96 protein-coding genes, 2 tRNA genes and 1 riboswitch (2 of these 99 cut by a window edge) are annotated in these 113,276 nt (G+C 72.3%); of the genes, 51 read left to right on the top strand and 47 right to left on the bottom strand.

Annotation, left to right across the window (positions count from 1 at the left end):
- The 3 genes from AB6L24_RS20970 to AB6L24_RS20960 form a co-directional block, all read left to right on the top strand.
- A protein-coding gene (locus AB6L24_RS20970) for a PQQ-binding-like beta-propeller repeat protein (RefSeq protein ID WP_405657408.1) crosses the window boundary here: on the top strand, positions 1-1,211 show its 3' portion. The gene continues 604 nt to the left of window position 1, outside the view; only the last 1,211 of its 1,815 coding nucleotides appear in the window; the start codon falls outside the window, past its left edge; its stop codon occupies positions 1,209-1,211.
- 49 nt (positions 1,212-1,260) lie between these two features.
- Positions 1,261-3,183, top strand: a complete 1,923-nt coding sequence (locus tag AB6L24_RS20965) for a PQQ-binding-like beta-propeller repeat protein (RefSeq protein ID WP_405657407.1) — start codon at positions 1,261-1,263, stop codon at positions 3,181-3,183.
- A 293-nt stretch (positions 3,184-3,476) separates the two neighbouring features.
- Entirely contained in the window at positions 3,477-4,202 is a 726-nt protein-coding gene (locus AB6L24_RS20960) for a LuxR C-terminal-related transcriptional regulator (RefSeq protein WP_405657406.1), read from the top strand.
- Between the two features lie 13 nt (positions 4,203-4,215).
- Here AB6L24_RS20960 and AB6L24_RS20955 read toward each other — a convergent pair whose 3' ends face one another.
- From AB6L24_RS20955 to galT, 4 genes are all read right to left on the bottom strand, one after another.
- Positions 4,216-4,689, bottom strand: a complete 474-nt coding sequence (locus AB6L24_RS20955; protein ID WP_087884442.1) for a carboxymuconolactone decarboxylase family protein — start codon at positions 4,687-4,689, stop codon at positions 4,216-4,218.
- Between the two features lie 134 nt (positions 4,690-4,823).
- Positions 4,824-5,987, bottom strand: coding sequence for a galactokinase (galK, locus tag AB6L24_RS20950; RefSeq protein WP_405657404.1), 1,164 nt, complete (start codon positions 5,985-5,987; stop codon positions 4,824-4,826).
- Positions 5,988-5,994: 7 nt separating this feature from the next.
- Positions 5,995-6,966: a UDP-glucose 4-epimerase GalE gene (gene galE, locus AB6L24_RS20945; protein WP_405657402.1), complete on the bottom strand. Its 972-nt coding sequence runs from the start codon at positions 6,964-6,966 to the stop codon at positions 5,995-5,997.
- Positions 6,966-8,066: a galactose-1-phosphate uridylyltransferase gene (gene galT / locus AB6L24_RS20940; RefSeq protein ID WP_405657401.1), complete on the bottom strand. Its 1,101-nt coding sequence runs from the start codon at positions 8,064-8,066 to the stop codon at positions 6,966-6,968. Before galT ends, galE begins: the two co-directional genes overlap by 1 nt.
- Positions 8,067-8,313: 247 nt before the next feature.
- On the opposite strand from galT, the gene AB6L24_RS20935 reads away from it, so the two are divergent.
- Both AB6L24_RS20935 and AB6L24_RS20930 read left to right on the top strand, forming a co-directional pair.
- On the top strand, positions 8,314-10,011 hold the full coding sequence (locus AB6L24_RS20935; RefSeq protein ID WP_405657399.1) for a sodium:solute symporter family protein: 1,698 nt from the start codon (positions 8,314-8,316) through the stop codon (positions 10,009-10,011).
- Between the two features lie 37 nt (positions 10,012-10,048).
- A complete protein-coding gene (locus tag AB6L24_RS20930) occupies positions 10,049-10,327 on the top strand; it encodes a hypothetical protein (protein ID WP_405657398.1) in 279 nt (92 codons plus the stop codon).
- Positions 10,328-10,543: 216 nt separating this feature from the next.
- Here the strand turns inward: AB6L24_RS20930 and AB6L24_RS20925 are convergent, their stop codons facing one another.
- Positions 10,544-10,999, bottom strand: coding sequence for a GNAT family N-acetyltransferase (locus tag AB6L24_RS20925; protein ID WP_405663193.1), 456 nt, complete (start codon positions 10,997-10,999; stop codon positions 10,544-10,546).
- A 228-nt stretch (positions 11,000-11,227) separates the two neighbouring features.
- Here AB6L24_RS20925 and AB6L24_RS20920 point away from each other — a divergent pair, with 228 nt between their 5' ends.
- Entirely contained in the window at positions 11,228-12,004 is a 777-nt protein-coding gene (locus tag AB6L24_RS20920; protein WP_030359480.1) for a response regulator transcription factor, read from the top strand.
- Here the strand turns inward: AB6L24_RS20920 and tamR are convergent.
- Complete coding sequence (gene tamR, locus AB6L24_RS20915) at positions 11,963-12,460, bottom strand: MarR family transcriptional regulator TamR (RefSeq protein ID WP_030359481.1); 498 nt, start codon at positions 12,458-12,460, stop codon at positions 11,963-11,965. The two genes, AB6L24_RS20920 and tamR, sit on opposite strands and share 42 nt — an antisense overlap.
- Positions 12,461-12,649: 189 nt before the next feature.
- Between tamR and AB6L24_RS20910 the strand changes: the two genes are divergently transcribed.
- Positions 12,650-13,486: a trans-aconitate 2-methyltransferase gene (locus AB6L24_RS20910; RefSeq protein WP_405657396.1), complete on the top strand. Its 837-nt coding sequence runs from the start codon at positions 12,650-12,652 to the stop codon at positions 13,484-13,486.
- The gene (locus tag AB6L24_RS20905) at positions 13,486-13,872 is read left to right on the top strand and encodes a VOC family protein (protein WP_405657395.1); all 387 of its coding nucleotides are present in this window, start codon (positions 13,486-13,488) and stop codon (positions 13,870-13,872) included. Before AB6L24_RS20910 ends, AB6L24_RS20905 begins: the two co-directional genes overlap by 1 nt.
- 27 nt (positions 13,873-13,899) lie before the next feature.
- Here the strand turns inward: AB6L24_RS20905 and AB6L24_RS20900 are convergent, their stop codons facing one another.
- Positions 13,900-14,619 carry a TetR/AcrR family transcriptional regulator gene (locus AB6L24_RS20900; RefSeq protein ID WP_405657393.1) on the bottom strand — a complete coding sequence of 240 codons (720 nt, stop codon included), beginning with the start codon at positions 14,617-14,619 and terminating at the stop codon, positions 13,900-13,902.
- Positions 14,616-15,647, bottom strand: a complete 1,032-nt coding sequence (locus tag AB6L24_RS20895) for an acyl-CoA desaturase (RefSeq protein WP_405657391.1) — start codon at positions 15,645-15,647, stop codon at positions 14,616-14,618. Before AB6L24_RS20895 ends, AB6L24_RS20900 begins: the two co-directional genes overlap by 4 nt.
- 354 nt (positions 15,648-16,001) lie before the next feature.
- On the opposite strand from AB6L24_RS20895, the gene ppc reads away from it, so the two are divergent.
- A complete protein-coding gene (gene ppc, locus AB6L24_RS20890) occupies positions 16,002-18,770 on the top strand; it encodes a phosphoenolpyruvate carboxylase (protein ID WP_405657389.1) in 2,769 nt (922 codons plus the stop codon).
- Positions 18,771-18,875: 105 nt separating this feature from the next.
- Here ppc and AB6L24_RS20885 read toward each other — a convergent pair whose 3' ends face one another.
- The 7 genes from AB6L24_RS20885 to AB6L24_RS20855 form a co-directional block, all read right to left on the bottom strand.
- The gene (locus AB6L24_RS20885; RefSeq protein WP_405657387.1) at positions 18,876-19,331 is read right to left on the bottom strand and encodes a hypothetical protein; all 456 of its coding nucleotides are present in this window, start codon (positions 19,329-19,331) and stop codon (positions 18,876-18,878) included.
- Positions 19,332-19,395: 64 nt separating this feature from the next.
- Positions 19,396-19,992, bottom strand: coding sequence for an aminoacyl-tRNA hydrolase (pth, locus tag AB6L24_RS20880; protein WP_405657385.1), 597 nt, complete (start codon positions 19,990-19,992; stop codon positions 19,396-19,398).
- 89 nt (positions 19,993-20,081) lie between these two features.
- Complete coding sequence (locus tag AB6L24_RS20875; RefSeq protein WP_030360639.1) at positions 20,082-20,672, bottom strand: 50S ribosomal protein L25/general stress protein Ctc; 591 nt, start codon at positions 20,670-20,672, stop codon at positions 20,082-20,084.
- A 191-nt stretch (positions 20,673-20,863) separates the two neighbouring features.
- Positions 20,864-21,850 (bottom strand): ribose-phosphate diphosphokinase, encoded by a 987-nt coding sequence (locus AB6L24_RS20870; RefSeq protein WP_380845403.1) that lies wholly within the window; start codon positions 21,848-21,850, stop codon positions 20,864-20,866.
- Positions 21,851-21,974: 124 nt separating this feature from the next.
- Entirely contained in the window at positions 21,975-23,441 is a 1,467-nt protein-coding gene (gene glmU / locus AB6L24_RS20865; RefSeq protein WP_405657383.1) for a bifunctional UDP-N-acetylglucosamine diphosphorylase/glucosamine-1-phosphate N-acetyltransferase GlmU, read from the bottom strand.
- Between the two features lie 126 nt (positions 23,442-23,567).
- Positions 23,568-23,643, bottom strand: a tRNA-Gln gene (locus tag AB6L24_RS20860).
- Between the two features lie 14 nt (positions 23,644-23,657).
- Complete coding sequence (locus AB6L24_RS20855; protein ID WP_405657382.1) at positions 23,658-24,518, bottom strand: hypothetical protein; 861 nt, start codon at positions 24,516-24,518, stop codon at positions 23,658-23,660.
- Positions 24,519-24,729: 211 nt separating this feature from the next.
- Here AB6L24_RS20855 and AB6L24_RS20850 point away from each other — a divergent pair, with 211 nt between their 5' ends.
- A complete protein-coding gene (locus AB6L24_RS20850; protein WP_341949470.1) occupies positions 24,730-26,073 on the top strand; it encodes a histidine kinase in 1,344 nt (447 codons plus the stop codon).
- 30 nt (positions 26,074-26,103) lie between these two features.
- Here AB6L24_RS20850 and AB6L24_RS20845 read toward each other — a convergent pair whose 3' ends face one another.
- Complete coding sequence (locus AB6L24_RS20845; RefSeq protein ID WP_405657381.1) at positions 26,104-26,601, bottom strand: SUKH-3 domain-containing protein; 498 nt, start codon at positions 26,599-26,601, stop codon at positions 26,104-26,106.
- Between the two features lie 83 nt (positions 26,602-26,684).
- Positions 26,685-27,251, bottom strand: a complete 567-nt coding sequence (locus tag AB6L24_RS20840; RefSeq protein ID WP_030360645.1) for a YwqJ-related putative deaminase — start codon at positions 27,249-27,251, stop codon at positions 26,685-26,687.
- A gap of 265 nt (positions 27,252-27,516) precedes the next feature.
- On the opposite strand from AB6L24_RS20840, the gene AB6L24_RS20835 reads away from it, so the two are divergent.
- The 3 genes from AB6L24_RS20835 to AB6L24_RS20825 all read left to right on the top strand — a co-directional run bounded on the left by AB6L24_RS20835 (position 27,517) and on the right by AB6L24_RS20825 (position 32,852).
- Entirely contained in the window at positions 27,517-28,506 is a 990-nt protein-coding gene (locus AB6L24_RS20835; protein ID WP_405657380.1) for an SMI1/KNR4 family protein, read from the top strand.
- Positions 28,507-28,514: 8 nt separating this feature from the next.
- Positions 28,515-31,601: an SUKH-4 family immunity protein gene (locus AB6L24_RS20830; protein ID WP_405657379.1), complete on the top strand. Its 3,087-nt coding sequence runs from the start codon at positions 28,515-28,517 to the stop codon at positions 31,599-31,601.
- A 303-nt stretch (positions 31,602-31,904) separates the two neighbouring features.
- Positions 31,905-32,852, top strand: a complete 948-nt coding sequence (locus AB6L24_RS20825) for a cellulose-binding protein (RefSeq protein WP_405657377.1) — start codon at positions 31,905-31,907, stop codon at positions 32,850-32,852.
- A gap of 367 nt (positions 32,853-33,219) precedes the next feature.
- On the opposite strand, the gene AB6L24_RS20820 is transcribed toward AB6L24_RS20825, so the two are convergent.
- From AB6L24_RS20820 to AB6L24_RS20810, 3 genes are all read right to left on the bottom strand, one after another.
- The gene (locus AB6L24_RS20820; protein WP_405663190.1) at positions 33,220-34,803 is read right to left on the bottom strand and encodes a cation acetate symporter; all 1,584 of its coding nucleotides are present in this window, start codon (positions 34,801-34,803) and stop codon (positions 33,220-33,222) included.
- Between the two features lie 13 nt (positions 34,804-34,816).
- Positions 34,817-35,233 carry a DUF485 domain-containing protein gene (locus AB6L24_RS20815; protein ID WP_405657376.1) on the bottom strand — a complete coding sequence of 139 codons (417 nt, stop codon included), beginning with the start codon at positions 35,231-35,233 and terminating at the stop codon, positions 34,817-34,819.
- 109 nt (positions 35,234-35,342) lie between these two features.
- Entirely contained in the window at positions 35,343-36,980 is a 1,638-nt protein-coding gene (locus AB6L24_RS20810) for an MFS transporter (protein ID WP_405657374.1), read from the bottom strand.
- A gap of 506 nt (positions 36,981-37,486) precedes the next feature.
- Between AB6L24_RS20810 and AB6L24_RS20805 the strand changes: the two genes are divergently transcribed.
- From AB6L24_RS20805 to mfd, 3 genes are all read left to right on the top strand, one after another.
- Positions 37,487-38,275: an ABC transporter ATP-binding protein gene (locus tag AB6L24_RS20805; RefSeq protein WP_030360651.1), complete on the top strand. Its 789-nt coding sequence runs from the start codon at positions 37,487-37,489 to the stop codon at positions 38,273-38,275.
- Positions 38,272-40,857, top strand: coding sequence for an ABC transporter permease (locus AB6L24_RS20800; RefSeq protein WP_405657372.1), 2,586 nt, complete (start codon positions 38,272-38,274; stop codon positions 40,855-40,857). The genes AB6L24_RS20805 and AB6L24_RS20800 overlap by 4 nt, the downstream gene beginning before the upstream one ends.
- 592 nt (positions 40,858-41,449) lie before the next feature.
- Positions 41,450-45,013 carry a transcription-repair coupling factor gene (mfd, locus tag AB6L24_RS20795; protein WP_405657370.1) on the top strand — a complete coding sequence of 1,188 codons (3,564 nt, stop codon included), beginning with the start codon at positions 41,450-41,452 and terminating at the stop codon, positions 45,011-45,013.
- Positions 45,014-45,091: 78 nt separating this feature from the next.
- Here the strand turns inward: mfd and AB6L24_RS20790 are convergent, their stop codons facing one another.
- Positions 45,092-46,426, bottom strand: coding sequence for an SGNH/GDSL hydrolase family protein (locus AB6L24_RS20790; RefSeq protein WP_405657368.1), 1,335 nt, complete (start codon positions 46,424-46,426; stop codon positions 45,092-45,094).
- 148 nt (positions 46,427-46,574) lie between these two features.
- Positions 46,575-47,006, bottom strand: coding sequence for a nuclear transport factor 2 family protein (locus tag AB6L24_RS20785; protein WP_405657367.1), 432 nt, complete (start codon positions 47,004-47,006; stop codon positions 46,575-46,577).
- A 164-nt stretch (positions 47,007-47,170) separates the two neighbouring features.
- Between AB6L24_RS20785 and AB6L24_RS20780 the strand changes: the two genes are divergently transcribed.
- Positions 47,171-47,962: an HNH endonuclease family protein gene (locus AB6L24_RS20780; RefSeq protein ID WP_405657366.1), complete on the top strand. Its 792-nt coding sequence runs from the start codon at positions 47,171-47,173 to the stop codon at positions 47,960-47,962.
- 142 nt (positions 47,963-48,104) lie between these two features.
- Positions 48,105-48,848 (top strand): N-acetyltransferase, encoded by a 744-nt coding sequence (locus AB6L24_RS20775; RefSeq protein WP_405657365.1) that lies wholly within the window; start codon positions 48,105-48,107, stop codon positions 48,846-48,848.
- 112 nt (positions 48,849-48,960) lie between these two features.
- Here AB6L24_RS20775 and AB6L24_RS20770 read toward each other — a convergent pair whose 3' ends face one another.
- Positions 48,961-49,824, bottom strand: coding sequence for a hypothetical protein (locus tag AB6L24_RS20770; RefSeq protein ID WP_405657364.1), 864 nt, complete (start codon positions 49,822-49,824; stop codon positions 48,961-48,963).
- A 347-nt stretch (positions 49,825-50,171) separates the two neighbouring features.
- Here AB6L24_RS20770 and AB6L24_RS20765 point away from each other — a divergent pair, with 347 nt between their 5' ends.
- The 14 genes from AB6L24_RS20765 (at position 50,172) to AB6L24_RS20700 (ending at position 67,777) form a co-directional block, all read left to right on the top strand.
- On the top strand, positions 50,172-52,274 hold the full coding sequence (locus AB6L24_RS20765; protein ID WP_405663187.1) for an N-6 DNA methylase: 2,103 nt from the start codon (positions 50,172-50,174) through the stop codon (positions 52,272-52,274).
- A gap of 205 nt (positions 52,275-52,479) precedes the next feature.
- On the top strand, positions 52,480-53,073 hold the full coding sequence (locus tag AB6L24_RS20760) for a hypothetical protein (RefSeq protein WP_405657363.1): 594 nt from the start codon (positions 52,480-52,482) through the stop codon (positions 53,071-53,073).
- Positions 53,070-54,608 carry a protein kinase domain-containing protein gene (locus tag AB6L24_RS20755; protein WP_405663185.1) on the top strand — a complete coding sequence of 513 codons (1,539 nt, stop codon included), beginning with the start codon at positions 53,070-53,072 and terminating at the stop codon, positions 54,606-54,608. Before AB6L24_RS20760 ends, AB6L24_RS20755 begins: the two co-directional genes overlap by 4 nt.
- Before the next feature lie 199 nt (positions 54,609-54,807).
- The gene (locus tag AB6L24_RS20750; RefSeq protein ID WP_380845354.1) at positions 54,808-55,470 is read left to right on the top strand and encodes a SurA N-terminal domain-containing protein; all 663 of its coding nucleotides are present in this window, start codon (positions 54,808-54,810) and stop codon (positions 55,468-55,470) included.
- Between the two features lie 81 nt (positions 55,471-55,551).
- The gene (locus tag AB6L24_RS20745; RefSeq protein ID WP_405657362.1) at positions 55,552-56,529 is read left to right on the top strand and encodes a nucleoside triphosphate pyrophosphohydrolase; all 978 of its coding nucleotides are present in this window, start codon (positions 55,552-55,554) and stop codon (positions 56,527-56,529) included.
- A gap of 105 nt (positions 56,530-56,634) precedes the next feature.
- Entirely contained in the window at positions 56,635-57,906 is a 1,272-nt protein-coding gene (locus tag AB6L24_RS20740; protein ID WP_405657361.1) for a cytochrome P450, read from the top strand.
- Between the two features lie 167 nt (positions 57,907-58,073).
- The gene (locus AB6L24_RS20735) at positions 58,074-59,165 is read left to right on the top strand and encodes a transglycosylase family protein (protein ID WP_405657359.1); all 1,092 of its coding nucleotides are present in this window, start codon (positions 58,074-58,076) and stop codon (positions 59,163-59,165) included.
- A 203-nt stretch (positions 59,166-59,368) separates the two neighbouring features.
- Positions 59,369-59,552, top strand: a riboswitch (cyclic di-AMP (ydaO/yuaA leader).
- A gap of 4 nt (positions 59,553-59,556) precedes the next feature.
- Entirely contained in the window at positions 59,557-60,273 is a 717-nt protein-coding gene (locus tag AB6L24_RS20730) for a transglycosylase family protein (RefSeq protein WP_405657358.1), read from the top strand.
- Positions 60,274-60,683: 410 nt separating this feature from the next.
- A complete protein-coding gene (eno, locus tag AB6L24_RS20725) occupies positions 60,684-61,970 on the top strand; it encodes a phosphopyruvate hydratase (RefSeq protein ID WP_030360668.1) in 1,287 nt (428 codons plus the stop codon).
- Between the two features lie 120 nt (positions 61,971-62,090).
- The gene (locus AB6L24_RS20720) at positions 62,091-62,594 is read left to right on the top strand and encodes a septum formation initiator family protein (protein WP_405657357.1); all 504 of its coding nucleotides are present in this window, start codon (positions 62,091-62,093) and stop codon (positions 62,592-62,594) included.
- Positions 62,595-62,627: 33 nt separating this feature from the next.
- Positions 62,628-63,152, top strand: a complete 525-nt coding sequence (locus AB6L24_RS20715) for a DUF501 domain-containing protein (RefSeq protein ID WP_405657356.1) — start codon at positions 62,628-62,630, stop codon at positions 63,150-63,152.
- 311 nt (positions 63,153-63,463) lie between these two features.
- A complete protein-coding gene (locus AB6L24_RS20710; protein WP_405657355.1) occupies positions 63,464-64,408 on the top strand; it encodes an exopolyphosphatase in 945 nt (314 codons plus the stop codon).
- 421 nt (positions 64,409-64,829) lie between these two features.
- Positions 64,830-66,227 carry an NAD(P)/FAD-dependent oxidoreductase gene (locus AB6L24_RS20705; RefSeq protein ID WP_030360672.1) on the top strand — a complete coding sequence of 466 codons (1,398 nt, stop codon included), beginning with the start codon at positions 64,830-64,832 and terminating at the stop codon, positions 66,225-66,227.
- Between the two features lie 236 nt (positions 66,228-66,463).
- Positions 66,464-67,777, top strand: a complete 1,314-nt coding sequence (locus AB6L24_RS20700) for a class I SAM-dependent methyltransferase (RefSeq protein ID WP_405657354.1) — start codon at positions 66,464-66,466, stop codon at positions 67,775-67,777.
- A 111-nt stretch (positions 67,778-67,888) separates the two neighbouring features.
- Here the strand turns inward: AB6L24_RS20700 and AB6L24_RS20695 are convergent, their stop codons facing one another.
- Positions 67,889-70,405, bottom strand: coding sequence for an ABC transporter permease (locus AB6L24_RS20695; protein ID WP_405657352.1), 2,517 nt, complete (start codon positions 70,403-70,405; stop codon positions 67,889-67,891).
- A 136-nt stretch (positions 70,406-70,541) separates the two neighbouring features.
- Positions 70,542-71,315, bottom strand: a complete 774-nt coding sequence (locus AB6L24_RS20690; RefSeq protein ID WP_289949919.1) for an ABC transporter ATP-binding protein — start codon at positions 71,313-71,315, stop codon at positions 70,542-70,544.
- A 473-nt stretch (positions 71,316-71,788) separates the two neighbouring features.
- On the opposite strand from AB6L24_RS20690, the gene AB6L24_RS20685 reads away from it, so the two are divergent.
- Positions 71,789-71,872, top strand: a tRNA-Leu gene (locus AB6L24_RS20685).
- 90 nt (positions 71,873-71,962) lie between these two features.
- Here AB6L24_RS20685 and AB6L24_RS20680 read toward each other — a convergent pair.
- The gene (locus tag AB6L24_RS20680) at positions 71,963-72,760 is read right to left on the bottom strand and encodes a VOC family protein (protein ID WP_405657350.1); all 798 of its coding nucleotides are present in this window, start codon (positions 72,758-72,760) and stop codon (positions 71,963-71,965) included.
- Between the two features lie 123 nt (positions 72,761-72,883).
- Here AB6L24_RS20680 and AB6L24_RS20675 point away from each other — a divergent pair, with 123 nt between their 5' ends.
- Both AB6L24_RS20675 and AB6L24_RS20670 read left to right on the top strand, forming a co-directional pair.
- Positions 72,884-74,059, top strand: coding sequence for a 4-hydroxybenzoate 3-monooxygenase (locus AB6L24_RS20675; RefSeq protein WP_405657349.1), 1,176 nt, complete (start codon positions 72,884-72,886; stop codon positions 74,057-74,059).
- Between the two features lie 150 nt (positions 74,060-74,209).
- A complete protein-coding gene (locus AB6L24_RS20670) occupies positions 74,210-75,133 on the top strand; it encodes a Bax inhibitor-1/YccA family protein (RefSeq protein ID WP_289949924.1) in 924 nt (307 codons plus the stop codon).
- Between the two features lie 141 nt (positions 75,134-75,274).
- On the opposite strand, the gene AB6L24_RS20665 is transcribed toward AB6L24_RS20670, so the two are convergent.
- Positions 75,275-75,505: a DUF4287 domain-containing protein gene (locus AB6L24_RS20665; protein ID WP_030360679.1), complete on the bottom strand. Its 231-nt coding sequence runs from the start codon at positions 75,503-75,505 to the stop codon at positions 75,275-75,277.
- 119 nt (positions 75,506-75,624) lie between these two features.
- On the opposite strand from AB6L24_RS20665, the gene AB6L24_RS20660 reads away from it, so the two are divergent.
- Positions 75,625-75,918, top strand: coding sequence for a hypothetical protein (locus AB6L24_RS20660; protein WP_380845311.1), 294 nt, complete (start codon positions 75,625-75,627; stop codon positions 75,916-75,918).
- A 78-nt stretch (positions 75,919-75,996) separates the two neighbouring features.
- Here the strand turns inward: AB6L24_RS20660 and AB6L24_RS20655 are convergent, their stop codons facing one another.
- The 3 genes from AB6L24_RS20655 to AB6L24_RS20645 all read right to left on the bottom strand — a co-directional run bounded on the left by AB6L24_RS20655 (position 75,997) and on the right by AB6L24_RS20645 (position 79,848).
- Complete coding sequence (locus tag AB6L24_RS20655; protein WP_405657347.1) at positions 75,997-76,812, bottom strand: hypothetical protein; 816 nt, start codon at positions 76,810-76,812, stop codon at positions 75,997-75,999.
- A 316-nt stretch (positions 76,813-77,128) separates the two neighbouring features.
- Entirely contained in the window at positions 77,129-78,349 is a 1,221-nt protein-coding gene (locus AB6L24_RS20650; protein WP_405657346.1) for an acetyl-CoA C-acetyltransferase, read from the bottom strand.
- 485 nt (positions 78,350-78,834) lie between these two features.
- The gene (locus AB6L24_RS20645; RefSeq protein WP_405657345.1) at positions 78,835-79,848 is read right to left on the bottom strand and encodes an SGNH/GDSL hydrolase family protein; all 1,014 of its coding nucleotides are present in this window, start codon (positions 79,846-79,848) and stop codon (positions 78,835-78,837) included.
- A gap of 283 nt (positions 79,849-80,131) precedes the next feature.
- Between AB6L24_RS20645 and AB6L24_RS20640 the strand changes: the two genes are divergently transcribed.
- Positions 80,132-81,523, top strand: a complete 1,392-nt coding sequence (locus AB6L24_RS20640; RefSeq protein ID WP_405657343.1) for a cystathionine beta-synthase — start codon at positions 80,132-80,134, stop codon at positions 81,521-81,523.
- A 406-nt stretch (positions 81,524-81,929) separates the two neighbouring features.
- On the opposite strand, the gene AB6L24_RS20635 is transcribed toward AB6L24_RS20640, so the two are convergent.
- The 7 genes from AB6L24_RS20635 to AB6L24_RS20605 all read right to left on the bottom strand — a co-directional run bounded on the left by AB6L24_RS20635 (position 81,930) and on the right by AB6L24_RS20605 (position 88,198).
- Positions 81,930-82,355, bottom strand: coding sequence for a hypothetical protein (locus tag AB6L24_RS20635; protein ID WP_405657342.1), 426 nt, complete (start codon positions 82,353-82,355; stop codon positions 81,930-81,932).
- Between the two features lie 84 nt (positions 82,356-82,439).
- Positions 82,440-83,234, bottom strand: a complete 795-nt coding sequence (locus AB6L24_RS20630; protein ID WP_405657341.1) for a carbonic anhydrase — start codon at positions 83,232-83,234, stop codon at positions 82,440-82,442.
- 158 nt (positions 83,235-83,392) lie between these two features.
- Entirely contained in the window at positions 83,393-84,817 is a 1,425-nt protein-coding gene (locus tag AB6L24_RS20625; protein ID WP_405657340.1) for a purine-cytosine permease family protein, read from the bottom strand.
- Positions 84,818-84,828: 11 nt separating this feature from the next.
- Entirely contained in the window at positions 84,829-85,767 is a 939-nt protein-coding gene (locus AB6L24_RS20620) for an ABC transporter substrate-binding protein (protein ID WP_405663183.1), read from the bottom strand.
- A gap of 20 nt (positions 85,768-85,787) precedes the next feature.
- The gene (locus AB6L24_RS20615; RefSeq protein ID WP_405657339.1) at positions 85,788-86,459 is read right to left on the bottom strand and encodes an ABC transporter permease; all 672 of its coding nucleotides are present in this window, start codon (positions 86,457-86,459) and stop codon (positions 85,788-85,790) included.
- A gap of 6 nt (positions 86,460-86,465) precedes the next feature.
- Complete coding sequence (locus tag AB6L24_RS20610; protein WP_380845287.1) at positions 86,466-87,113, bottom strand: ABC transporter permease; 648 nt, start codon at positions 87,111-87,113, stop codon at positions 86,466-86,468.
- Positions 87,110-88,198, bottom strand: coding sequence for an ABC transporter ATP-binding protein (locus AB6L24_RS20605; protein ID WP_405657337.1), 1,089 nt, complete (start codon positions 88,196-88,198; stop codon positions 87,110-87,112). The genes AB6L24_RS20610 and AB6L24_RS20605 overlap by 4 nt, the downstream gene beginning before the upstream one ends.
- Before the next feature lie 142 nt (positions 88,199-88,340).
- On the opposite strand from AB6L24_RS20605, the gene AB6L24_RS20600 reads away from it, so the two are divergent.
- Both AB6L24_RS20600 and AB6L24_RS20595 read left to right on the top strand, forming a co-directional pair.
- The gene (locus AB6L24_RS20600; RefSeq protein WP_405657335.1) at positions 88,341-89,987 is read left to right on the top strand and encodes an aromatic amino acid ammonia-lyase; all 1,647 of its coding nucleotides are present in this window, start codon (positions 88,341-88,343) and stop codon (positions 89,985-89,987) included.
- Positions 89,984-90,817, top strand: coding sequence for a MurR/RpiR family transcriptional regulator (locus AB6L24_RS20595; RefSeq protein WP_405657334.1), 834 nt, complete (start codon positions 89,984-89,986; stop codon positions 90,815-90,817). The genes AB6L24_RS20600 and AB6L24_RS20595 overlap by 4 nt, the downstream gene beginning before the upstream one ends.
- Before the next feature lie 90 nt (positions 90,818-90,907).
- Here the strand turns inward: AB6L24_RS20595 and AB6L24_RS20590 are convergent, their stop codons facing one another.
- The 7 genes from AB6L24_RS20590 to AB6L24_RS20560 form a co-directional block, all read right to left on the bottom strand.
- Complete coding sequence (locus AB6L24_RS20590) at positions 90,908-91,282, bottom strand: hypothetical protein (protein WP_405657333.1); 375 nt, start codon at positions 91,280-91,282, stop codon at positions 90,908-90,910.
- A gap of 65 nt (positions 91,283-91,347) precedes the next feature.
- Entirely contained in the window at positions 91,348-91,764 is a 417-nt protein-coding gene (locus AB6L24_RS20585) for a roadblock/LC7 domain-containing protein (protein WP_380845275.1), read from the bottom strand.
- 82 nt (positions 91,765-91,846) lie between these two features.
- Positions 91,847-92,635: a transcriptional regulator gene (locus tag AB6L24_RS20580; protein WP_405663181.1), complete on the bottom strand. Its 789-nt coding sequence runs from the start codon at positions 92,633-92,635 to the stop codon at positions 91,847-91,849.
- A gap of 59 nt (positions 92,636-92,694) precedes the next feature.
- Positions 92,695-93,105, bottom strand: a complete 411-nt coding sequence (locus AB6L24_RS20575; protein ID WP_405657331.1) for a hypothetical protein — start codon at positions 93,103-93,105, stop codon at positions 92,695-92,697.
- 235 nt (positions 93,106-93,340) lie between these two features.
- Complete coding sequence (locus AB6L24_RS20570) at positions 93,341-94,708, bottom strand: APC family permease (RefSeq protein WP_405657330.1); 1,368 nt, start codon at positions 94,706-94,708, stop codon at positions 93,341-93,343.
- A gap of 240 nt (positions 94,709-94,948) precedes the next feature.
- Positions 94,949-95,965: a GNAT family N-acetyltransferase gene (locus tag AB6L24_RS20565; RefSeq protein WP_405657328.1), complete on the bottom strand. Its 1,017-nt coding sequence runs from the start codon at positions 95,963-95,965 to the stop codon at positions 94,949-94,951.
- 157 nt (positions 95,966-96,122) lie between these two features.
- The gene (locus AB6L24_RS20560; protein ID WP_405657326.1) at positions 96,123-96,773 is read right to left on the bottom strand and encodes a hemerythrin domain-containing protein; all 651 of its coding nucleotides are present in this window, start codon (positions 96,771-96,773) and stop codon (positions 96,123-96,125) included.
- A gap of 129 nt (positions 96,774-96,902) precedes the next feature.
- Between AB6L24_RS20560 and AB6L24_RS20555 the strand changes: the two genes are divergently transcribed.
- Positions 96,903-97,790: a LysR substrate-binding domain-containing protein gene (locus AB6L24_RS20555; protein ID WP_380845260.1), complete on the top strand. Its 888-nt coding sequence runs from the start codon at positions 96,903-96,905 to the stop codon at positions 97,788-97,790.
- Positions 97,791-97,838: 48 nt separating this feature from the next.
- Here the strand turns inward: AB6L24_RS20555 and AB6L24_RS20550 are convergent, their stop codons facing one another.
- Positions 97,839-99,296 (bottom strand): diaminopimelate decarboxylase, encoded by a 1,458-nt coding sequence (locus AB6L24_RS20550; RefSeq protein ID WP_405657324.1) that lies wholly within the window; start codon positions 99,294-99,296, stop codon positions 97,839-97,841.
- Between the two features lie 131 nt (positions 99,297-99,427).
- Between AB6L24_RS20550 and hutU the strand changes: the two genes are divergently transcribed.
- From hutU to hutI, 4 genes are all read left to right on the top strand, one after another.
- Entirely contained in the window at positions 99,428-101,086 is a 1,659-nt protein-coding gene (hutU, locus tag AB6L24_RS20545) for a urocanate hydratase (protein WP_405657323.1), read from the top strand.
- 80 nt (positions 101,087-101,166) lie between these two features.
- A complete protein-coding gene (locus tag AB6L24_RS20540) occupies positions 101,167-102,369 on the top strand; it encodes an allantoate amidohydrolase (RefSeq protein WP_405663180.1) in 1,203 nt (400 codons plus the stop codon).
- Positions 102,366-103,721, top strand: coding sequence for a formimidoylglutamate deiminase (locus AB6L24_RS20535; protein WP_405663178.1), 1,356 nt, complete (start codon positions 102,366-102,368; stop codon positions 103,719-103,721). The genes AB6L24_RS20540 and AB6L24_RS20535 overlap by 4 nt, the downstream gene beginning before the upstream one ends.
- Before the next feature lie 324 nt (positions 103,722-104,045).
- A complete protein-coding gene (gene hutI, locus AB6L24_RS20530; RefSeq protein ID WP_405657321.1) occupies positions 104,046-105,230 on the top strand; it encodes an imidazolonepropionase in 1,185 nt (394 codons plus the stop codon).
- Positions 105,231-105,236: 6 nt separating this feature from the next.
- Here the strand turns inward: hutI and AB6L24_RS20525 are convergent, their stop codons facing one another.
- A complete protein-coding gene (locus AB6L24_RS20525; RefSeq protein ID WP_405657320.1) occupies positions 105,237-105,464 on the bottom strand; it encodes a hypothetical protein in 228 nt (75 codons plus the stop codon).
- 237 nt (positions 105,465-105,701) lie between these two features.
- Here AB6L24_RS20525 and AB6L24_RS20520 point away from each other — a divergent pair, with 237 nt between their 5' ends.
- A complete protein-coding gene (locus AB6L24_RS20520; RefSeq protein WP_405663176.1) occupies positions 105,702-106,331 on the top strand; it encodes a TetR/AcrR family transcriptional regulator in 630 nt (209 codons plus the stop codon).
- Between the two features lie 82 nt (positions 106,332-106,413).
- Here the strand turns inward: AB6L24_RS20520 and AB6L24_RS20515 are convergent, their stop codons facing one another.
- Positions 106,414-107,424, bottom strand: coding sequence for an RNA polymerase sigma factor SigF (locus AB6L24_RS20515; RefSeq protein WP_405657319.1), 1,011 nt, complete (start codon positions 107,422-107,424; stop codon positions 106,414-106,416).
- A 260-nt stretch (positions 107,425-107,684) separates the two neighbouring features.
- Here AB6L24_RS20515 and AB6L24_RS20510 point away from each other — a divergent pair, with 260 nt between their 5' ends.
- From AB6L24_RS20510 to AB6L24_RS20485, 6 genes are all read left to right on the top strand, one after another.
- On the top strand, positions 107,685-108,053 hold the full coding sequence (locus AB6L24_RS20510; protein ID WP_030360701.1) for an STAS domain-containing protein: 369 nt from the start codon (positions 107,685-107,687) through the stop codon (positions 108,051-108,053).
- A gap of 281 nt (positions 108,054-108,334) precedes the next feature.
- A complete protein-coding gene (locus AB6L24_RS20505; RefSeq protein WP_405657318.1) occupies positions 108,335-108,844 on the top strand; it encodes an ATP-binding protein in 510 nt (169 codons plus the stop codon).
- A gap of 407 nt (positions 108,845-109,251) precedes the next feature.
- Positions 109,252-110,010 (top strand): LPXTG cell wall anchor domain-containing protein, encoded by a 759-nt coding sequence (locus AB6L24_RS20500; RefSeq protein ID WP_405657317.1) that lies wholly within the window; start codon positions 109,252-109,254, stop codon positions 110,008-110,010.
- A 37-nt stretch (positions 110,011-110,047) separates the two neighbouring features.
- Positions 110,048-110,968 (top strand): hypothetical protein, encoded by a 921-nt coding sequence (locus AB6L24_RS20495; protein ID WP_405657316.1) that lies wholly within the window; start codon positions 110,048-110,050, stop codon positions 110,966-110,968.
- Positions 110,961-112,166, top strand: a complete 1,206-nt coding sequence (locus AB6L24_RS20490; RefSeq protein WP_405657315.1) for a hypothetical protein — start codon at positions 110,961-110,963, stop codon at positions 112,164-112,166. The genes AB6L24_RS20495 and AB6L24_RS20490 overlap by 8 nt, the downstream gene beginning before the upstream one ends.
- A 74-nt stretch (positions 112,167-112,240) precedes the next feature.
- Positions 112,241-113,276 carry the 5' portion of a hypothetical protein gene (locus AB6L24_RS20485; protein WP_405663174.1) on the top strand. 350 nt of this gene lie beyond the right edge of the window, so 1,036 of the gene's 1,386 nt are visible here — the first part of the coding sequence; the start codon lies at positions 112,241-112,243; its stop codon lies off the right edge, out of view.

Genomic DNA, 113,276 nt, shown 5'->3' with positions numbered 1-113,276 from the left:
AGGGCCGCCAGTCCGGCGAGGCCAAGGTCCTCTGGTACAAGGAGGCCCCCAAGGCCCCCGGCAAGGGCGCCGACGCCCCCGGCATGTGGGTCGAGGACGGCATCGCGGTCAAGGCCGCGTACCGCGAACTCCTCGCCTACCACGTGGACTCCGGCAAGCCCGCCTGGACCGCGATCAAGCTGCCGCAGGAGATCTGCGCGGCCACGCCGCAGGTCAGCGACGACGGCAAGATCGTCGTCGCGTACAAGGCCGGCATCAAGCAGAACGCCAAGTGCGACCAGCTCCAGGTCATCGACCTGAAGACGGGCGAGAAGGGCTGGCAGAAGCAGACCACGGAGAAAGGTCTCTTCGACTCCACCATCGGCCTGGAGCTGAGCATCACCGGCAACACCCTGATGGTCGGCCGCTCCCAGTCCGGCACCGCCTACAGCATCAGCGACGGCGACAAGCTGTTCGACGCGGAGAAGAAGGACGAGGGCACCTGCTTCCCGGCCGGGTTCACCGGCGGCGACCGGATGCTGATGAAGTTCTCGTGCGGGGCGAGCACGCCCACCGAGCACGACGAGGTCGTGGAGCTGAACCCCAGGACCGGCAAGATCCAGTGGACGAAGAAGTTCCCCAAGGGCTGGCGTCTCGAGCACGTCTACTCCACCAGCCCCACCGTCCTCTACGCCACCAACGAGGACAAGAAGCAGTGGAACATCACCACGCTGAAGTCCGGCAGCGGCAAGACCCGCTCCGAGGTCCAGGTGAACGAGGACTTCGCGCCGGAGTGCGGCTGGGGCGGCCTCGGCGGTGACCTGCAGGCCTGCTCCGGTGCCGTCGCCGACGACAAGTACCTCTACCTGCCGACCAAGAAGACGTCCGGCGCCAACCAGATCGTCGCGATCAGCCTGGCCAGCGGCAAGGAGGCCTGGCGGGCGAAGTCCCCGCTCGACACCTCGATGGTGCCGATGAAGACGCAGGGCGGCGACCTCGTGGCGTACGTGGAGCCGTCGTACGACTCCGGCGGCCGCGTCGTGTCCATCGGGACCAGCGGCTCGCACACGCCGAAGACACTGCTGCAGAACCCGGCGGGGACGTCGAAGATCGAGAACGGCTTCTACTCGAAGGCGGTCGACTACGTGGACGGGCGCTTCTACCTCTCCACCACCCGGCTCTCCGGCACCGCTCAAGGCCGCGAGAAGCTGATGCTGGCCTACGGCAAGTGACCCTCCCCACCGCTCAGTCACCCCATCCGTCCCCCCAAGGAAAGACGTCATGACACAGCCGCCCCAGCCGCCCAACCAGCCGCCGCAGGGTGGGTTCGGCGCCCCCCAGGACCCCCCGCCCGGAGGGTTCGGCGCTCCCCAGACGCCCCCGCAGCCCGGCTACGGCTACCCGCAGGCGCCGCAGCCCCCGCAGACCCCGCCGCCCGCGGCTCCGGCGGCCCCGCCCGCGGCCCCGCAGACGCCTCCGCCGCCCCCGCAGGGCCAGCCCAACCAGGGCTACCCGCAGGCGCCCGGCACCCCCGGCACCCCGCCGCCCGCCGCGCCCGGCACCCCGCCGCCCTCCTACGCCCAGCCGACGCAGGCGGCCTTTCCGGCCGTCGGGCAGCAGCCCGGGTACGGCTACCCGGGGCAGCCCGGTCAGCCCGCCCCGCAGCAGGGCTACGGCTTCCCGCAGCCGCCGACCATGCCGATGCAGCCCCAGCCGGGCGGCGGCGGTGGCGGCAAGAAGCCCAACAAGCAGATGCTGATCATCGTCGCGGCCGTCGCGGCCATCGGCCTGATCGTGGGCGGCGGTGTCATCTACGCCGGTTCGAAGAAGGACGACGACAAGAAGAACAGCGCCGACGGCGGCGACGGCAAGGGCGGCAAGGGCAAGAAGGGCGGCTCCGACGGGCCGCCCGCCGCCGGCGGCCCCGCCAAGGAGAAGGTGCCGGGCAACACCAGCGCCAAGGTCGGCTTCCAGGTCCCGGCGCCCGCGGTGCCCAAGGACAGCGTGTGGAGCGTCGCGGGCTCCTGGCTCACCGAGGACACGTACGTCAAGAGCGGCTACACGGGCAAGGACAAGGACCACGCCCTCATCGCCTACGACCCCGCGTCCGGCAAGCAGAAGTGGACGATCCCGGTGGCCGGTGAGACCTGCGCGGTCTCCAAGGAGGTCACCGACGAGGGCATCGCCGCGGTCGTCTACAAGGACGCCAAGTCCACCAAGGCGAACAAGTACCCCGACTGCAGCCAGGTCTCCGCGGTCGACCTGAAGTCCGGCAAGAAGCTGTGGACGGAGAGCGTCGACGGCAGCGGCTCGCCCGTGGAGTTCGAGGAGATCGCCATCTCCGGCGACACCGTCGCCGCGGGCGCGGGCACCGGCGGCACGGGTGCCGCCTGGGACCTGTCCGGCAAGCTGCTGTGGAAGCCGAAGGTCGGCGACGAGTGCAAGGACGCCGGTTACGCGGGCGGCGACCAGCTCGTCGCGGTCCGCAAGTGCGGCGGCTACGGCGACGAGAAGCTGAAGATCCAGCTCCTCGACCCCAAGACCGGCAAGGACAAGTGGAGCTATCCGCTGACCGCCGGCGTCGACAACGCCAAGATCATCTCGACCAACCCGATCGTCTTCGGCCAGGACACCGAGGAGATCACGGCGAGCGGCGCCACCGACGTGTTCTCGCTCAGCAACGCCGGCAAGCTGCGGGCCCGCATCAAGCTGGAGGACGGCAAGTACTCCCACGACTGCGAGGTCAACAAGTGGGCGAGCTGCAAGGCCATCGTCGTCGGCAACGACAAGCTGTACGTGCCCACGCGCCAGCACGACGCGGGCGGCTCCGACTACGGCTTCACCAACGAGATCATCGCGTTCTCGCTGGCCACCGGCAAGACGACCGGTGACCGCGCCGACGCGGGCGACGACGGCGAGATGTTCCCGATCCGCATGGACGGCGGCAACCTCCTCGCGTACAAGGGCGGCGGCTACAACAAGGGCGCCAAGGTCGTCTCGCTCGACGGCAAGTCGATGAAGGAGACCACGCTCCTGCAGACGCCCGCGACCGAGTCGGTCAGCCGCGCCATCAGCGGCATGGTCCCGAAGTCCAACGAACTGCTCTACACCGGCGGCAACCTGTTCTTCGGCAAGGAGCTGATCAGCAAGCCGTACTCCAAGGACGACAAGGAGTTCATCGCGCTGGGCTTCACCACCCAGTAGCCGCTCCCGAAGCGTCACCCGGCCCCGCGCTCGCCCGAACGAGTGCGGGGCCGTTTCGCGTTGCCCCGGTTCACGCTCCGTACTCGCGTGCTGGACCCGCCGTGCGCATACCGCGGGCCCGCCGTGTCCATGCTTCTGAACGGCCGTGATTGAGGCATTCCGGGCCGCTTCTGCACGGTAGGGGCAGCGCAATGTCGAACAAGCGTGTAGCTTCCGGGGGATGGAGGGCCGGGGCCCCCGATCCGTGGGGGGATCATTGGGGGAATCCGTGGGGGACTTTGGGGGGTTGCGCTGTGGGTGTGCGGCTCATGGTGGTCGACGACCACCGATTGCTCGCCGAGGCACTCGCCTCGGCGCTGAAGCTGCGCGGGCACCGGGTGCTCGCCGCGGCGGCGCCCGCCGCCGGGGCGGCGGAGCTGGTGATCAGCAGGGCGCCGGAGGTGTGCCTGCTCGGCACGGCCACACCGGCGGAGCCGGGCATGTTCGACCCGGTGGTGCGGATCAAGCGGGAGCGGCCGCAGGTCGCCGTGGTGGTGCTGGGGCCGGTGCCCTCGCCCCGCGGGATCGCGGCGGCCTTCGCCTCCGGCGCGTCCGGATACGTACGTCATGACGAGCGCATCGAGGGAGTCGAGCGCGCCATCATGAAGGCGCGCGCCGGGGAGGCCGCCGTCGCGCCCCAATTGCTCCAAGGCGCCTTCAGCGAGCTTCTCAACCCCGCGGCCCAGCCCGACGACGAGGGGCAGCGGCTGCTGCAGATGCTCACTCCCCGTGAGGTGGAGGTCCTCGTGCGGGTCGCCGACGGCGAGGACACCCGGCTCATCGCCGCCGGGATGGGGATCGCGCCCAGCACGGCGCGGACGCATGTGCAGCGGGTCCTGATGAAGCTCGGCGTCGGGTCCCGCCTGGAGGCCGCCGCGCTCGCCGCCCGGACCGGGCTGCTCGACCGGGCCGAGCGGAGCGGCGGCGGGGAGGGGGAGCCGGTCGGGGGCGGGGAGCCCCACGACGGGCTGAAGCCCTAGGCGTACTGGACCCTTAGGCGTACTGGCCGGGGACGTAGTCGCCCGCGGGCTGCTGGGTGATGACGTTGCCCCGGTTGAAGGTGTTGATCAGGGCGATCTGGCCCACCAGGGCGGCCAGTTGCTCCTCGTCGTAGTACTTGGCGGCGTTCGCCCAGGCCTCGTCCGTGACGCCGCCCGCCGCGTCCGCGATGCGGGTGCCCTGTTCCGTCAGTTCCAGGGCGGCGCGCTCGGCGTCGGTGAAGACCTTGGCCTCGCGCCAGGCGGCGACCAGGTTCAGGCGCAGCGAGGTCTCGCCCGCGGCCGCGGCGTCCTTGGTGTGCATGTCGAGGCAGCCGCCGCAGCCGTTGATCTGGCTGGCGCGGATCTTCACCAGTTCGAGGGTCGCGGCGGGGACCGTCGACTCGGTGAGGACCTTGTTCGCCGCGATGATGTGCTTCCAGAACTTCATCGCGGTCGGGTTCTCGAACATGTTCAGTCGGGCTTCCATGGCCTGCTCCTCTGCCGTTGTGGTGGCTACACACCTAGGACGGAGGCAGGGCGGAGCGATGTGACACGGGTGGGTGTGACCTGCGTCGCAGCCCTTGAGCGGCAGCTGAAGGGCCCCTGAGCGGCCTGGTCCGGCTAGAGGCGGCGCGCCCCCGCCGACGCCACCGCGGGGAACACCCGCGGCGCCGCGTACCCGGCCGCCGCGAACGCCTCGTGGACCGCCTTCGTGAGGGACTCCGCGTCCGCGGCCTCGGCCAGGACGATCGCGGAGCCGCCGAAGCCGCCCCCGGTCATCCGCGCCCCGAGCGCCCCGGCCGCGCACACCGTCTCCACCACGAGGTCCAGCTCCGGGCAGGAGATGCGCAGGTCGTCCCGCAGCGAGGTGTGGCCCTCGGTGAGGACGGGGCCGATGCCCCGCACGTCACCGGCGTCGAGGAGGGCGATGACCCGCTCGACGCGGTGGTCGTCGGAGACGACGTGCCGGACGTAGCGGCGCACCTTCTCGTCGTCCAACCGGACTAGGGCGGCGGGGAGTTCGGCATACGGGACGTCGCGGAGGTGGGAGACGCCGAGCGCCCGCGCGCCCGCCTCGCACCCGGCCCGCCGCTCCGCGTACGCCCCGTCGCCGAGGGCGTGCTTGACGCGGGTGTCGACGACCAGGAGCGTCAGGCCGTCCGCGGTCAGGTCGAAGGGGACCTGGCGCACGGACAGGTCGCGGCAGTCCAGGTGCAGGACGTGCCCCGGCGTGCAGGCCGCGGACGCCATCTGGTCCATGACGCCGCACGGCACGCCGACGAAGGCGTTCTCGGCACGCTGGGCGAGCAGGGCCAACTCGCGGCGGGTCAGGCCCAGTTCGTAGAGGTCGTTGAGGGCGAGGGCGGTGACGACCTCCAGGGCGGCGGAGGAGGACAGGCCCGCGCCGGTCGGGACGGTCGACGCCAGGTGCAGGTCCGCGCCGCCGACCGTGTGGCCCGCGTCCCGCAGTGCCCAGACGACGCCCGCCGGGTACGCGGCCCAGCCCCCGTCGGACAGCGGCGTCAGGGAGTCCACCGCCAGCTCGACGACGGGTCCTTCGATGTCCGCGGAGTGCAGCCGCAGGACCCCGTCGTCGCGCCGGGCCACCGCGGCGACCGCGGTGTGCGGCAGCGCGAGGGGCATCACGAAGCCCTCGTTGAAGTCCGTGTACTCGCCGATGAGGTTGACGCGGCCCGGCGCCGCCCACACTCCGGCGGGCTCGTGGCCGTACAACGCGGTGAAGGTGTCGACGAGTTCGGTGGTCGGCTCCGTGACGGCGGACATCTTCTGGTTACCCCCTCTGCTGGGCGAAGGCCCAGGCGTCGGCGACGATGCCCGCGAGGTCCGCGCGGGACGGGTTCCAGCCGAGCCGCTCGCGGGCGGTGGCGGCGGAGGCCACGAGGACCGCCGGGTCGCCGCCGCGGCGCGCCGCCACGACTTCGGGGATCGGGTGTCCGGTGACCTTGCGGACGGTCTCGATGACCTCGCGCACGGAGAAGCCGTTGCCGTTGCCCAGGTTGCAGATCAGGTGCTCGCCGGGGGTCGCGGCGTCCAGGGCGAGGAGGTGGGCGTCGGCGAGGTCGGCGACGTGGATGTAGTCGCGCACGCAGGTGCCGTCGGGCGTCGGGTAGTCGTCGCCGAAGACGGAGATCGCCTCGCGCCTGCCCTGGGCGACCTGGAGGACGAGCGGGATGAGGTGCGACTCGGGGTCGTGCCGCTCGCCGCAACTGCCGTACGCGCCCGCCACGTTGAAGTACCGAAGGGATACGGCACCGAGTCCGTGCGCCGCCGCCTCGCCGGTGATCATGTGGTCGACGGCGAGCTTGGAGGCGCCGTAGGGGGAGGTGGGGGCGGTCGGGTCGGTCTCGGTGATGGGGGTGCTCACCGGCTCGCCGTACGTGGCCGCCGTGGAGGAGAACACCAGCTTGCGCACGCCCGCCTCGCGCATCGCGGCGAGCAGCGCCATGGTGCCGCCGACGTTGTTGTCCCAGTACTTCTCGGGCTTCACGACGGACTCGCCGACCTGCGAGAAGGCGGCGAAGTGCAGCACCGCGTCGTACGGCGCCTCGCCCTCGACGTGCAGCCACTTGGCGGCGTCGCGGATGTCGCCCTCGATGAACGCCGCGCCCGCGGGCACGCCCTCGCGGAAGCCGGTGGAGAGGTTGTCGAGGACCGTCACCTCGTGCCCGGCCTCGATCAGATGCTGGGCGACGACACTGCCGACATAGCCGGCGCCACCCGTGACCAGGTACTTCCCACTCATCAACTCGCTACCTCTCGCAGTCGCTGGGCCGCGGCCTCCGGCGGCACATCGTTGATGAACACACTCATGCCGGATTCGGAACCCGCGAGGAACTTCAGCTTGCCCGAAGTGCGGCGAATGGTGAAAAGCTCGAGGTGGAGCGCGAAGTCGTCCCTGTTGACGCCTTCGTACTCCGTGAGCGCCGTGAACGGGGCCTGGTGCCAGGCCGCGATGTACGGCGTCGGCGGCTCGCTGCCGCCCTCGCGCTCACCCGCCCCCTCTTTCCCGCCGTCCCGCCCATCGAAGATCCGGTCGAAGCGCCGCAACAGTTCCAGATACACCTGGGGAAACTCTGTGCGGGCCGCCTCGTCCAGGCCGAGCAGGTCGGGCACGCGGCGCTTGGGGTAGAGGTGCACCTCGTAGGGCCAGTGCGCCGCGTACGGCACGAAGGCCACCCAGTGCTCGGCGTCCAGGACGACGCGCTCGCCGGCGCGTTCCTCGGCGAGGACGTCGTCGAAGAGGTTGCGGCCCCCGGTGGCCGCGCGGTGGTCGGCCAGGGAGCGCAGCATCAGGGCCGTGCGCGGGGTGACGAAGGGGTAGCCGTAGATCTGCCCGTGCGGGTGGCCGAGGGTCACGCCGATCTCCGCGCCCCGGTTCTCGAAGCAGAAGACCTGCGCGACGGACGGCAGGTGCGACAGCTCGGCGGTGCGGTCCGTCCAGGCCTCCAGGACGAGCGCGGCCTGCTCCTCGGTGAGGTCGGCGAAGGACGCGGTGTGGTCGGGGGTGAAGCAGACCACCTCGCAGCGGCCGGCGTCGCCCGCGAGGGAGGGGAAGCGGTTCTCGAAGACCACGACGTCGTACGAGGAGTCGGGGACCTCGGTGCGGCGGCCGCCGGTGGAGGGGCACAGGGGGCACTCGTCGGCCGGGGGGTGGTAGGTGCGGCCCTGGCGGTGCGAGGCGATGGCGACGCTGTCGCCGAGGAGGGGGTCGCGGCGGACCTCGGAGGTGGTGGCGACGGGGTCCAGGGGCCTGCTGTCGACCGCCGTGCGGACGGCGTCGTCGCGCACGTCGTAGTAGATGAGCTCACGACCGTCGGCGAGACGAGTCGAGGTCTTCTTCACGTTCGGGGCTCCTTACACCGCCCGCCAACAGAACCGAACACAACAAACCACAAGCCAACAAGCACGTCAATGCCCACGGCGCCTGCCGGGGCGTCGCCCCCTCGCCCAGCTCACCCGATGATCCGTAGCGAGAAACGATCATGGACTCGATCACAATCAAACAAAGAACATCAACAGAACTGTTCACTTACTGAAGGTCGAGGCGTAGGTTCCGGTCTGATCAGTTCGCGCGACGAAGCGAGTTCACATGCAGTCCCCTCCTTCCGCTACGCACATCACCCTCGCCGAAGGGCTTCGGCTGCCCACCAACGGGCTGGACTACGCGATCCTGGCGATCTACTTCGTGGTCGTCCTCGGCATCGGATTCGCCGCCCGGCGCTCCGTGAAGACCAGCCTCGACTTCTTCCTCTCCGGGCGCTCCCTGCCCGCCTGGGTCACCGGCCTCGCCTTCGTCGCCGCCAACCTCGGCGCCACCGAGATCCTCGGCATGGCGGCCACGGGCGCGCAGTACGGCGTCGCGGTCGTCCACTGGTACTGGATCGGCGCCATCCCGGCCATGGTCTTCCTCGGCCTGGTCATGATGCCGTTCTACTACCGCAGCAAGGTCCGCTCGGTCCCCGAGTTCCTGCTCCAGCGCTTCGACAAGTCCGCCCACCTGCTCAGCTCGGCGCTCTTCGCCTTCGCCGCCGTGCTCATCGCGGGCGTGAACCTCTACGCCCTCGCGATCGTCGTCGAGGCGCTGCTCGGCTGGCCCCAGTGGGTCGCCATCGTCGTCGCCGGGTTCTTCGTGCTCGCGTACATCACCATCGGCGGTCTGTCCTCGGCGATCTACAACGAAGTGCTCCAGTTCTTCGTCATCCTCGCCGCGCTCATCCCGATCTGCGTCATCGGCATGAAGAAGGTCGGCGGCTGGGACGGGCTCACCGGCTCCATCGAGAAGCAGCACGGCGACAACTTCATGACCGCCTGGGGCGGCACCGGCATCGGCGACGCCAACCCGCTCGGCGCCAACTGGCTCACCATCATCCTGGGCCTCGGCTTCGTGCTCTCCTTCGGCTACTGGACGACGAACTTCGCCGAGGTGCAGCGCGCCCTCTCCGCGAAGAACCTCTCCGCCGCCCAGCGCACCCCGCTGATCGCCGCCTTCCCCAAGATCTTCATCGTCTTCCTGGTGATGATCCCCGGCCTGGTCGCCGCCGTCCTCGTCCCGAAGATCGGCACGCCCGGCTCGGACCTGACCTACAACGACGCGATCCCCTACCTGATGCAGGAGTTGCTGCCCAACGGCGTCCTCGGCATCGCCGTCACCGGACTCCTCGCCGCCTTCATGGCGGGCATGGCCGCCAACGTCTCGTCCTTCAACACCGTCTTCACGTACGACATCTGGGCCAAGTACGTCGTCAAGGGCCGCGAGGACGGCTACTACCTGAAGTTCGGGCGGCTCATCACCGCGATCGGCGTCTTCGCCTCCATCGGCACCGCCTTCATCGCCTCGTCCTTCTCGAACATCATGGGCTACCTCCAGACCCTCTTCTCCTTCTTCAACGTCCCGATGTTCGTCGTCTTCATCATCGGCATGTTCTGGAAGCGGGCGTCCATGAAGTCCGGCGTCTGGGGGCTGCTCGCCGGCACCACCGCCGCGATGGTCAACTACTTCTGGATCTACAAGCAGGGCGTCATCGACATCCCCACCGATCAGGGCGCCAACTTCGTCTCCGCCATCGTCGGCTTCGTCGCCGGCGCGGTCGTCATGGTCGCCGTCACCCTCTTCACCGCCCCCAAGCCGGAGGCCGAGCTGGCCGGGCTCGTGTACGGGACCGTGTCGCCGGGCATGGAGGACGACGGCGCCGAGCCGGGCGACGACGCCTGGTACCGCCGTCCCGCGCTGCTCGGATGGGGTGCGGTGGTGCTCGCCACCGCGTGCTACGTCCCGTACTCGTTCTGACCCGGCCCCGCGCCTCCTACTCACACTCCGAGGGATCATGTCCGACCTGCAGAAGGAAGTCTCCGAGCTGGAGCGGAAGTCCGCGACGGCCGCGCGTCTCTTCGACATCCGGCGCATCATCGGTGGGCTTTTCGTCGTCTACGGCGTCATCGTCACCATCGCCGGGATCACCGCGTCCGACGCCGACCTCAAGAAGGCGGAGGGCATCAACATCAACCTCTGGACCGGCCTCGGCATGCTTGCCCTCGGCCTGTTCTTCCTGGCGTGGCTGTGGCTGCGGCCGGTGGTGGCCCCGACGGCGGAGGGCGAGGCGTAGGTCCTCGCGGGTGCGCCCCAGGCCCGCCCCTTCTCCGAAACCGGGGGCTGCCGCCCCCTGGACCCCCGCTGATCGGCGCTTCGCGCCTCGTCCTCAATCGCCGGACGGGCTAGAGAGTGTGCTGCTGTATTTCAGCCCCTCCGGCGTTTGAGGAGCGGGGTCTGGGGCGGAGCCCCAGTTTCGGGAAAGGGGCGGGACCGGGGCGCCCCGCGAAGGTCACCCCAGCCGCTTCGTCAGGGTGAACTCCTTGTGGCCCTCGGGGTAGTCGGGGATGACGGCGACGACTTCGTAGCCCTGCTGCCGGTAGAAGGCGGGGGCCTGGAAGTCCCACGTCTCCAGACGGGAGTTGAGACAGCCGCGCTCCTCGGCGGCCAGCCGCTCCGCATCGGCGAGCAACCGCCCCCCGAGCCCCGCCCCCCGCGCGTCCTCGGCCACCCACAACAGACTCACATGCAGCCACCGCCCCCACGTGTACCCCGAGAGCCCCCCGACCAACTCACCCGCGTCGTCCAACGCCCAGACACCGACCGGCTCTTCCCGCTCCTCGGGCGTGCCCTGAAGAGCACGAAGGACCGGCGAGGCATCCCTGTTGGCGTCCCGCAGGGCCCCCCGAAGCAGACGAAGACGTTCTTTGTCGACTCCTGTCTCAATACGAAACATACGGCCCACCATAAACGCGCTGGCCAATCAGTTCTGCAAATCCACTTCCGCTCGGGGCCCCCGTCCGTACTCTGAAGGGCAGCGCCGGTGGGGGCCGGCGCCGATCAGGGGGCGAGACAGTCGGGTGCGACGCCCGGCGTGGGGGTGGCAGTCACGGCACGGCGGCGGCCGTGCGGCTGCGGTGTCCCCACTCCGGGTGCCGCGCCCGTGTCGGTCGCTCTCCGACCTGTGGGGGTTTCCGTGGTTCGAATCCGAGTCCTGGTCGTCGACGACCACCGTATCTTCGCCGAGTCGCTCGCCGCGGCGCTCGCCGCGGAGCCCGACGTGGAGGTGTCCGCCGCGGGCAGCGGCCCCGCGGCCCTGCGCTGCCTGGACCGCGCGGCCGCGGAGGGCCGCAGATACGACGTCCTGCTCGTGGACGCCGACCTGGGCAGCTCCGCTTCGGCACTGCAGGGCGCCCGCCCCGCCGTGCCGGTGCACGACGGCCAGGCCGACGGCCTGGTGGACGGCATCTCGCTGGTGGCGGGCGTGCGTTCGGGCCAGCCCGCCGTGCGCACGGTCGTGCTCGCGGAGAAGGACGACCCGCGCCGCGCGGCGCTCGCGCTCGGCGCCGGAGCGTCCGGCTGGGTGGCGAAGGACTGCTCCCTTTCGCGGCTGCTCACGGTCATCCGGGGCGTCCTCCGCGACGAGACGCATCTGCCGCCCGCCCTGCTCACAGGCGTCCTGCGGGAGCTGACGGCGGCCCGTAAGCACCGCACGGAGAGCGAGCGGCTCGTGGAGTCGCTCACCCCGCGCGAGCGCGAAGTGCTGCGGTGCATGGTCGCGGGGCTCGGCCGCAAGGCCGTCGCCGAGCGGCTCTTCCTGTCGCCGCACACCGTCCGCACCCATATGCAGAACGTCCTCGGCAAACTCGGCGTGCACTCCACGCTCGCCGCCGTCGCCCTGGCCCGCAGGGCGGGCGTCGGCCCCGCCGACCTAGCCGGGGACGTTGTCGAACGGGGCGGTCAACTGGCGTAGCAACGCCGCCAGTTCACCGCGCTGGGCGCGCGACAGCTCACCGAGGATCGCCCGCTCCTGGTCGAGCAGGCCCGCGAGGGCCTGGTCGGCCCGGTCGCGGCCCTCGTCGGTGAGCCGCACAAGGACGCCGCGACGGTCGCTGGGATCCGGCAGCCGCTCCACCAGGCCCTTCTTCGTGAGCCTGTCGATGCGGTTGGTCATCGTGCCCGACGTGACCAGGGTCTGGGTGAGGAGCTGGCCCGGCGAGAGCTGATACGGCGCGCCCGCGCGCCGCAGCGACGTCAGCACGTCGAACTCCCAGGGCTCCAGCTCGTGCTCGGAGAACGCCAGCCGACGCGCGCGATCGAGGTGGCGCGCCAGCCTGCTCACGCGGCTCAGCACCTCGAGCGGTTCCACGTCGAGGTCAGGGCGCTCCCGACGCCATGCAGCGACCAGCCGGTCGACCTCGTCCTCCATGACGATCAGTGTAGGGGGTCTGTCGACATGAAGTCTCTTGACGTCAAGATACTTCGAGGGTGAGGATGGGGAGAACGATTCGGTACGCGTTCACGACGAGGTCGGCCGTGGGCCATCTCGCCGTCGTCGCCTCCGTCGTATCTGCCGTCTCGGCCGCCTCCGTCGTCTCCGTCGCAGAGGAGCACTCCCATGCCGCCCACCGCGTCGCCCACCTGGGACCCGGACCAGTACCTGCGCCACTCCGGGCACCGCGCCCGGCCCTTCCTCGACCTCCTCGGCCGGGTGCCCCGGCTCCCCGCCGACGACGGCCGGCCGCCCCGTATCGCCGACCTCGGCTGCGGTCCCGGCAACGTCACCGTCCTGCTCGCCGAGCGCTGGCCCGACGCGCACATCACCGGCTACGACAACTCCCCGCACATGCTCGAGCAGGCGGCGGCCCTCGCCGGGCCCACGGCGGGCGGTGGCCGCCTGGAGTTCGAGGCCGCCGACGCCGGGGCGTGGGCGCCCGCCCCGGGGACGTACGACCTGATCCTCTCCAACGCCACCCTCCAGTGGGTGCCCGGGCACACCGAGCGCTTCCCCGACTGGGTGGCGGCCCTGCGACCCGGCGGGGTGCTCGCCGTCCAGATGCCCGCCAACTTCCAGGCGCCCAGCCACACCCTGATGCGGGAGCTCTGCGCGAGCGGGCGCTGGCGGGAGCGGCTCGGCGGGGTGCTGCGGCACGCCGACGCCGTCCTGGAGCCCGGCGCCTACCTGGAGGTGCTTGCCGGGCTCGGGTGCGAGGCCGACGTCTGGGAGAGCACGTACCAGCAGCTGCTCGGTGGGGACGATCCCGTCCTCGACTGGGTCAAGGGCACCGGGCTCCGCCCCGTCCTCACCGCGCTCGCCGACGACCCGGAGGCCAGGGACGCCTTCCTCGGCGAGTACCGCGATCTGCTGCGCGCGGCCTACCCGGCCGGGGCGCACGGGACCGTGTTCCCCTTCCGGCGGCTCTTCGCGGTGGCCCGCAAGGGCGGTGCGCTCTGATGCTCGCCGCCGTCGACCACGTACAGCTCGCCGCCCCGCCCGGCAGCGAGGATCTGCTGCGGGCGTACTACGCGGACGTGCTCGGCATGACCGAGGTGCCGAAGCCGCCGGTGCTCGCGGGGCGCGGGGGCTGCTGGTTCCAGGCGGGCGCCGTCCGGCTGCACCTCGGTGTCGAGCCCGGCTTCCGCCCCGCCCGCAAGGCGCACCCCGGCCTCCTCGTCACCGGCATCGAGGCCTACGCCGCCCGGCTCACCGCCCTCGGCGCCCAGGTCACCTGGGACGACCACCTCCCCGGCCACCGGCGCTTCTACTCCGAGGACCCGGTAGGCAACCGCCTGGAGTTCCTGGAGCCCGACGGCGCGGCCCGAGCCGTCACCCGGGGGTGACGGCCCCGCCTTTGCAGGGCGGGGCCGTCAGGACTTGCGATGGCCTATCAGGCGCGGCTTCGGCTCCAGGCCGTCCAGGCCGTGCCAGGCGAGGTTGACGAGGTGGGCGGCGACTTCGGCCTTCTTGGGCTTGCGGACGTCCAGCCACCACTGGCCCGTGAGGGCGACGCTGCCGACGAGGGCCTGGGCGTACAGGGGGGCGAGCTTGGGGTCGAAGCCGCGGGTCTTGAACTCCTGGCCGAGGATGTCCTCGACCTGCGTGGCGATGTCGGAGATCAGGGAGGCGAAGGAGCCGGTGGACTGGGGGATGGGGGAGTCGCGGACCAGGATGCGGAAGCCGTCCGTGTACTCCTCGATGTAGTCGAGGAGGGCGAAGGCTGCCTGCTCGCAGAGCTCGCGGGGGTGCCCGGCGGTGAGGGAGCCGGTGACCATGCCGAGGAGCTGGCGCATCTCGCGGTCCACCACGACCGCGTACAGACCCTCCTTGCCGCCGAAGTGTTCGTACACGACGGGCTTGGAGACACCGGCCTTCGCCGCGATCTCCTCGACCGACGTGCCCTCGAAGCCCTTGGCGGCGAACAGGGTGCGGCCGATGTCCAGCAGCTGCTCACGGCGCTCGGCGCCGGTCATCCGGGTCCGGCGGGCCCGCCGGGGCTTGTCGTTGTTCGAACTCGCGGAGCCCTGCGGGGCCCGGTCGGAGCGCGTCGTGCTCGGATTCCTTGCGTCGGTCGCCACGTGGTCCATCATGCCGCGTCTACGGCCTGGGGCTTGCCAGGGGCGGGAATCGCACCGGTCCCGCCCGCGCCGTCGGGCCCCTTGCGGCGGGCGTCGATCCGGGACTTCGTGGGCCAGCGCACGTCGTACGCCCAACCGAGCTGTTCGAACCAGCGGATGAGCCGCGCGGACGAGTCGAGCTGGCCGCGCATCACACCGTGGCGGGCGCTCGTCGGGTCGGCGTGGTGCAGGTTGTGCCAGGACTCGCCGCAGGACAGGACCGCGAGCCACCACACGTTGCCGGAGCGGTCGCGGGACTTGAAGGGGCGCTTGCCCACGGCGTGGCAGATCGAGTTGATCGACCACGTCACGTGGTGGAGGAGCGCCACCCGGACGAGTGAGCCCCAGAAGAAGGCTGTGAACGCGCCCCACCAGGACATCGTGACCAGGCCGCCCACCACCGGCGGCAGCGCGAGCGACACCACGGTCCACAGGACGAACTGGCGCGAGACGGCCCGGATCGCCGGGTCCTTGATCAGGTCGGGCGCGTACTTCTCCTGCGGCGTCTGCTCCTCGTCGAACAGCCACCCGATGTGCGCCCACCACAGGCCCTTCATCAGGGCGGGGACCGTCTCGCCGAAGCGCCACGGCGAGTGCGGGTCGCCCTCGGCGTCGGAGAACTTGTGGTGCTTGCGGTGGTCGGCCACCCAGCGGACGAGGGGGCCCTCCACCGCCATCGACCCGGCCACCGCGAGCGCGATCCGCAGCGGGCGCTTGGCCTTGAAGGAGCCGTGCGTGAAGTAGCGGTGGAAGCCGATGGTGATGCCGTGGCAGCCCAGGTAGTACATGAACACAAGGAGGCCGAGGTCCAGCCAGCTCACCCCCCAGCCCCAGGCCAGCGGCACCGCCGCCAGCAGGGCGAGGAACGGGACGGTGATGAAGAGGAGCAGCGCGAGCTGCTCCACGGAGCGCTTCTGTTCACCGCCGAGGGTCGCGGACGGGAGCGGGGCGCCCGCCGGCGCCCCCTTTGATTCTTCGATGACGTCGGGGCTCGTGGTCATAGGGGCTTCCCCTGGGGGGTCGAGGGTGACTGCGGGAGATGCGGTGCTCGGGAGATCCGGAGGTGTCGACGCGCGTCGAGCGGGAAGGCACCGGACGGACGGGTGCCCAAGGAAGGCCCGCTCATACGCGTGGCTACGGGACCGTAGGTTACGGCCTCGTAAGTATCGCAGTGCGGGGGATCGCGGCAAGAGGCCGCGAGTCCGCCCAACCCGGCGACACCTATCCTTGGATCGGTCGGACAGCGCGGTCCGCTCTGTATCTCCCCCGGTTCCACGGCCGGGACCCCTCCCAGACGTGCCCACCCCCGTTCTCCGTCCCGGAAACGGCGGGCTTCACCGCAAGGAGCCGCACCTGTGAGCAGTGCCGACGACCAGACCGCTACCACGGCCACCGCGAGCACCACGTCCACCTCGGCCGGGACGAACAGCGAGCTGCGCGCCGACATCCGTCGCCTCGGCGACCTCCTCGGCGAGACCCTCGTACGCCAGGAGGGCCCCGAGCTCCTGGACCTGGTGGAGAAGGTCCGCCGCCTGACCCGCGAGGACGGCGAGGCCGCAGCCAAGCTCCTCGGCGGCACCGAGCTGGAGACCGCCGCGAAGCTGGTGCGCGCCTTCTCCACCTACTTCCACCTCGCGAACGTGACCGAGCAGGTGCACCGCGGCCGTGAGCTGCGGGCCCGCCGCGCCGCCGAGGGCGGCCTGCTCGCCCGCACCGCGGACCGCCTGAAGGACGCCGACCCCGAGCACCTGCGCCAGACCGTCGAGCACCTGAACGTGCGCCCGGTCTTCACCGCGCACCCCACGGAGGCCGCCCGCCGCTCCGTCCTGAACAAGCTGCGCCGGGTCGCCGAGCTCCTGGAGACCCCGGTCATCGAGTCCGACCGGCGCCGCCACGACACCCGTCTGGCCGAGAACATCGACCTCGTCTGGCAGACCGACGAGCTGCGCGTGGTCCGTCCCGAGCCCGCCGACGAGGCCCGCAACGCCATCTACTACCTGGACGAGCTGCACGCGGGCGCCGTCGGCGACGTCCTGGAGGACCTGACCGCGGAGCTGGAGCGCGTCGGCGTGCAGCTGCCGAGCGAGACCCGCCCGCTGACCTTCGGCACCTGGATCGGCGGCGACCGCGACGGCAACCCGAACGTGACGCCCGAGGTCACCTGGGAGGTCCTGATCCTCCAGCACGAGCACGGCATCAACGACGCCCTGGAGCTGATCGACGAGCTGCGCGGCTTCCTCTCCAACTCCATCCGCTACACCGGCGCCACCGAGGAGCTGCTCGACTCCCTCCAGTGCGACCTGGAGCGGCTGCCGGAGATCAGCCCCCGCTACAAGCGCCTCAACGCCGAGGAGCCCTACCGGCTCAAGGCCACCTGCGTCCGGCAGAAGCTGGAGAACACCAAGCAGCGCCTGGCCAAGGGCACCGCGCACGAGCCGGGCCGCGACTACCTGGGCACCGCCGAGCTCCTTCACGACCTCACGCTCATCCAGACGTCGCTGCGCGCCCACAAGGGCGGCCTGTTCTCCGACGGCCGCATGAACCGCACCATCCGTACGCTCGCCGCCTTCGGTCTGCAGCTCGCCACGATGGACGTGCGCGAGCACGCCGACGCCCACCACCACGCCCTCGGCCAGCTCTTCGACCGGCTCGGCGAGGAGTCCTGGCGGTACGCCGACATGCCGCGCGAGTACCGGCAGAAGCTGCTCGCCAAGGAGCTGCGCTCGCGCCGCCCGCTCGCGCCGTCCCCGGCGCCGCTCGACGCGGCCGGGGAGAAGACGCTCGGCGTGTTCGGCACGGTCAAGAAGGCCCTGGACGTGTTCGGGCCCGAGGTCGTCGAGTCGTACATCATCTCCATGTGCCAGGGCGCCGACGACGTGTTCGCCGCCGCCGTCCTCGCCCGCGAGGCCGGGCTCATCGACCTGCACGCGGGCTGGGCGAAGATCGGCATCGTGCCGCTCCTGGAGACCACCGACGAGCTGCGCGCCGCCGACGTCATCCTGGACGAGATGCTGGCCGACCCGTCCTACCGGAGGCTGGTCGCGCTCCGCGGGGACGTGCAGGAGGTCATGCTCGGCTACTCCGACTCCTCCAAGTTCGGCGGCATCACCACCTCGCAGTGGGAGATCCACCGCGCCCAGCGCCGCCTGCGCGACGTCGCCCACCGCTACGGCGTGCGCCTGCGCCTCTTCCACGGCCGCGGCGGCACCGTCGGCCGCGGCGGCGGCCCCTCGCACGACGCGATCCTCGCCCAGCCCTGGGGCACCCTGGAGGGCGAGATCAAGGTGACCGAGCAGGGCGAGGTCATCTCCGACAAGTACCTGGTGCCGTCGCTTGCCCGGGAGAACCTGGAACTGACGGTCGCCGCCACCCTCCAGGCCTCCGCGCTGCACACCGCGCCCCGCCAGTCCGACGAGGCCCTGGCCCGCTGGGACGCCGCGATGGACGTCGTGTCCGACGCCGCGCACTCCGCGTACCGCAGGCTCGTCGAGGACCCGGACCTGCCGACCTACTTCCTCGCCTCCACGCCGGTCGACCAGCTCGCCGACCTGCACCTGGGCTCCCGGCCCTCGCGCCGCCCCGGCTCGGGCGTCTCGCTCGACGGCCTGCGCGCCATCCCGTGGGTGTTCGGCTGGACCCAGTCGCGGCAGATCGTGCCGGGCTGGTTCGGTGTGGGCTCCGGCCTCAAGGCGCTGCGCGAGGCCGGTCTCGACACGGTCCTCGACGAGATGCACGAGCACTGGCACTTCTTCCGGAACTTCGTCTCCAACGTGGAGATGACGCTCGCCAAGACCGACCTGCGCATCGCCCGGCACTACGTGGACTCGCTGGTGCCCGACGACCTGAAGCACGTCTTCGACACCATCGAGGCCGAGCACGCGCTCACGGTCGCCGAGGTCCTGCGCGTCACCGGCGGCGAGCGCCTGCTCGACTCCAACCCGGTGCTCCAGCAGACCTTCTCGATCCGCGACGCCTACCTGGACCCGATCTCCTACCTCCAGGTCGCGCTGCTCAAGCGGCAGCGGGACGCGGTGGCCGCGGGCGACGAGGCCGACCCGCTGCTCGCGCGGGCGCTCCTGCTCACGGTCAACGGGGTCGCGGCGGGGCTGCGCAACACCGGCTGACCCGGCCGCACGCTTCAGGCCTGGGGCCCCGCACCTTCGTCAGGTGCGGGGCCCCAGGGCCGTTCCGGAGGTTCCGGCGGACGCGGAGGGTCCAAAGACCGGCTCTCAGAGCGCGAGCGCCGTGAACGCCGCCGTCAGCTGGATGCCGCCCGCGAGGGCGAGGATCGCCGCGACCTTGTTCAGCCGCAGCCCCCCGGCCACCACCACCGCCGCGAGCAGCAGCGCGCCGCCCAGCGGCAGCCAGGCGTGCAGGAAGCCGGGGCCGCCGCTGCGGACGGCCTCGTCGGAGCCGGGCTTGACCACGACCGGGATGCGCTCGCCCTTCTTGGCCGCGACCGACTTGTCGATGACGACGCGCTGCCGAGGCTCGCTGCCGGACGCCGGGGCGTAAGGACCGGTGCACTCGTCACCGCCGCAGCGCGCGAGCGACAGCATGCCCCGCTCCCGCCCGTCGTCAGGAACCATCACGTGCCGCGCCGTCCCCCACGACGCCCAGACACCGGCGGCCAGGATGAGGGCGGCGACGATCCCTGCCGCGCCCCGTAGTACGTATGCGGGCATGGCGGCGATCCTTGGGGAGGCCGGCACGCTGCGTCAACAGGCGACGGCGTGAACGTCCCCTACGTCAGGAGTTGTACGTGCTCTGCGCCCGCTCCAGGCCCTCGGTCACCAGGCACTCCACGGCGTCCGCGGCCCGGTCCACGAAGTAGTCCAGCTCCTTGCGCTCGGCGGCGGAGAAGTCCTTGAGGACGAAGTCGGCGACCTGCATCCGGCCCGGCGGGCGGCCGATGCCGAAGCGGACCCGGTGGTAGTCGGCGCCCATCGCCTTCGTCATCGACTTCAGACCGTTGTGGCCGTTGTCGCCGCCGCCCAGCTTCAGGCGCAGCACGCCGTGGTCGATGTCCAGCTCGTCGTGGACGGCGACGATGTTCGCCGTCGGGACCTTGTAGAAGTCGCGCAGCGCGGTGACGGGGCCGCCCGACAGGTTCATGTACGAGCTGGGCTTGGCGAGGACGACCCGGCGGCTGCCGGGGCCCATCGGGCCGATCCGGCCCTCCAGGACGTGCGCCTGCGCCTTGGCGGCCCGCTTGAAGCTGCCGCCGATGCGGTCGGCGAGCAGGTCGGCGACCATGAAGCCGACGTTGTGGCGGTTCATGGCGTAGCCGGGGCCGGGGTTGCCGAGACCCACGATCAGCCAGGGGGCGCTGGGGTCCGTCGTCATCTGTGTGTCTCCTTCATGGCACCTTCATAGCGCAACCGCCGCCCAGCGCCAGGGCGCTGAGCGGCGGTCGGTACTGCCGGAATCGAGGATCAGGCCTCGGCGGCCTCGTCGCCCGCGGCCTCGGCCGGGGCCTCCTCGGCCTGCGCGGCCAGGACCTGCAGGACGACGGTGTCGTCCTCGACGGCCAGGGAGACGCCCGAGGGCAGCGCGATGTCCTTGGCGAGGACGGAGGCACCGGCCTCCAGGCCCGCGATGGAGACGCTGAGGGACTCGGGGATGTGGGTGGCCTCGGCCTCGACCGGAAGCGCGTTGAGGACGTGCTCCAGGAGGTTGGCGCCCGGGGCCAGCTCGCCCTCGGCGACGACGGGGACCTCGACGTTGACCTTCTCGCCGCGCTTCACGAGGAGCAGGTCGACGTGCTTGAGGATGCCCTGGCGGAGGGCGTCGCGCTGGACCGCCTTCGGGATGGCCAGCTCGGACTTGCCCTCGATGTCCAGGGAGATCAGGACGTTGGAGGTGCGCAGGGCCAGGAGCAGGTCGTGGCCGGGCAGGGTGATGTGGACCGGGTCGGTGCCGTGGCCGTACAGGACGCCGGGGACCTTGTCCTCGCGGCGGATGCGGCGGGCGGCGCCCTTGCCGAACTCGGTACGGACCTCGGCGCTGAGCTTGACCTCAGACATGGTGCACTCCTCGTAGAAAAGGTGAACTGATGTGGTCACCCGGCCACGACTGGCCTGCTACGAAGAGCGCGTCGATAACGGACCGCCACACCGTGCGTTCGTGAAAACGCGAGTGCGGCCTCCCTCGCCGAGCAACTTCGACAGTCTACTCGGCGACGGAGGCCGCACCAAAAGGATCTTGCGGGCGGTGCTTACGCGGGGCCGCTCTGCTCCTCGAAGAGGCTGGTCACGGAGCCGTCCTCGAAGATCTCCCGGACGGCGTTGGCGATCGTCGGGGCGATGGAGAGGACCGTGATCTTGTCCAGCTCCAGCTCGTTCGGCGTGGGCAGCGTGTTGGTGAACACGAACTCGCTGACCTTGGAGTTCTTCAGGCGGTCCGCGGCCGGGCCGGAGAGCACGCCGTGCGTGGCCGTCACGATGACGTCCTCGGCGCCGTGCGCGAACAGCGCGTCGGCGGCGGCGCAGATGGTGCCACCGGTGTCGATCATGTCGTCCACCAGGACGCAGACGCGGCCCTCGACGTTGCCGACGACCTCGTGCACGGTGACCTGGTTGGCCACGTCCTTGTCGCGGCGCTTGTGCACGATCGCCAGGGGGGCGCCCAGGCGGTCGCACCAGCGGTCGGCGACGCGCACGCGGCCAGCGTCGGGGGAGACGACCGTGAGCTTGTCCTTGTCGACCTTGGCGCCCACGTAGTCCGCGAGGATCGGCAGCGCGAAGAGGTGGTCGACGGGGCCGTCGAAGAAGCCGACGATCTGGTCGGTGTGCAGGTCGACCGAGACGATCCGGTCGGCGCCCGCGGCCTGAAGCAGGTCCGCGACCAGACGGGCCGAGATGGGCTCGCGGCCGCGGTGCTTCTTGTCCTGGCGGGCGTAGCCGTAGAACGGCACGATCACGGTGATGCTCCGCGCGGAGGCGCGCTTGAGGGCATCGATCATGATCAGCTGTTCCATGATCCACTTGTTGATCGGAGCCGTGTGGCTCTGGATCAGGAAGCAGTCCGCGCCGCGCGCCGACTCCTGGTAGCGCACATAGATCTCACCGTTGGCGAAGTCGAAGGCCTTGGTCGGCACCACGCCGATACCCAGCTGATGCGCGACCTCCTCGGCCAGTTCGGGGTGGGCGCGGCCGGAGAAGAACATCATCTTCTTCTCGCCGGTCGTCTTGATCCCGCTCACAGCACAGTCTCCTCAGACGTGTTCCCTGGCCGCGAGGTGTCCTCGCGCCAACCAGCCGATTTCGTGCACCTATCAGCTTTGTGCACCTATCACGGTACGCGGTGTCAGGCGCACCTGTTTCCGGTCAGCTTTCGCCGGCCGGGGTCTCGGAGGTCCGGGAGGCGGCCTCGGCGGCCCGCGCCGCCGCGCTTCCCGGACGCTTGCGGGCCACCCAGCCCTCGATATTCCGTTGCTGGCCACGGGCGACGGCCAGCGAACCGGCCGGTACGTCCTTCGTGATCACGGAGCCCGCGGCGGTGTAGGCGCCGTCGCCAATCGTGACAGGAGCCACAAACATGTTGTCCGAACCCGTCTTGCAGTGCGACCCCACCGTCGTGTGGTGCTTGGCCTCACCGTCGTAGTTCACGAACACGCTCGCGGCGCCGATGTTGGAGTACTCGCCGATCGTCGCGTCGCCCACGTAGCTCAGGTGCGGGACCTTGGTGCCCTCGCCGATCGTGGCGTTCTTCATCTCCACGTACGTACCCGCCTTGGCCTTCACGCCGAGCCGGGTGCCGGGACGCAGATACGCGAACGGGCCGACGCTCGCCCGCTCGCCCACCTCGGCGGTGTCCGCGACGGTGTTGTCGACGCGGGCGCCCGCGCCCACCGTGGTGTCCTTCAGGCGGGTGTTGGGGCCGACCTCGCAGCCCTCGCCCAGGTGCGTGGCGCCCTGGAGCTGGGTGCCGGGGTGCACCACGGCGTCGCGCTCGACGGTGACGCCCGCGTCGATCCACGTCGACGCCGGGTCGACGACGGTGACGCCCGCGAGCATCGCCGCCGTGAGCAGCCGGTCGTTCAGGACCCGGCGGGCGTCGGCGAGTTGGACGCGGTTGTTGATGCCCGCGATCTCGCGGTGGTCGTCGGCGACACAGGCGCCGACGCGGTGCCCGGCCTCGCGCAGGATGCCGAGGACGTCCGTCAGGTACTCCTCGCCCTGGCTGTTGTCGGTGCGGACCTTGCCGAGGGCGTCCGCGAGGAGCTGCCCGTCGAAGGCGAAGACACCCGAGTTGATCTCGCGGATGGCGCGCTGCGCGTCGGTCGCGTCCTTGTGCTCGACGATCGCCGTCACGGCGCCGGACGCGCCGTCGCGCACGATGCGGCCGTACCCGGTCGCGTCGGGCACCTCGGCGGTCAGGACGGTCACCGCGTTGCCGTCGGCACCGTGCGTGGCGGCCAGGCTCGTGAGTGTCGCGCCGGTGAGCAGCGGGGTGTCGCCGCAGACCACGACGACCGTGCCGTCGATGCTGTCGGGGCCGCCGCCCAACTCCTCCAGGCCCATCCGCACCGCGTGGCCGGTGCCGTTCTGCTGGGCCTGGAAGGCGGTGCGCACCTCGGGGTCGATCCCGGCCAGGTGCGCGATCACGCGCTCGCTCTCGTGTCCGACGACGGCGACCAGGCGCTCGGGGGACAGCTCACGGGCGGCGGCGAGCACGTGCCCGACGAGGGAACGGCCGCAGATCTCGTGCAGGACCTTCGGCGTGGCCGACTTCATACGGGTGCCCTCACCCGCTGCGAGGACGACGACGGCTGCCGGGCGATTGGCGCTCACAGGGGTGCCCTTCGGCTTCGGATGCTTGGGGAGTGGACATCCGCAGGATACCGGGGCGTAGTGGGGCGGAAATGAGTGCGGGTCCCGACCGTGGCGACGGGACCCGAACCGTGGATGTGTGTGAGGTGGCTCCCCCGCAAGGATTCGAACCCTGTCCTGCTGGCACCAAAAGCCAGTGTGCTGCCAGTTACACCACGGGGGACAGCGCCTCAGACCTTACCCGAGTCGCTCCTCGGCGTCGGCACTGATGCCCTTCCACCACCCCTCAATACGGCAGTACAGATCGGCCCCTTGGCGCACAGTGACGACGAGGCAACCGTGGTAGTCGTCCCCTGTGTTCTTCCGGACGGTCTTGGGGTTGTGCTTCTTCAGCGTGGTCCGCTGGAACGTGGTGACGTCGACTCGCACGACATCGGCCCAGAATCGCTCCGCCGAGGCAACGTCGGCCGTCTCGTGGATCATCAACCTGTGCCGCAAGCGTTCGGGTGCGACGCCCAGCAGGTCGAGCCAGGCGAGGTAGACGCGGATCATGTCAGGGTCGCTGTTGACGAAGAGCACGCTCTCGCGTCGGGCGTACGGCTTGCTCTTCTGCCCCTCGGCCCAGTACAGCCCGACGCCCACGAGGAAGAGCTCCCGGTCGCTCAGCTCGCCGACCTCCCTGCGGGCCGCGTCCTTCAGCTCTGCGCGCCTTTCCTCTCGAGCGCCGCGGTACTTTCGCAGTCCTTCCCGCATCAGGGCACGCTGCTCCTCGGGCGAGTAGCGGGGCTCCGGCTTCGGCAGGTCCCGCACCCACAGGGAGATCGAACTCTTCGAGCAGCCCAGCTCCGCCTGGATGCGGTCGTAGGTCCAGCCCTGGAGGCGCAGTCGCCTCGCCTGCTCGCGCAGGTCGTCCTTGGCGTTGGGGCGTCTGGTCCACTCGGGCGGCGGCTCGCCCCGGACCAGTCGGTGCAGGAGGTCGTTGTTGAAGACCTTCAGCTTGTCGCGGATCTGGCGCAGGCTGCATCCCTCGCGCCGAAGGGCGAGTGCCCGCTCCCGCAGTTCCTCGAAGTCGGCGTACTTGCCGGTGATCTCGGTCATCCGGCCACCCTCGTCCGGAATGCGGACGTCCGGGTCGAATGGCTGGTCGATTCAACTGTTCGAGGGTTACTCGGCGGTATGCCCCCGGTGCACCAGTCGGCGCGCACGCCGGTGCATCCCCGCGCCACCCGCCGTCTGCCCGCGCCACCCGACATCCCCGGGCCCGAAACTCACCGGAAAACGCGACGCCGACGCCCTTACGCTGGAAGGCATGACCACGACGGGGGAAAGCGACACCGCGGCCAGGACCGGGCCGTGGTGGTGGGAGAGGCGGCGCAGTGCCGTCCTGGACGTGGGCCTCGGCCTCGCGTCCGCGGCCGAGTGCGGTGTCGAGGGCGTGCAGTTCGCCGACGACGCGGGCATCCCGGTCGCGGTCGGCGTGGGCTTCGGGGTGCTCGCCGGGTCCGCCCTCGTGCTGCGGCGCCGCTGGCCGATCGCGGTCGTGCTGATCTCCGTCGCGATCACGCCCGCCCGCATGGGCATCCTGATGGCCATCGTCGGCCTCTACACCCTCGCCGCATCCGAGCTGCCGCGCCGCATCATCGGCGCCCTCGCCGGCATGTCCCTCGCGGGCACCCTGATCGTCACGTTCGTCCGCACCAACCAGGACATGGCCAACGGCGACCTGACCATCGGCGAGGGCTTCATACCGTTCATCGCCATCAGCACCTCCCTCGGCGTGACCGCACCGCCGGTCCTCCTCGGTCTGTACGTGGGCGCGCGCCGCCGCCTCATGGAGTCCCTGCGCGAGCGCGCCGACAGCCTGGAGCGGGAGCTGCAACTGCTCGCGGAGCGCGCCGAGGAGCGCGCGGAGTGGGCCCGCGGCGAGGAGCGCACCCGCATCGCCCGCGACATGCACGACGTGGTCGCGCACCGCGTGAGCCTGATGGTCGTGCACGCGGCGGCGCTGCAGGCCGTCGCCCGCAAGGACCCCGAGAAGGCCGTGAAGAACGCCGCCCTGGTCGGCGACATGGGCCGCCAGGCCCTGACCGAGCTGCGCCAGATGCTCGGCGTGCTGCGGGCCGGCGACACCCCGCCGAAACCGGCCCCCGCGCCCGCTCCCGTCCCCCTCGCCGCCGTCGGCGAGGCCGCCGACCGGGCGGCGCCCCGCGCCGAGCCCGCCGCCGGCCCCACCGCCCCCGACCTGCCCGAAGGCCCGTGCCTTGCCGAGCTGGACGAGCTCGTGGACCAGTCGCGGGCCGCGGGCATGGCCGTGGACCTGTCCGTGGAGGGCGACACCCGGGGATACGCGGCCGACGTGGAGGAGACCGCGTACCGCGTCGTCCAGGAAGCCCTCACCAACGTGCACAAGCACGCCGCGGGCGCGAAGACCTATGTGCGGCTCGCGCACCGCGCCGCCGAGATCGCCATGCAGGTCGAGAACGGCCCGCCGCCGGAGGCGGGACCGGCCGAGGTGCTGCTGCCCAGCGGCGGCAACGGCCTGGTCGGCATGAAGGAGCGGGTGACCGCGCTCGGCGGCGTGTTCGTGTCCGGGCCGACGGACGCGGGCGGCTTCAAGGTGTCCGCGGTGCTCCCGGCGTCGGCCGGTCAGTGATCTTCCTCATACGGGTCGGTGGGCGGAGCCTCAGCCCGTCGTGAGCCGTACCGGCTGCGTGCCCGCGACCAGCGTGGTCAGGGCCTGGTCGAGATGGCGGCCCAGGAACCAGTCGCCGCTGTGGTCGAGGCTGTAGACCCGGCCCTCCGCGTCCATGGCCAGCAGCGCCTGCGTCTGCGTCTCCTCGCCGAGCGGACAGACCTCCGTGCCGAGGGCCCGGCCGAGGTCGCCGAGGGTGCGCGCCATGTGCAGGCCGTACATCGGGTCGAGGTGCAGGACCGCCGGGGCTATCTGACGGCCCGGGCCCTGCGGCGTGACGTGCAGTCCGCCGAACTCCGCCCAGGCCTCCACGGCCGCGGGGAACACCGCGTGCTGATGGCCCGCGGGTGAGGTGTGGCGGCGCAGGACGTCGGCCCATATCTCGGCCTGCTTGATGTCCCAGCGGCCCGGCGCCCAGCCCGCGGTGCGCAGGGCGGCGTCGACGGGCACGGGGAAGCGGGTGGAGCTGTCGGTGTGCTCGATGTGCATGGCATGGCCCTCGTGGTGCGGGTGCGGATGGCGGCGGCCGGTGCGCGGGGCACCGGGGGTCGTCGGCTGGGGGGCGCCCCGCGTCACGCGTCGGGCGCGGTCGGGTCGACGACGCGGACGCCGAAGTGCGCGGTGAGGGCGGTGCAGGAGCGGCACGGGCGGGCGAAGGCGCCGTGCAGGGGGTCGCCGTCCTCGCGGATGCGGCGGGTGGTCAGCTTGGCGTGCTTGAGGGCCTTGCGCGCCTCGCCGTTGGTCATCGGCTTGCGCGAGGCCCGTTTGGAGCGTCCCGCGTCGGCGGTGGTCAGGTGCCGGGAGATGAGGACGGCCTCCGCGCACCGCCCGGTGAAGCGCTCGCGCTGGCCGCTGGTGAGGGTGTCGAGGAAGTCCTGGACGAGCGGATGCAGGTCCGGGGGGTCCTCGCCGCGCCTCGGGGTGCTGGTGAGGGTGGTGCCGCGGACCGAGAGCGCGGCGGCCACGGTGGGCAGGATGCCGTCGCGGCGGTGGTGCAGGACCGGGGCGCCGACGGGCTCGCTGCTCCAGCCGACGCGCGGGTCCCCGGGCTCGGCGGTCGCGGTCGCCCCGGTGGTCGGGCCGGGTGCCGTGCGGGTGGTTCCGGAGCCGGTGACAGGTGTGCCGTGCGCGTTGGACATGCCGCTTGGTGCCGTGTGCATGTGGTGTTTCCCTCCCCGTGCCCGCGGTGTCAGCCGCTGGTGCCACGCCCCCGCGTTGCGGGAACAGACTGCCAAATGGGGCGCGTGGTGCGGAAGCTGGGGCTGTACGACACGCCTGGGTTTCGCCTCTGGGTGACTGGCTCGTGGCGGGTGGTCACGGTTTCGGGGCCCGGTGACCGGTGTCGTGCTTGCGCATAGGCTGTCGGCGTCCGTGAACCCACAGTGCCGCAGGAGGGCATCCGCCATGACGCAAGGTCGGCCAGGTCGGCTCGGGCAGCAAGCCGCGCCGCCGAACGCGGCCTACGCCGGGCAGGTGGTCCACTTCCCGGACCCGGTCCGCGCCGCCCGCCACCCCAGAGGGGTGCGGGTCGACGGTGACGGCTACCCGGACTTCTCGCCGTACGCGCGCGCCGCCGCCGAGATCGCCGAGCCGCCCGAGGGCTTCGGCGTGGACGAGCTGCGCCTGACGGACTACGTCTCGGCGAACGCGGCACTCGCCGCGTCCGGACACGAGCTGTGGGACACGATCCCCGCGGTCGCGACCCCGCACGGCTGGACCTGGCACCACGCGCCGCACGGCCGCCGCCTTCAGCTGGTCCCCGTCGAGGTCAAGGCCCTGCTGCGGCACCACGGCGGCATCTCCACGGCGCCCGTCGACCAGGACAAGCGCGGCACCCGCCCGCTCCAGGAGACCCGCCCCGCGCACCTGGCCCTGCCGAAGGCGGCCGTCGCCGTCACGGAGGCCCAGATCACGGGCGTCGAGGAGGACCTGGGCTACCGCCTTCCCGGCGCCTACCGCTCCTTCCTGAAGGCGGCGGGCGGCTGCGCCCCGGTCGGCACGGCCCTCGACGCGGAGCTGGGGCTCCTCATCGACCAGCCGTTCTTCACGGTCCGCGACGAGGCCGCGATCAACGACATCCTGTACGTCAACAAGTGCCTGCGCGACCACCTCACCAAGGACTACCTGGGCGTGGGCTTCGTGCAGGGCGGTCTGCTCGCCGTGAAGGTCAAGGGCGACCGGATCGGCTCGGTGTGGTTCTGCGCGTACGACGACGTGCGGGACGTGGACCCTTCCTGGGCGCCGGCCGAGCGCGTGCAGCGGCTGCTGCTGCCGTGCGGCGACGACTTCGACGCCTTCCTCTCCCGGCTCGCGGGCAGCCCGCCCGAGCTGGAGACCGTGGCGAACCTGATGGTGGACGGCGGCTTCGCGCGCGCCGTCCCGGTGGGGGAGTGAGCTTTCCGATGGTGACCTTCGCGCAGGCGCAGGAGCGCGCCGAGGAATGGATCAACGGTGACGTGCCGGGCCCCGGCCACCGCGAGGTGCGGGTGCGGGAGTTCGAGCTCGGCTTCGTGGTGTGGGCGGAGGACCGCGAGGGCGGCCCCCGCTCGGACGGCGGCCACCAGCGGCTCGTCATCGCCCGGGACAGCGGCGAGGCGACGCTGTGGCCCGCCCTGCCGGTGGGCGAGGTGATCCGCCGCTACGAGGAGGAGTACGGCGTGCCGGACGCGGCACCCGAACCGGCGCCCGAGCCGCCGCAGCGGATGGACCTGAACCAGACGTCGTTCCTGTTGAGCCCCCCGGAGTGGCTCCAGGAGGCGGCGGACAAGCTGGGCATCCCGGACCGGCGCGGCTCCGGTGGTGACGCGGGCGGGGGCGCGCACGGTGGTTCCGGGGCGGATTCCGGCGCGGTTGCCGGTTCCGGTGCGGGAGTTGGCGCGGGCGCCGGTGCGGGATTCGGCGCCGGGGCCGGTGCCGTCGCGGCCGGTGCTTCCGGGCAGCCGGAGGGCGAGCCGCTGCCGACCATGGCCGGGCCCGGTCCGGCCGCCGCCCCTGCGGCTCCTGCGGCCGCGCAGCCCGCTCCCGGCGTGCCCGACGGCGGTACGGCGTGGCCCGCGGCCGGGGTGCCGGGTGGCGACCAGGGCGCCGGGGCCGGTGGCGGCGCGGCGGCGCCGGGGGTGCCCGCGTCGGCGACGCCGTGGGCCGGGACGGACACGAACACCGACGCCGACGACGTGGCGGTGCCGCTGCCCGCCACGGTGTTCTCGCCGCCGCTGACGTTCGACGGCGGCGAGGGCGACGAGGAGCAGCCGCCCGCGGCGTCCCCCGAAGCCAAGACCGCGCTGATGTCCGGCGGCAGCCAGCTCCCGCGGACGGCTGTCGCGCCCGCCCTCGACGAGCCGCTGCCCGGTGCGCAGGGCGCGGGGCCGAACCTGCCGCCCCCGCCCGCCGGTGCCGCGGTGACCGGCCCCGACCTGCCGCCCCCGCCCGCGGGGTACGCGCCCGCCGCGCCGCCCGCCGGATCGCCGGTCGGCGGCCCGAACCTGCCGCCGCCTCCTGCCGGTTCGGCAGTCGGTGGCCCCAACCTGCCGCCTCCGCCTGCTGGTTCGGGAGCGGGTACCCCGCCTCCGTACGGATATCCGCAGGGGCCGGACGCGTCCGGCGCGGGTGCGCCCGGCGCTTCCGGTGCTCCTGGCGTTCCTGGCGTTCCCGCCGGGAGTACGCCGCCTCCGGGCGCGCAGCCCGCTCCCGGTGCTCCCGCGCCGGGGGCCACGCCGCCGCCGTCCGCTCCCGGGGCTCCGGGTGCGCCCGCGGGGGGATACGTACCGACGCAGCTGATGTCGCCGCTCGGCCCGGGCGGGCAGACTCCCGGCGCCCCTGGGGCTCCTGGTGCGCCTGCCGCGCCTGCGGCTCCCGGTGCTCCCGGTGCGCCCGGTGCGCCCGGGGCTCCGCAGCCTCCCGGCGCGCCCGGTGCTCCGGGTACGCCTCCGGGTGGGGTGCATCACGCGGCGACGATGTTGGCCGACCCGAGCCTGGGCGGCGGTGTGAAGCCTCCGGGTGCGCCTGGCGCCCCTGGTGCTCCGCAGCCTCCCGGTCCGCCCGGTGCCCCTGGTGCGCCCGGCGCTCCGCAGCCTCCGGGCGCCCCCGGTGCCCCGGGTACGCCCCCCGGCGGGGTGCACCACGCGGCGACGATGCTGGCCGACCCGAGCCTCGGCGGCGGCCTGAAGCCCCCGGGTGCGCCTGGCGCCCCTGGTGCTCCGCAGCCTCCCGGCCCGCCCGGCGCCCCTGGCGCTCCCGGCGCTCCGCAAGCCCCCGGTGCTCCTGGCGCCCCCGGAGCCCCCGGCGGCGGCGTCCACCACGCCGCCACCATGCTCGCGGGCCCGGCCGTCGGCGGCCCCGGCGCACCCGGCGCACCCATGCCGCCCGGCGCTCCCGGCGCCCCTGGAATGCCTGGCGCCCCCGGCGCACCCCTGCCTCACGGCGTGCCCGGTGGCCCCGGCGCCCCCGGCATGCCCCCGCCCGCCCAAGGCATGGCGCCCGGCCAGCCGTACGGCTACCCCCAGCCGCCGACCGGGCAGCCCACCGTCGGGCCCGGCTACCAGGCCGTGCTGCGCTACCGCGCGCCCGACGGGTCCGAGCAGCAGGTCATCCGGCGGTCCGCGCCGGGGACGCCGCACCCGGAGTGGCAGATCTTCCACGAGCTGCGCTCCATGAACATCCCGCCGGACCAGGTCCTCGAACTCCACACCGAGCTGGAGTCCTGCGACCTGCCGGGCGCGTACTGCGCGCGGATGATCCGGGAGACCTGGCCGCAGGCGCGCATCGCCTCGATCGCGCCGTACGGCAAGGACCACGCCTCGCGGCAGCAGGGCATGCACCAACTCCTCGCGCACCAGGGCGAGCTGCACCAGGTCGCGGACGGCCCGGCGCGCCCCGCGCCGGTGCGCGCGCCGCTGCCGCAGGTGCCGCCCGCGCCGGCGGTGCCGCCGGAGGGCGTGGCCCAGGAGCTCGCGGGGGCGTTCGGCCCCGGCGTCTTCCGCTTCGACCAGCGGGCGGTGTCCCGGCAGGGCGTGCCGGACGTGGTGGCGCACACGCTCGTCGTGGCCGGGCTCCCGGTCGACTTCGGGCCGTTCTTCTGGGCGCAGGCCCAGCCGGGGCGGCCGGTGCCCACGCTGGCCGAGATGGCGCAGGAGCGGGGCGTGCAGCCCGCGTCCGACGCCGGTTCGTACCTCGTCATGGGCAGTGACTTCGGGCGGGCGATCTGCGTCCAGTACGGCACCGCGAACATCGTGGCCGTGCCGGTCGAGGCGGGGCCCGGCGGCGCTCCGGTGCCGCCGCAGTTCGTGAACACGGGCCTGCCCGAGTTCGCCCGCTGTCTCGGGCTCCTCGGCCGCATGTGGCGGCTGCGCTACGGGCTCAACCAGGAGCAGGCGGGCCGCTGGACCGTCGACTTCCAGACCCAGCTCGCCGCCCTCGACCCGGCCGCGCTCGCCTCGCCGGAGAGCTGGTGGTCGGTGCTCCTCGAGCAGATGTGGGACGGACTCCTGTAACCCGTACGAGGCACGGGGAAACAGCTGAACGAGGCGCCCGACCTGGGGATCAGGCCGGGCGCCTCGCTCGTGCGCGCTCGCGTACGCGGGTGGCCCCGAGGGCTCGCTCAGAGCTTCGTCGTACTGCGGAACGACAACCCGATTCCGACTTCTGACCCCAATTGACGCATCCTTGACCGGATGGGATGGGCGGAGTGTCGCGTTATGACCACTTCCGCTTGATCCATCAAGATGTGCGCCAATCGCGTTGTACGCGGTCGGCGCGACGGCGAGAGTCTGTGTGGGCGAAAGAGGGGATCAAGGATGAGCGGCAGCGGTGTGTCGGTATCACCTCATGGCTTCGTCGCCGTGCGCGGGCGCGGCTACCGTCCCGGGCAGGTGGACGTCTACGCCGACGCCCTGTCCCGGGACCGCGACGCGGCGTGGGAGCGCGCCGCCCGCCTCACCGTCCTCGCGAAGGAGATGGACGCCGAGGCCGCGCACATGCGCGAGGTCGTCGCGCGGCTCGCTCCGCAGACGTACGAGACGCTGGGGCAGCGCGCGCAGTACCTGCTCGCGCTGACCGAGGACGAGGCCGCGGCCGTACGGGACGCGGCGGCGGCCGCGGCGCGCGAGACCGAGGAGGCCACCGCCGCGGGCGCGGCGGCGCTCGCCGGGGCCGCGCGGGCGTACGCCGACTCGGTGTGCGGCGAGGCGGAGGAGCGGGCCCGGCAGCGGCTGCTCGCGGACGGCGCCACCGCCGACGAGGTGCGCGTGTCCGCCCGTACGGATGTGAAGCAGTGGCGCGGCGAGGCGCTGGCCGCGCTGCGGGACATGCGCCAGCGCACCAGTGGGCTCCTCGCCGACCTGGAGAAGGAGCACGCCGAGCGCTGGGAGGCCGCCGAGCGGGAGATCGCCGAGCGGGAGGCCGCGGTCGAGGCGCACGAGGCGTCGCTCGTCGCCGCCGCCGAGGCCCGCCTCGCCGAGGCCGAGCGGGCCAGGGCCCAGGCCGAGGAGGCCGCGCGGCACGGGCAGGAGGACGCGGAGGCGCGGGCCGCGGATGTGCTCGCGCGGGCGCGGATGCGGGAGGAGCGGGTCGGGCGGGAGACGGAGCGGGTGCTGCGGGAGCACGGGGAGCGGTGGGACGAGGTCCGGGCGCACATGGACCATGTCCGGAGCAGCCTCGCCGCGCTCACCGGGCGGGGCGCCCAGGAGGACGGCACCCCCGGCCCCGGCACGGTCCCGGGCCCGACCCCCGCCACGGACTCCTGACCCCGGGGCATCCGCCCTCAGCGCTGCCCCCGCTCCCCACGTCCCCGCCGCTGCGCGGCGGCTCGGTCCCACCCGCCCACCCGTGGCTCTGGTCCTCAGGGTTGCCGCCCTGCGCCCCTTGTCGTCGCCCGTCTGCGGCCCGGTTCCCACGCCCCCGCCGCTGCGCGGCGGATCCGCCCCACCCGCCCACCCGTTCGCCCCCGACCGGACACTCGCCGCCCGGCAACCCCACACCCACCTGCCGGGTCCCCGCCGGCGGGAGCATCCGTGGGCCCGGGGAGCACCCCGTGCCCCACCTCCCCCATCCCCCCAGCCGGCACGGACGGGTGGGATGCAACCCCCACGGCGAGGCCGGCCCGCACCGCGCTCAGCGCCCCCGCGCCCCGCGAGCCCCCGCCAGGATGAACGGTTCCACCGCCTCGTACCGGCCCCGTTGTTCCCGTTGGACGGTGGGGCGGGACGTGATCGTGCCGAGCCAGCCGAGGAGGAAGCCGAGGGGGATGGAGGCGATGCCGGGGGTGGTGAAGGGGAACCAGTTGAAGTCGTGGGTGGGGAAGGCGGCGTTGGGGGAGCCGGAGACGAGGTTGGTGCCCGTCATGAGCACGGCGCAGCCGACCGTGCCGCCGATGAGGGTCCAGAGGAGGCCCGCCCGGGTGAAGCGGCGCCAGAAGAGGGTGTAGATCAGGGCGGGCGCGAGCACGGACGCGCCGAGGCAGAAGGAGAGGGTCACCAGGGGCTGGAGGCTGCGGTCCTGGATGAGGACGGCGAGGGTGATCGCGAGGGCGCCCACGGCCAGCGCGCAGCCGCGGGCGAGCGTCATCTCCCTGCGGGGCGTCAGACCGCGGCGGCAGGCCGCGAACACGTCGTGCGCCAGGGAGTTGGCGCAGGCCAGGATCATCCCGGCCACCGAGGCGAGCAGCGTCAGGAAGATGGCGGTGGCGACCGTCGTGAAGAGGAGCGTCTCGGCGCCGGACGCGTCCGCGCCGAACACCGCCCGCGTACCCAGGAGATACGCCGTGTTGCCCTGCGCGTCGTGCGCCGACACCGCCGCCCGCCCGAGCATCGCCGTCGTACCGAATCCGATCACCGTGATGACGAGGACGAAGAGGGCGACCGAGGAGACCGCCCAGGACAGGGAGCGCCTTATCTCGGGTGCGCTGCGCGCCGTGTACATGCGCATGGTGATGTGCGGCAGGCACGCCCCGCCCAGGACCACCGTCAGCTCGGAGCTGATCATGTCCAGGCGCGGCATCGGACCGCCCTCGAACTGCAGCCCCGACCGGAGGTAGGCGGGGCCGAGTTCGCTGCCCCGCTGCGCCGCGGCGAGCAGCGCCCCGGGGTCCCAGTCGAAGCGCCGCAGGATGAGGACGGCGACCACCGTCCCCGACCCGAGCAGGATCACGATCTTGAGGATCTGGATGAGGGCGGTGCCCTTCATGCCCCCGATCGCCGCGTAGCTGATCATCAGCGCGCCGAGCGCGATCACGCACCCGGTCTTCAGGCCGGGGCTCGAGAACCCGAGGACGAAGGCGAGCAGGTCGCCCGCGCCCGCCAGTTGGACCAGCATGAGGGGGAGCAGCGCGGCCAGCGTCGCCGCGCACGCGGTCACCCGCACCACCCGCCCCGGCATCCGGCGCGCGAGCACGTCCCCCATGGTGAACTCGCCCGCGTTCCTGAGCGGTTCGGCCAGCAGGAACATCAGGAGCATCAGGGACAGGGACGTACTGAGGGCGAGGACCACGCCGTCGTAGCCGAGCAGCGCGATGACGCCGGTCGTGCCGAGCACGGACGCGGCGGAGATGTAGTCGCCCGCGATGGCAAGGCCGTTGCGCAGCGGCGTGAGGCCGCCGTACCCGGTGTAGAACTCGCCGAGCCCGTCCCGGTCGGGACCCGTCATCACGCACAGAAGGAGCGTCAGCGTGACGACGGCCGTGAACGCCACCAGGGTCATGTTCTGGGTCGTGTCAGCGGCGGTGATCACGGTTCGCCTCCAGTTCCGCGAGCTTGCGCAGGCGCGCGGCGAGCTGGTCGAGCCGTCGCCGCGCCGTGAACTCGTACAGCGCTATGGCGAGGCACATCACCGGCAGTTGTACGAGGCCGAGGAGCAGGCCCGTCGTCAGGCCGCCGGAGACCTCGCTGTTCATCAGGGAGGGTGCGCAGCCGGACAGGATCAGGAAGAGGGTGAAGTAGCCGAGCGCGGTGAGGGTGGCGACGCGGCGCTGGCGGCGGTAGGCGGTGCGCAGGACCCGCAGGTCACGGTGGTTGCCGAGGGCGGGGTGGCGGGGCGCCGCGCGGGGCGGTGGCGGCGCTGGCGGCGGGGGGACGGGCTGCCAGGGGTAGGTGGCGTAGGACGGGGACGAGTCGTGCGGAGGGTGGTTCATCCCGGTTCCTCTCCAAGCGCGGCTTCGGTCCGGTGCGGACCGCGAGGGAGCGAGGGCCGAGAACGCTACTTGCTGGTAGGGGAGGCGCGCGGGGTTTTCGCCATACTGGTCAGTCGGTATGGGTCTCGTCGAGCGGTGAATGGGTCAACCGGGGCGTTTGGTGCGGCAGTTGGGTGTCAGGGGCACGCGGTTCGTCGGGTGTGCCGGGCTCGTCCCGTGCGCCCTGCGCCCCCGGTCCCTCGGGCGCGCCGGGCTCCGCGGGTGCCTCCTGGATGACGGGGAACCTGCGCGGCGCCACGAGGAGCAGCACCAGCAGGCACACCACCGCCGCGCACGCCGCGCCCACGTACACGGCGTCGACGGCCGCGTCCACCGCGCGCCGCAGCCGGTCCGCGTCCGCCACCGAGTCCGGGTCGTCCAGCGCCTTGGCCACCGCGTCGAGGGAGCCCGCGCCGCCGAGCCTCGCGCTGAGCACCCCGTTGGCGACCGCGCCGAACAGGGCGGCGCCGACGGTCTGGCCGATCTGGCGGCAGAACAGGACGGAGGCGGTGGTCGTGCCGCGCTCCGCCCAGCCCACGGTCGACTGGACGCCGACGATCAGGGGGAGTTGGAAGAGGCCGAGCGCCGCGCCGAGCAGCAGCATCAACAGGGCGGGCTGCCAGGCCGAGCCGGGGTAGGGCAGCAGCGGGAAGGTGAAGAGGACGCAGGCCGCGGCGCCGATGCCGAGCATCGCCGTGTTGCGGAAGCCGATGCGCCGGTAGACGTGCTGGCTGAGCGCCGCCGACACCGGCCAGCTCAGGGTCATCACGGAGAGCACGAACCCGGCGGCCACGGGCGCGAGTTGGAGCACCGACTGGGCGTACGTCGGCAGGAAGACCGTGGGCGCCACCATCACCAGGCCGAGCGCGCCGAGCGCCAGGTTCACGGCGGCGATGGGGCGCCGGCGCCACACCCAGCCGGGTAGGACGGGGTCGGCCGCGCGGCGCTCGATGACGACGACCGCGGCGACGCACAGCAGCCCCGCGGCGAACAGGGCGAGCGACGGCGCCGACAGCCACGCCCAGGCGACCCCGCCCTGCACGAGCGCGGTCAGGAGCACGCCCCCGGCGGCGAAGACGGCGAGCGCTCCGGGCCAGTCGATACGCTTCCACACCTCGCTGCGCGGCCCGGTCGCCGCCGTCGTACGGGCGGGCTCGTGCAGGTGCCGGACGATCAGCCAGAGCGCGACCGCGCCGACCGGCAGGTTGATCAGGAAGATCCAGCGCCAGTCCGTGTACGCCGTGATGAGGCCGCCGACCGCGGGGCCCGCGACCGCCGAAGTCGCCCACACCGTCGACAGCTTGGCCTGTATCTTCGGGCGCTCCTTGAGCGGGTACAGGTCGGCGGCGAGGGTCTGGACGGTGCCCTGGAGCGCGCCGCCGCCGAGGCCCTGGACGACGCGGAAGGCGATCAGGGCGCCCATGTTCCAGGCGAGCGCGCACAGCGCGGAGCCGAGCAGGAACAGGACGCAGCCGGCGATCAGGACGGGCTTGCGGCCGAAGGTGTCGGAGAGCTTGCCGTACACCGGCAGCGTGACCGTCGCGGCCAGCAGATAGCCGGAGAACAGCCAGGAGAAGACGGAGAAGCCGCCGAGCGTACCGACGATCTGCGGGACGGCCGTGGAGACGATGGTGGCGTCCAGCGCGGCGAGCGCCATGACGAGCATGAGCGCGGCGACGACGGCCCCGCGCCTGTCGGTCCTCGGCATCCCGGGATTCCTTCCCCCTGCACTTATTGCCTCGGGTCACTTTCTCACCGCGCGGGGCCCCGGGGGAGGGTGGAGGGTCTCTCGGCTGGTGGGGCGGGATTCCGGTCACCAGGAGGGTGGAGCGACCCTGAGAACCGCTCCACCGGCGGGTGGAGAACCCCTAGGGGGACCTCCGTACTACGGACAGGGAAACGTTGGTACCGACGGAGGACGAAGGCGCCTGACCTGGTCCTTAGATTGGCTTTATGCCGCGGGGCCGGAGCACGGGCCACCGGCACTGAGACGAACCTCAGCTTCGGGGGTGGGGTTTTCCCCAGCAAAAGACTGCGCTCCGCACCAGGGCGCCGGGGTACCCCCGCGGACCAGACTGATCCACGTGAGCAAGCGGTGCGACCGGAGGCCCGACGGGCGGCCGGGCAGGCGAACCGAACGGTGCGGCAGCAGGCAGTACGGCAGCAGGCAGTGCGGCAACGAGCTCATCTCATCACCGACATAGGAGACTTACCGTGACAACGGCTGTGACCACTCCCAGGCACGGGGGTACTGGAGGGCGTACGGCCGTGGCGGCTCGGGCACGCCAGGTCGTCAAGGCGTACGGCACCGGCGAGACCCGGGTCGTGGCCCTCGACCACATCGACGTGGACATCGCCCGCGGGCAGTTCACCGCGATCATGGGCCCGTCCGGGTCCGGCAAGTCCACGCTCATGCACTGCCTCGCCGGCCTCGACACCGTCTCCTCCGGGCAGATCTATCTGGACGAGACCGAGATCACCGGCCTGAAGGACAAGAAGCTCACGCAGCTGCGCCGGGACCGGATCGGCTTCATCTTCCAGGCGTTCAACCTCCTTCCGACGCTCAACGCCATCGAGAACATCACGCTCCCGATGGACATAGCGGGCCGCAAGCCCGACCGCGGCTGGCTGGACCAGGTCGTCGAGACCGTCGGCCTCGCCGGGCGCCTCAAGCACCGCCCGACCGAGCTGTCCGGCGGCCAGCAGCAGCGCGTCGCCGTGGCCCGCGCCCTGGCGTCACGACCGGAGATCATCTTCGGCGACGAGCCGACCGGGAACCTGGACTCCCGCGCCGGCGCCGAGGTCCTCGGCTTCCTGCGCCGCTCGGTCACCGAGCTCGGCCAGACCATCGTGATGGTCACGCACGACCCGGTCGCCGCGTCCTACGCCGACCGCGTGCTGTACCTGGCCGACGGCCGCATCGTCGACGAGATGTACAACCCCACCGCGGACCAGGTCCTGGACCGCATGAAGCACTTCGACGCCCGGGGGCGCACGTCATGACCGTCCTCAAGACCTCCATGCGCAACTTCCTCGCGCACAAGGGACGCATGGCGCTCTCCGCGATCGCCGTGGTCCTGTCGGTGGCCTTCGTGTGCGGCACGCTCGTCTTCTCGGACACGATGAGCACCACCTTCGACAAGCTCTTCGCGGCGACGGCGTCCGACGTCACCGTCAAGCCCAAGGACGCCGGCGACGCCGGTGACGACGGGCCGAAGACGGGCAAGCCCGAGTCGCTGCCCGCCTCCGCCATCGCCCAGGTGAAGAAGGCCGACGGCGTGAAGTCCGTCGAGGGCGCCATCTCCAGCGACAGCGTCACGGTCGCCGACTCCGACAACAAGAACATGGGCCCGTCCACCGGCGCCCCCACCCTCGCGGGCAACTGGACGAAGAACGACCTGCGTTCCATGGAGATCACCTCCGGGCACGCCCCGCGCGGCCCCACCGAGGTGATGGTCGACGCCGACACCGCCGACAAGCACAACCTCAAGATGGGCGAGGAACTGCGCACCATCACCGCCGCCGGTGACTTCAAGGCGAAGATCGTCGGCATCGCCACCTTCAAGGTGACCAACCCGGGCGCGGCCGTCTTCTACTTCGACACCGAGACCGCCCAGCGCGAACTGCTCGGCGCCACCGGCCGGTTCACCCACCTGAGCGTCAGCGCCGCGAGCGGCTTCAGCGACCAGCAGGTCAAGGACAACGTCACCAGGACGCTGGCAGGGGACGCCTCCGCGTACCAGGTCAAGACGCAGAAGGAGAGCGCGGCCGACGACCGCAAGTCCGTCGGCAGCTTCCTGGACGTCATGAAGTACGCGATGCTCGGCTTCGCCGGGATCGCCTTCCTCGTCGGCATCTTCCTCATCATCAACACCTTCTCGATGCTGGTGGCCCAGCGCACCCGCGAGATCGGCCTGATGCGGGCCATCGGCTCCAGCCGCAAGCAGGTCAACCGCTCGGTCCTGGTCGAGGCGCTGCTCCTCGGCGTCATCGGCTCGATCCTCGGCGTCGGCGCGGGCATCGGCCTCGCGGTCGGCCTGATGAAGCTGATGTCCGGCGTCGGCATGGAGCTGTCCACGAAGGACCTCACCATCGCCTGGACGACCCCCGTGGTCGGCATGGCGCTCGGCATCATCGTCACCGTCCTCGCCGCGTATCTCCCGGCACGCCGAGCCGGCAAGGTCTCCCCGATGGCCGCGCTGCGCGAGGTGGGCACGCCCGCCGACGGCAAGTCCAGCGCCCTGCGCGCCCTGATCGGCCTGGTCCTCACCGCCGCCGGAGGCTTCGGCCTCTACACCGCGGGGCAGGCGGACAAGGCCAGCGAGGGCTCCCTGTTCCTCGGGGGCGGCGTCGTCCTCACCCTCATCGGCTTCGTGGTCATCGGCCCGGTCCTGGCCCGCTTCGTGGTCCGCGTGATCAGCGCGGTGATCCTGCGGATGTTCGGCCCCGTCGGCCGCATGGCCGAGCGGAACGCCCTGCGCAACCCGCGCCGCACCGGTGCCACCGGCGCTGCCCTGATGATCGGCCTCGCCCTGGTGGCCTGCCTCTCCGTGGTCGGCTCCTCGATGGTCGCCTCGGCCACGGACGAGCTGGACAAGTCGGTGGGCGCGGACTTCATCATCCAGGCCGAGTCGCAGAGCATCACGGCCAAGGCCGAGGAGAAGCTGAAGAAGACTCCGTACATCTCCCACTTCACCCGCAACAAGGAGATCAAGGCCGACCTCACCCTGCCCGGCGGCAAGACCAGCAAGGGCGCGGAGCTGAGCGCCGCCGACCCGACGTACGCCAAGGACCTGCGCCGCGACACCGTCGCCGGTGAGCAGTCCGCCGCCTACGGAAAGAACGCGATGTCGGTGGGCGAGGACTTCGCCAAGAAGCACCACTTGAAGGTCGGCGACGAGCTGAAGGTCGCCTTCGAGCACGGCCGCACCGCCGAGCTGAAGCTCGCCGCGATCACGTCGGAGGACGGGTCGTTCGACAAGGGCGCGATGTACGTGAACATCGCCACGGTCGAGCGCTATGTGCCCGCCGACCGGATGCCGCAGACCGGGATCGCCTTCGCCAAGGCGGTCGACGGCAAGCAGGAGCAGGCGTACAAGGCGCTCAAGGACTCCCTGGCGACCTACCCGCAGTACAAGGTCCAGGACCAGACCGACTTCAAGCAGAGCCTGAAGGACCAGGTCGGCCAGATGCTGAACATGGTCTACGGCCTCCTCGGCCTCGCGATCATCGTCGCCATCCTGGGCGTCGTGAACACCCTCGCGCTCTCGGTGGTCGAGCGGACCCGGGAGATCGGCCTGATGCGGGCCATCGGCCTCTCCCGCCGCCAGCTGCGCCGCATGATCCGCCTGGAGTCGGTGGTCATCGCCCTCTTCGGCGCCCTCCTCGGCCTCGGCCTCGGGATGGGCTGGGGCGCCACGGCCCAGAAGCTGCTCGCCCTGGAGGGCCTGAAGGTCCTGGAGATCCCCTGGCCGACGATCATCACGGTCTTCATCGGCTCGGCCTTCGTGGGACTGTTCGCCGCGCTGGTCCCGGCGTTCCGGGCGGGCCGGATGAACGTGCTGAACGCGATCGCCACGGATTAGCCACCGCGACGGGGGAACGGGGGAGGGCCGGGGTCAGGGGAACGTTCCCCTGACCCCGGCCCTTGCGTATGGGGCTGCGCCCCTTTCCCCTGCCCATCGGCGCTCCGCGCCTCGTCCTCAATCGCCGGACGGGCTTTTCCCCCACCCACCCGCCCTTCCAGGGGCTCTCGCCCCTGCCCCCCCGGGCCTCTCGCCCCTGCCCACCCCCGGGCCTCTCCGGCCTCACTCCCGCCTCTCGCCCCACTCCCGCCTCTCCAGCCTGTTCCCGCACTCCTCCAGCCCGCTCCCGCACTTCTCCAGTCCGCCCCGGCAACGATCCAGCCCGTCCGGCGATTGAGGACGAGGCGCGGAGCGCCGATTCGGCGGGGGCCTGTCCTACCCGCCCGGGACTCCCACCCCGGGGGCCCGGGGGCTGTGCCCCGGTTTCGGGAAGGGGTGGGACTGGGGAGCCCCCGGCAAGGCCCCCGGCCCGCACCGCACCGGCAGGTGAGCCCCGCTCGGGCGACGTACCCTGGACACCCCCGGCCCGTGCGACGAGTCGGGCTGTTCGCGTTGTCCGCACCGTTCTCTGCCCCGGACTGGATGCCCCTTCATGAGCCTGCACGGACTGCTGGACGCCGTCGTCGAGGACGCGGCCCTCACCGAAGCGGTGAAGGCCGCGGCCGACGGCAACCGGCATCACATCGACCTCGTCGGCCCCCCGGCCGCCCGCCCCTTCGCCGTGGCGGCCCTCGCGCGGGAGGCCCGCCGCACGGTCCTCGCGGTGACCGCCACGGGCCGCGAGGCGGAGGACCTGGCCGCGGCGCTGCGGACGGTGCTGCCGCCGGAGGGGGTCGTGGAGTACCCGTCGTGGGAGACGCTGCCGCACGAGCGTCTTTCCCCGCGCTCGGACACCGTCGGCCGCCGCCTCGCGGTCCTGCGCCGCCTGGCGCACCCGCGCCTTGAGGACGCCGCGGACCCCGAGACGGGCCCGGTGTCGGTGGTCGTGGCCCCGGTGCGCTCCGTGCTGCAGCCGCAGGTCAAGGGCCTCGGCGACCTGGAGCCGGTGTCGCTGCGCACGGGCGAGTCGGCCGACCTGAACGAGACCGTTCAGGCCCTGGCCGCGGCGGCGTACGCACGCGTGGAGCTGGTGGAGAAGCGCGGCGAGTTCGCCGTACGAGGAGGCATCCTCGACGTCTTCCCGCCCACCGAGGAGCACCCCCTGCGGGTGGAGTTCTGGGGCGACGACGTCGAGGAGATCCGTTACTTCAAGGTCGCCGACCAGCGTTCCCTGGAGATCGCGGAGCACGGCCTGTGGGCGCCGCCGTGCCGCGAGCTGCTGCTCACCGAGGAGGTCAGGGGACGGGCCGCGGCGTTGGCGGAGCAGCACCCGGAGCTCGGCGAGCTGCTCGGCAAGATCGCCGAGGGCATCGCGGTCGAGGGCATGGAGTCCCTGGCCCCGGTCCTGGTGGACGACATGGAGCTGCTGCTCGACGTGCTGCCGAAGGGGTCGATGGCGCTGGTCTGCGACCCGGAGCGGGTGCGCACCCGGGCCGCCGACCTGGTGGCGACGAGCCAGGAGTTCCTGCAGGCCAGCTGGGCGGCGACGGCCGGTGGTGGCGAGGCCCCGATCGACGTGGGCGCGGCCTCGCTGTGGGGCATCGCGGACATCCGGGACCGGGCGCGTGAGCTGGGCATGATGTGGTGGTCGGTGAGCCCGTTCGCCGCCGACGAGACCCCGGACCCCTCCGACATCACCGACTTGGCGGACGCCGACACCCTCAAGCTCGGCATGCACGCCCCGGAGACCTACCGCGGCGACACCGCGAAGGCCCTCGCCGACACCAAGGGCTGGCTCGCCGACGGCTGGCGCACGGTGTACGTCACGGAGGGCCACGGCCCGGCAGCCCGCACCGCCGAGGTCCTGGGCGGCGAGGGCATCGCGGCCCGCCTCGACGCCGACCTGGCCGAGCTGACCCCGGCCGTGGTGCACGTGGCGTGCGGCTCCATCGACTACGGCTTCGTCGACCCGGCCCTGAAGCTCGCCGTCCTCACGGAGACCGACCTCACCGGCCAGAAGGCGGCGGGCAAGGACGGGCAGCGCATGCCCGCCCGGCGCCGCAAGACCATCGACCCGCTGACCCTGGAGCCGGGCGACTACATCGTCCACGAGCAGCACGGCGTCGGCCGCTACATCGAGATGGTGCAGCGCGCGGTCCAGGGCGCGACCCGCGAGTACCTGGTCGTGGAGTACGCCCCCGCCAAGCGCGGCCAGCCCGGCGACCGGCTCTACATCCCGACGGACCAGCTGGAGCAGATCACCAAGTACGTGGGCGGCGAGGCCCCGACCCTGCACCGCCTCGGCGGCGCCGACTGGACGAAGACCAAGGCGCGTGCGAAGAAGGCGGTCAAGGAGATCGCCGCCGACCTGATCAAGCTGTACTCCGCGCGGATGGCGGCCCCTGGCCACACCTTCGGCCCCGACACGCCCTGGCAGCGCGAGCTGGAGGACGCCTTCCCGTACGCGGAGACGCCCGACCAGCTCACCACCATCGCCGAGGTCAAGGAGGACATGGAGAAGTCGGTCCCGATGGACCGCCTGATCTGCGGCGACGTGGGCTACGGCAAGACGGAGATCGCGGTCCGCGCGGCCTTCAAAGCGGTCCAGGACGGCAAGCAGGTCGCCGTCCTCGTCCCCACGACGCTCCTGGTCCAGCAGCACTTCGGCACGTTCTCCGAGCGCTACTCGCAGTTCCCGGTGAACGTCCGGGCGCTCAGCCGCTTCCAGACGGACACCGAGTCGAAGGCGACCCTGGAGGGCCTCAAGGACGGCTCCGTCGACATCGTCATCGGCACCCACCGCCTGTTCTCCTCCGAGACCAAGTTCAAGGACCTGGGCCTGGTCATCGTCGACGAGGAGCAGCGGTTCGGCGTCGAGCACAAGGAGCAGCTGAAGAAGCTGCGCGCGAACGTCGACGTCCTGACGATGTCGGCGACCCCCATCCCCCGTACGCTCGAAATGGCCGTGACCGGCATCCGCGAGATGTCGACGATCACGACCCCGCCGGAGGAGCGGCACCCGGTGCTCACCTTCGTGGGGCCGTACGAGGAGAAGCAGATCGGCGCCGCGATCCGCAGGGAGCTGCTGCGCGAGGGCCAGGTCTTCTACATCCACAACCGCGTCGAGTCCATCGACCGGGCGGCGGCCCGTCTGCGCGACATCGTGCCGGAGGCGCGCATCGCGACCGCGCACGGCCAGATGTCCGAACAGGCCCTGGAGCAGGTCGTCGTGGACTTCTGGGAGAAGAAGTTCGACGTGCTCGTGTCGACGACGATCGTCGAGTCCGGCATCGACATCTCCAACGCCAACACCCTCATCGTGGAGCGCGGCGACAACTTCGGCCTGAGTCAGCTGCACCAGCTGCGTGGCCGCGTCGGCCGTGGCCGCGAGCGCGGCTACGCGTACTTCCTGTACCCGCCGGAGAAGCCGCTGACCGAGACCGCCCACGAGCGGCTCGCGACGATCGCCCAGCACACGGAGATGGGCGCGGGCATGTACGTGGCGATGAAGGACCTGGAGATCCGCGGCGCGGGAAACCTCCTGGGCGGCGAGCAGTCGGGCCACATCGCGGGCGTCGGCTTCGACCTCTACGTCCGCATGGTCGGCGAGGCCGTCGCGGACTACCGCGCCTCCCTGGAGGGCGGCGTGGAGGAGGAGCCGCCGCTCGAGGTCAAGATCGAGCTGCCGGTCGACGCGCACGTCCCGCACGACTACGCCCCCGGCGAGCGCCTGCGCCTGCAGGCGTACCGCTCGATCGCCTCCGCCAACACGGAGGCCGACATCAAGGCGGTGCGCGAGGAACTCACCGACCGCTACGGCAAGTTGCCGGAGCCGGTGGAGAACCTGCTCCTGGTGGCGGGCCTGCGCATGCTGGCGCGGGCGTGCGGGGTCGGCGAGATCGTCCTGCAGGGCACCAACATCCGCTTCGCGCCCGTGGAGCTCGCGGAGTCCCAGGAGCTGCGCCTCAAGCGCCTCTACCCCGGCACGGTCATCAAGCCCGCCACCCACCAGGTCCTGGTGCCGCGCCCGAAGACCGCGAAGGTCGGCGGCAAGCCGCTGGTCGGGCGTGAACTGCTGGGCTGGGTCGGGGAGTTCCTGACGTCCGTGCTCGGCTAGGGCCCGGCGGGGCCCGGGTGTCCGGAGGCCCGGCGGCGCCCCGAGAGGCGCCGCCGGGCTTTTCGTGGGCTCCCGGACTCAGAGGGTGCGCAGGTCCAGGGCGTTGGCCATGGCCCGGTACCCGGCGTCGTTCGGGTGCAGCCCGTCGCCGGAGTCGTACGCGGGCGCGATGCGGTCCGGGTCCGCGGGGTCGGCGAGGGCGCGGTCGAGGTCGACCACCTCGTCGTACGCGCCGGAGGTGCGGATCCAGTCGTTGACCGCGTCGCGCTTGGCCTCGTTGGCCGGGGTGTCGTAGAACGAGCCCTTCACGGGCGTCAGCGTGGCGCCGACCACCTTGATGCCGCGGGCGTGGGCCTGGCGGATCAGGGAGCGGTGGCCGTCGATGAGCTTGCGGACCGACACCTCGGGGGTGGGGCCGCCCGGGTAGGTGGGGCCGCTGCCGCCGATGTCGTTGATGCCTTCGAGGACGATGACGGTGCCGACGTTCGGCTCGCTCAGGACGTCCTTCTTGAAGCGGACGACGCCCTTCTCCCCGGCCCAGGAGGTGTCGTTGGTGACCTGGTTGCCGCCGATCCCGTGATTGAGGACGCTGCGCGGCTTGCCGGCGGCGGCGAAGCGCTCGGCCAACTTGTCGGGGTAGCGGTTGTTCGTGTTGAGGCTGGAGCCGTAGCCGTCGGTGATGGAGTCGCCGAAGGCCACCACCGAGTCCCGGCGCACGCCCGCCCCGCCGCCGACCTCGACGCCGGAGAGGTAGTACCAGGAGTCGCTGGTCTCCGTGAACGCGGCGCCGTCGCGGTCGGACGTGTGGTCGCCCTGGGCGCGGTAGCTCGTCGCGGAGGAGGCCAGGTGGAAGGTGGTGGGCCCGGTCGGCTCCGCCAGGTGCAGCGTGACGGTCAGCGACTCCAGGGCCCGCACCGGGAACGGCACGCTGTCGCTGTACGCCGTGCCGCCCGCCGGGATCGTCAGCGACCCCTGCTTGCCGAAGGCCAGCTTGCGCACCGAACCGCCCTCGACCGACGCCCCCTCGGCGGTGCGGGCGATCGTCGCGCCGGAGATCCGCAGCGGCTTGGTGCCGTACCGGTTCGACAGCTCGATGCGTGCCTTCGTGCCGCCCTTGCTGACGCGGACGACCTGCCGGACGGTGTGGTTCTCGAAGCCCCGCTCGGACCAGTTCGGCGCGAAGACCTCGGTCGGCGCCTGCGGCGACGCCGCCCAGCCGCCTTGCCAGGAACCGCTCTTGGCAGGGCCGTGTTTGCTCTTGTGCGCGGTGGTGTCGTGCCCGGCCGCCACGGCGCCGGAGGGCCCTGTGAGCCCCTGCGCGCCGACGACGGGCAGTGCGGCCAGCGTGGCCGTCGCGAGCAGCGCGGCGCCCGCGCGGCGCGCCGAACCCTTGGAACCGATGCGTCCGTTCATGTGTCCCGCCCCCATGTCGCGTGCCCCGTCCGGATCGTCCGGCAAGGTCACTGCCCTCAAGCGGAGTCGTGCTCCGGCTATTCCCGGGGCGGGCGTTCTTCCGGCGCGTCAGGGGGTGTCAGGGCGTGTCAGGGGACGTCAGAGTGCGTCAGGGGGTGCAGGCCGCCGCGACGGACAGGCTGTTCTCGTAGAGGTGGTGGCGCGTGATCCGCCCGTTCTCGACGGTGAGGCGCAGCGCGAACGGGCCCTCGAAGGACTTGCCGGTGGCGCGGACGGTCCCCGACAGGTGCCCCATCAGGACGGCGTCGGCCCCGTCGACGAGGAACGTGTCCAGGGAGGCGCGGGAGTCCTCCGCGACGGTGTGGCGCGCCAACTCCTCGGCCTGGGCGGCGCATTCGGCGCCGGTGGCGCGCGGGCGGATCCAGGGGCAGGCCGGGTTCTCGGCGAGCAGCCAGTCGACCTCGTCGGCGAACAGCTCCGTCATCCGCGCGGTGTCCCCGGCGAGACGGGCGGTGAGGAACTCCTGGACGGTGGCGCGGGTGGCTTCGGCGGTGGTCTGGGGCGTCTGCGTGGTTTCCATGGGCAGAATCCTGCCGGGCGGGGAGCGGGGTGGTCGATTACTTCGGGGGTAATGACCGCCGCCGCGGGTCCGGCGGCCCTGCCGGGAATGTGCGGGTTGGGCCCCGAAGGGCGGTATGGTCTGGACCACTTGGCCGCTACCGTGGGGCCGTTTCAGGGGAGGACATGACTGTGAGGCTCGGGGAGACCGTGACGTCCGGCGGTGGCTCGGCGGGAGGTCGGGGACGGCGACGGCGTGCGGGCGCGGGCGCGGCGGTCGCCCTGCTCGTGCTCGGCGGTGGTCTCTCCGCCTGCAAGGGCGACGACGACAAGGCGGGCGACGCGGGTGGCGCGCCCGGCTCCGGTACCCGGGGCGGCCCGGCGCTCGCCGCCGTGGACGCGCTCACCGTCAAGGGCCGCGCCCCGAAGACCGGTTACGACCGCGCGCGGTTCGGCAGCCCCTGGGCCGACACCGACTCCAACGGCTGCGGGACGCGCGACGACATACTGAAGCGCGACCTGGACGCCGTGAAGTTCCGCGGCGGCGACTGCACGGTGACGTCGGGCACCCTCGCCCCGGACCCGTACACCGGCAAGGACGTGACGTTCACGCGCGGCCGCAGCCGCGTCGACATCGACCACGTCGTCGCCCTCTCCGACGCCTGGCAGAAGGGCGCGAACGGCTGGCGGGCGAGCAAGCGCATCGCCCTGGCCAACGACCCCCTGAACCTCCTCGCCGTCGACGCGGGCCCCAACCGCGGCAAGGGCGACGGCGACACGGCCACATGGCTGCCGGCGAACAAGTCCTACCGCTGCGCGTACGTGGCGCGGCAGGTCGCCGTGAAGAAGAAGTACGGCCTGTGGGTGACCGCCGCCGAGCGGGACGCCATGCGGAAGGTCCTTGCGCGCTGCCCGCAGGAGAAACTGCCGGGCGGCGGGAACCCGACGGCGGCGCCGGGGCGGTTCCGGGCGCGGTGAGGTGCGGCTCGGCCTGCCGTGCCCTGTGGCCGGGCCTGCCGCGACCTGCGGCTTCGCCCGTGCGGCGGGGCGTCGGCCGGGCTCCGGGCGGCCGCGCGCTAATTCGGTTTCCGGGCCGCGCCCCGGCCGTTAGCGTGCGGGCATGGACCTCACGATCACCCCGCTCGCCGAGCGGCCCGAACTCACCGACCCGATGTGGGCGATGGACGACACCTGGGTCGAGTTCGTGCAGTACGACCCCGTCGCCTGGTCGCTGATGATGCGGATCCCGGTGGAGTGGCCGGAACACGTCCTCGTCGCCACCGACGCCGGGGGGAAGGTCGTGGCGCGGGCGTTCAGCGTGCCGTTCGCGCTGGGCGCCGAGGGGCGCGGGGAGCTGCCCGGCGGCGGCTGGGACGCGGTCATGCTGTGGGCGTTCTCGGACCTCAAGCGGGGCCGGGAGCCCGACACCGTCAGCGCCATCGAGATCACGGTCGCCCCGGACGCGCAGGGGCACGGCGTCTCGGGCCAGGTGCTCGCGGCCCTGCGGGAGAACGCGCGCGGGCGCGGCTTCACCGAGGTCGTCGCGCCGGTGCGGCCCAACGCCAAGCACCTGGAGCCCGCGACGCCGATCGAGGAGTACGCGCGGCGCACCCGGCAGGACGGCCTGCCGCACGACCCGTGGCTGCGCGTCCACGTCCGCGCGGGCGGCGTCATCGAGAAGGTGGCCCCGGCGTCGATGACGGTGTCGGGCACGCTGGAGCGGTGGCGGGCGTGGACGGGCCTGCCGCTCGACGAGGAGGGGCTCGTCGAGGTGCCGGGCGCGCTGGTGCCGGTGCACTGCGAGCCCGGGCGCGGGTACGCGGTGTACGTGGAGCCGAACGTGTGGGTGCGGCACGCGCTGTGAGGTGCGGCGGGCCCTGTGGGGTGAAGCGGGCCCTGTGGGGTGAAGCGGGCCCTGTGGGGTGAAGCGGGCCCTCGGGGGCGGGCGCGCTTCGTGAGGTGAGGCGGGCCGCCCGTCAGTTCATCTTGTCGAGGTCGAGGACGTCGCCGCTCGGGGCCGTCGTGTCCACCGGCTTGTCGTAGTCGCCGAAGGTCAGGGACTCGGTCCGCTTCGTGGTGTTGTTGACGATCTTCAGCAGGTACGGCTTGCCCTCGGTGGCCACGTAGATCGTGTACCTGTCCTTGCCCTCGGTCTCGTGCAGGGCGAGGGCCGGGGTGCCGTCGACCGACGTCTGCTGGCCGCGCCGCGCGGCCGAGTCGACGTCCTTGAACTCGGCCAGGATGAGGTCGAGGTCGCAGAACGTGGCCATGCCCTTGGCGTCGGACGAGGTCGCGCTGGACTTCGACCAGCGGTCGGCCATCAGCTGCACGGCCGCGGCGGTCTCGTCCTCCGGCTGGTCCTTGGTCTCCGAGCGGATGAACTCCGCGTCGGGCCGCTTGTACACGGTCTTGCGGTTCACGATCAGGTCGACCGAGCCCTGGTCCTTCATGCTCATCGAACCGGCGCACTCGCCGCGGGTGTTGAGCGCGATGTCCATGTCGATGGCGCCGCCCTCGTCGTCGGGCGCGCTGCCCTTGAGGGTGAGCGACTTCGCGCCGGTCGTCGCGGCCACGGACTTCTCGACGATGTCCGGCCCCGACATGCCGGGGAAGGGGCCCTTCGACCCGCCGCCGGACTTCTCCCCGCCGTCCCCGCCGTCCGCGCCGTTCTTTCCGTCCTTGGCGTCCTTGCCCGACTGCGTGTCGCCGGACTCCTTCACGGCGCCCCACGGCGAGGAGCCGTCCTTGTCGCTGCCGCAGGCCGTCAGGGTGACGGCCGCCGTCGCGGTGAGACAGAGCGCGGCGAGGGTGGCGCGACGAGCGCGCGAACGGTGCTGCATGAGAGGTCCCCCCCAAGGGATCGTCCGGAGCACCTATGAGAGCAGTTAGCTGTGAACCGAGTCAACACGGTTCACGGTGAAGGAGTCGTTAACGCATGTGAAAGGGGTTCGTTCCGTACGTCTGGGTAAGCTCGGTTCGCGCGCCGTCGGGGAGAAGGCGGCGCACGGGGAGCGAGCGAGACCGGACGACGAGGGGCGGGCCAGTGACGACCAGCGGGCCGACGCGGCAGGGGAACGGGGTGCCGCGCGCACGGGGCGCGGCCGAGGGGACGGCGGACGCGAACAGCGCCACTCACGCCACCGACGCCACGGGCGCCCCCGACCCCACCGAAGTCACCGCCGCCGGCATCGCCCGCCTCGCCGGTGTCGGCCGCGCCGCCGTCAGCAACTGGCGCCGCCGCCACGCCGACTTCCCCAAGCCCGTGGGCGGCACCGACACCAGCCCGTCCTTCGCGCTCGGCGAGGTCGAGGGCTGGCTGCGCGGCCAGGGAAAACTCTCCGAAGTACCGCTGCGCGAACGCGTCTGGCAGCAGCTCGCCGGACACCCGGCGGGCCCCGTCCCCGCCCTCCTGCACGCCGGGTGCGCCCTGCTCCTCGTGCACGACCGGCACCCCGACTGGCTGGCGGCGAGCGCCGTCTCGGACGAGCGGATGGCCCGCCTCCTCCCGGACCTCATCGAGGGCGTGCTGACCCCGCGCTTCGGCCCGCCGACCGCCACCCGCGCCGTGCACGCCCCCGCGCCCCCCGAACTCCTGCCGTCCGCCCCGCTGCTGCGCTCCGTCGCCGAGCTCGCCGCCGAACTCGGCGCCCCCACCGCGTACGAGTTCCTGCTCGGCCGCCACCTGGACGCCAACCCCCGCCAATACACCCTCACCCCCGAGGGCCCCGCCGACCTGATGGCCGCCCTCGCGGGCGCGGGCCGCGCCGGGCGGACCGTGCTCGACCCGGCCTGCGGCACCGGCGCCCTGCTGCGCGCCGCCGCCCCCGGCCCCGGCAGGGACGGCGCCGACCGCCGCCTGTACGGCCAGGACAGCGCCCCCGAACTCGCCGCCCTCACGGCGCTGCGGCTCGCCCTCGGCTCCGCCGCGACCGTGCGCACCGCCGCCGCCGACACCCTGCGCGCCGACACGTTCACCGACCGCGCGGCCGACGTCGTGCTGTGCCACCCGCCGTTCAATGACCGCAACTGGGGCCACGACGAGCTGGCCTACGACCCGCGCTGGGAGTACGGCCTCCCGGCCCGCACCGAGTCCGAACTGGCCTGGGTGCAGCACGCGTTGGCGCGCCTGCGCGACGGCGGCGGCGCCGTGGTCCTGATGCCGCCCGCCGCCGCGTCCCGCCGCTCGGGCCGCCGCGTCCGCGCCGACCTGCTGCGCCGCGGCGCCCTGCGGGCCGTGATCGCGCTGCCCGCCGGTGCCGCGCCCCCGTACCACCTGCCGCTGCACGTGTGGGTCCTGCGCAGGCCGGGGCCCGACGCGCCGAGCGCCCCCGAGGTGCTGCTAGTCGAGGCCGGGGGCGGCGGCGCGGCCGACGGCAGGCACACCGACGGGCGGGACCCGCAGGCCTGGCCGCCGCTGCGGGACGCCGTGCTCGGGGCGTTCCGCCGGTTCGAGCGCGCGGGCACGCTCGCGGAGGAGCCGGGCTTCGCGCTGTCGGTGCCGGTGCTCGAACTCCTCGACGACGAGGTCGACCTGGCGCCCGGGCGCCGCCTGCCGCCCCGGGCCGCGGAGGGCGGCGCCGACGAGCTGCGCGCGGTACGGGCCCGGCTCGACGAGACCCTGCGCCTGACCGCGGGCCTCACCCCGCCGGAGGCCGCCCCCGGCACACCGGACACGGCCCGCTGGCCGCTCACCACCATCGGCGAACTCGCCCGCGCGGGCGCCCTGTCGATCCACCCGGGCCAGTCGGCGACCGCCGGGACCCCCGCCGACGTCCCCGTCCTCACCGAACACGACGTCCTCGCCGGAACGGCACCCTCCGCCACCACGTCGTCCGCGCCCGGGCCCGCCGTCGGCGCACCCCACCAGGACCCCGCCGCCCAGACCGCCGACGCCCCCGTCCGCACCGCGCCCGGCGACGTCGTCGTGCCCGTGCTCGGCGGCACCGCCGCCGCCCGCGTCATCGACGAGACCACCGCGGGCGCCGTGCCCGGCCGCGGCCTGGTCCTGCTCCGCCCCGACCAGGACGCCCTCGACCCCTGGTTCCTCGCCGGGTTCCTGCGCGGCACCGCCAACAACCGCCAGGCCAGCAGCTACGCCTCCACCTCCGCCCGGCTCGACGTGCGCCGCCTGCAACTGCCCCGGCTCCCGCCCGACCGACAGCGCGGCTACGGCGAGCGGTTCCGGGCCCTCGCCGCCTTCGAGGACGCGCTGCGCCTCGCGGGCCGCCTCGGCGAGCGACTGGTGCGCGGGATGCACGACGGCCTGACCGACGGCAGCGTGTCGCCGTGAGTCCGACGGGGCCGCCGTGCCGCCAGAAGCGTGCCGCCGCAGCGACATGACCAGTACGGCAACGGTTCGGTACAACCCGGGACCGGTTGTTCGAGTCGGCCTATACGCTCGATTCTGCATTCGTTCGTTCGTCGGCCGTACGTCTCCGGGCCCAGCACTTTGCCCCGGAGGACGCGTACGGCCGCGTCAGGTATCAGGAGCAGCCATGCACGGCCACGGCTACGGGCCGCAGCACCCTCCGGCCCCCTCCGGCGGACCGACGGTGACGCTGCGCGTCATGTTCGTGGTGCTCGCCGTCGTGACCTGCGGCTTCCTCGCGGCGGCGCCGATCCTGCGGCTCGCGCTCGTGACCCGCAGGACACGGGACTGGGCGGCGTTCGGTGCCGTCGTCACGCTCGACGTCGCGGCCATCGCCTTCGTTGCCAAGGACCCGGGCGAGGAGATCACCACCTGGCGCGGTGAGCTGGGCGTCGGCCTGCTCCTCGGCACCCTCGTGGCCGCCGTGACGTACTACCTGATCCTGGAGATCCGCCACTTCCGGCAGGCCGACGCGCAGGCCCGCCTGCTCTACCACCAGACGCAGGCCATGGGCTACGCCACCGGCCCCCAGCAGGCCTACGGCTACCCGCAGCAGACCGGCCCCGTCCCGCACCCCGGCCCGGGCCCCCTGCCGTCCCCGCCCGCCCACACCCCGACGCCCCCGCCGCCCGCGCGCCCCGCGCCCGCCCGCATCCACCAGGTCCGCGCCGAGCTGGACGAGCTCAGTGACTATCTGCGCAAGCAGGAAGGCGGCAACTGACCGTGGCAGGCGGGACGGACCACCGTCTGATCGCAGGGCGCTACGAACTCTCCACGCTCATCGGCCAGGGCGGCATGGGCCAGGTGTGGACGGCGTACGACCAGCGCCTGGACCGCCGGGTCGCGGTCAAGCTGCTTCGGCCCGACAAGGTCGCGGGCGCCGAGGCCGACGAGCTGCGCCGCCGCTTCCTGCGCGAGTGCCGCGTCACCGCCCAGGTCGACCACCCCGGCCTGGTCACCGTGCACGACGCGGGCACCGAGGACGAGGACCTGTACCTGGTCATGCAGTACGTCGACGGCGCTGACCTCGGCGACCACCTCGCCGAGCACACCCCCTACCCCTGGCAGTGGGCCGTCGCCGTCGCCGCCCAACTGTGCGCCGTGCTCTCCGCGGTGCACGCCGTGCCGATCGTGCACCGCGACCTGAAGCCACGGAACGTGATGGTCCGCCAGGACGGCACCCTCACCATCCTCGACCTCGGCATCGCCTCCGTCCTCGACACCGACACCACCCGCCTCACCCACACCGGCTCCCCGATCGGCAGCCCCTCGTACATGGCGCCGGAGCAGGCCATGGGCGGCGCCGTCGGGCCCTACACCGACCTGTACGCGCTCGGCGTGCTCCTGCACGAACTCCTCAGCGGCGACGTGCCGTTCTCCGGCTCCACCGCCCTCGGCGTGCTGCACCGCCATCTGTACGAGCCGCCGCTGCCGGTGCGCAGGCTGCGCCCCGAGGTCCCCGAAGCCCTGGAGGCACTCGTCCTGCGGCTGCTCGCCAAGGACCCGCAACACCGGCCCGCCAGCGCCCAGGACGTGTACGAGGAACTGGCCCCGCTGCTCCCGGGCCGCTCCGTGCCGACCGGCCACCCCCTCGACCCGACCCGCCCGTTCCTGCGCCCGCACGCCCCCTGGCCCGACCGCGCCGCGACCCCCGCGCCCGCCCCGCAGACCGGTCCGACGGGTCCCGCCCGCGGCCAGGACGTCGCCGCCGCCGTCGACGAGGTCAAGCGCCTCCTCGGCGAGGGCCGCATCACGCAGGCCGTGGACACCCTCGGCGCGATCCTGCCGACCGCCGCCGCCCAGCACGGCGAGCACTCCCCGGTCGTACGCACCCTGCGCAAGCAGTACGCGGCCACGCTCATGGACGACGGCCAGTACCGCCGCGCCCTGCCCGAGCTGCGCCGCCTCGCCGACCAGCGCGCCGCCGAGTCGGGACACGCCGACCCGCAGTCCCTCCAGTTCCGCTACGAGGCCGCCCAGTGCCTGGAGCAGCTCGGCGAACCGGCGGCGGCCCTCGCCGAGTACCGCACGCTGCTCCCCTATTACGAGAACCAGTACGCCACCGACGACATCCGCCAGTCCCTGGAGATCCGCCGCCGCATCGGCCAGCTCCTGCTGGCCCTCGGCGACCGCTCCGCCGCGCACGACACGCTGGGCCGCCTCGTGCTCGACGCCGAGCGGGTGCACGGCATCGGACACCCGTTCCCGGCGGAGATCCGGCGGACCCTGCAGTGGCTGGGGCAGGTGCGCGGGTAGCCGCGCGGGGAGCCACGCGGGCAGAGGAGAGGGAGGGGGGACGGCGGAGGGTGCCCCAACTCGCGGCGAATCGTTGGTTTCGGCGAATCCCCTGAACGAAGTTCGTGGGGAAGGGTGGCCGAGCCGACCACCACTGCCTACCATCGATCACCGCAAGACTTTGTGCAGCGAAGCACAATCTCTCCACCGGGAGGCCCACTTGCACCGCCGCAGTCGCTCCGCGCTCGTCCTCTCCGCCGCAGCCCTGCTCGCGGCCCCGCTCCTGACCGCCTGCGGCAACGACGCGCACCCCGGCGCGGCCGCGGTCGTCGGCGACCAGCGCATCACGGTCGCGCAACTGGAGAACCGGGTGAACGAGGTGCGCTCCGCACAGCGGGCCGCCCTGCCGGACGACAAGCAGTACGAGCAGGTCATCGCCAAGACCGGCGGCCTGACCCGCAGCACGCTGCACACCATGGTCCTGGACAAGGTCCTGCACCGGGCCGCGCGCGACGCCGGGGTCGGCGTCACGCGCAAGGAGATCCAGACCATGCGCGGCCAGCTGGAGCAGCAGGCGGGCGGCAGGAAGGCCCTGGAAGCGGGCTGGCTCCAGCAGTACAGCGTCGCGCCCGAGCACCTCGACGACAGCATCCGCACGGAGATCGAGGCCCAGAAGCTCGCCCGCGCGCTCGGCGCCGACATGAACGCCCAGGACGGCCAGAACACCTTCTGGGCCACGCTGTCCAAGACCTCCAAGAAGCTCGACGTCGACCTGAACCCGCGGTACGGCACCTGGGACGTCAAGACCAGCAAGCGCACCGACCTGCGCACGCCGTGGGTGCGCGAGGTGTCGGGCGGCGGCTCGACGCGGGCGGAGGCCTAGCGGCAAAAGCCGGGCGGGCCGACCGAGAAGGTGCCTGTCGGCGATGGCGGCATTGTCAGTGGCGTGGGTTACGTTCGGGGCGTGAACGAGATCGAGACCGGCCGAGTCGTGCTGCTCACCACCAGCCACCGCGTCGCCCCCGGCCTGCTGTCCTGGACGGCCTGGCGGCTGCTGCACGACGCCGACGAGGTCCTGTGCGCCGACGCCGCCCACCCGCAGCTGCCGTATCTCCGCGAGGCGGGCGTCGAGGTCAAGCAGGCCTCGCCGACCGCCGAGGAACTGGTGGGCGCGTGCGCCGGCGGCCGCACGGTCCTGGTGATCGCCACGGCCGAGGGCGACCGCCCGCTCACCGACGGCCTGGCGCGGCTCGCGGGCTCGGGCCGGGTCGCGATGCCGGACCTGGAGCTGCTCCCCGGTTCGTACGACCTGCCGGGCGCCCGCCTCCTCGACCTGGTCCAGGTCATGGACCGCATCCGCGCCGAATGCCCCTGGTCATCCCGCCAGACCCACCAGAGCCTCGCGAAGTACGGCATCGAGGAGGCGTACGAACTCGTCGAGGCCATCGAGGACGGCGACAAGGACGAACTCCGCGAGGAACTGGGCGACGTCCTGCTCCAGGTCGTCTTCCACGCACGCATCGCCGAGGAGGACGAGGACGCCCCGTTCTCCCTCGACGACGTCGCGGCCACCATCGTGGACAAGCTGATCCACCGCCACCCGCACGTCTTCGGCGAGGAGACGGCGGCAACGCCGGAAGAGGTCAAGGCGCACTGGCTGCGCACCAAGGCCGAGGAGAAGCAGCGCGACTCCGTCACCGACGGCATCCCCCTCGGTCAGCCCGGCCTGGCCCTGGCCGCGAAGCTGTCCTCCCGGGTCCGCACGGCAGGCCTGGAGGTCCCCCTCCCTAAGGGAGAGGGCATCGGGTACGAGCTGCTGGCGATGGCCCTCCGAGCGGAGACGGAAGGAACGGACCCGGAGGCGTCCCTGCGGGCGGCGGCACGGGCGTACAGGGACGCGATCCTGGCGGCGGAGGCAAATTCAAGGACGTCTGGCGCCTGAGCCCGCCCCGGGGGGCGAGATTTCAGCCCGTCCGGCGTTTGAGGACGAGGCGCGAAGCGCCGATTCGGGGGAGGCCCGTTCCACCCGACCGGATACCGTCGACCCATGCAAGACCAGCCCCAGCCCCCACCTCCCCCCGCCCCGGACCTCTTCACCTGGGAGTTCGCGACCAACCCCTACCCCGCGTACGCCTGGCTCCGGGAGCACGCCCCCGTGCACCGGACCGAACTCCCCAGCGGAGTGGAGGCCTGGCTGGTCACCCGCTACGCCGACGCCCGGCAGGCCCTCGCCGACCAGCGGCTGTCCAAGAACCCCGCGCACCACGACGAGCCCGCGCACGCGAAGGGCAAGACGGGCATCCCGGGTGAGCGCAAGGCCGAGCTGATGACGCATCTGCTCAACATCGACCCGCCGGACCACACCCGCCTGCGCCGCCTGGTGTCGAAGGCGTTCACGCCCCGCCGGGTGGCCGAGTTCGCCCCGCGCGTGCAGGAGCTGACGGACCAGCTCATCGACGCGTTCCTGGACAAGCCCGAGGAGCGGGGCACCGCCGACCTCATCCACGAGTTCGCCTTCCCCCTCCCCATCTACGCGATCTGCGACCTGCTCGGCGTCCCGCGCGAGGACCAGGACGACTTCCGGGACTGGGCGGGCATGATGATCCGGCACGGCGGCGGCCCGCGCGGCGGCGTCGCGCGCTCGGTGAAGAAGATGCGCGGCTACCTCGCGGAGCTCATCCACCGCAAGCGCAGCGACCCCGGCGACGACCTCATCTCGGGTCTCATCCGCGCCTCCGACCACGGCGAGCACCTCACGGAGAACGAGGCCGCCGCCATGGCCTTCATCCTCCTGTTCGCCGGCTTCGAGACGACCGTCAACCTCATCGGGAACGGGACGTACGCGCTCCTGACCCACCCCGAGCAGCGCGAGCGGCTGCAACGCTCCCTCGCCGCCGGGGACACCGGCCTCCTGGAGACCGGCGTCGAGGAACTGCTCCGCTTCGACGGCCCCGTGGAGCTGGCCACCTGGCGCTTCGCCACCGAGCCGCTGCGCATCGGCGGCCAGGACATCGCGGCCGGCGACCCCGTCCTCGTCGTCCTCGCCGCCGCAGACCGCGACCCGGCCCGCTTCCCCGACCCCGACCTCCTCGACCTGTCCCGGAGCGACAACCAGCACCTCGGGTACGGCCACGGCATCCACTACTGCCTCGGCGCCCCGCTGGCCCGCCTGGAGGGCCAGACGGCGCTGGCGACCTTGCTCCGCAGGCTGCCCGACCTGCAACTGGCCGTCGATCCGGCGGAGTTGAGGTGGCGCGGCGGGCTCATCATGCGTGGCCTGCGGACCTTGCCGGTGACGTTCACGCCGCCCGCACGCTGACGGGGGAGCGGCACGTGTCTGACGTACCGTCAAGACTGTGACTTTCACGTGATCTGCGCTGCATCGACTTGTGACTGACGTTCGACTGCGGCTACGTTCACGACGGCTCGGCACCCCTCGGCACCATGTGTCGCAGCTGTTCTTGTCGTCGCTCGAAAGGCACGTGCATGCTCTCCGGCCAAGGCCGTCACCGCCGTCCCCGTCAGGCCCCGGCGATCGTCGTCGCGGCGGGCGTCACGGGATCCGCCATCGCCATCCCGCTGCTCGGCGCCACGGGCGCGCACGCCGCCGAGGCCTCGACGTGGGACAAGGTCGCGGAGTGCGAGAGCGGCGGCGCGTGGAGCGCCAAGGGCGACGGGTACTACGGCGGTCTGCAGCTGACGCAGGACACCTGGGAGAGCTACGGCGGCCTCGCGTACGCGCCGAGCGCCGACCAGGCGAGCCGCTCCCAGCAGATCGCCGTCGCCGACAAGGTCCTCGCCGACCAGGGCCCGTCCGCGTGGCCGAACTGCGGCCCGGCCGCGGGCCTCAGCAAGGGCGGCGCGGCCGCCGACGTCGACCCGGGCCTCCCGCCCGCCCCGTCGACGTCCCCGGAGTCGTCCGACGGCGCCGAGGGCTCCAAGGGCTCCAAGGACGGCGAGAAGGGCGAGAAGGGCGACAAGGGCACCGGCGACGCCGCCGACGCCAAGGGCAAGGACCGTGGCGCGGACGCCGAGGACGACAAGGGCGAGGAAACCGGCAAACACCGCAAGCCCGACAACAGCGGCTCGGCCGACGAGAGTGACGAACGCGACAAGGGCGGGCAGAGGGGCGAGAAGGGCGCGGACGAGGACGGCAAGTCCGGCGACCGCGACAGCACTTCGCCCGAGGCCGGCTCCGAGGCGGGCCGTGAGCCGTCGGGCGCCGACGAGTCCGCGGAGGGCTCCGAGGACTCCTCCGGCCTTCCGTCCGGCCGCCACCGCGGCTCCAGCGCCGACGAGGCCGACGGGACGGAGAAGGGCGGCGCGGGCTCCGCGGGCCGCCACGCGTCGCGCGGTGAAGGGCGCGACGCGCGTGACGCCACCGACCCCGCGGGCACCTACACGGTCCGCTCCGGCGACAACCTCTCGCAGATCGCCGACCGGCACGACCTTGACGGCGGCTGGTCCACCCTCTACGCGGAGAACAAGCGCACCGTGGGCGGTGACCCGGATCTCATCCTCCCCGGTCAGCGCCTCGACCTGAGCGAGGAAGAGGCCGCGGAGGCGGACCGGAAGTAGGCGTCGCCGGGCGGAAATTGACTGGCAGTTCGGGGTGAATGTCCGGGTTAAAGACGGTGAGAGGCAAGTGAGAGATGGGTCTCAGAAGCCCTGATCGTCTTTGAAATTCCGGTGATTGCCTGTCTACGGTCGTGACCGCTCGCCACAGCGGGCCCCGCCGGTCGGTACGCCGAATCCTGCCAACGGCCGGACGGGAACAGTCGTCGCTTCGAGCGCCGAAGGCAGGAGCGGGGGACCCAAGGTAAGCGCCGGGCCCACGCGTTGAGCGGCCAGCGGCCGCGCGACGCGCAGGACCGGCTAGGGGTGAAGTCGTACGGAAGCCGTACGGCCGGGCACTCACCCGCCCGAACCCGACAGCTCACCTCGCAGGCGTCGGTGAGGGGATCACTCCATGCTGCTTTCCGGCAAGGGCAAGCACCGTCGTCCGTCCAAGGCCACCCGCGCGGCCGCCGTCGTCGGTGTCACCGGCGCCGCCGTCGCCGCCCCGCTGATGGCCGCCGGCACCGCGAACGCCGCCACCGTCGACCAGTGGGACCGGGTCGCCCAGTGCGAGTCCGGCGGCAACTGGTCCATCAACACCGGCAACGGCTACTACGGCGGCGTGCAGTTCTCCGCCTCCACCTGGGCCGCCTACGGCGGTACGAAGTACGCGGCCACCGCCGACAAGGCCTCCAAGGCCCAGCAGATCGAGATCGCCGAGAAGGTCCTCGCGGGCCAGGGCAAGGGTGCCTGGCCGAGCTGTGGCGTGGGCCTCACCAGCGCCCCGTACAACGGTGGCGGTGCCGAGAAGCCGCAGCAGCAGCCGCAGCAGCAGGCCAAGCCCCAGCAGCAGCCGCAGCAGGCTCAGCCGCAGCAGCAGGCCAAGCCGCAGCCGAAGCCGCAGCAGGCCGCCCCGCAGACCGAGTCGAAGAAGACCGTCCAGACCCCGACCGGCAAGGTCGTGAAGAAGGGCGACGGCGAGTACAAGGTCAAGACGGGCGACACCCTGTCCAAGATCGCCGACGAGCACGACGTCAAGGGCGGCTGGCACAAGGTGTACAAGCTCAACGGCGACATCATCTCCGACGCCGACGTGATCTACCCGGGCCAGCAGCTGCACCTCAGCTGAGCCTGAGCCCGACCCGCGCCCTGTCCGGCCCGTCCGGACAGGGCCCCCGCTCCGCCCCGCGGAGCGCCCCCGTCCCCACGGGTCTCCCTCGCCCCGGTGCGCGTATCCCCCGTACGCACCGGGGCGAGGTGCTGTCCGGGGGGCGTCCCCGCCGGTCCCGGTGCGCGCCGAGGTCGTCCCCGAGTACGCCCAGGGCGAAGCTACCGGCCGGTAAGAACCTGTGGTTCCGTCCGGATTCCCAGGGAATTGGCCCGATGGCCGTCCCACGGGGCGGGCGGTCGGCTGGCCGAAGCTCCCGGGCCCGTTAGGCTCAGGAGACGCAGGGCCGATGAAGACCATGCAAGCCATGCGCAAGCCCGCGCCCCCAGTGGTGCACGCCATGCGCCCCTAGCGTCACATCCCATAAGGAGATGCTCGTGCCGTCCATCGACGTCGTCGTAGCCCGGGAAATCCTGGACTCCCGAGGCAACCCCACGGTCGAGGTCGAGGTCGGCCTCGACGACGGGTCCACCGGCCGCGCCGCGGTCCCGTCGGGCGCCTCCACCGGTGCCTTCGAGGCCATCGAACTGCGTGACGGAGACGCCAACCGCTACGGCGGCAAGGGCGTCGAGAAGGCCGTCCTCGCCGTCATCGAGCAGATCGGCCCGGAGCTCGTCGGCTACGACGCCACCGAGCAGCGCCTGATCGACCAGGCGATGTTCGACCTCGACGCCACCGACAACAAGGGCTCGCTCGGCGCCAACGCCATCCTCGGCGTCTCCCTTGCCGTCGCCCACGCCGCCTCCGAGGCGAGCGACCTGCCGCTCTTCCGCTACCTGGGCGGCCCGAACGCGCACCTGCTGCCCGTTCCGATGATGAACATCCTGAACGGCGGGTCCCACGCGGACTCCAACGTCGACATCCAGGAGTTCATGATCGCCCCGATCGGCGCGGAGTCCTTCTCCGAGGCGCTGCGCTGGGGCGCCGAGGTCTACCACACGCTGAAGAAGGTCCTGAAGACCAAGGGCCTGTCGACCGGCCTCGGCGACGAGGGCGGCTTCGCGCCGAACCTGGACTCCAACCGCGCCGCCCTCGACCTCATCGTCGAGGCCATCAAGCAGGCCGGTTACGTCCCCGGCGAGCAGATCGCGCTCGCCCTCGACGTCGCCGCGTCGGAGTTCTACAAGGACGGCAAGTACGAGTTCGAGGGCAAGTCCCGCTCGGCCGCCGAGATGACCGAGTACTACGCCGAGCTCGTCGAGGCGTACCCGCTCGTGTCCATCGAGGACCCGCTGTTCGAGGACGACTGGGCGGGCTGGAAGGTCATCACCGACAAGCTGGGCGACAAGGTCCAGATCGTCGGCGACGACCTCTTCGTCACCAACCCCGAGCGCCTGGCCCGCGGCATCGAGGAGGGCTCCGCCAACGCCCTCCTGGTGAAGGTCAACCAGATCGGTTCGCTGACCGAGACCCTGGACGCCGTCGAGCTGGCCCAGCGCAACGGCTTCAAGTGCATGATGTCGCACCGCTCCGGCGAGACCGAGGACGTCACCATCGCCGACCTCGCCGTCGCCGTGAACTGCGGTCAGATCAAGACCGGCGCCCCGGCCCGCTCGGACCGCGTCGCCAAGTACAACCAGCTGCTTCGCATCGAGGAGATCCTCGACGACGCGGCCGTGTACGCGGGCCGCAGCGCGTTCCCGCGCTTCAAGGGCTGAGCTTCACCTGAAGGGCTGCGCCGCTTGAAGGGCTAAGCCCTAGCCAGTCGTACGTACGTCCCCGTACTCGGTCCCGTACCGTGTGCGGGGACGTACGCGCGTACTGGGGAGGCGAGACACATGGCCGGGAAAGTCCGGGACAAGGACCGGTTCTCCACGGCGACCCGGCTGCGGCTGCTCGGCGAGCAGACCGCGGAGCGCGTCTACCGCTCGCAGACCAAGCGGCAGGCCCGCCGCTCCCGGCTCACCGGCCGCGCCGCGCTCCTCGTGCTCGTCGTCTGCTCGCTGGTCGTGGCGCTCGCCTACCCGATAAGGCAGTACGTGTCGCAGCGCGCCGACATCGCCGAGCAGCGGCAGAAGCAGTCCGAGCACCGCGAGAACGTGGAGCGGCTGCGCGACGAGAAGGCCCGCTGGCAGGACGACGCGTACGCCGAGCAGCGCGTCCGGGACCGGCTGCACTATGTGATGCCGGGCGAGACCGGGTTCACCGTCATCGACCCGGCGGCCGCGGAGGACCACCGCGGTGACGAGGCGGCCGCGGACCGGCCCTGGTACGCGAACGTCTGGGACGGCGTCGACGAGGCCGACAGGGCCGGCGCCGCCGATCGCGCCGACGACAATTGACACCGTCAGTCCAGTACGAACCGAAAGACAGGCATGCAGACGCCCCCGCCCCAGACCGAGCCCACCGCGCCCACGGACGCCGACATCACCGCGTTCCAGGAGCAGCTCGGGCGCCCGCCGCGTGGTTTGCGCGCCATCGCGCACCGCTGCCCCTGCGGCAATCCGGACGTGGTCGAGACGGCGCCGCGGCTGCCCGACGGCACGCCGTTCCCCACGACGTACTACCTCACGTGTCCGCGGGCCGCGTCCGCGATCGGGACGCTTGAAGCGAACGGCGTCATGAAGGAGATGACGGAGCGGCTCGGCACCGATCCCGAGCTTGCCGCCGCGTATCGGGCCGCCCACGAGGACTACATCGCGCGGCGCGACTCCATCGAGGTCCTTGAGGGCTTCCCCTCGGCCGGGGGCATGCCCGACCGCGTGAAGTGCCTGCACGTCCTCGTGGCCCACTCGTTGGCCGCGGGCCCCGGGGTGAACCCGCTCGGCGACGAGGCCATCGCCCTCCTGCCGGAGTGGTGGCGGAAGGGCCCCTGCGTGGGCAACGCCGACCCCGCCTGACCCGGCACCGGGGCGCCCCGGCCCACCGCTCCGCGGCGGGCATTCCCCACCCGCCCACCCGTTTCCACTGGACCGTCAGTTCCAGGCCGCCTGTGCCACTTGCGGCAGTCCGGCGTCAGCAGGCCGTTCGACGCCAGCCGCCAGCCGCCAGCCGCCAGCCGCCAGCCGTCGGCCGCCAGCCTGCCGGCTTCGCTCGGCCGGGGCAGCCTCAGCTGCTGCCCCCCCACCCTGTGGGCAGCTGGGCCGCCAGGGGCGGCACGGGTGGGCACAGCCCCGGCCGACGGCACCGTCAACGACAAGGAGAACCCCCGATGACCCGCGTGGCAGCCATCGACTGCGGTACGAACTCCATCCGCCTGCTCGTGGCCGACGCCGACCCCGAGACGGGGCAACTCGTCGACCTGGACCGCCGGATGGAGATCGTCCGGCTGGGCCAGGGCGTGGACCGGACGGGACGGCTCGCCCCGGAGGCGCTGGAGCGGACGTTCGCGGCCTGCCGCGAGTACGCCGAGGTCATCAAGGAACACGGCGCGGAGCGCCTCCGCTTCGTCGCCACCTCCGCCTCCCGCGACGCCGAGAACAGGCACGACTTCGTCCGCGGCGTCCTGGACATCCTCGGCGTCGAACCGGAGGTGATCAGCGGCGACCAGGAGGCCGAGTTCTCCTTCACGGGCGCGACGAAGGAGCTGAAGGGCCACCCGGACCTGCCGGGCCCGTACCTCGTCGTCGACATCGGCGGCGGCTCCACGGAGTTCGTCGTCGGCGACGACCGCGTGCGCGCGGCCCGCTCCGTGGACGTCGGCTGCGTGCGGATGACGGAGCGCCACCTCGTCCAAGACGGCGTGGTCCTCGCCGACCCGCCCACACAGGCCCAGCTCGCCGCGATCCGCGCGGACGTCGAGGCGGCCCTGGACCTCGCGGAGGAGACGGTCCCGCTGCGCGAGGCCCACACCCTCGTGGGCCTGGCGGGCTCGGTCACCACGGTCGCCGGCATCGCGCTCGGCCTGGACGCGTACGACTCCGCGGCGATCCACCACTCCCGCTTCCCGTACGCCCGCGTCGCGGAGATCGCCGACATGCTGGTGCGCGCCACGCACGCCGAGCGCGCCGCGATCCCCGTGATGCACCCGGGCCGGGTGGACGTCATCGCCGCGGGCGTGCTCGTCCTGCTCGCGATCATGGAGCGGGCGGGGGCCGCCGAACTGGTCGTGAGCGAGCACGACATCCTCGACGGGATCGCCTGGTCGATCGCCTGAGGGCCCCGTACGGCGATCGGCTGAGCGTTCCGAACCCCTTCTGAGCGGCCCGGAGGGGGGTTGGAACGCTTCCTTCCGGGGCTCCGCCGAGAAAGTTCGTGAAGTTCTTCACAAGGAAATCGGCCCTGTTGGGCGAGGTTTTGAGGAGTTCGGCCCGGGAACGGGCGAGGTACGGGCCCGCGGGCGGGCGCCGCGAGTGCTTCCGGGGTGTTGCCGGGGTGTGAACCAGGGGGTGGTCCACCGGGCGCCGGAGCCAGGAGCGGCAGCTCACGAGGGGTTCACAACGACTCGCGTGGGGCGGTGGTTCCCCCGTGAGGTCATGACCTCCGTCACGTGGGCGGCGAAGTGTAGCAGAGGCCCCACCCATGCTTGTGAAGGGGCGCACGAGCGACCCCCGTGGAGGGGGTGGATACTCGATGGCATGAGCACCACGGAGCGTCCCAGGATCCTCGTAGTAGGCGGTGGGTACGTAGGCCTGTACGCAGCTCGACGCATTCTGAAGAAGATGCGCTACGGAGAGGCGACCGTCACGGTCGTCGACCCGCGCTCGTACATGACGTACCAGCCCTTCCTCCCCGAAGCTGCGGCCGGCAGCATCTCGCCTCGGCACGTCGTCGTCCCGCTGCGACGCGTGCTGCCCAAGGCGGAAGTCCTCACCGGCCGGGTCACCACCATCGACCAGGACCGCAAGGTCGCCACGATCGCGCCGCTCGTCGGCGAGGCGTACGAGCTGCCGTTCGACTACCTGGTCATCGCGATGGGCGCGGTCTCCCGCACCTTCCCGATCCCCGGCCTCGCCGAGCAGGGCATCGGCATGAAGGGCATCGAGGAGGCCATCGGCCTGCGCAACCACGTGCTCGAGCAGCTCGACAAGGCCGACTCCACGACCGACGAGGAGGTCCGCCGCAAGGCGCTGACCTTCGTCTTCGTCGGCGGTGGCTTCGCCGGTGCCGAGACCATCGGCGAGGTCGAGGACATGGCCCGCGACGCGGCCAAGTACTACAAGAGCGTCAAGCGCGAGGACATGCGCTTCCTGCTCGTCGACGTCGCCGACAAGATCCTCCCCGAGGTCGGCCCGAAGCTCGGCGCCTACGGCAAGGAGCACCTCGAGGGCCGCGGTGTCGAGGTCTACCTGAAGACCGGCATGGACTCCTGCGTGGACGGCCACGTGGTCCTGAACAACGGCCTCGAGGTCGACTCCAACACCATCGTGTGGACCGCCGGCGTCAAGCCGAACCCGGCCCTCGCGCGCTTCGGTCTGCCCCTCGGCCCCCGCGGCCACGTGGACACCCAGACGACCCTCCAGGTCCAGGGCACCGACTACATCTGGGCCGCGGGTGACAACGCCCAGGTGCCGGACGTCGTCGGCCGCAAGGCGGGCAACGAGAACGCCTGGTGCCCGCCGAACGCCCAGCACGCCCTGCGCCAGGCCAAGGTCCTCGGCGACAACGTGATCTCCGGCATGCGGGGCTTCCCGCAGAAGGAGTACAGCCACGCCAACAAGGGCGCGGTCGCGGGCCTCGGCCTGCACAAGGGCGTCGCGATGATCGTCATGGGCAAGATGAAGATCAAGCTCAAGGGCCGTCTCGCCTGGTACATGCACCGCGCGTACCACGGCATGGCGATGCCGACGTTCAACCGCAAGATCCGCGTCTTCGCTGACTGGACGCTCGGCATGTTCCTCAAGCGCGAGGTCGTCTCGCTCGGCGCCATGGAGACGCCGCGCGAGGAGTTCTACGAGGCCGCCAAGCCGGCCCCGAAGCCCGCGGCCAAGGCCGAGGTCCCGGCCGCTCCGGTCGAGGAGAAGGCCGCTTCCTGACGGTCGTCTGAGCCAGGGCCGTCCGGCGGCCCGCAGCAAGGCCCGCAGTACAGCGTGAAAGGGTCCCCGCCATCCGTGGTGCGGGGGCCCTTTCGGCATTCCCGGGGGCCCCTAGATGCCCACTGCATGCATTTTGCATATTCGTAACGGTGCAACGGGACTGCGCGCGCCGCCCGTTGGTGTTTACGTGGTGTTGGACCGTTCCGTTCCGGGATGTGATCACGGAGGTGTGCGCCATGCAGGACGCCGCACTGCGGCTGCAGAATCTTGCCGAGCAGTTGGTGGGAACCGAGCTGCCGGTTCGAATCCGGGCCTGGGACGGTTCGGAAGCGGGGCCGCCGGGCGCCCCCACCCTCGTCGTACGCCACCGCCGCGCCCTGCGCCGCCTGCTGTGGAAGCCGGGCGAGCTGGGGCTCGCACGGGCCTGGGTGGCCGGGGACATCGATGTCGACGGCGATCTGTACCAAGCCCTCGACCTGCTCGCCGAGTTCATCTGGGAGCGCGCCGACGACGCCCCGAGCCTCACCGAGAAGCTGCGCGACCCGCAGGTCAGATCCGCCGCCAGGGCCCTGTTCGCGCTCGCCGCGCCGTTCCTGCCGCCGCCCGTGCCGCGCGAGGAGATGCGCAGGCCCGGCAGGCTGCACCGGCACACCAAGGGCAGCGACAAGAAGGCCATCAGCCACCACTACGACGTCGGCAACGACTTCTACGAGCTGGTGCTCGGCCCCTCGATGGTCTACTCGTGCGCCTACTGGGAGTCCCCGGACTCGACCCTCGCGGACGCCCAGCGCGACAAGCTCGACCTCATCGCCCGCAAGCTCGACCTGAAGCCCGGCATGCGGCTCCTGGACGTCGGCTGCGGCTGGGGCTCCATGGCCATCCACGCGGCCCGCGAGTACGGCGTGCGGGTCGTCGGCGTCACGCTCTCGCAGGAGCAGGCGGCGTTCGCCAGGAAGCGCATCGCCCAGGAGGGCCTCACCGACCGCATCGAGATCCGCGTCCAGGACTACCGCGACGTGCGCGACGGCCCGTACGACGCCATCTCCTCCATCGGCATGGCCGAACACGTCGGCGCCGAGCGGTACTTGGACTACGCGCACGACCTGCACGCCCTCCTGAAGCCCGGCGGCCGCCTCCTGAACCACCAGATCGCCCGCCGTCCCCAGCTCGACGAGTCGGCGTACTCCGTGGACGAGTTCATCGACGCCTACGTCTTCCCCGACGGCGAGCTGGCCCCCCTCGGCACCACCGTCGGCCTCCTGGAGCGCGCGGGCTTCGAGGTCCGCGACGTGGAGTCCATCCGCGAGCACTACGCCCTCACCCTGCGCCACTGGGTCGCCAACCTGGAGTCCCACTGGCCTCAGGCGGTCCGCCTGACCTCCCCCGGCCGCGCCCGCATCTGGCGCCTCTACATGGCGGCATCGGCCCTGGCCTTCGAGAACAACCGCATAGGGGTCAACCAGGTCCTGGCGGTACGGACGCCGGAGAGGGGCAGGTCGGGCATGCCGCTCCGGGCGAGGGAGTGGAAGTCAAGCCCGTCCGGCGTTTGAGGACGAGCCGCGAAGCGGCAAAAAAAGGGGGGCCAGGGGGCGAAGCCCCCGTATGACGACGGGGCCCCGGGGTGCGCGCACCCCGGGGCCCCGCTCAGCACAGCGCAGGCGTTACTCGGACTTGATGGCCTGGAGCGGGTTGAGGCGAGCCGCGCTGCGCGCGGGCCAGACCGCGGCCAGGACACCGACCACACCCGCGATGGCGAGGAAGATCAGGATCCGGCCGACGGGCACCTCCATGGAGTACGTGGACACGGTCCCGGAGATGGAGTCTCCGGCGACCCACCCGAGGAAGAGGCCGAGGCCGACGCCGAGCACCGCGCCGAACAGCGAGATGACGACCGACTCCAGGCGCACCATCTGCTTGATCTTCGCCCGGTCGAGCCCGATGGCGCGGAGCATCCCGATCTCGTGCTTCCGCTCGAAGACGGACATCGCCAGGGTGTTGATGACACCGAGGACGGCGACGAGGATCGCCATGGCGAGCAGGCCGTACAGCATGTTCAGGAGCATGTTGATGGCGCCGCCGACCTCGTTGCTGATGTCGTCCTTGTCCTGGATCTTGATGGCGGGGTTGTCGCCGAGGGCCTTCACGATGGCGTCCTCGGCCTTGCCGGACGCGCCGTCCTTCATCTTCAGGAGGACCTGCTGGTCCTGGACCTTCGACAGGTGCGGCGTGACGATCGGGGTGGGCGTGAAGAGGCCGTCGATCATCTCGTTGGGCTTGTAGACGCCCGCGACCTTCAGCCGGGTGGTCCTGTCGTCGTCGAACTTCACCGGGACGGTGTCACCGGCCTTGAGGCCCTTGGCGTCGGCGGTCTCCTCGTCGACGAGGGCGGCGTTGCCCTTGAGCGCGGCGGCGGATCCGCTGGTGAAGTCCAGGCCGACGAGCTTGTCGAAGGCCTTGGGGTCGACGCCGGAGATCCGGGTGTCGCGGCCGTCGGCCTCGCCCCAGGTGGTGCGCAGGGCACTGCTGGCCTCGACCTCGGGCAGCTTGGCCAGCTGCTCGTGGACCTTGGGGGTCAGCGGCTGGAAGTTGGCCATCGAGACGGCGTAGTCGGCCTTCAGGGAGTCCGTGGCCATCTTGTTGATGGCGCTGCCCATGGAGACGGCGACGACGGTCATCGCGGTGATGAGGGTCAGGCCGATCATCAGGGCGGACGCGGTGGAGGCCGTGCGGCGCGGGTTGCGGACCGAGTTGAGGCGGGCCAGCTTGCCGGTGACGCCGAAGGGCTTCAGGAGCGGGCCCGCGCCGGCGATGAAGGGGCGGGAGAGCAGCGGCGTGAGGACGATGACGCCGACGAGGATCGTCGCGGCGCCCCCGGACTTCACGTAGTTGTCCTCCATGAACAGCATGACCGCGCCGAGGGCGACGAGCAGCGAGCCGATGGTGTTGCGTACGACGAGGCCGCGCATCGTGGGCGAGGCGTGCACGCTGTTCATCGCGGCGACCGGCGGGATCTTCGCGGCGCGGCGGCCGGGCAGCCAGGCGGCGAGCATGGTCACGACGACGCCGATGATCAGGGCGGTCAGGATCGTGTTCGGACCGATGACGAGGGGGCCGTCGGGCAGCGAGGCGCCACCGGCGTTCATCAGGGACTCCAGGCCGACGGCCACGCCGATGCCGAGCGCGAAGCCCGCGACGGCGGCGACCAGGCCGACGATGAACGCCTCGATGAGGACCGAGCGCGTGACCTGGCGGCGGGACGCGCCGACGGCGCGCATCAGGGCCAGCTCCTTGGTGCGCTGGGCGACCAGCATGGTGAAGGTGTTGGCGATGATGAAGATGCCGACGAACAGCGCGATGCCGGCGAAGATCAGCAGCACCTGGCTCATGGAGCTGGTGTTCTGCTCGATCATGCGGTCCTGCTCGTCCTTCAGCGAGACGCCGGTCTCGGCCTCGGTGTCCTTCGGCAGGATCTTCTCGACGGACGCCTTCAGGGCGGTCTCGGAGGTGCCGGCGGCGGCCTTCACGTCGATCTCGTCGTACTCGGACTTGCCGAGGACCTTGCGCGCGGTGTCGTTGTCGAAGACGACGAGGCTGCCGCCCGCGACGACGCTGCCGTCGTCGGTGTCGAAGACGCCGCTGACCTTGGCGGTCTTCACGGGTCCGTCGGTGGAGTAGCGGACCGTGTCGCCGACCTTGTAGCCGGTGCGGTCGGCGGTGCGGCTGTCCAGGGCGATGTCACCGGCCGACTTCGGGGCGGCGCCCTCGGCGAAGTCGTAGCGCGGGTCCTTGCCGTCCTTGCCGGGGAAGTAGTTGGCGCCCGTGGTGCCCCACTCGCCGCCGACCAGCTTGCCGTCCTTGTCGGCGAGGGCGGTGAAGCCGGAGACGCTGCCGAGGGCCGACTGCGCGCCGGGCAGCTTCCCGGCCCGGGTGAGCAGGGAGTCCGTCAGCCGGTCCGGCTGCTTGGCCTCCTGGCCGTCGTCCCGGGAGCCGCCGTCGGGCTTGATGGCGACGGAGACGTGGTCGAAGCTCTTGGCCGACTTGTTCTTGTAGGCGGAGCCGAAGGTGTCGGTGAAGACCAGGGTGCCGGAGACGAACGCGACGCCGAGCATGACGGCGAGCACGGTCATCAACAGCCTGGCCTTGTGCGCGAGCACGTTGCGCAGGGCGGTACGGAACATGGGTGTGAGTCCTGGTGAGGGTCGGGCGTGGGGCGCCCTGGAGGTCTGGGGCACGGTGGCGCCCCTGGAAGGGGCGCGGGGAACTGCGCGACCAGCCACAAGCCGACCCGCAGATTTGGTACTGGCGGACGAACCCTTAGCTCGTCCGACCCTTCGCGTCGAAGTCCTTCATGCGGTCGAGCACACCGTCAGCGGTCGGCTGGATCATCTCGTCCACGATGCGGCCGTCGGCCAGGAAGATCACCCGGTCGGCGTAAGAGGCGGCGACCGGGTCGTGCGTCACCATGACGACGGTCTGCCCCAGCTCACGCACCGAGTTCCGGAGGAAGCCGAGCACCTCCGCGCCGGACCGCGAGTCCAGGTTCCCGGTCGGCTCGTCCCCGAAGATGATCTCCGGCTGGGAGGCAAGGGCGCGGGCCACGGCGACACGCTGCTGCTGACCGCCGGACAGCTCGGTGGGCCGGTGGGACAGGCGCCCGGCCAGACCCACCATGGAGATGACCTGCTCCAGCCACTGCTTGTTCGGCTTGCGGCCCGCGATGTCCATGGGGAGCGTGATGTTCTCCAGGGCGGTCAGCGTCGGCAGCAGGTTGAAGGCCTGGAAGATGAACCCGATCTTGTCCCGGCGGAGCTTGGTGAGCTGCTTGTCCTTGAGGGTGGACAGCTCGGTGTCCCCGATGCGCACGGAGCCGCCGCTGAAGCTGTCCAGGCCCGCCACGCAGTGCATCAGCGTGGACTTGCCGGAGCCCGAGGGGCCCATGATCGCGGTGAACTCGCCCTGCCCGAAGTCCACGGAGACATGGTCCAGAGCGACCACCTGGGTCTCACCCTGGCCGTACACCTTGGACAGATCCGTGGCGCGGGCGGCCACCTGGGTGGCGCGGGCGGCGAAGGAAGTGGTGGTGGTCACGGGCGGATGCTCCTGTCGGGACGGCGAGTGGGGTACGTACTCCATCGTCACGGCGGAACGGCCTCGTGGAGTCAGCCGCTGTTCCGGTTCCTGGGGGCGACTCCGGTCGGACTCGGTGGGGGCATGTCATACCTGGGGATGACGGGCGGCCCCTACTCGGGATCGGGGGCGTGCTCCCTTGCGCGGGTGTTCACGAGGGCTTCGGACAGGGGTCACGGCAGGGGTCGTCAGGGGGCGCTAAAGGGGCGGGGAAACACGGCGCGGACGTGTCGCCCGTGGACGGCTAAATTCCGTCAATTCCCTCACCGGCGCGTGCCCCCGCCCACAGGGCCGATGGCAAGTACCACCGGCCAGTACCGCGTGCTGATGCACCCTCAGACGTCAATAAAATAAGACAACGTCGGGCTGTCGTTCCGCTGTTCGGGGGATGCCTCCCGATAGGGTCGAAGCCTTGTTGCGGAGCCCACGCACCTGCCCGGATGGTGGAATGCAGACACGGCGAGCTTAAACCTCGCTGCCCCTTAGCGGGCGTACCGGTTCAAGTCCGGTTCCGGGCACCTCCGCCCCCTTTCCCGTCACCACAGGCGCGGCGCGTCCCGCACGCGCACGGGCGGCGCGCTCCCCGCGCGCCGCCGCGTGACGGACCGTCAACTCGGCGGCGCCTGCTCGCTCTTGATCAGCGCGAACGGCGCTCCCGCGGGGTCGGTCAGCATGGCCATCCGGCCGATCCCGGGGGCGTCCATCGGCGGGATGAGCGTCGTGCCCCCGGCCTCGAGCCCCTTGGCGTAGACCGCGTCGCAGTCGGCCACCTCGAAGTACGGATGCCACTCCGGGCCCGAGCCCGCGTCCAGGTTGTCCTGGTGGAGCTGCATCAGGCCGCCGTGGCTGTTCTCCTCCGTGCCGCCCGCCGGGGTCAGCACGGTGTACGTCATGCCCTCGCCCATGTCCATGTCGGTGAGCTGCCAGGAGAACACCGCGCGGTAGAAGTCCTTCGCCGCCGCCGCGTCCGTGGTGTACAGCTCGGCCCAGGTCAGCGAATTCGGTGTGTTCACGAGGTCCACGCCCTTGGTGTCACCCGGCTGCCAGACGGCGAAGTCCGCGCCCGCCGGATCGCTGAACTGGCCCATCCGGCCGAAACTGAACACATCGTCCGGAGGCACCCGCACCGTGCCGCCCGCCTGCTCGACGGCCTTGGCGGTGGCGTCCGCGTCCGCCGTGTGGAAGTACAGCGTCCAGGCGGAGGACGCGCCCTCCTCGGTCAGCGGACCGAGCCCGGCGACGGTCTTGTCGTCCTGCACGAAGAAGCCGTACCCGCCGCTCTCCGGGCCCGCCGACTGGAACTGCCAGCCGAAGACGGCGGAGTAGAACGACACCGCGGCGTCGGTGTCCGGTGCACCTAGATCCAGCCAGTTCGGGGCGCCGGGGACGAAGTCGGTGGAAAGCATGGTCCTGCCCTTCGAAGGTGGGTTCCTGGGCTCTTCTCAGCATGGCAGCCACCCCTGACAACCGCGCCACGAGCACGCCGCACCACCGTTGACACCCGCCCCGGGCGGCCCGACACTCCCGTGATGCGCACCACCGTCGCGATCATCGGAGCGGGCCCCGCGGGCCTCCTGCTCGCCCGTCTCCTGGACGCCGCCGGCATCGAGTCCGTCGTCCTGGAGAGCCACGACCGCGCCTACGTGGAGCGGCGCCAGCGCGCCGGGATCCTGGAGCAGTCCACGGCCGACACCCTGCGCGCGGCCGGGGCGGGCGCCCGCATGGACCGCGAGGGCCTGCGTCACACCGGCATCGAGCTGCGCTTCGAGGGCCGCAGGCACCGCGTCGACTTCCCCTCCCTGACCGGCGGCCGGGCGGTGACCGTCTACGCCCAGACGGAGGTCTGCAAGGACCTGATCGCCCTGCGGTTCCGCGGCGGCGGCCCGCTGCTCTTCGGGGCCGAGGCGCTCGCCGTCGAGGACGCCGACACCGACGCGCCGCGGGTGCGCTACCGCCACGAGGGCCGTGAGGGCGTCCTGCACTGCGCGTACGTCGCCGGGTGCGACGGGTACTGGGGCGTGTCCCGGGCCGCGGTGCCCGCCGCGCTCTCGCGGACGTACGAGCGCAGGTACCCCTACGCCTGGCTCGGGGTCCTCGCCGACGCCCCGCCCTCCCACGACGAGCTGGTGTACGCACGGCACGACCGCGGCTTCGCCCTCCTCAGCATGCGCTCGCCCACGGTGTCCCGCCTCTACCTCCAGGTCCCCGAGGGCACCCGCGCGGCCGACTGGAGCGAGCGGGCGATCTGGGACGAGCTGGACCTGCGGCTCGCCACCGACGACGGCGGGCGGCTCGCGCGCGGCCCGATCACGGCCACCTCCGTCACCCCGATGCGCTCCCACGTCCACGAGCCGATGCGGCACGGCAGGCTCTTCCTCGCCGGTGACGCCGCCCACATCGTGCCGCCCACCGGCGCCAAGGGCCTGAACCTGGCCGTGGGCGACGTCGTCACCCTCGCCCGCGCCCTGGTCGCCCACCACACCGACGGCGACCCCACGGGCCTCGACACGTACTCCGCGACCTGTCTGCGCCGGGTCTGGCAGGCCGAGCGGTTCGCGTACGCGATGACGGCCATGCTGCACCGCGACCCCGACGCCACCCCCTTCGACGACCGGCTCCAGCTGGCCCGGCTCGACCGCATCGCGACCTCGCGGGCGGCGGCGACGGACCTGGCCGAGAGCTACACGGGCCTGCCGTTCGACTGAGCGGGCGCCCGGAGGGGGCGGAACACCGGAGCCTCGGTGAGCGTTCCTCGTAACAGATGGGGAAAGATCCTCCCTGAGCACTAGGGCTGGATCTTTGCCAGCCCATTACTCTTGAACCAAAGCCACGCACGGTGGCCATGGAGGAGTGAGATGAGGAGCAGTAACCCGGTCTTCTCGCGACGGGGGTTCAGCCGCGACAACGGCTATGCGGGCTTCAACGCGCAGCCGCAGGCCGGGGGAGCCGCAGCCGTCGGGACGCAGGCCAATCCGTACGCGCAGGGCAACCCGTACGCGGGCGCGGGCCAGCAGGCCCCCGCCAACCCGTACGCCAACAACCCGTACGCCCAGCAGGACCTCCAGGGCGCCCCGCCCCAGTCCCCGGTGACCACCGGCCGCATGACGATGGACGACGTCGTCATGCGCACGGCCACCACGCTCGGCGTCCTCGTCGTCACGGCCGCGCTCGCCTGGGCGCTGCTGCCCGTGGACGACGCCAACATCAGCAAGTCCTACGGCATCGCGATCGGCGCCGGTCTCGTCGCGATGATCCTGGGCTTCGTCCAGGCCTTCAAGCGCAAGGCGTCGCCGCCGCTGATCCTGACGTACGCCGCCCTGGAAGGTGTCTTCCTCGGCGTCGTCTCCAGCGTCGTCGACAACCGCATCGCGAGCGGCGCGGCCATGCAGGCCGTGCTCGGCACGATGGCGGTCTTCCTCGGCGTCCTCGTGGCCTACAAGGCCGGCTGGATCCGTGTGAACCGCCGGTTCTACGGCTTCGTGATGGCGGCCGCCCTCGGCTTCATCCTGCTGATGGCGGTGAACCTGCTGTTCGCCGTGATCGGCGGCGGTGACGGTCTGGGCTTCCGCAGCGGTGGCCTCGGCATCATGTTCGGCATCATCGGCATCCTGCTCGGTGCCTGCTTCCTGGCCCTGGACTTCAAGCAGGTCGAGGACGGCATCGCGTACGGCGCCCCGCGCGAGGAGGCCTGGCTCGCCGCCTTCGGCCTCACGATGACGCTGGTGTGGATCTACATGGAGTTCCTGCGGCTCATCGCGATCCTGCAGGGCAACGACTGACGCCCGCCCCCGGGCGGCTGACGTCCTGAACACGGCCGAAGGGCCCGCGGAACGCCTTCCGCGGGCCCTTCGCCGTTGTCTGCCTGGCTTGCGTTGGCTTTGCGTTGCCTGCCTGTCTTCGCGGGGGAACGGGGGTCGGGGTCAGAGCAGTTTGCGCGCGGCGCGGCGTAGGTCGTACTCGTGGATGATCGCCTTGGCGTGGCCGTACGCGAGGTTGTGTTCGCCGCGGAGCCAGCTGACCTTCTCCTCGAAACGGAAGAGAGAGGGGCCCTCGTCGACGGTGCGGAGCCAGTCGGAGACTTCACGACCTGTGCAGTGGGGGATTCGCGCGAGCAGATTTCGGTGGGTCTCCTCGGAGAAGACTTGGGACATCGGCGCCTCCGGACGCGTTCGATGTGGTCCGTCCTTCACGCCACCGTGCCTGAGCGTTCGGGTATTGGCAACAGTCCCTGCTCGACGCGTAGGGTCGCACAGTGCTCGATACGACGCCTTTGATCACGGCCGTTGACCGATTCGCGGACCGGCTGCGGGCCGCGCCGCAGTCCAGACTGCAGCGCGGGGCGGCGGCCGAAGCGCTGGCGCTCGCGAGGGAGTTGGCCCTGCGCACGCAGGTGCGGGAGACACCGGGAAGCGAGCCGCGCCGGATGCCGGACGCCGGAATGTTCGCGGCGGCCGACCAAGTCACCGTCGCGGGGCGGGACCTGGCCCTGGTGCTCGCCGACGAGGGAGAACTCGCGGAGGCCGTGGAGCTGGTGGAGCAGGCACTCGGGCGGGCCGGAATCTGACCGGATCCGGCGCCCCGGGGCTCCGGAGATCCGCTGTCGGGTCTGTGGGGTCTGGCGGGCCTGTCGGGTCTGGCGCCGTCAGACGCTCGCGATGACGCGGTCGGCGAGGATGTAGACGTTCTCCGCGCCGCACGCGAACGTCAGGGCGTACGCGCCCGACACGCCGGAGCCGCCGAGCAGGACCGGGGCCTGGCCGTCGCGCAGGGCGGCGGCGAGCAGTTCCGCGGTCTCGCGGTGGCCCGGGGTCATGCAGAGCGTCGTGCCGTCCGTGAAGACATAGACGTCCAGGGTGCCGAGGGGGCCCGGGCGGACGTCGGCGAGCGCCGTGCGGGCGTCCGCGAGCTCCTCCAGGCAGGCCACGGTGCGCTCGTGGTCGCCGTGGGCGCTGGACTGGACCGGCACGAAGTCGGGGTGGGAGGGGTGGCGGCGGCGGGCCGCGGCCAGCTCAGGGGAGTCCGCGGCGAACTCGTCCGCGGCCCCTGCCGGGTCGGCGAAGGGCTCGACGACCGGCTCCAGGCTCTCCGACTCCAGGCCCGCGAGATCGGCCTGGCGCGGCAGGAACAGCTCGTCCGCGATGCCCTCGGGAAGGCCGCTGAGGAGCGAGGGCGTGTCCGCGATGTCCCGGGCCTCCTGGGCGGCCCAGAAGGCGCGCGCCTCGGCCAGCTCGCGCTCGCGCTCCTCGGCGAGGGCCTCGGCGACCGCGGCGCGTATCTCCTCGGTGTCCACCGCGGTGCGGGCCGCGGGTACGGAGACGCGGCCGGCGGCCGCGCCGCGGCTCTCGGCCAGCTCGGTGCGCAGCTCGGTGATCTGCTGCCGCAGGCCCCGCACGGTGTGCAGGGTGGCGGTGCCCACGGCCGTGGCAGCGGCCGCGGAGAGCAGCAAGGCAAGATGCATGGCGCTCACTGACGTACTCCCGGTTTCAAGTCGACCCCCGACTTCCTACATCAGCTTGAAGCCTGCACCATCCCGCTGTCAGTGCATTACGTCACGAATTGGACAGGACTTTCGGCCCGGTGTTTATTCGCGCATCCACGCTGACCTGGGCAATTGCGCCTCCCTCAGGAGATTGGTCACATCCTGGGGGAGATTGGGTCACGAATGAGTGGAGGGGCCGAAGTGGCCGCCGCGTCCCGGCTCGTGAGACGGGCGGCCACGCAGGGTGCCGGACCCGCCGCTTCGGGGCGTCGCCCCGGCGGTACGGTCCCGACGATCAGCTCAGGCGCTCGATGACCATCGCCATGCCCTGACCGCCGCCGACGCACATCGTCTCCAGGCCGAACTGCTTGTCGTGGAACTGGAGGCTGTTGATCAGCGTGCCGGTGATGCGGGCGCCGGTCATGCCGAAGGGGTGGCCGACGGCGATGGCGCCGCCGTTGACGTTCAGCTTCTCCAGCGGGATGCCCAGGTCGCGGTAGGACGGGATGACCTGGGCCGCGAAGGCCTCGTTGATCTCGACCAGGTCGATGTCGCCGACGCCGAGCCCGGCGCGCTTGAGGGCCTGCTTGCTGGCCTCGACCGGGCCGAGGCCCATGATCTCGGGGGAGAGGCCGGAGACGCCGGTCGACACGATCCGGGCCAGTGGGGTCAGGCCGAGGTCGCGGGCCTTGGTGTCGCTCATGATCACCAGGGCGGCGGCGCCGTCGTTCAGGGGACAGCAGTTGCCCGCCGTGACCAGGCCGTCGGGGCGGAACACCGGCTTGAGCCCGGCCACGCCCTCCAGGGTGACGCCCGCGCGCGGGCCGTCGTCCTTGCTGACGACCGTGCCGTCGGGCGTCGTGACCGGGGTGATCTCCCGCTCCCAGAAGCCGTTCTTCAGGGCTTCCTCGGCGAGGTTCTGGGACCGGACGCCGAACTCGTCCATGTCCTCGCGGGTGACGCCCTTCAGGCGGGCGAGGTTCTCCGCGGTCTGGCCCATCGCGATGTACGCGTCCGGGACGAGGCCGTCCTCGCGCGGGTCGTGCCAGTCCGTGCCCGTCTCCTGGGCGCGGGCCGCGGTGCGGGCCTCCGCGTCCGCGAACAGCGGGTTGTGGGTGTCGGGCTGGCCGTCGCTCGTGCCCTTCACCGAGCGGGACACCATCTCCACGCCCGCCGAGACGAAGACGTCGCCCTCGCCCGCCTTGATGGCGTGCAGCGCCATCCGGGAGGTCTGCAGCGAGGACGAGCAGTAGCGCGTGATCGTGCAGCCGGGGAGGTGGTCCATCCCCATCTGTACGGCCACGATCCGGCCCAGGTTGTGGCCCTGCTCGCCGCCGGGCAGGCCGCAGCCCAGCATCAGGTCGTCGATGTCCTTCGGGTCGAGCGCGGGCACCTTGGCCAGGGCGGCCTGGACGATCGTGGCGGTCAGGTCGTCAGGGCGCAGCTCCTTCAGGGAGCCCTTGAAGGCGCGGCCGATGGGGGAGCGGGCAGCGGAGACGATCACGGCTTCGGGCATCACGGGCTCCTACTGGCGGGGGCGCCCTGGGTCAGGGCAGGACTCCCTGGGAAGTTACCTGCACGTATCGCTGTCGGTCACGGGGCGGGGGCTGTGACGCGGGCCGCATTTCTAAGCGGCTGCTCAGGGCCTCGCGGTGCGCCCCAGGCCCGCCCCTTCTCCGAAACCGGGGCTTCGCCCCTGGGCCCCGGGGGTGGGTGTCCCGTGGCGGGTGGGACGGTCCTCCCCCGAAATCGGCGCTCCGCGCCTCGTCCTCAATCGCCGGACGGGCTGAAAACTACTGCCCCGGGGCGGGCCGGAAAGGTGCCGCGGGGTGGGCCCGTTTCGGGGCTGAAGGTGCCGCGGGCTGTTGTTCGGCCGAAGTACTGGCGGGGGCGGGTGGGTGGGAGAGAGCCTGTCCGGCGTTTGAGGACGAGGCGCGGAGCGCCGATTCGGGGGTGAGCCTTGTGGGGCTGAGGGGGCCGGGGAGGGGCGTCCGCCGAGGCCTACGGGATGGGGGTCGGGTCCGGTTCCTGGATGCGGCGGCGGCGCCTGCGCTTGAGGAGGGCCCAGGGGCCCCGGGGGCCCGTGGGCATGGCACCGGTGACCTCCGTGCCGCCCTCGGACGCGGCCTTCGCGGCGGCGCGGGCGACGGGCAGGAACCCCTCGCGGCGCGACACGTCGGGCCGCTCCTCCTCCGGCCAAAGACCGAGCGCGGCGCACAGCGTGGGCAGGACGGCCATCGCCGCGGTGGCGTACCCCTCCGCCGAGGGGTGGTAGTTGTCGGGCCCGAACAGCTCCCGCGGATTCGCCGCGAACTCGGGCCCGAGCAGGTCACTGACGGACACCGTCCGTCCCCCCTGCTCCACCACCCCGATCGTCTGCGCGGCGGCGAGCTGCCGCGAGACCCGCCGGGCCAGCCACCGCAGCGGCTGATAGACGGGCTCGATGGTGCCGAGGTCGGGACAGGTCCCCACGACCACCTCCGCCCCGGCGGTCCGCAGCCTGCGCACCGCCGCGGACAGGAACCGCACCGACCGGGTCGCGGGCATCCGGTGGGTCACGTCGTTCGCCCCGATCATCACCACGCACACGTCGGGCACCCAGCCCGTCTCGTCGGACAGGACCAGCGACACCTGTCGCTCCAGGTCGTCGGACTGCGCCCCGGGCTGCGCCACCACCCGCACGTCCACCGGCCGCTCCGCCACCGCGGCGAGGCCGGAGGCGAGCAGCGCTGCCGGGGTCTGCTGGGCCCGGCGCACGCCCTGCCCCGCGGCCGTGGAGTCGCCGAGCATGGCGAACCGCAGCGGCTCCCCGCACGCGGACCGCTCGGCGAACGCCGCCCCGTACCGCCCGTTCGCCCGCGGCGGCGCCCCGTACCCGCCGTTGCCCACCGATCGCTTGGCCAGCTGCACCTCGGCGAGGACGATCCCGACCGTGGCCGCGCCGAGCAGCCCGATGCCTCCGCCGCCGTACGCCGCGCCCGCGGCGATGCGCCGCGCCACCCTCGCCCTCGACATGCTCCGCCGTCACCTCAGTCCAGTCGTGTGGAGCCCATTTCGTCCCGTACATCCAGTCATTGCCCCGTCGGACAGGTCGGCCAATCGCGAGCGGAGGTGAACGGGCGAGTCGGAGCCGTAGGCTGGCGGCACCGAAAACCTCGTGCGGCGTCCCCGGGCGCGGGCCGGTGGGGGCCGTACGACACCTGCGGCCCACGCGGCTCGTCCGTCACGGTGGGCATCCACGACATCGCAGCCCGGACACCCCGGGCAGCCCGGACACCCCGGAAAAACGGAGACCACGGTGCATTTCCACGACTCGATGATCAGCCTCGTCGGCAACACCCCGTTGGTGCGGCTCAACAACGTGACCGCGGGCCTCAAGGCAACGGTCCTCGCCAAGGTCGAGTACTTCAACCCCGGCGGCTCCGTGAAGGACCGCATCGCGCTGCGCATGATCGAGGCGGCGGAGGCCAGCGGCGAGCTGCGCCCCGGCGGCACGATCGTCGAGCCGACCAGCGGCAACACGGGCGTCGGCCTTGCCATCGTGGCCCAGCAGAAGGGCTACAAGTGCGTCTTCGTGTGCCCGGACAAGGTGTCGACCGACAAGATCAACGTGCTGCGCGCGTACGGCGCCGAGGTGGTCGTCTGCCCGACCGCCGTCGACCCCGAGCACCCGGACTCGTACTACAACGTCTCCGACCGCCTCGTACGCGAGATCCCGGACGCCTGGAAGCCGGACCAGTACTCCAACCCGAACAACCCCCTCTCGCACTATCACTCCACCGGCCCCGAGCTGTGGGAGCAGACGGAGGGGAAGATCACCCACTTCGTCACCGGCATCGGCACCGGCGGCACGATCTCCGGCACCGGCGGGTACCTGAAGGAGATCTCCGGCGGCAAGGTCAAGGTCGTCGGCGCCGACCCCGAGGGCTCGGTGTACTCCGGCGGGTCCGGGCGGCCCTACCTCGTCGAGGGCGTCGGTGAGGACTTCTGGCCGACGGCCTACGACCGGAACGTCACCGACGACATCGTCGCGGTGTCCGACAAGGACTCCTTCCAGATGACGCGGCGCCTCGCCAAGGAGGAGGGCCTGCTCGTCGGCGGCTCCTGCGGCATGGCGGTCGTCGCCGCGCTGCGCGTCGCCGAGGGCCTCGGTCCGGACGACGTCGTGGTCGTGCTGCTCCCCGACAGCGGGCGCGGCTACATGAGCAAGATCTTCAGCGACGAGTGGATGAACGACTACGGCTTCCTGGAGGAGGCCGGCGACCAGCCGCGCGTCGGCGACGTGCTGCGCCGCAAGGAGGGCGGCGAGCTGCCCTCCCTCGTCCACATGCACCCCGAGGAGACCGTCGGCGAGGCCATCGAGGTCCTGCGCGAGTACGGCGTCTCGCAGATGCCGATCGTCAAGCCCGGCGCGGGCCACCCGGACGTGATGGCCGCCGAGGTCATCGGGTCCGTCGTCGAGCGCGAGCTGCTCGACGCGCTGTTCGCCCAGCGGGCCTCGCTCGGCGACCCGCTGGAGAAGCACATGTCCGACCCGCTGCCGCAGGTCGGCTCCGGCGAGCCCGTCGCCGACCTGATGTCGGTCCTCGGCACCGCCGACGCCGCCATCGTCCTCGTCGAGGGCAAGCCGACCGGTGTGGTGAGCCGTCAGGACCTGCTCGCGTTCCTCGCGGAGCAGCAGGGCTCGTAGGCGGTTCCCCGGGGGCGGGCGCGGCGGTCGCACGGCTGCCGTGTCCGCAACCGGGCGGCGGGCGGGGGAACTTCGCGGAAGCGGTACGAAGGCGACACGTCCGCGCAGCACGCGCTTAACACGCGTACGGCACCTTGGTGGATGTCGGCGTCAGGACTTCCGGAGCGGCTCCCGGACCTCCAGCGGCGCCCGGACGCGGGGCCCGGTTCTGACCCGGCCCGCGTCCCTCGCGGGGACCGCCGTCGTCCCGTCCTCGGAGCCCGGCTCCGAGGGTGCGGCGGTCCCCGCGCCACACGCGTCCTCTATCCGACCTCAGCCCTCCCGAGCCCCGGGCGGGGGCGCCGCCGATCGCGCTTCGCGCTCGTCCTCAATCGCCGGACGGGCTCTTTTTGGCTCCTGCTCGGACTCAGTCCGACCACTCCGACTTGCGCGAGCGGCGGAACGCCGACAGCAGGCCCGTCCCCCGGGCCGCGTGCACCGCGTTGACGCCCACGATGCCGAACCAGGTCACGAACAGGCCGGGCAGGTCCGCGTTGACCACGCCGATCGCGGAGAGCGGGATGGCGAGGATCAGGGAGACCACGCCGAAGCCGAAGCGCTCGCCCCAGGAGTCGACCCCGCTCGCGGGGTTGCGCGCGCCCCGGGCCACGATCATCTGCTGCTCGGCCAGATGCCTGCGCATCTGGCGGTCGATCGTGCTGTCGAGGCGCTTCTCGACCTTTTCGAGGAACGAGTCGACGAGCGCGGACTCGTACTCTTCGCCGAGGTCCTTGCGCGCGTGCAAGGCGGCGTCGAGTTCCTTCTTGAGTTCGGCGTCACGTGGGGCTTCCATAGCCCATACGGTACGCAGGCTCCGCCGCCCTGACAGTGGGGGTAGCCCCCCTTTCGGCACTGGGCCAAGCCCTATGGCCCCTGGTCAGGGCAGTACGCGCACCAGGCCGGAGTCGAGGTCGTAGCGGGCGGCGACGACCGTGGCGGGCCGGAACGCGGGGTCCGCGCGCAGCGCGTCCCGCATGCGCCGGGCGTGCGCGGCCACGGTGTGGTCGACCCAGTCGCCGGGCTCGTCCCGGCAGGCCCACGCGGACGGGCCGATGCCCTCGACGAGCCGGGCGAGGTGCCCCGGCACCTGCTTGCCGGTGCGCAGCTGCTCTATCGTCGCCGCCACCGCCCCGCACCGCTCGTGCCCGAGGACGAGCAGCAGCGGTACGTGCAGCTCCACCACCCCGAACTGGAGGGAGCCGAGCACCGCCTCGTCCAGGACCTCGCCGGCCGTGCGGATGCAGAGGAGGTCGCCGAGCCCCTGGTCGAAGACCAGCTCCGGCGGCACCCGGGAGTCGACGCAGGACAGGACCGTCGCGAACGGGTGCTGCTCGTGGGCGACCTGCACGCGCCGCGCCCGGTCCTCGTGCGGGTGGAGCGAGCGGACCCTCGCCCAGCGCCGGTTCCCTTCGAGGAGGGTCGCGAGGGCCTTCTGGGCGGTGGCGGGGCGGGCGCGGTCCGCCGCCGTGCGGGCGGGGGCGGGCGCGGCGGAGGCCACGGCGGTGGCGGAGGTGAGCACGGTGGCGGCTGTGGCGGTCAGGAAGGCACGGCGGTTGGCCGGGGATCGGCGGGCGGTGGTGGGAGATATGGGCGGGGTGGTGGGAGGTATCGGCGGGGTGGTGGGAGATATCGGCGGGGTGGTGGGAGGTATCGGCGGGATGGTGGCGGGCATGACGCGTCCTTCGAGGTCCGGGGCGGGGCGTCCCCCGAGCTCTGAAGGAGCAGGGGGGACTCCCAGGGCGGGAGCAGGGGCGTGGGGCGGTTCAGGGTAATCAGCGCCCCTGGAGCGTCAAGTCGCCTTGGTCCAGGCTTGGTTGATTTCGCGTCAGTTCATGGCGTGCGCGATACCGGCTCTTGAACCGGCGCCGGAGTCCCGTACAGTGTCCGCTCCGGGATGTGTGCGGTGTTCCGGCGCGCCACGGCCCAGTACAGGAGCGCCGGGACCGCGAGCCCCACCATCCAGGAGATGTCCGCGCCGCCGAGCGGGTCCACCAGCGGGCCGGTGTAGAAGTGCGTGACGAGGAAGGGGAGTTGGGCGAGGAGGCCGACGCCGTAGACGGTGAGGGCGTCCCAGCGCCAGGCGCCGTAGCGGCCGTGGGGGTCCGACAGGGCCGGGATGTCGTAGCGCTCCTTGGAGATCAGGTAGTAGTCGACCAGGTTGATCGCCGACCACGGGGTGAAGAAGGTCAGCAGGAACAGCAGGAAGTCCTTGAAGGACGTCAGGAAGCTGTCCTTGCCGAGCAGTGCGACCGCCGTGCCCGCGACCATGATCAGCGCGATGTACGCCGAACGGCCGCGCGGGGAAAGCTCCTTCTGGCCGCGGAAGCCGCTGACGCTCGTCACCATCGACATGAACCCGCCGTAGGTGTTCAGGACGTTGATGGTCAGCTTGCCGAGCGCGATCACGAAGTACAGGAACGAGGCGACCAGACCGGTGCCGCCGAGCCCCACGACGTACTCGACCTGGTTGCCCATGAACGCCCCGCCCGCGCTCGCCGCCACCAGGACCCCGAACGTCATCGACCACTGCGCGCCGAGCGCCGAGCCGGACAGCGTCCACCAGAACGTGGCCCGCCCCGACGTCGTCCTCGGCAGATAGCGCGAGTAGTCCGCGACGTACGGCCCGAACGCCAGCTGCCAGGACGCGGACAGGGAGACCGCGAGCAGGAACATCGGCAGGTCGAAGTGGGCGTCGGAGAGCAGCGCGGAGAGGTCGACGCGGTCCAGGAGGCGGATGCCGAGGTAGATGAACGCGAGCGCGCAGATCACGCTGGCCACCCGGCCGAGCGCGTGGATCACGCGGTAGCCGACCGCCGCCATCACCGCCGTGACCGCCGCGAACAGCACGATGCCGGTGGTGTCGTTCGTGTGCGTCAGCTCCGCCGTGGCCTGCCCCGCGAGCACGCTGCCGCTGGCGAAGAAGCCCACGTACATGAGGATGACGAGCAGCAGCGGCACGACGGCGCCGCGCACCCCGAACTGCGCCCGGGACTGGATCATCTGCGGCAGCCCCAGCTTCGGGCCCTGCGCCGAGTGCAGCGCCATCACCGCGCCGCCCAGGACGTTGCCGAGCAGAAGGCCGACGACCGACCACACCACGTCCCCGCCGAACACGACGGCGAGCGCGCCCGTGACCACGGCCGTGATCTGGAGGTTCGCGCCGAGCCAGAGCGTGAACTGGCTGAACGCCGTGCCGTGCCGCTCCGCGTCGGGGACCACGTCGATGGAGCGCCGCTCCACCAGGGACTCTGCCATGCCGTAACCCCTTACTTCTTCTCTGTGATGCCGTGCTTCGACGCCCAGTCGTTCGCCACGTCCTCGGGGTCCTCCCGCTCCTTGTCGACGAGGCGGTTCAGCTCGGTGAGGTGCGCGGTCGTCAGGACCGCGCCGAGGCGGGCGAGGGCCTTGCGGACCGTCGAGTCGGCCTTGCGGTCGGCGATGAGGGGCACCACGTGCTGGCCGGGGATGAGGTTCTTGGGGTCGGTGAGGACCACCCAGTCGTGGGCGGCGATGTCGGTGTCGGTGGTGAAGAGGTTCGCCACGTCCACGTCGCCCTTCTTCAGGGCGCCCTTGACCAGCGGCCCGGAGGAGTCCAGGGACTTGAACTCCTTGAACTCCACGCCGTACACGTCCTTCAGACCCACCGCGCCGACCGTGCGCTTCTTGACCTCGGGCGCGGCGCCGATGACGAGCTTGCCGTTGTGGCGGGCGAGGTCGGCGAGGGACGTCAGGTCGTACTTGTCGGCGGTCTCCCGGGTCACGGCGAAGGCGTCGGAGTCCTCGGCCTCGCCGTAGGGCAGGATCTGCAGGCCGCGAGGCAGGGCGATGGCGAGGGCGTTCTGCATCTCGCCCTCCTCGGTGGCCGTGGCCTTCTTGTCGAGGTAGTGCAGGAGCGCGCCCTGGTACTCGGGCAGCAGGTCGACGTCGCCGCCGCGCAGGGCGGGGATGAGGATCTCGCGGGTGCCGAGGTTCGGGCGGACGGTCGTCTTCACGCCCGCCGCCCCGAGGGCTGCCGCGTACAGGTAGCCGAGCACCTGGTTCTCGGTGAAGTTGGCGGTGCCGATGGTGACACCGCCCTTGCTGGAGCCGCCGCCCGAGCCGCCACCGCCGTCGCCGTTCAGCGAGGTGATGCCGCCGCTGCACGCGGAGAGGGCCGGGACGGAGGCGGCGGCGAACAGGCCGCCGAGGAGGGTCCTGCGGTTGATGGGGGACATCTGCCGTACTCCTAGGCGTGCTTGGCGGGGCGGTGGCGGAAGAGGGCCCGTTGGAGGCCGGAGAGGGCCAGGTCCAGGACGACGGCGACGAGGGCCACGAGGACGGCGCCGCCGAGCACCTGCACGAGGTCGCGCTGGGCCAGGCCGTCGAAGACGTAGCGGCCGAGACCGCCGAAGGAGACGTACGCGGCGATCGTCGCCGTCGCCACCACCTGGATCAGCGCGAGCCGCAGGCCCGTCATGATCAGCGGCAGGGCGAGCGGCAACTCGACCTGGAGCAGCACCTGGTGGCCGCGCATGCCCTGGCCGCGCGCCGCGTCCCGCACCTCCGGGTCGACGGCGGACATCCCGGCGTAGGTGTTGGTGACGATGGACGGCACGGCGAGGGCGACCAGGGCCACGTACACCGGCCACATGGAGAGCCCGCTGGCCAGGAAGACGAGGACGACCAGGCCGACGGTGGGCAGGGCGCGGCCGAACGACGCCAGGTTGATGGCGACGAACGCGCCGCGTCCGGTGTGGCCGATGAGCAGGCCGACCGGCAGCGCGATCACGGCGGCCACGAGGGTGGCGAGGAGCGAGTACTGGAGGTGTTCGGTCAGGCGGTGCCCGATGCCGTCGGGGCCCGCCCACTGGTCGCCGTCGACGAGCCAGGCGCCGAGGTCCTTGAAGAGTTCGTACACGGCGGATCAGGCCTCCCGCCTGCGTCGGTTCCAGGGCGTGAGGACGTACTGGACGGCGACGAGCAGCGCGTCCGCGACCAGCGCGAGCAGCAGGGTGAGGACCACGCCCGCGATCACGGGGGTCGGGAAGTCGCGCTGGAAGCCGTCCGTGAAGAGCTGGCCGAGGCCGCCGTCGCCGATGTACGTGGCCACCGACACCAGCGAGATCGACATGACGGTCGCGATCCGCACCCCCGCCATGATCACCGGCAGGGCGAGCGGGAGTTCGACGGTCAGGAGGGTGCGCAGGGGCTTGGTGCCCATGGCCTTGGCGGCCTCCTTCGTCTTCTGCGGGACGGAGTCGAGGCCTTCGACGGTGTTCCGCAGCAGGACGACCAGCGTGTAGATCGTCAAGCCGGTGACGGTGGTGGTGCGGGTCAGGCCCGAGACCGGGAGGAGGAGGACGAAGACGGCGATGGACGGGATCGTGAAGAGGATGTTGGACAGGCCGAGGAGGAGTCCGCGCAGGGGGCGGACGCGGTGTGCGAGGACCGCCAGGGGCAGCGAGATCAGCAGGCCGAAGAAGACGGCGGAGAGCGCGGCCTGGAGGTGGTTGACGGTGAGCGTGGTGAGGTCGTCTGTGTGGTCGGCCAGCCACGACCAGTCGACGGTCACGCGGCGGCGTCCTTGGCGGGGGCGGCTCCGGTGCCGGTGGGCGCGCTCGGCGTGAGCGAGGCCTGGGCGTGGGCGGCGCCCGCGTGGGTGTGGATGTCGTCGCGGGAGGTGACGCCGGTGAGGACGCCGTGCGTGTCGACACGTGCCACCAGTCCGCGCGGGGCGGCTATGGACTCGTTCAGGGCGGAGAGCAGGGAGTCGCCGTCGCGCAGCGGGCGGACCGGGGTGCGGGTGTCCGACTCGGTGTCGTGCCAGGCCAGGGGCCTCCCGGCGGAGTCGAGGGCGAGGGTCCAGCGGCCGCCTTCGGGGGCCGGGGCCTGCGGCACGGCGGCGAGCGTGGACAGCGAGAGCAGCTTCAGACCGCGTTCGGCGCCGAGGAAGTCGGCCACGAAGTCGTCGGCGGGGCGGGCGAGGAGTTCGGCGGGCGGCGCGCACTGCACGAGGCGGCCGCCGGTGCGGAACACGGCGATGCGGTCGCCGAGCCGCACGGCCTCGTCGATGTCGTGCGTGACGAAGACGATCGTCTTGCCCAACTCCTCCTGGAGGCGCAGGAGTTCGTCCTGGAGCTGGGTGCGCACGACCGGGTCGACGGCGCCGAACGGCTCGTCCATGAGCAGCACCGGCGGGTCGGCGGCGAGCGCCCGCGCCACGCCCACGCGCTGCTGCTGGCCGCCGGAGAGCTGGTGCGGGTAGCGCTTGCCGGCGTCGGGGGCGAGGCCGACGGTGTCGAGGAGTTCGGCGGCGCGGGCGCGGGCCTTGCGGCGGCCCCAGCCCAGCAGCAGCGGCACGGTCGCCACGTTGTCGAGGACGGTGCGGTGCGGGAACAGGCCCGACTGCTGGATGACGTAGCCGATGGAGCGGCGCAGTTCGGCGGCGTCCTGGTCGAGCACGTCGCGGCCGCCGACGCGGATGGTCCCCGACGTCGGGTCCACCATTCGGTTGATCATGCGGAGCGTCGTCGTCTTGCCGCAGCCGGAGGATCCGACCAGTACGGTGACGCCGCCTTCCGGCAGGTCGAGGGAGAGATCGTCGACCGCCGTGGTGCCGTTCGGGAAGCGTTTGTGGACCGTGTCGAACTGGATCATGAGTGAGTCCCTTGCCCGGCTGTATATCGTCATGCAGAGTTCTCGTTACCTGAATAGGTTGTCAATGCTCCGGCGTAAATCACTGGTAACGAGTGCTCGACGGGCGAGATAGGCGGTCCGGTTTGAGGAGGAAATGCGCGTGATGCCGTCTCATATCGCGGACGTGGTGGCCGGTGGAGGTTCCGGTTCCGGCGTGACGTCCCCGACCGGCGAGGCCGCCGAGGTCGCCGAGGTCCCCGTGGTGGTCATCGACGGCCTCGGCCTGCCCGTCGCCGACGTCGTCCGCCTCGCCGACTCCGCCGCGCGGCCCGTGCCCGGCACCGACGCCCTCAAGCGCGTCGAGGAGTCCTGGCACGCGGCCCGCCAGATCGCCTCCTGGGGCCGCGTGTACGGCCGCTCCACCGGCGTCGGCGCCAACCGCACCGAGGACGTCCCCACCGAGGCCGCCGCCGACCACGGCCTGCGCCTGCTGCGCTCCCACGCGGGCGCCATCGGCGCCGAGCTGCCCGCCCGCGAGGTCCGCGCCATGCTCGCCGTGCGCGCCAACCAGCTCCTCGCGGGCGGCGCCGGACTGCGCCCGAGCGTCGTGACCGCGCTCTGCGAGGCCCTGGAGACCGGGGCGTACCCGGTGGTGAACGAGTTCGGCTCCGTCGGCACCGGCGACATCGCCGCCCTCTCCCAGATGGGCCTCGCCCTCGCCGGCGAACACCCCTGGCAGGGCGCCGCCCCCCGCCCCCAGCCCCTGGACAACAACGACGCGCTCGCCCTGATCAGCAGCAACGCCCTCACCCTCGGCCAGTCCGCCCTCGCCCTGCACGAACTGCGCGGACTCCTCGGCGCGACCCAGGTGGTGGCGGCCCTCTCCCTGCTCGCGGTCGACGGCTCCTACGAGGCGTACGCGCTGCCCGTCCACGAGGCGCGGCGGCACCCCGGCTCCTACGCCGTCGCCGGGAGCATGCGCCGCCTCCTCGGCGCCGCCGACCGCCCGACACCGCCGCTCGGCCGGATCCAGGACCCGTACGGATTCCGCTGCGTCCCGCAGATCCACGGGCCCGCGCACGACGCCGCCGACGCCCTGGAGAACGTTCTGACGGTCGAGATCAACGCGGCCGCCGAGAACCCCCTGATCTCGCCCGCCGACATGGCCGCCTACCACCACGGCGGCTTCTACATGGCCCAACTCGCCCTGTCCCTGGACCACTTCAGGCTCGCCGTCACCCAGGCCGCCCGACTGTCCAGCTCCCGCCTCTCCACCCTCAACGAACCGGCGTTCACCCGCCTGCGCCCCTTCCTCGCCGACGCGGAGCCCGCCTCGTCCGGGGTGATGATCCTGGAGTACGCGGCGGGCGCCGCCCTCGGCGACCTGCGGGCGTTCTCGGCCCCCGCCTCGCTCGGCCACGCCGTCCTCTCCCGGGGCGTCGAGGAGCAGGCCAGCTTCGCCTCCCTCGCGGCGCGCCAGACGCTGCGGGCGTGCGGCGCCTACCGGCTCGTGGTGGGCTGCGAACTGGTCGCCGCCGTACGGGCGTTGCGCCAGCGCGAGCTGCGCCTCGAACCCGGGCTCCCGGTGGCCCGGGCGTACGAACTCGCCGCCGAGGTCCTTGAGCAGGACACCGCGGACCGCCCGCTGACGGATGATGTGACGGCGGCGGCCGCCCTCCTCGACCGGTTCACGGAGCTGTGGGAGCACCTGGGCACGGGGGGCATCGGGAACTCCGGGGGCATCGGGGGCATCGGGGACGCGGCCGGTGACGAGGGGATCACGTTGACAGAGCGACGAGGTACGGCATGAGTGACAGTCCCGCGGCGCGGCTTCAGGTGCTCTTCGAGGGGCACCGGCTGACGCCCACCCAACGGCGCATCGCCCACTGCATGGTGCGGCGCGCCGCCGACGCGCCCTTCCTCTCCAGCGTCGAGCTCGCCGAACTCGCCGGCGTCAGCCAGCCGTCCGTGACCCGCTTCGCCGTCGCCCTCGGCTTCGACGGCTACCCCGCGCTCCGCCGCCACCTGCGGGAGGTCGCCCCCGCCGAGGCCGGAGCGGAGGCCGACCTCAACGAGTACCAGCAGGCCGTGCAGGCCGAGATCGAGAACCTGCGGCACCTCTCCGAACTCCTCGCCGACCCGGCGCCGGTGGAGCGGGCCGGGCGCGTCCTCGCCTCGTCCCGGCCGCTGCCCGTCCTCGGCCTGCGGGCCGCCGCGTCCCAGGCCTACGGCTTCTCCTACTTCGCGGCGAAGGTCCACCCCGACGTGCGCCTCCTCGACGAGGGCGGCTCCATGCTGACCGACCGCGTCGACGCGGCCGTGCGCGCCGGGGCCTCCGCGCTGCTCTGCTTCGCGCTGCCCCGCCACCCCCGCGAGGTCGTCGACGCCCTCGCCTACGCCCGCTCCACCGGCCTGACCGTGGTCACCGTCGCCGACTCCGCGTTCGCGCCCGTCGCCGCCCACAGCGATCTGCTGCTGCCCGCCGCCGTCGGGACGGGGCTCGCCTTCGACACGGCCTGCGCGCCGATGCTGCTGGGGCGGGTGCTCCTTGAGGCCATGTGCGACGGGCTTCCCGACGCGCAGGCCCGCCTTGAGGAGTTCGACGTGGGGGCGGCCGAGCGGGGGCTGTTCGTGGAGTAGCGGGGTGTCCGTGGAGCAGCGGGTCGTTCCTGGAGCAGCCGGGCGGGCGGTACCGGGGTTGGTGGGCCGGGGCCGCCCGCCCGGGTCCTGTCAGACGTCCAGGCTCGCCTCGATGCGCTTGAGCTGGTGGCGGGCCATGGCCAGGTTGGCCCTGCTCTTGTCGAGCGCCAGGTACAGGAAGAGGCCGTTGTTGTTGCGCCCCTTGATGAGCCGGATGAGGTGGTACTGGGAGCCGAGCGAGATCAGGATGTCCTCGATCTCGTCCTTGAGGCCCAGCATCTCCATCGTGCGCAGCTTGGCGCGGACGACGTCCGTGTTGCCCGCCGCGGCCACGGACAGGTCCATGTCCTTGCCGCCGCCGAGCGTGCCGAGCGCCATGCCGCTCGTGTAGTCGACCAGGGCGGTGCCGATGACGCCTTCGATCGACGTGCTCGCTTCCTTGAGCGCGGTCTCCGTGTTGGCCATGAGGGCTGCACTTCCTTTCCGTCTGGTGGATGCCCGTGACGAGGGCGATGAGGGTGTGGTGGGGGTCATGGCGCGGCGTCCTCCGTATCTCCGGTGCCGCCGGTGCGTCCGGTGGCGGCGTCGACCAGCTCGCCGATGAGCACGCTGGAGCGGCGGCCTTCCAGATGCAGTCGGCCCACGTTCACGCGGGGTTCGGCGAGCAGGGTGAGCACCGCCGTGGAACCCGCGGTGTACGTGGCCACATAGCCCTGTTCACCGCGGATCAGCAGTTCCCGGAAGCCGCCCTGGTGGGTGGCCTCGGACAGCCGCAGGGCCACCCCGAGCGCCGCCGCGGTGAGCGCGCACACGCCCTCCGCCTCGATGTCGGTGGTGTCCTGGGCCAGCACGAGCCCGTCGACGCTGGCGGTCAGGGCGCCCCTGAGCTGGGGTATCCGGGTCCGCAGTCGTCTCAGTTCGCCGAGTACGTCGGCTTCGGCCGCCATCAGCTTTCTCCTCCCGGCGCGCTTCCAGGGCACGGTGAACTTCATGGGACCGAGGGCTCGGTCCGGCGGGCGGTGCGGAGCGTCACAGGGTGGCCTCCAGCGCGTCGCGGATCCGGCGGAGCAGCGCGATGTCCGGCTCGACGCAGTCGGGCGCGGCGGGTCCGGGGAGGGGCGGCGACGCGGGTTCGGGGAGGGCCGATGCGGGCTCGGAAAGAGGCGAGTCCGGGTCCTGGGCCCGTGTCCGCGGGCTCTCCACGAGTCCGGCGGCGGCCATGCGTCTGATCTCGACCAGGGTGTGGAAGGTGGGGCGGCCCAGGGCCCAGGCGATCGCCTTCGGCGTGCGGACCCCGTCGGCGAGCCGCAGCAGGGCGCGCTGGCGGCCGGTGACCGTCTGGCCGGGCGCCGGCCGGCGGGGCACGACCGGGGCGGTGTCCACGTCCGCGCAGGGCCAGACGCTGTCCAGGAGCGCGTGCCGCCGCCGGGTCTCGCGCGCCACGACGGCGGCCGGCACGGGGCGCACCCGGCCGAACCAGTGCGTGACCCCGTAGCGGAAGCGGGTGGGCCCGCTCGCCGGGCCCAGGGCGAAGAACGCGGCGTCGAACAGCGCGCCGAGGTGGCACAGCTCCAGCTCGCCCGCGGTCACCCGGCCGCTGCCGACCAGGTCCTGGCCCACCTCGTGCCGGGCCCCCGCCCGGGTGAGGGCTTCCTGCCAGTTCTGCGCGGGCAGCGCGCCGCCGACGGTGAGCAGCACGTCGAGGCCGGGCGCCGACGGGCTCTCGGCGTGTACGACGTGCCCCTCGGCGAGGTAGAGGATGCCCTGGTCGCGCAGGAACACCCCGGTGGCGCGCTCGGCGGCCAGGCGCATCAGCATCGGGAAGGCGGCGGGCGCGGCGGCCGGTGCCCGCGTCGGCGCGCTCTCCCACACGGCCGTCACCTCAGCACCAGCCGCTCGGACAGGTCCCGCAGCCGGATCCGGGCGAGCGCGAGGTTGCCGGTGTCCCGGTCGAGCCAGAGGTAGAGGAAGACGCTGCTGTCGAAGCTCGTCTCCACGAAGCGGATCACATGGAACCCGTTCCTCGTGCTGAGCAGGAGGTCCTCGACCGGGAGCCGCTCGTCGGGCGGGGCCTCGCCCGGGAAGCCGTCGTGCGACTCGACGAACGCCCGGTACTCGGCCGCCGAGCGCGCCACCTCGGCGGTCTCCGCGGCCGTCGCCTCGTGGTCCTTGTTCGGCGAATCGCCGACCGAACCGAGGGCGAGCCCGCTGGTCCAGTCGACGATCGCCGCTCCGCGCGCACCGGGCAGTGTCATCGCCTCGAGCAGACACTCGTCGATACCGGGCACGTGGCTTCCCCTTCCCCAGGGTGGAACAGGGGTGGCCCCCACCACCCCGCCGGCCGGCCCGAGCCGCCCGGAGAGAGGAAAGTACGCAGAGAAGCCGAAGTTCCGTGAGGAATGGGTATTTCCCTGGGGAACATGCCCGAGCCCGACGCGATCGGTTCGGCGGCCGTTTCGGGAACGGCCCGTCACTGACCAGATGTATCGGGCAAATGATCGAGGCGTCCCTCGGGCCGGTGGGTCAGTCCTCGGCGCGCGCCCGCAGTACCACCTTGTTCACCACCCACAACCCGATGCCGATCGCGAGCAGCACCCCGGCGCGGATGTAGACGTCCGCCGGGCGGTCCGCCAGCGGGCTCGCGAGGATCAGGGCCGTGATCGCGCCGAGGACCGGCAGCGCCGTGGGGGTGCGGAAGTGCGGGTGGTCCACCGGGTCGCGGCGCAGGACGAGGACGGCGACGTTGACGACGGCGAACACGCACAGGAGCAGGAACGCGGTCGTGTCGCCGAGGCCCTCGATCTCGCCCGTCGTCACCAGGCCGACGGCCAGGAGCGAGACGAAGACGATGCCCACGATCGGGGTGCGGCGGCGGGGCAGGACGCGGCTCATGGCGCGCGGCAGGATGCGTTCGTTGGCCATGCCGTAGCAGAGCCGGGAGGCCATCATGATGTTGATGAGGGCCGAGTTGGTGACCGCGAACAGGGCGATGAGGGCGAAGAGTTTGTGCGGGAAGTCCACGCCCCCGGCCTTCACCACTTCGAGCAGCGGCCCGCTGGAGCCCGACAGGGTCTTGTGGTCGACGAGGAGCGACGAGACCAGGGCGACCAGGACGTAGATCGTGCCGGTGACGGCGACCCCGATGAAGATCGCCTTGGGGAACGTGCGCGTCGGGTCCTTCGTCTCCTCGGCCATGTTCACCGAGTCCTCGAAGCCCACGAAGGCGAAGAAGCCGAGCGCGGTCGCCCCGAGCACGCCGGTCAGCAGGGCGTACCCGGTGCCGTCCGTCTCGAACTCGGTGAGCCGCGCGGGCTCCCCGTCCCCGCTGAGCACCGCCCACGCGCCGATCGAGAGGATGATGAGCAGCCCGGTCAGCTCGACCACCGTCAGCACGACGTTGGTCTTCACGGACTCCGAGACGCCGCGCAGGTTCAGCGCCGCGAGGACCAGGATGAACGTGACGGCCACGAGCGTCGGCGGCAGCGCGTCCCCGGTCAGCTCGCTCAGATAGTCACCGCTGAAGGCCCGCGCCGCCGCGCTCGCCGACGCCAGGCCCGACGCCATCACCATGAACGCGATGATGAAGGTGAGGAAGGGGACCTTGAACGCCTTCTGGGTGTAGAGCGCGGCCCCGGCCGCCTTCGGGTACTTGCCCACCAGTTCCACGTACGAGGCCGCCGTCAGGATCGCCACGACGAACCCGATCGCGAACGGCAGCCACAGCGCGCCGCCGACCTTTCCCGCGACCTTGCCGGTGGTGGCGTAGATGCCGGTGCCGAGGATGTCGCCGATCACGAAGAGGATGAGCAGCTTGGGGCCGAGCACCCGTTTCAGGCCCGGATCCTCGGCGGCCGGTGGGTTGGTGGTGCCGCTGGTTCCTGACGTCGTCACAGGAGCCTCCCCCGAGTGTGACGGAGTGCCGTTTCCGGCTGGGAGGGATCTTCTTCCCGGTGCGGGGGCCGATGAAGCGGGAGTTCGAGAACAACCCGCGATCGGCCCCACGGGCGGCCCCGCCCGGATCAGGGCTCCTTGAGGGTGACGAGGACGGCCAGGGCCAGGGGGATCAGAGGGAGCAGGCAGAGCAGGGAGAGCACGGGCATCACGGGGCTCACGGGATCGCCGGGACCGGGGTCAGGACGTGGGCACGTCGAGCTGGAACTCGCGCGTGCGCCGGTAGGTGCGAAAGCCCAGGGCGTGGTTGACCGCGAGCATGTGGACGTTGTCGTCGGCGTTGTCCGTCTCGATCTCGGCGACGCCGAAGTGCTCGGCGCGCAGCCTGCGCACCATGGCGGCCTTGACCCACAACCCCAGTCCGTGGCCGCGGTGTTCGGGCACGACCGCCGTGTCGTACTGCTGGACCCGGGGCGGCGCGCCCTGGGGGATCAGGATCTCGGTGTAGCCCGCCATGGTGCCGTCGTCGTGGACGGCGGCGACCGTCAGGAGCGTGTCACCGCGGTCGGCCACCACCTTGGCCATGGCGCGGACGCGGTCGGTGTCCCACGCCACGCTGCCGTAGTCCAGGTCGCCCATGGGCATGTCGTTCATCGCGTTCTTGGCCGCGGCGAAGGCGGCGGCGAGGCCTTCGGGGACGGCGCCGGTCCAGCCGGTGAGGCGGTAGCCGGGGTGCTCGGCGTCGGCGGCCTTCGCGAGGTCGGCGGCGGCCACGTCGTCGAGGCGCAGCAGCAGGTGGTCCAGGGTCAACGCCCCGCGGAAGCCCCGCTGTTCGGCGAAGGCCCGGCCGGGCCCGTCGGCGGCGGCCTCGGCGATCAGGCTGCGGCGGCCCTCGGCGCGGCAGGCCGCCACGGCCGCCGCGAGGAGGCGGGAGCCGGTGCCGAGGCGCCGGTGCGCGGGGTCCACGTGGAGTTCGAGCTCGGCCAGGTGGCTGCGCCCTGCGGAGCCGAAGAGGCGCAGGCCCGCGACGCCGACGGGCACGCCGTCCGGCCCGGCGGCCAGCCAGGTCAGCCGGTGGCTGTCCAGGGCGGGCTTGGTGAGGCGGGCGCGGATCTGCTCGGGTCCTGGTGGCAGCACGCCTGGTAGGTCATGGGTCATGGAGGCGGCGACGACCCGGTGCCAGGCGGCGGCGTCGGCGTCCGTGACGTGCGGGAGCGGGCGGGGCAGGGCGGGCTCGGGCAGGGCGGGTTCGGACAAGGCGGTGACTCCTGTGGTCGGCGGGGTGGTTGCGGGGTGGTTCAGGTGGTCGAAGTGGTCGAAGTCGTCGAGGGGGTGTGATGGCCGGGGTGGTCGGGTCGGTCCGGTCCTTCGGCCCTGACGGGGCGATCGGGTCCGTCGAGGCGTGCGCGTCGCGTCAGCTCGCGGTGCCCGCGCTCCAGCGGTCCAGGAGGGCGTACGCGGGGGCCCACCGGTCGACGTACGCGGCGCACGTGGCCGCGGGCAGCGGGGCGAGGAGCCGCCGCACCGTCGGCTCGTCGGCGCCGTCGAGCAGCCACGGCAGCAGCAAGGGCGCGTCCGGGCCGATCCGCCGGGCCTGGACCCGGCCGAAGCGCTTCCCCTGCTCGGCCGTCAACTCCCGCCGGACCAGCGGCAGGACGGTGTCCTCCTCGTGGTCGAGGTGACCGGCGACGCCGCTGGTCAGCGCGTCGGTCAGCAGGCCGAGGCGCAGCGCGTCGGCCCCCGGGTCGGCCAGCGTCGCGTCGATGGCCTCGACCACCGGGCCGATGGCGGCGTGCTCGGCCTCCGTCACCGCGAGCACCGCGAGGTCCTTCGGGCGTCCGGCGAGGCGGTGGCGCAGCGGCGGCCACAGCGCCTCGTCCTCCGCCGACTGGTGGGCGCGCAGCGCCTTCTTCAGGAGCTGCCATCCGGCGGCGGTGGCGAGGACGTGCCGGGGGTCGTGGCCGGCGGTGGCGGTGACCCGGTCCAGCCGGGCCAGCTCCCGGCGCAGGGCGTCGTGCATCGCGTACAACGCGGTCAGATCGATGGCGTCGTCGGCACCGCTCATGGGTGGTTCACGGGGCTTTGTACGCGTACTCGCATGCCCTCAACCCTCGTGCGGCCCCCACATATGATCAAGGCGAGTTTTCGCGACGTCCGATAACCACTGGGTTATCGCCGGACGGCTGGGGGGCCGGTGGAACTGCGGGACATCGAGATATTCCTGGTCCTCGCCGAGGAGCTGCACTTCGGCAGGACCGCGCAGCGGCTGCACGTGTCCCAGGCGCGGGTCAGCCAGGCCATCAAGAAGCAGGAGCGGCGCATCGGCGCCGAGCTGTTCACCCGCACCAGCCGCACGGTGTGCCTGACGGAGGTCGGCCGCCAGTTCCGCGACGACCTGCAGCCGGTCTACGCGGGCCTGCACCAGTCCCTGGAGCGCGCCCGGCTGGCCGCACGCGGCGTCACCGCGCAGCTCCGCGTCGGCATGCTGCCCTTCAACCTCGTCGACCTGCACCCCTACTGGAAGGAGTTCCGCGCGCGGCACCCGCAGTGGGGGCTCCAGATCCGCCAGACCACCTTCACCGACGTGTTCGGCCAGCTCCGCAGCGGCGCCATGGACGTCATGGTGGCCTGGCTGCCGGTGGAGGAGCCGGACTTCACCGTCGGGCCGACCCTGTGCACCGACTCCCGGATCCTCGCCGTGGCCGCCGACCACCCGCTCGCGGGGCGGGACTCCGTGCCCCTGGAGCTGTTCGCCGACTTCCCGCACAGCACCGCCCTCGCCCTGCCGGACTACTGGGAGGACAGCTATCTGCCCTTCCACACCCCGCGGGGCCGGGCGATCGAGCGCGTGGCGGTCGCGGACAACGCCGACGAGCTGATCGGCATGGTCGGCATGGGCGAGATCATCCACAGCTTCCCCGGCCATGTCACCCGCTACTGGGGCCTGTCGCACATCCGCTGGCTGCCCGTGCCGGACCTGACGACCATGACCTTCGCCCTGGTCTGGCGCACCGAGGCCGAGAACGACCTCGTCCGCGCGCTCGCCGCCACGGTGCGCGACCTGGGCGTCCACCGCTTCTGAGGCCCCGGCCCCTTCTGAGGCCCCGGGCCCCTTCCGGGGCCCCGTGCCTCAGAGCTCGCGCAACGCGTCCCGCGCCCCGCCGCCCGACTCGGCGACGATCTCCTCCACGCGCTGCTGCGCGCGCACCACCGAGAACCGCACGCCCCCGCCCTCCTCCCGCGGACCCGCCGCGAAGCCGTGGATCGCGGGCCTGGCGAGGCTGTTGTACGAGTAGTGGTGGGCGAAGTAGTACGCGCCGGTGTCGAGCACCGCCACGTGGTCGCCCTGTTCGAGCGGCGGCAGCTCCCGGTCCCTGGCGAGCAGGTCGCCCGCGAAGCAGGCCGGGCCCGCGACGTCCTGACCGGTGCCGGGGCCGGACTTGGGTCGTCCCTTCGCGTCGTACGCGGCGATCCTGAGCGGCCACGACTCGGGCGCGTACACCGTGCGCGTCGCCACCTGCACGCCCGCGTGCGTCAGCGCGATGGGGCGCCCGCCCGCCGACTTCACGTACTCCACCCGCGCGAGCAGCGTCCCGTGCTTGGCGAGCAGCGAGCGGCCGAACTCGGTGACCAGGCCGTAGCGCCCGTCGAGCAGCCCGGGCACCTCGCGCTTGAGGAGCCGCGCGTACTGGGCGAACGTCGGTGTCTGCTCGTCCGACGCGAAGTTGACGGGCAGGCCGCCGCCGATGTCGAGGGTGTCGATCCGGCGGCTGCCCGCGCGCGCGTTGATCTCCTCGGCGAGCGCGTACGCGGCCGCGACACCGGCGGTCATCAGCTCCAGGGGCATGCCCTGCGACCCGGAGTGCGTGTGCAGGCGGGTCAGCCAGGGCCGGTCCAGATACGCGCGCACGACCCACTCCCTGGCGCCCTCGTCCCGCAGCGGCACCCCGAACTTGGAGGTGGCCGTGGCCGTCGAGAGCGCCTCGATCGCGCCGCCGCCGACCTGCGGGTTCACCCGGATCCCGACGGGCGACCGGGTGGGCGCGGACTGGACGAGGGCGTCGATGCGGGCCAGTTCCTGCGCGTTGTCGGCGTTGACGGCGATGCCGAGGGCGAGGGCCTCGCGCAGCTCCGCGGGGGTCTTGGCGGGGGAGTCGAGGACGGTGTGCGCGGGCGGTATCCCGGCGGCGCGGGCGAGGGCCAGCTCGCCGGGGCTCGCGACCTCGGCGCCGATCCCGGCGTCGTGCAGGAGGCGCAGGACCGGGACGAGGGGGGTCGCCTTCACGGCGAAGGCGTGCAGGACCCGGGTGCCGGGCGCGGCGACCTCGGCGAACGCGGCGCGCAGGGCGGCGGCGCCCGCGCGGATCCCGGCGACGTCGAGGAGCCCGGCGAGCGGGGCGTCCGGGCCGACGATGCCCTGCTCGACGGCGGCGCGGATCGCCTGGTCGCGGCGGTCGCGGGCGGGGGTGCCCTGGGGCGGGGCCTGCCCGAGGACGCGCGTGAACTGATCCGTCGCGTCGTCGTCCGCCCGCCGGTCGGCCGCGCGGCCCTTGCCGTCCTTGTCGTCGATCTTGTCGTCGAGGCCCATGTGATCCAGACAATCACCCGTGCGCCGCCCTCGCTGCCCCGCTGCGCTATTGACTAGGTCTATTCACGACCCCAGGATGTGAATATCAACGTCACAGCATCGAGCCGTCACAGCACCGAGGAGGCACTGCCATGTCAGGACCCCGCCCCGTACGGGCCCCGCGCGGTACGGAACTGAGCGCCCTGGGATGGCAGCAGGAGGCCGCCCTCCGGATGCTCCAGAACAACCTCGACCCCGAGGTCGCCGAGCACCCCGACAAGCTCGTCGTCTACGGCGGCACCGGCAAGGCGGCCCGCGACTGGCGCTCCTTCGACGCCATGGTGCGCACCCTGAAGACCCTCAAGCAGGACGAGACGATGCTCGTCCAGTCCGGCCGCCCGGTCGGCGTGATGCAGACCCACGAGTGGGCGCCGCGCGTGCTCATCGCCAACTCCAACCTGGTCGGCGACTGGGCGAACTGGGAGGAGTTCCGCCGCCTCGAGGCGCTCGGCCTCACCATGTACGGCCAGATGACGGCCGGTTCCTGGATCTACATCGGTACGCAGGGCATCCTCCAGGGCACGTACGAGACGTTCGCCGCCGTCGCCGCGAAGAAGTTCAACGGCACGCTCGCCGGGACGATCACCCTCACCGCCGGGCTCGGCGGCATGGGCGGCGCCCAGCCGCTCGCCGTCACGATGAACGACGGCGTCGCGATCTGTATCGACGTCGACCCGCGCGCCATCGAGCGCCGCATCGAGCACAAGTACCTGGACGTGAAGGCCGACTCCCTGGAGCACGCCCTCCAGCTCGCCGTCGAGGCCCGCGACGCCCGCCGCCCGCTCTCCATCGGTCTCCTCGGCAACGCCGCGGACCTGCTCCCGCGCATGCTCGCCGAGGGCGCCCCCGTCGACATCGTGACGGACCAGACCTCCGCCCACGACCCGCTGGCATACCTGCCCTCGGGCGTCGACTTCGACGACATGGCGACGGCGGCCGAGAAGGACCCGGCGGGCTTCACGCAGCGCGCCCGCGAGTCCATGGCCAAGCACGTCGAGGCCATGGTCGGCTTCATGGACGCGGGCGCCGAGGTCTTCGACTACGGCAACTCCATCCGCGGCGAGGCCCAACTCGCGGGCTACGACCGGGCGTTCGCGTTCCCCGGCTTCGTGCCCGCCTACATCCGCCCCCTCTTCTGCGAGGGCAAGGGCCCCTTCCGCTGGGCGGCCCTCTCCGGCGAGGCGAGCGACATCCACAAGACGGACAAGGCGATCCTCGACCTCTTCCCGGAGAACGAGTCCCTGCACCGCTGGATCAAGATGGCCGGCGAGCGCGTCCACTTCCAGGGCCTGCCCGCCCGCATCTGCTGGCTCGGCTACGGCGAGCGGGACAAGGCCGGCGAGCGCTTCAACGACATGGTGGCGTCCGGCGAACTCCAGGCCCCCCTGGCCATCGGCCGCGACCACCTGGACTGCGGCTCGGTGGCGTCCCCCTACCGCGAGACCGAGGCCATGCTCGACGGCTCCGACGCGATCGCCGACTGGCCGCTCCTCAACGCCATGGTGAACGTGGCGTCGGGCGCCTCCTGGGTCTCCCTCCACCACGGCGGCGGCGTCGGCATGGGCCGCTCCATCCATGCGGGCCAGGTGTCGGTGGCCGACGGCACGAAGCTCGCCGGCGAGAAGGTGCGGCGCGTCCTGACGAACGACCCCGGGATGGGGGTCGTCCGGCACGTCGACGCGGGCTACGACATCGCCGACTCGGTGGCGGACGAGCGGGGCGTACGCGTTCCCATGCGGGAGGGCGAGTGAAGCGCCCCGAAGGGGCGCGGGGAACCGCGCGCCCGGCCACGACGGCGCCGCAGTCGCAGACGGCGCCCGACTTCACGGCGATGTGGCGCGACCTCAGCCCCATCGGGCGTGACCCGGGCACACGCGGCTACAGGCGCTCCGCCTGGACCGGCGCCGACGCGGACTGCCGCACCTGGTTCCAGGAGCAGGCCGAGACCCGAGGCCTGACGTACGAGACGGACCGCAACGGCAACCAGTGGGCCTGGCTCGGCGACCCGGCCCAGGGAGACGCCGTGGTCACCGGCTCCCACCTGGACTCCGTCCCCGACGGCGGCGCCTTCGACGGCCCCCTCGGCGTCGTGTCGTCCTTCGCCGCGCTCGACGAACTCCGCGCCAGGGGAGCGACGTTCACCAAGCCCCTCGCGATCACCAACTTCGGCGACGAGGAGGGCGCCCGCTTCGGCCTGGCCTGCGTCGGCTCCCGCCTCACCGCGGGCAAGCTGACCCGCGAGGCGGCGTACGAACTGCGCGACGCGGACGGCGTCAGCCTCCCGGAGGCGATGGAGGCGGCGGGCTACGACCCGTCGACGATCGGCGCGGACCCCGAACGCCTCGCCGGGATCGGCGCGTTCGTGGAGCTGCACGTGGAACAGGGCCGAGCCCTGGACCTGTCCGGCGACGCCGTCGGCATCGCCAGCGCCATCTGGCCGCACGGCCGCTGGCGCTTCGACTTCCGCGGCGAGGCCAACCACGCGGGCACCACGCGCCTGGTGGACCGCAGGGACCCGATGCTGTCGTACGCGGAGACGGTGCTCGCTGCCCGCCGCGAGGCCGAGCTCGCGGGCGCCGTCGCCACCTTCGGCAAGATCGCGGTCGAGCCGAACGGCGTCAACGCCATCCCGTCCCTGGTCCGCGGCTGGCTGGACTCGCGCGCCGCCGACCAGGACACCCTGGACACCGTCGTCACGGCGATCGAGAAGGCGGCCCGCGAGTACGCGGACCGGCACGGCATCGACCTGGACGTCGTACGGGAGTCCTTCACGCCGGTCGTGGAGTTCGAGCACGCCCTGCGCGACGAGCTGGGCGCGGTCCTGCGGGAGCGCACCGGCCGGGAGATCCCCGTCCTCGGCACGGGCGCGGGACACGACGCGGGCATCCTGTCGGAGTCGATCCCGACCGCCATGCTGTTCGTGCGCAACCCCACGGGTGTCTCGCACTCGCCCGCCGAGTACGCGGCCGAGGACGACTGCCTGGCCGGGGTGCGCGCACTGGCCGACGTACTGGAGGGTCTCGCGTGCCGCTGACGCACACCTACTGGGCCGAGCACGCCTGGCTGGACCCGGGCGTCGAGCCCGGCGTGGCGCTCGACGTCGACGCGGACGGCAGGATCGCCGCCGTCCGCACGGGCGTCGCGGCCCCGCCGCCCGGCGCGACCGTCCTGCGCGGCCTGACCCTGCCCGGCCTCGCCAACGCCCACTCGCACGCCTTCCACCGCGCGCTGCGCTCCACCGTCCAGGTGGGCAGCGGTACGTTCTGGACGTGGCGCGAGGTCATGTACTCCGTGGCCGACCGGCTCACCCCGGAGACGTACCACGCCCTCGCGCGGGCCGTGTACGCGGAGATGGCGCTCGCCGGGGTCACGGCCGTCGGCGAGTTCCACTACCTCCACCACGCGCCCGGCGGCACGCGGTACGCCGACCCGAACGCGATGGGCGAGGCGCTGATCGCCGCGGCGGCCGACGCGGGCATCCGCATCACGCTCCTCGACACGGCGTACGTCGCCGCGGGCCTGCGCAGCGCCGCGGAGGGCGAGCCTCCGAACCACCACCAGCTCCGCTTCTCCGACGGCACGGCCGAGGCCTGGGCCGAGCGGGTGTCCCTCCTGAAGGAGGGCGACCGGGAGCACGTGCGCCTCGGCGCCGCCATCCACTCCGTACGGGCCGTGCCCGCGCGGCAGTTGGGGACCGTCGCCGAGTGGGCCGCCTCGCGCGGGGCGCCCCTGCACGTCCACCTCTCCGAGCAGACCGCCGAGAACGACGCCTGCCTCGCCGTCCACGGCCGTACGCCGACGCGGCTCCTCGCCGACCACGGGGTGCTGGGTCCCCGCACCACGGGTGTCCACAACACCCACCTCACCGACGCCGACATCGCCCTCATCGGCGGGTCCGGCACCGGCACCTGCATGTGCCCGACCACCGAACGGGACCTCGCCGACGGCATCGGGCCCGCGCCCGCCCTCCAGCGCGCCGGCAGCACCCTCTCCCTCGGCAGCGACAGCCACGCCGTCATCGACCTCTTCGAAGAGGCGCGGGCCATGGAGCTGAACGAACGCCTCCGTTCGCGCACCCGCGGGCACTGGACCGCCGCCGCCCTCCTGCGGGCCGCCTCCGCCGACGGGCACGCCGCCCTCGGCTGGGCCGACGCCGGTTCCCTCGAAGCCGGCGCCCTCGCCGACTTCACCACCGTCGCCCTCGACTCCGTGCGGACCGCCGGGGCCGTGCCGCGGCTCGCGGCGGAGGTCGCCGTCTTCGCCGCCTCCGCGGTGGACGTCCGGCACACCGTCGTCGGCGGCCGCCACGTCGTCCGCGACGGCGCGCACACGTTGATTCCCGACGCGGCATCGGCACTGGCAGAGGCGGTGGCAGCGCTGCACTGACCTGCGCGGGGCGCCCCAGTCCCACCCCTTCCCGAACCCGGGGGCTGCCGCCCCCGGACCCCCGCTGATCGGCGCTCCGCGCCTCGTCCTCAAACGCCGGACGGGCTGAGATCAACCGGCACATTTCCCGCCCGCCCCGGCAACCTCCTAGCCCGTCCGGCGATTGAGGACGAGCCGCGAAGCGGCGATACGGCGGGGGTCTGTCCCACCCGCCCGGGACCCCCACCCCCGGGGCCCAGGGGCGGAGCCCCGGTTTCGGGAAGGGGCGGGACTGGGGAGCCCCCGGCAAGGCCCCCGCCCCGCACCCACCCCCCGGACAGGACCATGACGACGACCACCACCACCACGACCGCCATCACCAACATCGCCGCCCTCGTCACCAACGACCCCGCCCTCGGCGAGGGCCCCCTCGGCCTCGTCGAGGACGCCGCCCTCGTCCTGGAGGGAGAGACCGTCGCCTGGGTGGGCCCCTCCGCCAAGGCCCCGCAGGCGGACGAGACGTACGACGCCGAGGGCCGCGCGGCCATCCCCGGCTTCGTCGACTCCCACTCCCACCTCCTCTTCGCAGGCGACCGCACCAAGGAGTTCAACGCCCGCATGGAGGGCCGCCCGTACGAGGCCGGAGGTATCCGCACGACGGTCGCCGCGACCCGCGCGGCCACGGACGCGGAGCTGGAGGCGAACGTCACCCACTACCTCCGCGAGGCCCTGCTCCAGGGCACGACGACGTTCGAGACGAAGTCGGGCTACGGCCTGACGACCGAGGACGAGTCCCGCGCCCTGCGCATCGCGGCCCGCCACACGGACGAGGTCACCTTCCTGGGCGCCCACATCGTGTCCCCGGACTTCGCGGACGACCCGGCGGCGTACGTGGCCCTCGTGACGGGCGAGATGCTGGACGCGTGCGCCCCGCACGCCCGTTGGGTGGACGTGTTCTGCGAGAAGGGCGCGTTCGACGGCGACCAGGCGCGGGCGATCCTGACGGCGGGCAAGGCGAAGGGCCTGCACCCGCGCGTGCACGCCAACCAGCTCAGCTACGGCCCGGGCGTCCAGCTCGCGGTCGAACTGGACGCGGCGAGCGCGGACCACTGCACGCACCTGACGGACGCGGACGTCGACGCCCTGGCACAGGGCGACACGGTCGCCACCCTCCTGCCCGGCGCCGAGTTCTCCACCCGCGCCGAGTGGCCCGACGCCCGCCGCCTCCTCGACGCGGGCGCCACGGTGGCCCTCTCCACGGACTGCAACCCGGGCTCGTCCTTCACGTCCTCGGTCCCCTTCTGCATCGCCCTCGCCGTACGGGACATGGGGATGACCCCGGACGAGGCGCTGTGGGCGGCCACGGCGGGCGGCGCCGCGGCCCTGCGCCGCACGGACGTGGGCCGCCTCACCCCCGGCGCCCGCGCCGACCTGGCCCTCCTGGACGCGCCGAGCCACGTCCACCTGGCGTACCGGCCGGGGGTTCCGCTGGTCTCGCGGGTGTGGCAGCGGGGCGTACGCGTGCGCTGACGGACCTCAGGCGAACGTGACGAGCGGCCCGAGATCGGCCGCCCACTCGGGATGGCGGGCGGCCTTCTCCTCGTGCATCGCCATGAGCCGGCCGGCCAGCGCCGGGTCCATGTCGTCGGAGACGTCGGGGCCGACGGCGATCCTGGCCAGATGGGGAATGATCTCCAGGTCTCCCGCGAGGTGGACCGGGTCGTACATGTACCGCTCCAGGGCCGGCAGGTCCTCGATGCCCACGCAGTAGGCGTGCGTGAAGCCGTCGGCGGGGTCGCCGAGGGCCTGGCCGACCGTGCCGAAGGAGACCGACTCGACGGACGCCGTGCGCCGCATCAGCGTGAGCACACGGGCCTTCTGCTCCTCGGTCGTGCCTTTGCGTCAAGCAGTCCCGGCGACGGGCCCGGTGGATCCCGCGGATCCCGTGGATCCGGCAGGCCCAAGGGCGCCCCGCGTGGGCGCGTCGACAAGAGGGAGGCGATCCTCCGCGCCGCGTTCGTCGTCTTCTCGCGGCGCGGGTACGCGCAGGCGTGCGTCCAGGAGATCGCGGAGGAGGCGGGGGTCGCCAAGCCGACCGTCTACAACCACCTGAACGACAAGGAGTCCCTCTTCCGCCATGCCGTCGAGGCCGAGGCCGACGCGCTGCTCGCGGAGCTCCTCGCGGCGGTCGAGCAGCTGCGCGACCGGGCGCGGGACGAGGACCCGCGGGACGCGCTGACCGACCTGGCGCAGCGGCTCGCGGGCATCTGGTGCGGTGAACGGGCCCACGCGCTGCGGCGGTTGACGTACGCGCAGGTGACGCAGTTCCCGGACCTGGTCGAGATCGTCCAGGAGCGCGTCGCGCAGCGCCCGGCCGCGGCACTCGCCGACCGGCTCGCCCGCCTCTCGCTGGCGGGGCGGCTGCGCCCGTGCGATCCGGAGCCGGCGGCCGAGCACTTCTTCGCCCTGCTCGCCGGGCCTCTGGAGTCCCGTTCCCGGCTGGGCACGCGCCGCGTCCCGGCCGCCGAGCTGCGCGCCACCGCGGCAGCGGCCGTGGACGTCTTCCTGCGCGCGTACGCGTCACCCGGGGACAGCGCAGGCAGTGCGGGCGGCGGGGGCGGGGGAGGGTGAGAGAAAACGATCGCCGGACGGGCTCGACTCACTGAGCCCGTCCGGCGATCGAGGACGGCGGAAGCGGCGTGCGCTCACACGCTCACTCTTCGAGCGTCAGCCCCTTGCGGAGCTTCACGAGTGTGCGCGAAAGCAGCCGCGACACGTGCATCTGCGAGATGCCGAGTTCCTCGCCGATCTCCGACTGCGTCATGTTGGCGACGAAGCGCAGCGAGAGAATCTTCCGGTCCCGGGGCGGGAGTTCGGCGATCAGCGGCTTCAACGACTCGACGTACTCGATGCCTTCGAGGCCGTGGTCCTCGTAGCCGATGCGGTCGGCGAGGGCGCCCTCGGAGTCGTCCTCCTCCGGCTGGGCGTCCAGCGAGCTCGCGGTGTAGGCGTTGGACGCCGCCATGCCCTCGACGACCTCTTCGTTCGAGATGCCGAGGCGCTCGGCGAGTTCGGCCACTGTCGGCGCGCGGTCGAACTTCTGGGCGAGTTCGTCGCCCGCCTTGGCGAGGTCGAGGCGGAGCTCCTGGAGCCGGCGCGGGACGCGCACCGACCACGACGTGTCGCGGAAGAAACGCTTGATCTCGCCGACGATCGTCGGCATCGCGAACGTGGGGAACTCGACGCCGCGGCTGAGCTCGAAGCGGTCGATCGCCTTGATCAGGCCGATGGTGCCGACCTGGATGATGTCCTCCATCGGCTCGCTGCGGGAGCGGAACCGGGAGGCGGCGAACTTCACCAGGGCGAGGTTCAGTTCGACGAGGGTGTTGCGTACGTACGCGTACTCGTGCGTGCCTTCCTCGAGGGACTCCAGCCGCTCGAAGAGGGTCTTGGACAGCGCGCGGGCGTCCAGTGGCGCCACTTCGTCGTACGGGGGGATCTCGGGGAGCCCGGAAAGGCTCTCGCCGACGCATCCGGGCCGCTCGGCGGTGTCGGGGGCGGTCGCGGTGTCGGCGAGCGGGCGCTCTGCCGTCGCGGCCCGTGCGCCCTCGGCGGCGGGGCCCGAGATGCCCGGCGTACGGGTGTCGGTGCGGTTCGGCGGGGGTGTCGACGTCGCCTGGTCAGTGCGCGATTCGTCGAGCCGGGGTGACATGGTCTCCTCCATCGTTCTCGGCATATGGCTGCCGATGCCACTACGTGCACTGCGGTGTGCGGCGCCTCCATGGCCGTCCGTGTCGATTGGTGTCTCTTCTACCCCTACCCGCTTCCGCGTCGGAGTCGCAAGTGCGTTCTGTAGCGAAATGTCCGAATTCGGGGGGTTGTTCGGCTACCCGGGACCGTAGGGAAGGCGTAATGTTCAAGGGCGTCATCGCGCGTCATCGCGCGCGGTAAACAGCCCACGACGGTCGGGAAGAGAGTGACGGCATGGACCGCGGGACGGTCGGCAGTGCACACAGGGGCCGGCTTCTGGTCGAAGTCCGGAATGAGGGCCGCAGCGCCGTCGTGACCCCGGCGGGTGAGTTGGATCACCACACCGCCGATTTGTTGCGCGAGCCGCTTGAGGCCTGTGTCGACGACGGCTTCAAACGCCTCGTGGTCGACTGCTCACGACTCGAATTCTGTGACTCGACGGGGCTGAACGTGCTTCTCGGCGCCCGGCTCAAGGCCGAGGCCGTGGGGGGTGGGGTCCATCTGGCGGGGATGCTGCCGGTGGTGGCCCGAGTGTTCGAGATCACGGGAGCCGATGCCGTCTTCACCGTCCACGAGACGCTCGAAGCGGCGCTGGCCGACTGAGTCGGGGTGATTCTCGCGTATGGCGCAAAGAGTTACGCGTCAGTTGTCGCTGTGTGATCGTTGCGTTACCAGTGTCACACGGTTCGTGCAGAATCCATGGGTGTCCGGGCGGTTCGGCAGGGCAGGAGACACCCTGAGTCCGTCGTCCACATCCATCAAGTCATTCATCAAGTCAAAGTCAGAACGGCAAGCGGCCGGAAAGGCAGCCGGGCGGGCGGGGGTCCGCCGGTCGTCGCACTTCCTCCCTTGTCCAGTCCTCTTGTCGGTGAGGTGAAGTGCTGATGAGCACCACCCGGCCTTACTCGCCGGGCGACCGCGGCCCGGAGTCGGAGGCCGCCGTCGCGGATGCTCCCGCTCCCGCGGCCACCCCGGACTCCGGGGGCCGCCAGGTCCGCAGGCTGAGCCTGAACGGGGCGAGCGGTGTCGTGCCGCTCTCGCGCGACTTCACCCGGGAGGCGCTGCACGCCTGGGGCTGGCTGCCCGCGGCGGGCGCCGACCGCCGCGCCGCCGCCGAGGACGTGCTGCTCGTCGTCTCCGAGCTGGTCACCAACGCGTGCCTGCACGCGGAGGGCCCCGAGGAGCTGTGGCTCTCCTGCGACGGCAAGGTCCTGCGCGTCGAGGTCTCCGACCGCGGCGCGGGTCAGCCGGCGCCCCGCACCCCGCACCGCGCGGGACGGCCCGGCGGGCACGGGATGTTCATCGTGCAGCGGCTGTGCCTCGACTGGGGGGTCGTGCGGACGCCCGGGTCCACGGGCAAGACGGTCTGGGCGGAGCTGGGCGCGCCGGGCTAGCGCGACCGCCGGGCACTGCGCTTCCCTCCTGGTCCCTCCTGTTCCCTCCTGGTTCCGGGGCGACCTCGACCCCGGCCCTCCTCGCATCCCCTCGCTCCGCCCCCCTCTTCGCTCCGCCCCCCACCTCGTCCCGACTCGCCCCCACCCCGCCCCCGGCTTCCGGCCATCCGGCCCCCGCCCCCCTGGGCCCCTTCCGTCACCCCGGCGCCCTCGCGCCCCCGGCCGCCGTCGCCGAACGGCCGCCGCCCCGCTTCCCCGACGCGCCGGATCAGCACGGATCCGACGCGTCCTTTGTCTTCCCTCGACAAGGCCCCGGGCGTACCTTGAGCGCCAAATCTGATGTGCCGTCAGTAAATTCGCACAGCGGCACGGACTCGCCCGCACCACCGGCATGAGGGGAAAACGAGGTGTCGTACCAGAAACAGACGGCCGCGCTCGTGCTCGCCACGGCCATGGCCGGATCGGCTCTGCTCCTTGCCGCACCCGCCGCCCAGGCCGAGGTCCAGGACGTGGACTACCAGTGCAAGACGCCCATCGGGAACAAGGGGGCGGTCTCGCCCATCGACATCAAGAGCGTGAAGAGCGGCAGCGGCTACAAGCTCACGATGTCCTTCCAGAAGGGCGTCTCCTCCAGCCCCGTCGAACTCGGCAAGGGCGCGATGAAGCCCAGCGCGGTGATCAAGCTGGGCGGCGCCGAGAGCGGCACGGTCGCGGTCTCGGGGGCCACCAACACCGGGGCGATCCCGGCCAACACGCCCATCAAGATCAGTGACTTGTCGGGCACGTACACGCCGAAGAAGTCGGGGAAGGTCACGTTCACGGCCGGGGTCCTCACGATCAAGGCGCTCGGTACGACCACGACGTGTACGCCCGCGAACAACCCCAAGCCGTCCCTGACCCTGGACGTCAAGGGCTCCGGTGGTTCCGGCGGCTCCGACGACACCGAGCCGGACACGGGAGCGGGGGCGACGTCCGGCTCCGGTTCCGGTTCCGACGCCGGGTCGGGTTCCGGCTCCGGCGAGAAGGCAGGCGGCGAGGAACTCCCGCAGACCGGACCCACCGACTCCGCCATCGCCCTCGGCACCCTCGGCGGCACCGTGCTGCTCGCGGGCGCGGCCGGAGTGCTGTGGCTGACCCGGCGCAACCAGGCGGCGCGGTCGCGCTGACCCCGCACACGGACCGGGTACGAACGCGGGGGAGCCGATGCCGCTGAAGCCGTCGACGTGGAGCACGCGCGGGACACGGGCGCTGTGCGCGGGCGCCGCCGTGCTGCTCGCGTCGTGGTGCGCGGGGCCCGCGCAGGGCGCGCGGGCCGACGACGCGGGCGGTCCGGCGCGCTCCGCCGACGCCCCCGCCTGGTCCATCGCGCCCTCCGCGGGCAGCGGTTCACGGCCCGCGCGTGCCGACGGGCGGCCCTGCTTCTACGCGGAGGGCGGCCCCGGCGCCGTGCTCCGCGACACCCTGTCCGTCACCAACCCCGGATCCGCGCCGCGCACCGTGACCCTGCGCGGCGCCGGACCCGCGGGCACCGGGAAGTGGCTCACGTTCGCGCAACGGCAGCTGACCGTGCCGCCGCGGACCCGGGCCGAGGTGCCGTTCACCGTGACGGTGCCGTCGGGTGCCGCGCCCGGCGACCGCTTCGGTGAGGTCGTGGCGCGCGGCGGCGGGCGGGACGCGCGGGTCCCCGTGCGGCTGCGGGTGAGCGGGCCCGCGCTCGCCGCGCTCACCGTGGAGCGGGTGCGCGTCGACGCGGGGGCGCGGCGGATCTCGTACGACCTGGTCAACCGCGGCACCACCGTCCTCGCACCGAAGGTCGTGGTGCGGGCCGACGGGATGTTCGGCGAACTGCTCGACCGGCGGGCACGGGCGGTGCCGCGCGAGCTCGCGCCCGGCCGGCGGGTGTCCCTGAGCGAGCCCTGGGACGAGGCGCCCGCGCTCGACTCGGTGGACGTACGGCTCACGGTGACCGCGGCGGGCGGGGTGGCGGAGCGGGCGAGCGCCTCCGCCTGGATCGTGCCGTGGCCCGCGGTCGTGGGGAGCGCGGCCGGGGGCGCCGCGGTCCTCGTGGGGGGCTTTGTCTGGGTACGTCGGCGTCGGCGGGCGGAGGTCTGCGGTGATGGTTGAGTCGGCACGAGCCCGCCACGGCACGGAGGGGAACTCCCGGCGGCCCACCGGACGCGGCCGGAGCGCCTTACCCGCCCCCGCCGCCCTCCCGCGCGCCGCCCTGGCCCTGGCGCTGCTGTTCGCCGCCCTCGGCACCGTCCTCGTCGCGCCCGCCCCCGCCCGGGCCGCGGAGAAGCCCACCGTCACCCTCTCCGAGTCCCAGGCGGGTACGGGTGGTTCGGTGACCGTCAAGGGCAAGGGCTGGCGGCCGAAGGCCCTCCTGATGATGCTCGTGTGCGGGCAGGCCACGCCCGCCCTCGGTGTGCCCGGCGGCACCAACTCCTGCGCCAACTCCCGGGGGCGGGCGGTCACCACCGACGGCGACGGCACCTTCAGCAAGGCGTTGCCCGTGGCCGAGCCGCCGGAGGCCTGCCCGTGCGTCGTGCACGTCGCCACGGTGACCGGGAAGAAGGCCGCGGCGGACGCGGCGTTCAAGGTCGCCGGGCACCCGGTGCGGCCGCTGCCCGCGCGGCCGCAGGGCGGCGGCAGGCTGTCCGTCCTCACCGACACCCGGCTCGACGGGTCCAGCGGGCTCCTCACCTGGTTCGGCGCCCCGCCGTCGCGGCAGCTCGTCTTCACCGTCGGCAACGTCGGCTCCACCCCGGTCAAGGACCCCGTCTTCCAGGTCGGCACCTCGCACGGCGTGTTCGCTCCGCAGTGGGAGGAACAGCAATGGCGCGGCACGATAGCGCCGGGCAGGAAGGCGCAGATCAAACTGTCGGTCGACCTCCCCGCGGGCGCGCACGGCGACTATCTGGTGTCGCTGCGGTACGCCGACCGGGTCCTCGCCGAGCAGCCGTGGGGCGTGGGCCGTCCCTGGGGCGTCACGCTGTTCTGGATCCTGCTGTGCGTCGTCGTGCCCGCGGCCGTCTTCCGGATCGGCATGGTCCTCGTCGACCGGCTCCGCCCCGACCGGCGCCGCCGCCCGCCCGGCCGCCACCGCACGTCCCGCGTCGGCGAGTTCACCGTACGCCTGCCGCGCCTTCGCCTGCCGCAGTCCGCCGTGACCGCCGAACGCGACACCGCCACGCCCCCGGCCACCGCCGGGGCGGCCACCACCAACTTGCCCTGGTTCAGCCCGGACGCCGATCCGGGCGCACCCGCGGGACAGCTCTCCGCACCGTCCGACAACGGCCCCACGACGAAGGGAGAATCATGAGGAGGACGCGGAGGAAAGGGAGCGCGGGGGCACCACCACCCCGTACGAGAGCGACCGCGGCCGGCGTCGCCCTGATGCTCGGCGGCACGGGGCTCGTGGGCGGGACCCTGCTGGCCGCCGCCGGTCCGGCGCAGGCCGCGGAGGTCGCGTACAAGACCGAGTGCGTACCACCCCCGATCTCCAATCTGCCGCCGGTGCACGGCACCACGAAGGTCGACGTCAAGGTGCCCGCCGAGGCGAAGGTCGGCGACGAGGTCGAGGTGGTGTGGAAGACCGTCCAGGCCGCGTCCAAGAACCCCGACATCCTCGACCTCGGCAAGGACACCGTCCTGCCGACCGGCACGATCAAGGTCGGCGGCGCCCAGAGCGGCGACCTGTTGCTGGAGGGGACGCGGACCAACCCGCCGATCCCCAAGGGCGGCCCGATGGTCCTCTCGGACATGAAGGGCAAGCTGAAGCTGACCAAGCCGGGCGAGGTGACACTCACCCCGGACGCGTACGACATCAACGTCAACAAGCCCATCTCCACGGACACCAAGTGCAAGCCGGAGGAGGCCGTGAAGGTCGCCGCGACCATCAAGGTGACCGAGGGCGGCGGCAGTTCGGGCGGCACCACGTCGGGCGGCAACTCCGGCGGGACCACCTCCGGCGGCAACTCCGGTGGTTCCAGCGGGAGTTCCAGCGGCGGTTCGGCCTCCGGTGGCAGCGACAGCGGTGGTACGACCAGCGGCGGCAGCACGTCCGGCGGCTCCGGCTCCGGCGGCTCCACCGGCGGCGGTGACGGGCAGACCGACTTCCCCGGCAAGGAAGTCCAGATCCCCTACAAGTGCAAGACGCCCATCGGCGACAAGGAAGCCACCTCGCCGGTGCAGATCAACGCCAAGAAGAACGGCGGGAGCTACGGCCTGACCGTCCAGTTAAAGAAGTCCGTCATGGACAGCCCCGCCGACATCCCCGCGAACTCCGTCACGCCGTCGATGCAGGTCGTGCTGGGCGGCGCCGACAAGGGCACGGTCCCGGTCGAGGGCCCCGCGAACAAGGAGCCGATCAAGTCCGGCGCCCCGATCACCATCCCCGACCTCACGGGCACGTACAAGCCGGGTGCCGACG

Origin of the sequence: Streptomyces sp. RK9 (assembly GCF_045070545.1) — a bacterium.
Taxonomy (GTDB): Bacteria; Actinomycetota; Actinomycetes; order Streptomycetales; family Streptomycetaceae; genus Streptomyces; species Streptomyces alboflavus.
Note: the sequence above shows the minus strand (reverse complement) of the source record. Positions and strands in the feature narration are given on the sequence as shown.

What these genes read in the sequence shown, in the direction of transcription:
- mfd (WP_405657370.1), top strand. Translation starts at nt 41,450, where the DNA reads ATGAGCCTGCACGGACTGCTGGACGCCGTCGTCGAGGACGCGGCCCTC.
- AB6L24_RS20560 (WP_405657326.1), bottom strand. Translation starts at nt 96,773, where the DNA reads ATGAGCGGTGCCGACGACGCCATCGATCTGACCGCGTTGTACGCGATG.
- AB6L24_RS20735 (WP_405657359.1), top strand. Translation starts at nt 58,074, where the DNA reads ATGCTCTCCGGCCAAGGCCGTCACCGCCGTCCCCGTCAGGCCCCGGCG.
- AB6L24_RS20925 (WP_405663193.1), bottom strand. Translation starts at nt 10,999, where the DNA reads ATGGTGGGCCGTATGTTTCGTATTGAGACAGGAGTCGACAAAGAACGT.
- AB6L24_RS20935 (WP_405657399.1), top strand. Translation starts at nt 8,314, where the DNA reads ATGCAGTCCCCTCCTTCCGCTACGCACATCACCCTCGCCGAAGGGCTT.
- AB6L24_RS20760 (WP_405657363.1), top strand. Translation starts at nt 52,480, where the DNA reads ATGCACGGCCACGGCTACGGGCCGCAGCACCCTCCGGCCCCCTCCGGC.
- AB6L24_RS20695 (WP_405657352.1), bottom strand. Translation starts at nt 70,405, where the DNA reads ATGTTCCGTACCGCCCTGCGCAACGTGCTCGCGCACAAGGCCAGGCTG.
- AB6L24_RS20490 (WP_405657315.1), top strand. Translation starts at nt 110,961, where the DNA reads ATGGTTGAGTCGGCACGAGCCCGCCACGGCACGGAGGGGAACTCCCGG.
- AB6L24_RS20715 (WP_405657356.1), top strand. Translation starts at nt 62,628, where the DNA reads ATGCAGACGCCCCCGCCCCAGACCGAGCCCACCGCGCCCACGGACGCC.
- AB6L24_RS20910 (WP_405657396.1), top strand. Translation starts at nt 12,650, where the DNA reads ATGCCGCCCACCGCGTCGCCCACCTGGGACCCGGACCAGTACCTGCGC.
- AB6L24_RS20675 (WP_405657349.1), top strand. Translation starts at nt 72,884, where the DNA reads ATGCGCACCACCGTCGCGATCATCGGAGCGGGCCCCGCGGGCCTCCTG.
- AB6L24_RS20905 (WP_405657395.1), top strand. Translation starts at nt 13,486, where the DNA reads ATGCTCGCCGCCGTCGACCACGTACAGCTCGCCGCCCCGCCCGGCAGC.
- AB6L24_RS20645 (WP_405657345.1), bottom strand. Translation starts at nt 79,848, where the DNA reads ATGTCGAGGGCGAGGGTGGCGCGGCGCATCGCCGCGGGCGCGGCGTAC.
- AB6L24_RS20810 (WP_405657374.1), bottom strand. Translation starts at nt 36,980, where the DNA reads ATGCCGAGGACCGACAGGCGCGGGGCCGTCGTCGCCGCGCTCATGCTC.
- AB6L24_RS20625 (WP_405657340.1), bottom strand. Translation starts at nt 84,817, where the DNA reads ATGGCAGAGTCCCTGGTGGAGCGGCGCTCCATCGACGTGGTCCCCGAC.
- AB6L24_RS20515 (WP_405657319.1), bottom strand. Translation starts at nt 107,424, where the DNA reads ATGGAGGAGACCATGTCACCCCGGCTCGACGAATCGCGCACTGACCAG.
- AB6L24_RS20815 (WP_405657376.1), bottom strand. Translation starts at nt 35,233, where the DNA reads ATGAACCACCCTCCGCACGACTCGTCCCCGTCCTACGCCACCTACCCC.
- AB6L24_RS20835 (WP_405657380.1), top strand. Translation starts at nt 27,517, where the DNA reads ATGACGCAAGGTCGGCCAGGTCGGCTCGGGCAGCAAGCCGCGCCGCCG.
- AB6L24_RS20650 (WP_405657346.1), bottom strand. Translation starts at nt 78,349, where the DNA reads ATGCCCGAAGCCGTGATCGTCTCCGCTGCCCGCTCCCCCATCGGCCGC.
- hutU (WP_405657323.1), top strand. Translation starts at nt 99,428, where the DNA reads ATGTCAGGACCCCGCCCCGTACGGGCCCCGCGCGGTACGGAACTGAGC.
- AB6L24_RS20955 (WP_087884442.1), bottom strand. Translation starts at nt 4,689, where the DNA reads ATGGAAGCCCGACTGAACATGTTCGAGAACCCGACCGCGATGAAGTTC.
- AB6L24_RS20655 (WP_405657347.1), bottom strand. Translation starts at nt 76,812, where the DNA reads ATGCATCTTGCCTTGCTGCTCTCCGCGGCCGCTGCCACGGCCGTGGGC.
- AB6L24_RS20580 (WP_405663181.1), bottom strand. Translation starts at nt 92,635, where the DNA reads ATGCTGATGCGCCTGGCCGCCGAGCGCGCCACCGGGGTGTTCCTGCGC.
- tamR (WP_030359481.1), bottom strand. Translation starts at nt 12,460, where the DNA reads ATGGAGGACGAGGTCGACCGGCTGGTCGCTGCATGGCGTCGGGAGCGC.
- AB6L24_RS20885 (WP_405657387.1), bottom strand. Translation starts at nt 19,331, where the DNA reads ATGCCCGCATACGTACTACGGGGCGCGGCAGGGATCGTCGCCGCCCTC.
- eno (WP_030360668.1), top strand. Translation starts at nt 60,684, where the DNA reads ATGCTCGTGCCGTCCATCGACGTCGTCGTAGCCCGGGAAATCCTGGAC.
- AB6L24_RS20820 (WP_405663190.1), bottom strand. Translation starts at nt 34,803, where the DNA reads ATGACCCTGGTGGCGTTCACGGCCGTCGTCACGCTGACGCTCCTTCTG.
- galK (WP_405657404.1), bottom strand. Translation starts at nt 5,987, where the DNA reads ATGTCCGCCGTCACGGAGCCGACCACCGAACTCGTCGACACCTTCACC.
- AB6L24_RS20630 (WP_405657341.1), bottom strand. Translation starts at nt 83,234, where the DNA reads ATGCCCGCCACCATCCCGCCGATACCTCCCACCACCCCGCCGATATCT.
- AB6L24_RS20550 (WP_405657324.1), bottom strand. Translation starts at nt 99,296, where the DNA reads ATGGGCCTCGACGACAAGATCGACGACAAGGACGGCAAGGGCCGCGCG.
- AB6L24_RS20800 (WP_405657372.1), top strand. Translation starts at nt 38,272, where the DNA reads ATGACCGTCCTCAAGACCTCCATGCGCAACTTCCTCGCGCACAAGGGA.
- AB6L24_RS20670 (WP_289949924.1), top strand. Translation starts at nt 74,210, where the DNA reads ATGAGGAGCAGTAACCCGGTCTTCTCGCGACGGGGGTTCAGCCGCGAC.
- AB6L24_RS20585 (WP_380845275.1), bottom strand. Translation starts at nt 91,764, where the DNA reads ATGGCGGCCGAAGCCGACGTACTCGGCGAACTGAGACGACTGCGGACC.
- AB6L24_RS20495 (WP_405657316.1), top strand. Translation starts at nt 110,048, where the DNA reads ATGCCGCTGAAGCCGTCGACGTGGAGCACGCGCGGGACACGGGCGCTG.
- AB6L24_RS20665 (WP_030360679.1), bottom strand. Translation starts at nt 75,505, where the DNA reads ATGTCCCAAGTCTTCTCCGAGGAGACCCACCGAAATCTGCTCGCGCGA.
- AB6L24_RS20895 (WP_405657391.1), bottom strand. Translation starts at nt 15,647, where the DNA reads ATGACCACGAGCCCCGACGTCATCGAAGAATCAAAGGGGGCGCCGGCG.
- AB6L24_RS20510 (WP_030360701.1), top strand. Translation starts at nt 107,685, where the DNA reads ATGGACCGCGGGACGGTCGGCAGTGCACACAGGGGCCGGCTTCTGGTC.
- AB6L24_RS20600 (WP_405657335.1), top strand. Translation starts at nt 88,341, where the DNA reads ATGCCGTCTCATATCGCGGACGTGGTGGCCGGTGGAGGTTCCGGTTCC.
- AB6L24_RS20590 (WP_405657333.1), bottom strand. Translation starts at nt 91,282, where the DNA reads ATGGCCAACACGGAGACCGCGCTCAAGGAAGCGAGCACGTCGATCGAA.
- AB6L24_RS20540 (WP_405663180.1), top strand. Translation starts at nt 101,167, where the DNA reads ATGTGGCGCGACCTCAGCCCCATCGGGCGTGACCCGGGCACACGCGGC.
- AB6L24_RS20855 (WP_405657382.1), bottom strand. Translation starts at nt 24,518, where the DNA reads ATGACCGAGATCACCGGCAAGTACGCCGACTTCGAGGAACTGCGGGAG.
- pth (WP_405657385.1), bottom strand. Translation starts at nt 19,992, where the DNA reads ATGACGACGGACCCCAGCGCCCCCTGGCTGATCGTGGGTCTCGGCAAC.
- AB6L24_RS20730 (WP_405657358.1), top strand. Translation starts at nt 59,557, where the DNA reads ATGCTGCTTTCCGGCAAGGGCAAGCACCGTCGTCCGTCCAAGGCCACC.
- AB6L24_RS20505 (WP_405657318.1), top strand. Translation starts at nt 108,335, where the DNA reads ATGAGCACCACCCGGCCTTACTCGCCGGGCGACCGCGGCCCGGAGTCG.
- AB6L24_RS20770 (WP_405657364.1), bottom strand. Translation starts at nt 49,824, where the DNA reads ATGCAGCACCGTTCGCGCGCTCGTCGCGCCACCCTCGCCGCGCTCTGT.
- AB6L24_RS20705 (WP_030360672.1), top strand. Translation starts at nt 64,830, where the DNA reads ATGAGCACCACGGAGCGTCCCAGGATCCTCGTAGTAGGCGGTGGGTAC.
- AB6L24_RS20850 (WP_341949470.1), top strand. Translation starts at nt 24,730, where the DNA reads ATGACCACGACGGGGGAAAGCGACACCGCGGCCAGGACCGGGCCGTGG.
- AB6L24_RS20680 (WP_405657350.1), bottom strand. Translation starts at nt 72,760, where the DNA reads ATGCTTTCCACCGACTTCGTCCCCGGCGCCCCGAACTGGCTGGATCTA.
- AB6L24_RS20700 (WP_405657354.1), top strand. Translation starts at nt 66,464, where the DNA reads ATGCAGGACGCCGCACTGCGGCTGCAGAATCTTGCCGAGCAGTTGGTG.
- AB6L24_RS20900 (WP_405657393.1), bottom strand. Translation starts at nt 14,619, where the DNA reads ATGATGGACCACGTGGCGACCGACGCAAGGAATCCGAGCACGACGCGC.
- AB6L24_RS20845 (WP_405657381.1), bottom strand. Translation starts at nt 26,601, where the DNA reads ATGCACATCGAGCACACCGACAGCTCCACCCGCTTCCCCGTGCCCGTC.
- AB6L24_RS20710 (WP_405657355.1), top strand. Translation starts at nt 63,464, where the DNA reads ATGACCCGCGTGGCAGCCATCGACTGCGGTACGAACTCCATCCGCCTG.
- AB6L24_RS20790 (WP_405657368.1), bottom strand. Translation starts at nt 46,426, where the DNA reads ATGAACGGACGCATCGGTTCCAAGGGTTCGGCGCGCCGCGCGGGCGCC.
- AB6L24_RS20780 (WP_405657366.1), top strand. Translation starts at nt 47,171, where the DNA reads ATGACTGTGAGGCTCGGGGAGACCGTGACGTCCGGCGGTGGCTCGGCG.
- AB6L24_RS20635 (WP_405657342.1), bottom strand. Translation starts at nt 82,355, where the DNA reads ATGGAAGCCCCACGTGACGCCGAACTCAAGAAGGAACTCGACGCCGCC.
- AB6L24_RS20965 (WP_405657407.1), top strand. Translation starts at nt 1,261, where the DNA reads ATGACACAGCCGCCCCAGCCGCCCAACCAGCCGCCGCAGGGTGGGTTC.
- AB6L24_RS20930 (WP_405657398.1), top strand. Translation starts at nt 10,049, where the DNA reads ATGTCCGACCTGCAGAAGGAAGTCTCCGAGCTGGAGCGGAAGTCCGCG.
- AB6L24_RS20830 (WP_405657379.1), top strand. Translation starts at nt 28,515, where the DNA reads ATGGTGACCTTCGCGCAGGCGCAGGAGCGCGCCGAGGAATGGATCAAC.
- AB6L24_RS20605 (WP_405657337.1), bottom strand. Translation starts at nt 88,198, where the DNA reads ATGATCCAGTTCGACACGGTCCACAAACGCTTCCCGAACGGCACCACG.
- AB6L24_RS20740 (WP_405657361.1), top strand. Translation starts at nt 56,635, where the DNA reads ATGCAAGACCAGCCCCAGCCCCCACCTCCCCCCGCCCCGGACCTCTTC.
- AB6L24_RS20775 (WP_405657365.1), top strand. Translation starts at nt 48,105, where the DNA reads ATGGACCTCACGATCACCCCGCTCGCCGAGCGGCCCGAACTCACCGAC.
- AB6L24_RS20595 (WP_405657334.1), top strand. Translation starts at nt 89,984, where the DNA reads ATGAGTGACAGTCCCGCGGCGCGGCTTCAGGTGCTCTTCGAGGGGCAC.
- AB6L24_RS20785 (WP_405657367.1), bottom strand. Translation starts at nt 47,006, where the DNA reads ATGGAAACCACGCAGACGCCCCAGACCACCGCCGAAGCCACCCGCGCC.
- galE (WP_405657402.1), bottom strand. Translation starts at nt 6,966, where the DNA reads ATGAGTGGGAAGTACCTGGTCACGGGTGGCGCCGGCTATGTCGGCAGT.
- AB6L24_RS20875 (WP_030360639.1), bottom strand. Translation starts at nt 20,672, where the DNA reads ATGTCTGAGGTCAAGCTCAGCGCCGAGGTCCGTACCGAGTTCGGCAAG.
- hutI (WP_405657321.1), top strand. Translation starts at nt 104,046, where the DNA reads ATGACGACGACCACCACCACCACGACCGCCATCACCAACATCGCCGCC.
- AB6L24_RS20825 (WP_405657377.1), top strand. Translation starts at nt 31,905, where the DNA reads ATGAGCGGCAGCGGTGTGTCGGTATCACCTCATGGCTTCGTCGCCGTG.
- AB6L24_RS20720 (WP_405657357.1), top strand. Translation starts at nt 62,091, where the DNA reads ATGGCCGGGAAAGTCCGGGACAAGGACCGGTTCTCCACGGCGACCCGG.
- AB6L24_RS20840 (WP_030360645.1), bottom strand. Translation starts at nt 27,251, where the DNA reads ATGTCCAACGCGCACGGCACACCTGTCACCGGCTCCGGAACCACCCGC.